General features: G+C 68.9%; 109 protein-coding genes (2 of these 109 only partly in view). 77 read left to right on the forward strand and 32 right to left on the reverse strand.

Translation table 11 applies throughout. The features are described 5' to 3' along the window. The 4 genes from nusA to rbfA form a co-directional block, all read left to right on the forward strand. Window positions 1-666, forward strand: the 3' portion of a protein-coding gene (gene nusA / locus ACFE6Z_RS06430) for a transcription termination factor NusA (RefSeq protein WP_375384877.1). Its footprint begins 324 nt before the window's first position; the window shows 666 of its 990 coding nt (coding positions 325-990); its start codon lies off the left edge, out of view; it ends in the stop codon at window positions 664-666. 51 nt (window positions 667-717) lie between these two features. Next, on the forward strand, window positions 718-990 hold the full coding sequence (locus ACFE6Z_RS06435; RefSeq protein ID WP_375384878.1) for a YlxR family protein: 273 nt from the start codon (window positions 718-720) through the stop codon (window positions 988-990). A 53-nt stretch (window positions 991-1,043) separates the two neighbouring features. Continuing rightward, the gene (gene infB / locus ACFE6Z_RS06440) at window positions 1,044-3,893 is read left to right on the forward strand and encodes a translation initiation factor IF-2 (protein ID WP_375384879.1); all 2,850 of its coding nucleotides are present in this window, start codon (window positions 1,044-1,046) and stop codon (window positions 3,891-3,893) included. A gap of 95 nt (window positions 3,894-3,988) precedes the next feature. Next, window positions 3,989-4,513, forward strand: a complete 525-nt coding sequence (gene rbfA, locus ACFE6Z_RS06445) for a 30S ribosome-binding factor RbfA (protein ID WP_375384880.1) — start codon at window positions 3,989-3,991, stop codon at window positions 4,511-4,513. Between the two features lie 18 nt (window positions 4,514-4,531). Here the strand turns inward: rbfA and ACFE6Z_RS06450 are convergent, their stop codons facing one another. Continuing rightward, window positions 4,532-5,398, reverse strand: a complete 867-nt coding sequence (locus ACFE6Z_RS06450) for an A/G-specific adenine glycosylase (protein ID WP_375384881.1) — start codon at window positions 5,396-5,398, stop codon at window positions 4,532-4,534. A gap of 179 nt (window positions 5,399-5,577) precedes the next feature. On the opposite strand from ACFE6Z_RS06450, the gene ACFE6Z_RS06455 reads away from it, so the two are divergent. The 8 genes from ACFE6Z_RS06455 to ACFE6Z_RS06490 all read left to right on the forward strand — a co-directional run bounded on the left by ACFE6Z_RS06455 (window position 5,578) and on the right by ACFE6Z_RS06490 (window position 12,553). After that, window positions 5,578-6,264, forward strand: a complete 687-nt coding sequence (locus ACFE6Z_RS06455) for a uridine kinase (protein ID WP_375384882.1) — start codon at window positions 5,578-5,580, stop codon at window positions 6,262-6,264. Then, window positions 6,264-7,169 (forward strand): tRNA pseudouridine(55) synthase TruB, encoded by a 906-nt coding sequence (gene truB / locus ACFE6Z_RS06460; protein WP_375384883.1) that lies wholly within the window; start codon window positions 6,264-6,266, stop codon window positions 7,167-7,169. The genes ACFE6Z_RS06455 and truB overlap by 1 nt, the downstream gene beginning before the upstream one ends. Further along, window positions 7,166-7,534, forward strand: a complete 369-nt coding sequence (locus tag ACFE6Z_RS06465; RefSeq protein ID WP_375384884.1) for a hypothetical protein — start codon at window positions 7,166-7,168, stop codon at window positions 7,532-7,534. Before truB ends, ACFE6Z_RS06465 begins: the two co-directional genes overlap by 4 nt. Before the next feature lie 60 nt (window positions 7,535-7,594). Further along, entirely contained in the window at window positions 7,595-8,062 is a 468-nt protein-coding gene (locus ACFE6Z_RS06470; RefSeq protein WP_375384885.1) for a hypothetical protein, read from the forward strand. Continuing rightward, on the forward strand, window positions 8,059-9,018 hold the full coding sequence (locus tag ACFE6Z_RS06475; protein WP_375384886.1) for a bifunctional riboflavin kinase/FAD synthetase: 960 nt from the start codon (window positions 8,059-8,061) through the stop codon (window positions 9,016-9,018). Before ACFE6Z_RS06470 ends, ACFE6Z_RS06475 begins: the two co-directional genes overlap by 4 nt. A 101-nt stretch (window positions 9,019-9,119) precedes the next feature. Beyond that, window positions 9,120-10,127 (forward strand): deoxyribose-phosphate aldolase, encoded by a 1,008-nt coding sequence (deoC, locus tag ACFE6Z_RS06480; protein WP_375384887.1) that lies wholly within the window; start codon window positions 9,120-9,122, stop codon window positions 10,125-10,127. A 60-nt stretch (window positions 10,128-10,187) separates the two neighbouring features. Then, window positions 10,188-11,696, forward strand: coding sequence for an aldehyde dehydrogenase family protein (locus ACFE6Z_RS06485; RefSeq protein WP_375384888.1), 1,509 nt, complete (start codon window positions 10,188-10,190; stop codon window positions 11,694-11,696). After that, on the forward strand, window positions 11,693-12,553 hold the full coding sequence (locus ACFE6Z_RS06490; protein ID WP_375384889.1) for an aldehyde dehydrogenase family protein: 861 nt from the start codon (window positions 11,693-11,695) through the stop codon (window positions 12,551-12,553). Before ACFE6Z_RS06485 ends, ACFE6Z_RS06490 begins: the two co-directional genes overlap by 4 nt. Window positions 12,554-12,665: 112 nt before the next feature. Here ACFE6Z_RS06490 and ACFE6Z_RS06495 read toward each other — a convergent pair whose 3' ends face one another. Then, entirely contained in the window at window positions 12,666-14,090 is a 1,425-nt protein-coding gene (locus ACFE6Z_RS06495) for an MFS transporter (RefSeq protein WP_375384890.1), read from the reverse strand. A gap of 136 nt (window positions 14,091-14,226) precedes the next feature. On the opposite strand from ACFE6Z_RS06495, the gene ACFE6Z_RS06500 reads away from it, so the two are divergent. The 4 genes from ACFE6Z_RS06500 (at window position 14,227) to ACFE6Z_RS06515 (ending at window position 19,428) form a co-directional block, all read left to right on the forward strand. Then, entirely contained in the window at window positions 14,227-14,892 is a 666-nt protein-coding gene (locus ACFE6Z_RS06500; RefSeq protein WP_375384891.1) for a hypothetical protein, read from the forward strand. A gap of 194 nt (window positions 14,893-15,086) precedes the next feature. Then, entirely contained in the window at window positions 15,087-17,246 is a 2,160-nt protein-coding gene (locus tag ACFE6Z_RS06505; protein WP_375384892.1) for a DEAD/DEAH box helicase, read from the forward strand. 99 nt (window positions 17,247-17,345) lie between these two features. Further along, a complete protein-coding gene (locus ACFE6Z_RS06510) occupies window positions 17,346-18,374 on the forward strand; it encodes an ATP-dependent 6-phosphofructokinase (RefSeq protein WP_375384893.1) in 1,029 nt (342 codons plus the stop codon). A gap of 619 nt (window positions 18,375-18,993) precedes the next feature. After that, window positions 18,994-19,428, forward strand: coding sequence for a DUF559 domain-containing protein (locus tag ACFE6Z_RS06515; protein ID WP_375384894.1), 435 nt, complete (start codon window positions 18,994-18,996; stop codon window positions 19,426-19,428). A 160-nt stretch (window positions 19,429-19,588) separates the two neighbouring features. Here the strand turns inward: ACFE6Z_RS06515 and ACFE6Z_RS06520 are convergent, their stop codons facing one another. Together ACFE6Z_RS06520 and ACFE6Z_RS06525 are read right to left on the reverse strand one after the other, a co-directional pair. Then, window positions 19,589-21,676, reverse strand: coding sequence for a S9 family peptidase (locus tag ACFE6Z_RS06520; protein ID WP_375385006.1), 2,088 nt, complete (start codon window positions 21,674-21,676; stop codon window positions 19,589-19,591). A 149-nt stretch (window positions 21,677-21,825) separates the two neighbouring features. Continuing rightward, window positions 21,826-23,451: a molybdopterin-dependent oxidoreductase gene (locus ACFE6Z_RS06525; RefSeq protein WP_375384895.1), complete on the reverse strand. Its 1,626-nt coding sequence runs from the start codon at window positions 23,449-23,451 to the stop codon at window positions 21,826-21,828. A gap of 128 nt (window positions 23,452-23,579) precedes the next feature. On the opposite strand from ACFE6Z_RS06525, the gene ACFE6Z_RS06530 reads away from it, so the two are divergent. The 3 genes from ACFE6Z_RS06530 (at window position 23,580) to ACFE6Z_RS06540 (ending at window position 26,680) form a co-directional block, all read left to right on the forward strand. Next, complete coding sequence (locus ACFE6Z_RS06530; protein ID WP_375384896.1) at window positions 23,580-24,494, forward strand: phosphodiesterase; 915 nt, start codon at window positions 23,580-23,582, stop codon at window positions 24,492-24,494. Between the two features lie 151 nt (window positions 24,495-24,645). Continuing rightward, a complete protein-coding gene (locus ACFE6Z_RS06535; RefSeq protein ID WP_375384897.1) occupies window positions 24,646-26,142 on the forward strand; it encodes an aspartate ammonia-lyase in 1,497 nt (498 codons plus the stop codon). 79 nt (window positions 26,143-26,221) lie between these two features. Continuing rightward, window positions 26,222-26,680, forward strand: a complete 459-nt coding sequence (locus ACFE6Z_RS06540; RefSeq protein ID WP_375384898.1) for a DUF4190 domain-containing protein — start codon at window positions 26,222-26,224, stop codon at window positions 26,678-26,680. Between the two features lie 74 nt (window positions 26,681-26,754). On the opposite strand, the gene ACFE6Z_RS06545 is transcribed toward ACFE6Z_RS06540, so the two are convergent. Then, on the reverse strand, window positions 26,755-27,621 hold the full coding sequence (locus tag ACFE6Z_RS06545) for a fumarylacetoacetate hydrolase family protein (protein ID WP_375384899.1): 867 nt from the start codon (window positions 27,619-27,621) through the stop codon (window positions 26,755-26,757). A 66-nt stretch (window positions 27,622-27,687) separates the two neighbouring features. Between ACFE6Z_RS06545 and ACFE6Z_RS06550 the strand changes: the two genes are divergently transcribed. From ACFE6Z_RS06550 to ACFE6Z_RS06560, 3 genes are all read left to right on the forward strand, one after another. After that, a complete protein-coding gene (locus ACFE6Z_RS06550; protein WP_375384900.1) occupies window positions 27,688-28,863 on the forward strand; it encodes a PrsW family intramembrane metalloprotease in 1,176 nt (391 codons plus the stop codon). 724 nt (window positions 28,864-29,587) lie between these two features. Further along, window positions 29,588-29,956, forward strand: a complete 369-nt coding sequence (locus ACFE6Z_RS06555; RefSeq protein ID WP_375384901.1) for an FKBP-type peptidyl-prolyl cis-trans isomerase — start codon at window positions 29,588-29,590, stop codon at window positions 29,954-29,956. 172 nt (window positions 29,957-30,128) lie between these two features. Next, window positions 30,129-30,686, forward strand: coding sequence for a YceI family protein (locus ACFE6Z_RS06560; protein ID WP_375384902.1), 558 nt, complete (start codon window positions 30,129-30,131; stop codon window positions 30,684-30,686). A gap of 68 nt (window positions 30,687-30,754) precedes the next feature. Here the strand turns inward: ACFE6Z_RS06560 and ACFE6Z_RS06565 are convergent, their stop codons facing one another. Further along, window positions 30,755-31,651, reverse strand: coding sequence for a DNA-3-methyladenine glycosylase family protein (locus ACFE6Z_RS06565; protein WP_375384903.1), 897 nt, complete (start codon window positions 31,649-31,651; stop codon window positions 30,755-30,757). A 191-nt stretch (window positions 31,652-31,842) separates the two neighbouring features. Between ACFE6Z_RS06565 and rpsO the strand changes: the two genes are divergently transcribed. Beyond that, on the forward strand, window positions 31,843-32,112 hold the full coding sequence (rpsO, locus tag ACFE6Z_RS06570; RefSeq protein WP_375384904.1) for a 30S ribosomal protein S15: 270 nt from the start codon (window positions 31,843-31,845) through the stop codon (window positions 32,110-32,112). 189 nt (window positions 32,113-32,301) lie between these two features. Here the strand turns inward: rpsO and ACFE6Z_RS06575 are convergent, their stop codons facing one another. After that, window positions 32,302-32,460: a hypothetical protein gene (locus ACFE6Z_RS06575; RefSeq protein WP_375384905.1), complete on the reverse strand. Its 159-nt coding sequence runs from the start codon at window positions 32,458-32,460 to the stop codon at window positions 32,302-32,304. Window positions 32,461-32,534: 74 nt separating this feature from the next. Further along, window positions 32,535-33,557, reverse strand: a complete 1,023-nt coding sequence (locus ACFE6Z_RS06580; RefSeq protein ID WP_375384906.1) for an isopenicillin N synthase family dioxygenase — start codon at window positions 33,555-33,557, stop codon at window positions 32,535-32,537. Between the two features lie 117 nt (window positions 33,558-33,674). Between ACFE6Z_RS06580 and efeB the strand changes: the two genes are divergently transcribed. From efeB to ACFE6Z_RS06600, 4 genes are all read left to right on the forward strand, one after another. Then, complete coding sequence (gene efeB, locus ACFE6Z_RS06585; RefSeq protein ID WP_375384907.1) at window positions 33,675-34,985, forward strand: iron uptake transporter deferrochelatase/peroxidase subunit; 1,311 nt, start codon at window positions 33,675-33,677, stop codon at window positions 34,983-34,985. 95 nt (window positions 34,986-35,080) lie between these two features. Next, window positions 35,081-35,962, forward strand: a complete 882-nt coding sequence (locus ACFE6Z_RS06590; RefSeq protein WP_375384908.1) for an alpha/beta fold hydrolase — start codon at window positions 35,081-35,083, stop codon at window positions 35,960-35,962. A 163-nt stretch (window positions 35,963-36,125) separates the two neighbouring features. Continuing rightward, a complete protein-coding gene (locus ACFE6Z_RS06595; RefSeq protein WP_375385007.1) occupies window positions 36,126-37,331 on the forward strand; it encodes an LLM class flavin-dependent oxidoreductase in 1,206 nt (401 codons plus the stop codon). 22 nt (window positions 37,332-37,353) lie between these two features. Further along, window positions 37,354-38,007 (forward strand): FMN reductase, encoded by a 654-nt coding sequence (locus tag ACFE6Z_RS06600; RefSeq protein WP_375384909.1) that lies wholly within the window; start codon window positions 37,354-37,356, stop codon window positions 38,005-38,007. Between the two features lie 46 nt (window positions 38,008-38,053). Here ACFE6Z_RS06600 and ACFE6Z_RS06605 read toward each other — a convergent pair whose 3' ends face one another. The 3 genes from ACFE6Z_RS06605 to ACFE6Z_RS06615 are packed head-to-tail and all read right to left on the reverse strand — an operon-like array spanning window position 38,054 to window position 40,982. After that, window positions 38,054-39,115, reverse strand: coding sequence for a maleylacetate reductase (locus tag ACFE6Z_RS06605; RefSeq protein ID WP_375384910.1), 1,062 nt, complete (start codon window positions 39,113-39,115; stop codon window positions 38,054-38,056). Then, a complete protein-coding gene (locus ACFE6Z_RS06610) occupies window positions 39,112-39,996 on the reverse strand; it encodes a dioxygenase (protein WP_375384911.1) in 885 nt (294 codons plus the stop codon). The genes ACFE6Z_RS06605 and ACFE6Z_RS06610 overlap by 4 nt, the downstream gene beginning before the upstream one ends. An 8-nt stretch (window positions 39,997-40,004) precedes the next feature. Beyond that, window positions 40,005-40,982 carry an amidohydrolase family protein gene (locus tag ACFE6Z_RS06615; protein ID WP_375384912.1) on the reverse strand — a complete coding sequence of 326 codons (978 nt, stop codon included), beginning with the start codon at window positions 40,980-40,982 and terminating at the stop codon, window positions 40,005-40,007. 148 nt (window positions 40,983-41,130) lie between these two features. On the opposite strand from ACFE6Z_RS06615, the gene ACFE6Z_RS06620 reads away from it, so the two are divergent. Then, entirely contained in the window at window positions 41,131-42,648 is a 1,518-nt protein-coding gene (locus tag ACFE6Z_RS06620; RefSeq protein ID WP_375384913.1) for a bifunctional 3-(3-hydroxy-phenyl)propionate/3-hydroxycinnamic acid hydroxylase, read from the forward strand. Window positions 42,649-42,676: 28 nt separating this feature from the next. Beyond that, a complete protein-coding gene (locus ACFE6Z_RS06625) occupies window positions 42,677-43,501 on the forward strand; it encodes an IclR family transcriptional regulator (RefSeq protein ID WP_375384914.1) in 825 nt (274 codons plus the stop codon). Here the strand turns inward: ACFE6Z_RS06625 and ACFE6Z_RS06630 are convergent. The 4 genes from ACFE6Z_RS06630 to ACFE6Z_RS06645 form a co-directional block, all read right to left on the reverse strand. Then, window positions 43,482-44,576, reverse strand: coding sequence for a zinc-binding alcohol dehydrogenase family protein (locus tag ACFE6Z_RS06630; RefSeq protein WP_375384915.1), 1,095 nt, complete (start codon window positions 44,574-44,576; stop codon window positions 43,482-43,484). The two genes, ACFE6Z_RS06625 and ACFE6Z_RS06630, sit on opposite strands and share 20 nt — an antisense overlap. After that, window positions 44,573-45,466: a fumarylacetoacetate hydrolase family protein gene (locus tag ACFE6Z_RS06635; protein ID WP_375384916.1), complete on the reverse strand. Its 894-nt coding sequence runs from the start codon at window positions 45,464-45,466 to the stop codon at window positions 44,573-44,575. Before ACFE6Z_RS06635 ends, ACFE6Z_RS06630 begins: the two co-directional genes overlap by 4 nt. 69 nt (window positions 45,467-45,535) lie before the next feature. Continuing rightward, complete coding sequence (locus ACFE6Z_RS06640) at window positions 45,536-46,453, reverse strand: VOC family protein (RefSeq protein ID WP_375384917.1); 918 nt, start codon at window positions 46,451-46,453, stop codon at window positions 45,536-45,538. After that, a complete protein-coding gene (locus ACFE6Z_RS06645) occupies window positions 46,450-46,881 on the reverse strand; it encodes an antibiotic biosynthesis monooxygenase (RefSeq protein ID WP_375384918.1) in 432 nt (143 codons plus the stop codon). Before ACFE6Z_RS06645 ends, ACFE6Z_RS06640 begins: the two co-directional genes overlap by 4 nt. Window positions 46,882-47,049: 168 nt before the next feature. Between ACFE6Z_RS06645 and ACFE6Z_RS06650 the strand changes: the two genes are divergently transcribed. Genes ACFE6Z_RS06650 through ACFE6Z_RS06665 form a run of 4 tightly spaced genes read left to right on the forward strand, consistent with a single transcriptional unit; the run spans window position 47,050 to window position 51,850 of the window. Beyond that, window positions 47,050-48,555, forward strand: coding sequence for an ATP-binding cassette domain-containing protein (locus tag ACFE6Z_RS06650; RefSeq protein ID WP_375384919.1), 1,506 nt, complete (start codon window positions 47,050-47,052; stop codon window positions 48,553-48,555). 59 nt (window positions 48,556-48,614) lie between these two features. Next, entirely contained in the window at window positions 48,615-49,841 is a 1,227-nt protein-coding gene (locus ACFE6Z_RS06655; RefSeq protein WP_375384920.1) for an ABC transporter substrate-binding protein, read from the forward strand. 42 nt (window positions 49,842-49,883) lie between these two features. Further along, on the forward strand, window positions 49,884-50,792 hold the full coding sequence (locus tag ACFE6Z_RS06660; protein WP_375384921.1) for a branched-chain amino acid ABC transporter permease: 909 nt from the start codon (window positions 49,884-49,886) through the stop codon (window positions 50,790-50,792). Then, window positions 50,789-51,850: a branched-chain amino acid ABC transporter permease gene (locus ACFE6Z_RS06665; RefSeq protein WP_375384922.1), complete on the forward strand. Its 1,062-nt coding sequence runs from the start codon at window positions 50,789-50,791 to the stop codon at window positions 51,848-51,850. Before ACFE6Z_RS06660 ends, ACFE6Z_RS06665 begins: the two co-directional genes overlap by 4 nt. Here ACFE6Z_RS06665 and ACFE6Z_RS06670 read toward each other — a convergent pair. The 3 genes from ACFE6Z_RS06670 to ACFE6Z_RS06680 are packed head-to-tail and all read right to left on the reverse strand — an operon-like array spanning window position 51,847 to window position 54,041. Continuing rightward, window positions 51,847-52,656 (reverse strand): DNA/RNA non-specific endonuclease, encoded by an 810-nt coding sequence (locus tag ACFE6Z_RS06670; RefSeq protein WP_375384923.1) that lies wholly within the window; start codon window positions 52,654-52,656, stop codon window positions 51,847-51,849. The two genes, ACFE6Z_RS06665 and ACFE6Z_RS06670, sit on opposite strands and share 4 nt — an antisense overlap. Window positions 52,657-52,667: 11 nt before the next feature. Continuing rightward, window positions 52,668-53,399 carry a dienelactone hydrolase family protein gene (locus ACFE6Z_RS06675; protein WP_375384924.1) on the reverse strand — a complete coding sequence of 244 codons (732 nt, stop codon included), beginning with the start codon at window positions 53,397-53,399 and terminating at the stop codon, window positions 52,668-52,670. Between the two features lie 3 nt (window positions 53,400-53,402). Then, window positions 53,403-54,041: a DedA family protein gene (locus ACFE6Z_RS06680; RefSeq protein WP_375384925.1), complete on the reverse strand. Its 639-nt coding sequence runs from the start codon at window positions 54,039-54,041 to the stop codon at window positions 53,403-53,405. Between the two features lie 137 nt (window positions 54,042-54,178). Here ACFE6Z_RS06680 and ACFE6Z_RS06685 point away from each other — a divergent pair, with 137 nt between their 5' ends. After that, complete coding sequence (locus ACFE6Z_RS06685; protein ID WP_375384926.1) at window positions 54,179-56,155, forward strand: glycosyltransferase; 1,977 nt, start codon at window positions 54,179-54,181, stop codon at window positions 56,153-56,155. A 17-nt stretch (window positions 56,156-56,172) separates the two neighbouring features. Here the strand turns inward: ACFE6Z_RS06685 and ACFE6Z_RS06690 are convergent, their stop codons facing one another. Next, window positions 56,173-56,868, reverse strand: coding sequence for a response regulator (locus ACFE6Z_RS06690; protein WP_375384927.1), 696 nt, complete (start codon window positions 56,866-56,868; stop codon window positions 56,173-56,175). 11 nt (window positions 56,869-56,879) lie between these two features. Further along, entirely contained in the window at window positions 56,880-58,154 is a 1,275-nt protein-coding gene (locus ACFE6Z_RS06695) for an ATP-binding protein (RefSeq protein ID WP_375384928.1), read from the reverse strand. 149 nt (window positions 58,155-58,303) lie between these two features. On the opposite strand from ACFE6Z_RS06695, the gene ACFE6Z_RS06700 reads away from it, so the two are divergent. Further along, a complete protein-coding gene (locus ACFE6Z_RS06700) occupies window positions 58,304-59,746 on the forward strand; it encodes a cation:dicarboxylate symporter family transporter (protein ID WP_375385008.1) in 1,443 nt (480 codons plus the stop codon). 62 nt (window positions 59,747-59,808) lie between these two features. Here ACFE6Z_RS06700 and ACFE6Z_RS06705 read toward each other — a convergent pair whose 3' ends face one another. Then, window positions 59,809-59,994, reverse strand: coding sequence for a DUF5302 domain-containing protein (locus ACFE6Z_RS06705; protein WP_375384929.1), 186 nt, complete (start codon window positions 59,992-59,994; stop codon window positions 59,809-59,811). A 57-nt stretch (window positions 59,995-60,051) separates the two neighbouring features. Beyond that, entirely contained in the window at window positions 60,052-61,257 is a 1,206-nt protein-coding gene (locus ACFE6Z_RS06710; RefSeq protein WP_375384930.1) for a hypothetical protein, read from the reverse strand. Between the two features lie 362 nt (window positions 61,258-61,619). On the opposite strand from ACFE6Z_RS06710, the gene ACFE6Z_RS06715 reads away from it, so the two are divergent. From ACFE6Z_RS06715 to ACFE6Z_RS06725, 3 genes are all read left to right on the forward strand, one after another. Then, window positions 61,620-63,911 (forward strand): polyribonucleotide nucleotidyltransferase, encoded by a 2,292-nt coding sequence (locus ACFE6Z_RS06715; protein ID WP_375384931.1) that lies wholly within the window; start codon window positions 61,620-61,622, stop codon window positions 63,909-63,911. Window positions 63,912-64,172: 261 nt separating this feature from the next. Next, on the forward strand, window positions 64,173-65,222 hold the full coding sequence (locus tag ACFE6Z_RS06720) for an aldo/keto reductase (RefSeq protein WP_375384932.1): 1,050 nt from the start codon (window positions 64,173-64,175) through the stop codon (window positions 65,220-65,222). A gap of 101 nt (window positions 65,223-65,323) precedes the next feature. Beyond that, window positions 65,324-65,926 carry a histidine phosphatase family protein gene (locus ACFE6Z_RS06725; RefSeq protein WP_375384933.1) on the forward strand — a complete coding sequence of 201 codons (603 nt, stop codon included), beginning with the start codon at window positions 65,324-65,326 and terminating at the stop codon, window positions 65,924-65,926. 7 nt (window positions 65,927-65,933) lie between these two features. Here ACFE6Z_RS06725 and ACFE6Z_RS06730 read toward each other — a convergent pair whose 3' ends face one another. Next, window positions 65,934-66,425 carry a GNAT family N-acetyltransferase gene (locus ACFE6Z_RS06730; RefSeq protein WP_375384934.1) on the reverse strand — a complete coding sequence of 164 codons (492 nt, stop codon included), beginning with the start codon at window positions 66,423-66,425 and terminating at the stop codon, window positions 65,934-65,936. Window positions 66,426-66,493: 68 nt separating this feature from the next. Here ACFE6Z_RS06730 and dapB point away from each other — a divergent pair, with 68 nt between their 5' ends. Both dapB and ACFE6Z_RS06740 read left to right on the forward strand, forming a co-directional pair. Next, window positions 66,494-67,309 carry a 4-hydroxy-tetrahydrodipicolinate reductase gene (gene dapB, locus ACFE6Z_RS06735; RefSeq protein WP_375384935.1) on the forward strand — a complete coding sequence of 272 codons (816 nt, stop codon included), beginning with the start codon at window positions 66,494-66,496 and terminating at the stop codon, window positions 67,307-67,309. Continuing rightward, window positions 67,306-67,761 carry a hypothetical protein gene (locus ACFE6Z_RS06740; RefSeq protein ID WP_375384936.1) on the forward strand — a complete coding sequence of 152 codons (456 nt, stop codon included), beginning with the start codon at window positions 67,306-67,308 and terminating at the stop codon, window positions 67,759-67,761. The genes dapB and ACFE6Z_RS06740 overlap by 4 nt, the downstream gene beginning before the upstream one ends. Window positions 67,762-67,772: 11 nt before the next feature. Here ACFE6Z_RS06740 and ACFE6Z_RS06745 read toward each other — a convergent pair whose 3' ends face one another. From ACFE6Z_RS06745 to ACFE6Z_RS06755, 3 genes are all read right to left on the reverse strand, one after another. Further along, window positions 67,773-68,681, reverse strand: a complete 909-nt coding sequence (locus ACFE6Z_RS06745) for a TIGR01777 family oxidoreductase (protein WP_375384937.1) — start codon at window positions 68,679-68,681, stop codon at window positions 67,773-67,775. Continuing rightward, window positions 68,674-69,099 carry an OsmC family protein gene (locus ACFE6Z_RS06750; RefSeq protein ID WP_375384938.1) on the reverse strand — a complete coding sequence of 142 codons (426 nt, stop codon included), beginning with the start codon at window positions 69,097-69,099 and terminating at the stop codon, window positions 68,674-68,676. The genes ACFE6Z_RS06745 and ACFE6Z_RS06750 overlap by 8 nt, the downstream gene beginning before the upstream one ends. A 104-nt stretch (window positions 69,100-69,203) precedes the next feature. Beyond that, window positions 69,204-69,641 carry a TlpA family protein disulfide reductase gene (locus ACFE6Z_RS06755; protein WP_375384939.1) on the reverse strand — a complete coding sequence of 146 codons (438 nt, stop codon included), beginning with the start codon at window positions 69,639-69,641 and terminating at the stop codon, window positions 69,204-69,206. A gap of 106 nt (window positions 69,642-69,747) precedes the next feature. On the opposite strand from ACFE6Z_RS06755, the gene thyX reads away from it, so the two are divergent. Both thyX and ACFE6Z_RS06765 read left to right on the forward strand, forming a co-directional pair. Continuing rightward, on the forward strand, window positions 69,748-70,500 hold the full coding sequence (gene thyX, locus ACFE6Z_RS06760) for an FAD-dependent thymidylate synthase (RefSeq protein ID WP_375384940.1): 753 nt from the start codon (window positions 69,748-69,750) through the stop codon (window positions 70,498-70,500). Window position 70,501: 1 nt separating this feature from the next. Next, on the forward strand, window positions 70,502-71,266 hold the full coding sequence (locus ACFE6Z_RS06765) for an SDR family NAD(P)-dependent oxidoreductase (protein WP_375384941.1): 765 nt from the start codon (window positions 70,502-70,504) through the stop codon (window positions 71,264-71,266). Window positions 71,267-71,291: 25 nt separating this feature from the next. Here the strand turns inward: ACFE6Z_RS06765 and ACFE6Z_RS06770 are convergent, their stop codons facing one another. Continuing rightward, complete coding sequence (locus tag ACFE6Z_RS06770) at window positions 71,292-71,843, reverse strand: NUDIX domain-containing protein (RefSeq protein ID WP_375384942.1); 552 nt, start codon at window positions 71,841-71,843, stop codon at window positions 71,292-71,294. 297 nt (window positions 71,844-72,140) lie between these two features. Between ACFE6Z_RS06770 and ACFE6Z_RS06775 the strand changes: the two genes are divergently transcribed. The 15 genes from ACFE6Z_RS06775 (at window position 72,141) to dapF (ending at window position 87,204) form a co-directional block, all read left to right on the forward strand. Continuing rightward, window positions 72,141-73,028 carry a type IV toxin-antitoxin system AbiEi family antitoxin domain-containing protein gene (locus ACFE6Z_RS06775; RefSeq protein ID WP_375384943.1) on the forward strand — a complete coding sequence of 296 codons (888 nt, stop codon included), beginning with the start codon at window positions 72,141-72,143 and terminating at the stop codon, window positions 73,026-73,028. 186 nt (window positions 73,029-73,214) lie between these two features. Beyond that, window positions 73,215-74,192 (forward strand): 4-hydroxy-tetrahydrodipicolinate synthase, encoded by a 978-nt coding sequence (gene dapA / locus ACFE6Z_RS06780; RefSeq protein ID WP_375384944.1) that lies wholly within the window; start codon window positions 73,215-73,217, stop codon window positions 74,190-74,192. 69 nt (window positions 74,193-74,261) lie between these two features. Beyond that, the gene (locus tag ACFE6Z_RS06785; protein WP_375384945.1) at window positions 74,262-75,938 is read left to right on the forward strand and encodes a ribonuclease J; all 1,677 of its coding nucleotides are present in this window, start codon (window positions 74,262-74,264) and stop codon (window positions 75,936-75,938) included. 27 nt (window positions 75,939-75,965) lie between these two features. Continuing rightward, window positions 75,966-76,460: a GNAT family N-acetyltransferase gene (locus ACFE6Z_RS06790; protein ID WP_375384946.1), complete on the forward strand. Its 495-nt coding sequence runs from the start codon at window positions 75,966-75,968 to the stop codon at window positions 76,458-76,460. 97 nt (window positions 76,461-76,557) lie between these two features. Next, a complete protein-coding gene (locus ACFE6Z_RS06795) occupies window positions 76,558-79,275 on the forward strand; it encodes a DNA translocase FtsK 4TM domain-containing protein (protein ID WP_375384947.1) in 2,718 nt (905 codons plus the stop codon). Beyond that, window positions 79,275-79,886 (forward strand): CDP-diacylglycerol--glycerol-3-phosphate 3-phosphatidyltransferase, encoded by a 612-nt coding sequence (gene pgsA / locus ACFE6Z_RS06800; RefSeq protein WP_375384948.1) that lies wholly within the window; start codon window positions 79,275-79,277, stop codon window positions 79,884-79,886. The genes ACFE6Z_RS06795 and pgsA overlap by 1 nt, the downstream gene beginning before the upstream one ends. After that, window positions 79,864-80,382 carry a CinA family protein gene (locus ACFE6Z_RS06805; RefSeq protein WP_375384949.1) on the forward strand — a complete coding sequence of 173 codons (519 nt, stop codon included), beginning with the start codon at window positions 79,864-79,866 and terminating at the stop codon, window positions 80,380-80,382. The genes pgsA and ACFE6Z_RS06805 overlap by 23 nt, the downstream gene beginning before the upstream one ends. Before the next feature lie 170 nt (window positions 80,383-80,552). Further along, window positions 80,553-80,861 (forward strand): helix-turn-helix domain-containing protein, encoded by a 309-nt coding sequence (locus ACFE6Z_RS06810; protein WP_150447801.1) that lies wholly within the window; start codon window positions 80,553-80,555, stop codon window positions 80,859-80,861. Window positions 80,862-80,894: 33 nt separating this feature from the next. Next, on the forward strand, window positions 80,895-81,119 hold the full coding sequence (locus ACFE6Z_RS06815; protein WP_375384950.1) for a DUF3046 domain-containing protein: 225 nt from the start codon (window positions 80,895-80,897) through the stop codon (window positions 81,117-81,119). Window positions 81,120-81,462: 343 nt separating this feature from the next. Continuing rightward, entirely contained in the window at window positions 81,463-82,527 is a 1,065-nt protein-coding gene (gene recA / locus ACFE6Z_RS06820) for a recombinase RecA (RefSeq protein ID WP_375384951.1), read from the forward strand. A 103-nt stretch (window positions 82,528-82,630) separates the two neighbouring features. After that, the gene (locus ACFE6Z_RS06825) at window positions 82,631-83,260 is read left to right on the forward strand and encodes a regulatory protein RecX (protein ID WP_375384952.1); all 630 of its coding nucleotides are present in this window, start codon (window positions 82,631-82,633) and stop codon (window positions 83,258-83,260) included. A gap of 43 nt (window positions 83,261-83,303) precedes the next feature. Further along, window positions 83,304-84,854 carry a tRNA (N6-isopentenyl adenosine(37)-C2)-methylthiotransferase MiaB gene (gene miaB / locus ACFE6Z_RS06830; RefSeq protein ID WP_375384953.1) on the forward strand — a complete coding sequence of 517 codons (1,551 nt, stop codon included), beginning with the start codon at window positions 83,304-83,306 and terminating at the stop codon, window positions 84,852-84,854. Beyond that, window positions 84,851-85,795, forward strand: coding sequence for a tRNA (adenosine(37)-N6)-dimethylallyltransferase MiaA (miaA, locus tag ACFE6Z_RS06835; protein ID WP_375384954.1), 945 nt, complete (start codon window positions 84,851-84,853; stop codon window positions 85,793-85,795). Before miaB ends, miaA begins: the two co-directional genes overlap by 4 nt. Next, a complete protein-coding gene (locus ACFE6Z_RS06840; RefSeq protein WP_375384955.1) occupies window positions 85,792-86,211 on the forward strand; it encodes a GNAT family acetyltransferase in 420 nt (139 codons plus the stop codon). The genes miaA and ACFE6Z_RS06840 overlap by 4 nt, the downstream gene beginning before the upstream one ends. Window positions 86,212-86,346: 135 nt before the next feature. After that, window positions 86,347-87,204, forward strand: coding sequence for a diaminopimelate epimerase (gene dapF / locus ACFE6Z_RS06845; protein ID WP_375384956.1), 858 nt, complete (start codon window positions 86,347-86,349; stop codon window positions 87,202-87,204). Between the two features lie 38 nt (window positions 87,205-87,242). Here the strand turns inward: dapF and ACFE6Z_RS06850 are convergent, their stop codons facing one another. Next, window positions 87,243-87,890, reverse strand: coding sequence for a class I SAM-dependent methyltransferase (locus tag ACFE6Z_RS06850; RefSeq protein ID WP_375384957.1), 648 nt, complete (start codon window positions 87,888-87,890; stop codon window positions 87,243-87,245). A gap of 138 nt (window positions 87,891-88,028) precedes the next feature. On the opposite strand from ACFE6Z_RS06850, the gene hflX reads away from it, so the two are divergent. Further along, on the forward strand, window positions 88,029-89,615 hold the full coding sequence (hflX, locus tag ACFE6Z_RS06855; protein WP_375384958.1) for a GTPase HflX: 1,587 nt from the start codon (window positions 88,029-88,031) through the stop codon (window positions 89,613-89,615). A 29-nt stretch (window positions 89,616-89,644) separates the two neighbouring features. Here the strand turns inward: hflX and ACFE6Z_RS06860 are convergent, their stop codons facing one another. From ACFE6Z_RS06860 to lexA, 3 genes are all read right to left on the reverse strand, one after another. Next, window positions 89,645-91,573 carry a prolyl oligopeptidase family serine peptidase gene (locus ACFE6Z_RS06860; protein WP_375384959.1) on the reverse strand — a complete coding sequence of 643 codons (1,929 nt, stop codon included), beginning with the start codon at window positions 91,571-91,573 and terminating at the stop codon, window positions 89,645-89,647. Window positions 91,574-91,950: 377 nt separating this feature from the next. Then, window positions 91,951-93,552, reverse strand: coding sequence for a hypothetical protein (locus tag ACFE6Z_RS06865; protein ID WP_375384960.1), 1,602 nt, complete (start codon window positions 93,550-93,552; stop codon window positions 91,951-91,953). Window positions 93,553-93,632: 80 nt separating this feature from the next. Beyond that, entirely contained in the window at window positions 93,633-94,325 is a 693-nt protein-coding gene (lexA, locus tag ACFE6Z_RS06870; RefSeq protein ID WP_375384961.1) for a transcriptional repressor LexA, read from the reverse strand. Window positions 94,326-94,591: 266 nt separating this feature from the next. Here lexA and ACFE6Z_RS06875 point away from each other — a divergent pair, with 266 nt between their 5' ends. From ACFE6Z_RS06875 to ACFE6Z_RS06900, 6 genes are all read left to right on the forward strand, one after another. Next, entirely contained in the window at window positions 94,592-94,984 is a 393-nt protein-coding gene (locus ACFE6Z_RS06875; protein WP_375384962.1) for a LysM peptidoglycan-binding domain-containing protein, read from the forward strand. Window positions 94,985-95,030: 46 nt separating this feature from the next. Next, window positions 95,031-96,116 (forward strand): histidinol-phosphate transaminase, encoded by a 1,086-nt coding sequence (locus ACFE6Z_RS06880; protein WP_375384963.1) that lies wholly within the window; start codon window positions 95,031-95,033, stop codon window positions 96,114-96,116. Between the two features lie 13 nt (window positions 96,117-96,129). Beyond that, window positions 96,130-96,759 carry an imidazoleglycerol-phosphate dehydratase HisB gene (gene hisB, locus ACFE6Z_RS06885; RefSeq protein WP_375384964.1) on the forward strand — a complete coding sequence of 210 codons (630 nt, stop codon included), beginning with the start codon at window positions 96,130-96,132 and terminating at the stop codon, window positions 96,757-96,759. Beyond that, the gene (gene hisH, locus ACFE6Z_RS06890; RefSeq protein ID WP_375384965.1) at window positions 96,756-97,451 is read left to right on the forward strand and encodes an imidazole glycerol phosphate synthase subunit HisH; all 696 of its coding nucleotides are present in this window, start codon (window positions 96,756-96,758) and stop codon (window positions 97,449-97,451) included. Before hisB ends, hisH begins: the two co-directional genes overlap by 4 nt. 78 nt (window positions 97,452-97,529) lie before the next feature. After that, window positions 97,530-98,276, forward strand: coding sequence for a bifunctional 1-(5-phosphoribosyl)-5-((5-phosphoribosylamino)methylideneamino)imidazole-4-carboxamide isomerase/phosphoribosylanthranilate isomerase PriA (gene priA / locus ACFE6Z_RS06895; RefSeq protein ID WP_375384966.1), 747 nt, complete (start codon window positions 97,530-97,532; stop codon window positions 98,274-98,276). Next, the gene (locus tag ACFE6Z_RS06900) at window positions 98,260-99,090 is read left to right on the forward strand and encodes an SseB family protein (RefSeq protein WP_375384967.1); all 831 of its coding nucleotides are present in this window, start codon (window positions 98,260-98,262) and stop codon (window positions 99,088-99,090) included. Before priA ends, ACFE6Z_RS06900 begins: the two co-directional genes overlap by 17 nt. A 46-nt stretch (window positions 99,091-99,136) precedes the next feature. Here ACFE6Z_RS06900 and ACFE6Z_RS06905 read toward each other — a convergent pair whose 3' ends face one another. Beyond that, window positions 99,137-99,511 carry a DUF1844 domain-containing protein gene (locus ACFE6Z_RS06905; RefSeq protein ID WP_375385009.1) on the reverse strand — a complete coding sequence of 125 codons (375 nt, stop codon included), beginning with the start codon at window positions 99,509-99,511 and terminating at the stop codon, window positions 99,137-99,139. Window positions 99,512-99,775: 264 nt separating this feature from the next. On the opposite strand from ACFE6Z_RS06905, the gene infC reads away from it, so the two are divergent. The 13 genes from infC to ACFE6Z_RS06970 all read left to right on the forward strand — a co-directional run. Beyond that, complete coding sequence (gene infC / locus ACFE6Z_RS06910) at window positions 99,776-100,441, forward strand: translation initiation factor IF-3 (RefSeq protein ID WP_375385010.1); 666 nt, start codon at window positions 99,776-99,778, stop codon at window positions 100,439-100,441. A 75-nt stretch (window positions 100,442-100,516) separates the two neighbouring features. Next, window positions 100,517-100,711: a 50S ribosomal protein L35 gene (rpmI, locus tag ACFE6Z_RS06915; RefSeq protein ID WP_091491544.1), complete on the forward strand. Its 195-nt coding sequence runs from the start codon at window positions 100,517-100,519 to the stop codon at window positions 100,709-100,711. Between the two features lie 33 nt (window positions 100,712-100,744). Continuing rightward, complete coding sequence (rplT, locus tag ACFE6Z_RS06920) at window positions 100,745-101,128, forward strand: 50S ribosomal protein L20 (RefSeq protein ID WP_150447776.1); 384 nt, start codon at window positions 100,745-100,747, stop codon at window positions 101,126-101,128. An 85-nt stretch (window positions 101,129-101,213) separates the two neighbouring features. Then, a complete protein-coding gene (locus ACFE6Z_RS06925; protein WP_375384968.1) occupies window positions 101,214-102,014 on the forward strand; it encodes a TrmH family RNA methyltransferase in 801 nt (266 codons plus the stop codon). A gap of 70 nt (window positions 102,015-102,084) precedes the next feature. Further along, entirely contained in the window at window positions 102,085-103,140 is a 1,056-nt protein-coding gene (pheS, locus tag ACFE6Z_RS06930) for a phenylalanine--tRNA ligase subunit alpha (protein WP_375384969.1), read from the forward strand. Further along, entirely contained in the window at window positions 103,140-105,650 is a 2,511-nt protein-coding gene (gene pheT / locus ACFE6Z_RS06935; RefSeq protein ID WP_375384970.1) for a phenylalanine--tRNA ligase subunit beta, read from the forward strand. Before pheS ends, pheT begins: the two co-directional genes overlap by 1 nt. Window positions 105,651-105,953: 303 nt before the next feature. After that, complete coding sequence (locus ACFE6Z_RS06940) at window positions 105,954-106,928, forward strand: NAD-dependent epimerase/dehydratase family protein (RefSeq protein ID WP_375384971.1); 975 nt, start codon at window positions 105,954-105,956, stop codon at window positions 106,926-106,928. 261 nt (window positions 106,929-107,189) lie between these two features. Further along, entirely contained in the window at window positions 107,190-108,248 is a 1,059-nt protein-coding gene (argC, locus tag ACFE6Z_RS06945; protein ID WP_375384972.1) for an N-acetyl-gamma-glutamyl-phosphate reductase, read from the forward strand. After that, the gene (argJ, locus tag ACFE6Z_RS06950; protein WP_375384973.1) at window positions 108,245-109,402 is read left to right on the forward strand and encodes a bifunctional glutamate N-acetyltransferase/amino-acid acetyltransferase ArgJ; all 1,158 of its coding nucleotides are present in this window, start codon (window positions 108,245-108,247) and stop codon (window positions 109,400-109,402) included. The genes argC and argJ overlap by 4 nt, the downstream gene beginning before the upstream one ends. Continuing rightward, window positions 109,399-110,298, forward strand: a complete 900-nt coding sequence (gene argB / locus ACFE6Z_RS06955) for an acetylglutamate kinase (protein ID WP_375384974.1) — start codon at window positions 109,399-109,401, stop codon at window positions 110,296-110,298. Before argJ ends, argB begins: the two co-directional genes overlap by 4 nt. After that, on the forward strand, window positions 110,295-111,563 hold the full coding sequence (locus tag ACFE6Z_RS06960; RefSeq protein WP_375384975.1) for an acetylornithine transaminase: 1,269 nt from the start codon (window positions 110,295-110,297) through the stop codon (window positions 111,561-111,563). The genes argB and ACFE6Z_RS06960 overlap by 4 nt, the downstream gene beginning before the upstream one ends. Then, window positions 111,560-112,483, forward strand: coding sequence for an ornithine carbamoyltransferase (gene argF, locus ACFE6Z_RS06965; protein WP_375384976.1), 924 nt, complete (start codon window positions 111,560-111,562; stop codon window positions 112,481-112,483). Before ACFE6Z_RS06960 ends, argF begins: the two co-directional genes overlap by 4 nt. A 49-nt stretch (window positions 112,484-112,532) precedes the next feature. Then, window positions 112,533-112,560, forward strand: partial view of a DUF418 domain-containing protein gene (locus ACFE6Z_RS06970; RefSeq protein ID WP_375384977.1) — the beginning only. Its footprint extends 1,082 nt past the window's final position; only the first 28 of its 1,110 coding nucleotides appear in the window; it begins with the start codon at window positions 112,533-112,535; its stop codon lies beyond the right edge, outside the window.

Consider the following 112,560-nt stretch of genomic DNA (forward strand, 5'->3'; position numbering starts at 1 on the left):
GGCGAATTCAAGGGCAAAGAGGGCGACATCGTCGCCGGCATCGTGCAGCAGGGGCCGAACCCGCGCATGGTCCACGTCGACCTCGGCACGGTGGAGGCGATCCTTCCTCCCGAAGAGCAGGTCGCGGGTGAGCAATACCCGCACGGCTCGCGACTGCGCGTGTACGTGACATCGGTCTCGAAGGGCACGAAAGGCCCGCAGATCACCGTGTCGCGCACCCACCCGGGGCTCGTCCGCAAGCTCTTCGCCCTCGAGGTGCCCGAGATCGCCTCCGGTCTCGTCGAGATCGTCTCGCTCGCCCGCGAAGCCGGGCACCGCAGCAAGGTCGCCGTGCGCGCGACCGATCCGTCGATCAACGCGAAGGGCGCATGCATCGGCGAGCTCGGCCGCCGCGTCCGCGCGGTCACCGAAGAGCTGGGCGGCGAGAAGATCGACATCGTCGACTACAACCCCGAGCTCGCGAAGTTCGTCGCGAACGCGCTCTCGCCCGCGAAGGTCACCTCGAGCTTCATTCTGGATGCCTCGTCCAAGGCCGTTCGCGCGCTCGTCCCCGACTACCAGTTGTCGTTGGCGATCGGCAAGGAGGGCCAGAACGCCCGCCTCGCTGCCAAGCTCACCGGCGCCAAGATCGACATCCAGCCGGACTCCATCCTCGAAGAGGCGTGAGGCTCCAGCCCAGCTCCCTCCTCGCGAGGATGACACGGGGAGGGGTGTAATATGGAACCCGTACGAACGTGCGTCGGCTGTCGCACGCGTGCCCCCCGGTCCGCCCTGCTCAGGGTGGTGGCCATCGACTCCCACCTCATCCCCGATGAGAGTGCGACGATGCCCGGAAGGGGTGCGTGGGTGCATCCGACGGATGCGTGCGTGGATGCCGCCATCCGGCGCCGCGCTTTCGTACGAGCACTGCGCGTGTCGGGTCTTCTCGATTCGCAAACGTTAGAGAACAGGCTGAACGGCTATGGGAACAAAGTGAACGGCTCGAAATGAGTCCCTTCAACTAACGGTCTGCCCTGCCTGGGTGGACCCCAGACAGGAGAATTGTGGCAAACGCCAAACCCCGCGTTCATGAGATCGCCTCCGAACTCGGAGTCGACAGCAAGATCGCACTCGCAAAGCTGAAGGAGCTCGGCGAGTTCGTCAAGAGCCCCTCATCGACGATCGAGCCCCCCGTGGCTCGCAAGCTCCGTGCCGCCCTCGAGGCGGACGGCGCTGCCAAGCCGGTCGCCTCCGCGCCGGCTGCGGCCGCTGCGCCCTCGCGCCCCGCCGGCCGCCCGGGCCCCGTGCGCCCGGCAGCCCCCGCCGCTCCGGCAGCCCCGGCGGCATCCGCTCCGGCGGCGTCCGCTCCCGCGGCTCCTGCCCCCGCGGCCACGCCCACGCGCAGCGCCCCGAACACCCCCGCCCCGCACGCACCGGCTCCCTCGGCTCCCGCGCCCCGTGCCGAAGCGGCCGCTCCGGCTCCCGCCGCACCTGCGGCAGCTTCACCCGCGCAGGCAGCACCCACCGCTCCGGCGACGGACGCCGCATCGAACGCGGGCGTTCCGCGCCCCGGTGGCGCACCGCGTCCGGGCAACAACCCGTTCGCGAGCGCTCAGGGCATGGGCCAGCGTCCGGCAGGGCCGCGTCCGGGCAACAATCCGTTCGCGAGCGCTCAGGGCATGGGCCAGCGCCCGGCCCCGAGCCCCGGCAACATCCCTCGTCCGCAGGCTCCTCGCCCCGGCGCCCCGCGTCCGGGTGCTCCCGGCGCGCGTCCCGGCGGTCCCGGTCGTCCCGGCGGCGCGGGTCGTCCCGGCGCTCCGTTCCAGCAGCGTCCGGGCGGTCCTGGTCGACCCGGCGGCGCGGGCGGCGGCTTCCAGCGTCCCGGCGCGCCTGGTGCGGCTCCGGCCGGCGGCTTCGCAGGTCGTCCCGGTGGCGGCGGCGGTCGTGGTCGCGGACCCGGCGGTGGCACCGCAGGTGCCTTCGGCAAGGGCGGCGGCAAGTCCAAGCAGCGGAAGTCGCGCAGGGCGAAGCGCCAGGAATTCGAGATGAGGGATGCCCCGACGGTCGGTGGCGTCAACGTCTCGCGCGGAAACGGCGAGATCATCCGCATGCGCCGCGGCGCGTCGATCTCGGACTTCGCAGACAAGATCGAGAACATCACCGGCTACACGGTGCAGCCCGGCACGCTCGTGACGATCCTCTTCAACCTCGGTGAGATGGCCACGGCCACCGAATCGCTGGATGAGGCGACGTTCGAGGTGCTCGGCGTCGAGCTCGGCTACAAGATCCAGATGGTCTCGCCCGAGGACGAAGACAAGGAGCTCCTGGAGAGCTTCGGACTCGACCTCGACCGCGAGCTCGAGGATGAGAACGAGGAAGACCTCGAGATCCGTCCGCCGGTCGTCACGGTCATGGGTCACGTCGACCACGGTAAGACGCGCCTCCTCGACGCCATCCGTCAGACCAATGTGGTCGCGGGCGAGGCCGGTGGCATCACGCAGCACATCGGTGCGTACCAGGTCTGGACCGAGCACGAGGGCATCGAACGCGCCATCACCTTCATCGACACCCCGGGTCACGAGGCGTTCACCGCCATGCGTGCACGTGGTGCGCAGGTGACCGACCTCGCGATCCTCGTGGTCGCCGCCGACGACGGCATCATGCCGCAGACGGTGGAGGCGCTCAACCACGCCCAGGCGGCGAACGTGCCGATCGTGGTCGCGGTGAACAAGATCGACAAGCCCGACGCCAACCCGGCCAAGGTCCGTCAGCAGCTCACCGAGTACGGCCTCGTCGCCGAGGAGTACGGCGGAGACGTCATGTTCATCGACGTCTCGGCGCGCAACAACGTCGGCATCCAGGATCTCCTGGACGCCGTGCTGCTCACCGCCGACGCGGGCCTTGACCTCACGGCCAACCCGAACAAGGCCGCTCGCGGTGTCGCCATCGAGGCGAAGCTCGACAAGGGCCGCGGTTCGGTGGCGACCGTGCTCATCCAGTCTGGAACGCTCCGGGTCGGCGACGCGATCGTGGCGGGCACGGCCTATGGCCGCGTGCGTGCGATGGCCGACGAGAACGGCGACGCCGTGCTCGAGGCCTTTCCGTCGCGCCCCGTCCAGGTGCAGGGCCTGAACTCGGTGCCCCGCGCGGGCGACACGTTCATCGTCACCGACGAAGACCGTCTCGCGCGCCAGATCGCCGAGAAGCGCGAGGCCGCCGAGCGCAACGCCCAGCTGGCCAAGGCCCGCAAGCGCATCTCGCTCGAGGACTTCACCCGCGCTCTCCAGGAGGGCAAGGTCGAGTCGCTCAACCTCATCATCAAGGGCGACGTGTCCGGTGCCGTCGAGGCGCTGGAGGAATCGCTCCTCAAGATCGAGGTGGACGACTCGGTGCAGCTGCGCATCATCCACCGCGGTGTCGGTGCGGTGACCGAGTCCGACGTGAACCTGGCGACGATCGACAACGCGATCATCATCGGCTTCAACGTCCGCCCCGACGCCAAGGCTCGCGAGCGGGCGTCGCGCGAAGGCGTCGACATCCGCTTCTACTCGGTCATCTACAACGCGATCGACGACGTCGAGCAGTCCCTCAAGGGCATGCTCAAGCCGGAGTTCGAAGAGGTGCAGTCGGGTGTCGCCGAGATCCGCGAGGTGTTCCGCTCCTCGAAGTTCGGCAACATCGCCGGTGTCATCGTGCGGTCGGGAACGATCACGCGAAACGCCAAGGCGCGCGTCATCCGCGACGGCGTCGTGGTCGCCGATGGCCTGGCCATCGAGTCGCTGCGTCGCTTCAAGGACGACGTCACCGAGGTGCGCACGGACTTCGAAGCCGGTATCGGCCTCGGCAAGTTCAACGACATCCAGATCGGCGACGAGATCGAGACGACCGAACTGGTCGAAAAGCCCCGCGGCTAGACAGCCGCCGAGGTACAGGATGCCCCGCCCTCACCGGGGCGGGGCATCCTGCCATTCACCCGCTCATCGAGCGTGCACGAACAGGGAGAGAAGACATGGCAGGCGAACGACAGGCCCGAGTGGCCGACCGCATCCGCGTCGTCCTGGCGGAGCGACTCGAGAAGGGGCTGCGCGATCCGCGCCTCGGCTTCGTCACGATCACCGATGTGAAAGTGACCGGTGACCTGCAGCACGCGTCGGTGTTCTACACGGTCATGGGCGATGAGGCGCTGCGCAACGACACCGCGGCGGCGCTCAAGTCGGCGACCGGACTGCTGCGCACCGAGGTCGGCAAGCACCTCAACACACGGCTCACCCCGTCGCTGGAGTTCTTCCTCGACGCCATTCCCGAGAACGCCGACCACATCGCGGCGCTCCTGCGCGAAGCGCGCGAGCGCGACGAGGCCGTGGCGGCGCTCGCCGCATCCGGCTCGTACGCCGGCGACCCCGATCCCTACGTCAAGCCGCGCGACCTCGAAGAAGAGGACGACGACCTCGAAGAGGACGACGACCTCGACGACGACGACCTCGAGGACGAGTCCGAAGCGGACGAACTCGACGACGGCGTCGACTCGAAGTAGGCGCTCGCCGGCTGACCCTCAATGGGGCAGCCGAAGGAGATCCTCGGTTGCCTCCGCCAGCCCGTCTGCGATGAGCGAGTCGATCGCGCGGTCGCGCTGACGTGCGTCAGGCCAGTCCGCGACGACCTGGGCGAGGGGAATCGGGGCGGGCGCAGCATCCCGCAGCATCCTGAGCACTGCACCCCGCGCCTGACGGTCGCTGCCCTCGTAGCGGGCCTGGCGACGTCGGCGGTCGCCGGTGTCGGGGTAGCCGGCCGCCCGCCAGGCGCATGCACCGGAGATCGGGCATTCTTCGCAACGCGGGGTGCGCGCGGTGCACACTGTCGCGCCGAGCTCCATCGTGGCGGCGTTGACGATCGTCGAGGCGGCGACGTCGTGCGGAAGGATCGCGGTCATGGCGACGAGGTCGCGGCGTGACGGCGGGTCGGGCTGGGCCTTGGCGTCGATCGCGCGGGCGAGGACGCGCCTCGTGTTCGTGTCGACGACCGGGTGTCGCTGACCGTACGCGAAGACCGCCACAGCGCGGGCCGTGTAGTCGCCGATGCCGGTGAGCGCGAGCAGCGCGTCGACATCGGCGGGAACCCGGCCGCCGTGCCGTTGGACGATCTCGATGGCAGCCTTGTGCAGCCACAGGGCGCGGCGCGGGTAGCCGAGGTTGGCCCACTGGCGCACGGCTTCGGCGGGCGCATCCGCGGCCAGCGCTGCGGGGGTCGGCCATCTGGCGAGCCACGCCTCCAGATGCGGAACCACGCGGCTGACCGGCGTCTGCTGCAGCATGAACTCGCTGACCAGCACGCCCCAGGCGCCGAATCCCGGGCGCCGCCACGGCAGGTCGCGCGCGGCGGTGCGGTACCAGGCGATGAGGGGCGTCGCCAGGTCGGGCATGCGAGCCAGCCTATGCGTGCGGCGGCGGTGAGAATTCCGGTGGATTCCGTCGTGATGAATCGCGCAGGGCCGCAACGGCGCGGAACGCGCGTTCCTCCGGTCGAGTTCCACCGGAGTTGTCACCGCTCATCGGCTGTCACCGCAGTCTGCGGGGCCCGCCGCGGCTTTACGCTGGAGGCATGCGCCTTCCCACGACTCCTGTCACCACGCTGTGGCGGTCGCTGCGCGACGAGGCGCGCCTGAACTACCGCGGCGGCCGCGTGATCCTCGCCGTCGACGGAATCGACGGCGCGGGCAAGACGGTCTTCGCGAACGGTCTGGCCGAGGCGTTCGCCGAAGAGGGCGCCGCCGTGTACCGCGCGTCGATCGACGACTTCCACCGCCCGCGCGCGGAGCGATATGCCCGCGGTCGGAACTCGCCGGAAGGCTTCTACGCCGATTCGTATGACTACTCGACATTCCGTCGAGTGCTGATCGACCCCTTCCGCGATGGTGCGCAGACGGGGGCAACGACCGGCTTCCAGCTGACCGCATTCGATCTGGGGCGCGACACCCCCACGCAGTCGCAGTGGGTGACCGCCCCCGCCGACGCGATCCTGATCGTCGACGGGGTGTTCCTCCACCGCCCCGAGTTGAAGGGGATCTGGCACTGGTCGCTCTGGCTCGAAGTGCCGTTCGGGGTCGCGTACGCGCGCATGGCCCCGCGCGACGGCAGCTCACCCGACCCGGATGCGCGCTCGAACGCGCGCTACCGCCAGGGCCAGGAGCTGTATCTGCGCGAGGCGAAGCCGCGGGAAGCGGCCTCGGCGATCGTGGAGAACAGCGATCTCGAGCATCCGATCCGCATCTTCGGGGACTACTGCTGATGCCGGCACCCACCGGCATCCTGCTCGTGGACAAACCGGGCGGGATGACGAGCCACGACGTCGTCGCGCGCGCACGCAAGGCCCTGAACACCCGCAAGATCGGGCACGCCGGCACCCTCGACCCGATGGCCACGGGCCTGCTCGTGCTCGGGGTGGGGCCGGCCACGCGCCTGCTCACCTTCGTCGTCGGCCTCGACAAGACCTATGAAGCGACGATCCGGCTCGGGTCGGCGACCGACACCGACGATGCCGAAGGGGTCGAAAAGACGAGGGCGGATGCTGCGACCCTCGCCGCGGTCACCTCGGAGCAGATCCGGGGGGGCGTGGCGGCGCTGACCGGTGCGATCTCGCAGGTGCCCAGCACCGTGTCGGCGATCAGGGTCGCCGGGCGCCGCGCGTACGACCTGGTGCGGGCCGGTCAGGACGTCGAACTGGCGGCGCGGACGGTGACGGTGTCGCGGTTCGACGTGCGGGCCGAGCGGCGCTCCGACGGCGTCATCGACCTCGACGTCGTGGTCGACTGCACGAGCGGCACCTATATCCGCGCGCTGGCACGCGACCTCGGCGCCGCGCTGGGGGTCGGGGGGCACCTCACCGCGCTCCGTCGCACCCGGATCGGTCCGATCCCGGTGTCGGAAGCGGCATCCATCGACGCGATCGCCCTCGACGCGCTTCAGCCGTCCGCCGACATCGCCGCCCTCGTGCTCGGGCGCCTCGAGGTGAGCGCGGAGGAAGCGCGCGACCTCCGCCACGGCAAGCGGCTGCCGGGCGCGGCGAGCCGGATGGTCGGCTCGAGTGCCCAGGCTGCCGCGATCGATCCGCTCGGGTCGCTCGTCGGCGTCGTCGAGAAGCGGGGCGGCGACGTCAAGAGCGCCATGAATCTGCCGCCGGAGGAGACCGCGTGATCCTCTGGTTCACCTATCTCCAGGTCGCCGTGGCCACTCTGGGCGGGCTGTTGTGCGTCGTACTGGGCCTCGTCGGCCGGCGTCCGAGCGACCTGTCCGTCGGGGCGCTCGCGCTGCTCGAACTGCTTCTGATCGCCCAGGTCGTCATCGCGATCGTCTCGCCACTGGCGGGCAACCCGCCGACCGGAAGCCTGCTGGAGTTCTGGGTCTACCTCGTCTCGGCGGTGCTGCTGCCCGTGGCGGGTGTGGGGTGGGCGCTGCTGGAGCGGAGCAGATGGAGCACCGTGATCATGGGCATCGCCGCCCTCGCGGTCGCCATCATGGTGTGGCGGATGCAGGTCATCTGGACCGTGCAGATCGCCTGAGCCCTCACCTCCGGGACATCCGGAAGCCCGGCGTCGCAGCCGCCGTAGGATTGAGTGGTCATGTCTCCCGCCTCCCGCCCCTCGGAAAGACGCAGCCGCCGCATGTCCGGCGTCGGACGCGTCCTCGTCATCGTCTACGGCATCCTGGCGCTCGGCGCGTTCGGCCGATCGCTCGTGCAGATCATCGAGCGCTACGACCACGCGCCCCTCGCCTTCACTCTGTCGGCGGTCTCGGCGGTCGTCTACATCGTCGCCACCCTCGCGCTGGTGTTCGCGCGTTCCAGGGCCTGGTACCGCGTCGCGTGGGTGACCATCTCGTTCGAGCTCGTCGGGGTTCTCGTGATCGGCACGCTGAGCGTCATCCGACCCGATCTCTTTCCCGAATCGACCGTGTGGTCGTTCTACGGCATGGGCTACCTCTTCGTCCCGCTCGTGCTGCCGTTCCTGGGAATCTGGTGGCTCGTGAGGCATCCGCCGCTGCACGAGGGCGCTGCGGCAGAGGACGCCGCCATACGGGTGGCCTCATGATCGTCTTCCGCGATCCAGCCGAAGTCCCGGCCGGATTCGGCCCTTCGGTCGTCGCGATCGGCAAGTTCGACGGCGTGCACGCGGGGCATCGCGCGGTGATCGATCGCGCGCGGGTGGATGCTGCGGCCAGCGGCGCCCGCGTCGTCGCAGTGACCTTCGATCGCAACCCGCTCAGTGTCCTGCGCCCGGAGGCCCCGCCCGAGAACCTCATCGGCGTCACCCAGAAGCTGCAGATGCTCGCCGAGGCGGGCGTGGATGCGACTCTCATGCTGACCTTCGACCGCGCACTGGCCGACCTCTCGGCCACCGAATTCGTCGAGCACGTGCTCGTCGGGGCACTGGGCGTGCGCACGGTACTGGTCGGGGCCGATTTCCGATTCGGGCACGGGGGAGCGGGTACGCCGCAACTGCTGAGCGAGCTCGGCACGAAGTACGGGTACGCCGTGGACGTCGTCGATGATGTGCGTGCGATCGACGACGACCGTCGCGTCTCGTCGACGTGGATCCGCGAGCTGCTCGCGCGGGGCGACGTGGAGGCGGCGGGCAAGCTGCTGGGGCGGACGCCCTCGGTGTGGGGTGAGGTCGTCCACGGCGCCAAGCGCGGCCGCGAACTGGGCTTTCCCACCGCGAACCTGTCGGCGCAGCTGGAGGGTTTCGTGCCCGCCGACGGCGTGTATGCCGGCTGGCTCGTCGACGAGGGCCCGAAAGGTGCGCTGCGCTCCGGCATCCGCTACCCGACCGCCATCAGCGTCGGCCGCAACCCGACCTTCGACGATGTCGAGATGCGTCAGGTCGAGGCCTACGTGCTGGACGAGGTCGGACTGGATCTTTACGGTCACCTCGTGGAGGTGCAGTTCGTCGCGCGGATCAGGGGGATGGTCGCGTTCGAGGGGATCGAGCCGCTCATCGCACAGATCACCGACGACGTCGCCAAGGCGCGCAGCGCCCTCACCTGAGGCCGCGGACACCCGTAGATACCCCCAGGGTGCCACCGTACGATCGATTCCACCCCCGGGTTCATTCAGCCCGAACATCCAGTCCAGACACAGGAGCCCCGATGAGCCGCACGCAATTGCAGACGCTCCCCGAGCGCGCGGTCGAGCTGCTCGGCGGCAAACCCGACGACGCGACGCTGGGTCGCTACCTGCAAGGCCTTCCCGGCGTGGACGCCGTCGGCCTCGAGCAACGCGCGGCGGCACTGGGCACCCGCTCGATCAAGACCACCTCGAAGCGCTGGGCGATCGACAAGATCATCAAGCTGATCGACCTCACCACGCTCGAAGGTGCCGACACCCCGGGCAAGGTCCGCTCGCTCGTCGCCAAGGCGCTGCGACCGGACACCGCCGATCCGACGTGTCCGCGCGTCGCGGCCGTGTGCGTGTACGGCGACATGGTCCCTTACGCCGTCGCCGCCCTGGGCGCCGCACACGGCGATCCCGACGACGGTCTCGTGAGCATCGCCGCCGTCGCCACCGCGTTCCCCAGCGGCCGCGCGTCGCTCGCGATCAAGCTGCAGGACACTGCGGATGCTGTGGCCGCCGGTGCCGACGAGATCGACATGGTGATCGATCGCGGCGCCTTCCTCGCCGGTCGCTACGGGCTCGTGTTCGATCAGATCGCGCGCGTGAAGGAAGCCTGCCGTCGCCCCGACGGAACCTCCGCGTCGCTCAAAGTGATCCTCGAGACGGGCGAGCTCACCACGTACGACAACGTCAAGCGCGCGTCATGGCTCGCGATCCTCGCCGGCGGCGACTTCATCAAGACCTCGACCGGGAAGGTCCAGCCTGCCGCGACGCTACCCGTGACGCTGCTGATGCTCGAGGTCGTGCGCGACTGGCACCGGCTGACCGGCGAGAAGATCGGTGTGAAGCCGGCCGGCGGCATCCGCACCTCCAAGGACGCGATCAAGTACCTGGTGACCGTCGCCGAGACCGTCGGCGAGGAATGGCTGCAGCCGCACCTGTTCCGCTTCGGAGCGTCGAGCCTGCTCAACGACGTGCTGCTGCAACGCCAGAAGATGGTGTCGGGTCATTACTCCGGCGCCGACTACGTGACGATTGATTAACCACCAGGTGATTGACCAACAGGTGATTGACCCACAGGCGATCGACGGGATTGAACACACATGACCTTTCTGGAATACGCCCCCGCCCCCGAGTCGCGGTCGATCCTGCAGCTGCGCGACGCGTACGGCCTGTTCATCGACGGTGAGTTCGTCGAGGGGCACGGCACCCCGTTCGCCACGATCTCGCCGGCCGACGAGTCGCACATCGCGACGATCGCCTCGGCGGATGAGTCGGATGTCAGCGCCGCCGTTGCGGCCGCCCGACGCGCCTACGACAAGACCTGGTCGAAGCTGAGCGGACGGGATCGCGGCAAGTACCTCTTCCGCATCGCGCGCCTCGTGCAGGAGCGCGCCCGCGAGCTGGCCGTGGCCGAGAGCCTCGACAACGGCAAGCCCATCAAAGAGGCGCGCGACGTCGACGTGCCGCTGGTGGCCGCCTGGTTCTTCTACTACGCGGGGTGGGCCGACAAGCTCGACTACGCCGGGCTCGGGGCGAACCCGCGCGCGCTGGGCGTGGCAGGGCAGATCATCCCGTGGAACTTCCCGCTGCTGATGCTCGCGTGGAAGATCGCTCCCGCGCTCGCCGCGGGCAACACCGTCGTGCTCAAGCCCGCCGAGACTACGCCGCTGTCGGCGCTCATCTTCGCCGAGATCCTCCAGCAGGCAGACCTCCCGCGGGGCGTCGTCAACATCGTCACGGGCGCGGGCGACACGGGTGCCGCTCTGGTCGGAGCCGATGTCGACAAGATCGCGTTCACCGGATCGACCGGCGTCGGCCGGGCGATCGCCAAGCAGATCGCCGGTACCGGCAAGAAGGTCACGCTCGAGCTCGGCGGGAAGGCGGCGAACATCGTGTTCGACGACGCCCCGATCGACCAGGCCATCGAGGGCATCGTGAACGGCATCTTCTTCAACCAGGGTCACGTGTGCTGCGCGGGAAGCCGACTGCTCGTGCAGGAGTCGGTCCACGACGAGGTTGTCGACCGGCTCAAGGAGCGCCTGTCTACGCTGCGCCTGGGCGATCCGCTCGACAAGAACACCGACATCGGCGCGATCAACTCCCGCGAGCAGCTCGACCGGATCCGCGAGCTGTCCCACGCGGGCGAGGCCGAGGGCGCCGAGCGGTGGAGCGCCCCGTGCGTCATCCCCGACAACGGCTTCTGGTTCGTGCCCACGATCTTCACGAACGTGCAGACCAGTCACCGCATCGCGCGCGAGGAGATCTTCGGCCCCGTGCTGTCGGTGCTGTCGTTCCGCACCCCCGCCGAGGCGGTCGCCAAGGCCAACAACACCCCCTACGGGCTGTCGGCGGGCATCTGGAGCGACAAAGGCAGCCGCATCCTCGCCGTCGCCGACAAACTGCGTGCCGGGGTGATCTGGGCGAACACGTTCAACCGCTTCGACCCTGCTTCGCCTTTCGGCGGGTACAAGGAGTCCGGGTACGGACGCGAGGGGGGCAAGCAGGGGCTCGCGGCGTACCTGGCACCCGCAGCATCCGCGTCGCATCCCGTCGCCCCGCGAACGAAACCCGGCGATGCGCACCCCTCGAGCAGGGCGGTGGCGAAATGACACGGCTGGCTGTCCCCAAGACCTACAAGCTGTACATCGGCGGAGCGTTCCCGCGGAGCGAATCCGGACGCACGTACGAGGTCGTCACGGCCAAGGGCGACTTCATCGCGAACGCCGCCCAGGCGTCGCGCAAGGATGCGCGTGACGCGATCGTCGCCGCCCGCGGCGCCGTGAAGGGCTGGAGCGGCGCGACCGCGTACAACCGCGGTCAGGTGCTCTACCGCATCGCCGAGCTCCTCGAAGGGCGTCGCGCGCAGTTCATCGACGAGATCGTGCCGGTCGAGGGGGTCTCGGCGTCGCGCGCGGCCGCCCAGGTGGACGAGGCGATCGACCGGTGGGTCTGGTACGCCGGCTGGACCGACAAGCACGCCCAGGTCGCCGGCAACGCCAACCCCGTGGCCGGCCCGTACTTCAACATCTCGGTGCCCGAGCCGACCGGCGTCGTCGCGGTGATCGCGCCGCAGGATTCATCCCTCCTCGGTCTCGTCTCGACCATCGCCCCGCCGCTCGTGACCGGCAACACGGTCGTCGTCGTCGCCAGCGAGAGGTTCCCCCTGTCGGCGATCTCGCTCGCCGAGGTGCTGGCGACCTCGGATGTGCCCGGGGGAGTCGTGAACATCCTCACCGGTTCACCCGCCGAGATCGCACCCTGGCTCGCTTCCCACGCCGATGTCAACGCACTCGATCTGGTCGGAGCATCCGCTCTGGATTGGGTCGATCTTCAGATCGCGGCCGCCGACACCCTCAAGCGGGTGCTGCCGCCGGAAGAGGGCACGGATGCTGGGGCCCCGAGCCTCGAGCGGATCACCGGGTTCACCGAGACCAAGACCGTCTGGCACACCAAGAGCATGCTCTGAGGCCACCGCCGCCTCGCGCGGTGGTCGAGTAGGCGCGCCAGCGCCGTATCGAGACCCCCGAGCCGACGCACTACGTCTGTCCAAGGGATCTCGATACGCTCGCTGGCGCTCGCTACTCGATCACCGCGGCGGGCGCGGAACGGGGCGGGTTGCGGATGCCGGCGAACGACACGACGGCGCCGATGGCCAAGAAGATCGCCGTGACGATCGCTGCGCGGTGAAGTCCGGTCAGATCCAGCGCGCCGCCGACGATCGCGCCGAGCGTGGCGATGACGAGGAGGCCGGCAATGCGCGAGACCGCGTTGTTCACGGCTGAGGCGATGCCGGAGCGCGACGGATCCATCGAGCCGAGGATCGCGGAGGTGAGCGGCGAGACCGTGACGACCAGGCCGACGCCGAGCACGATGACGCTTGGCAGCACCTGCGTCCAGTACGAGAACTCCCTCGAGACGGTCAGGAGCAGCACGGCGCCGACCGCCATGATGAGGGGGCCGATCGTCATGAACAGTCGTGGCCCCCACCGGCCGGCCAGCGTGCCGACTCGGGAGCTGAACGCGATCATCAGCAAAGTGCCCGGAAGCGTCGCGAGGCCCGCCAGGGTCGCGGGTAGCCCCGCGCCCTGCTGAAGGTAGACGCCGACGACGAAGCCGTTCAGCGAGAGCGCGGCGTAGATGAACGCCGTGGCGACGTTGCCGGCCCAGAAGTTGCGGATGCGGAAGAGTCCAAGCGGCATCATGGGCTCGCGCGCGAACGCCTGACGGACCAGGAACCCGGCGAATGACAGCACGCCGACCGTGAGCGGGATCCAGATCTGCGGTGAGCTCCAGCCGAGCGTGGGCTGCTCGATCAGCGCGTAGACCGAGCCGCCCAGTCCGACCGTGCACAAGGCTGCGCCGACCCAGTCGATCTTCGCTCGGTGCTTCACACCGCTGCCGCGTGGGGAGTCGCGGTGTCCGAGAACTGCGAGCAGCCACATCGCGACCGCGATCGGCACCACATTGATCACGAACACGTACCGCCACGAGAGGAGGTCGACGAACAGCCCCCCGAGCAGGGGACCCGCGATCATGGCGCTCGTCGTGGCGGCCGTCCAGATGCCGATCGCCCTGGCCTGGGCGGGGCCGCGGAAGTTCGAGGTGATCAGCGCCAGCGAGCTGGGCACGAGCAGTGCTCCGGCGACGCCCTGCAACGCCCGCGCGATGATCAGGAACTCGGCCGACGGCGCCGCGGCGATCGCGATCGAAGTGATGCCGAAGAGGATCAGGCCGATCCGGATGATGAGGATCCGGCCGTATACGTCGCTCAGCGATCCGGCGACCAGGATCAGCGCACCGAGGGTGATCAGGTAGGCATCTACGACCCATTGCTGGGTGGTGAGCCCGCCGCCCAGGTCGTTCTGGATGGCTGGCAGTGCCACCGTCACGACGGTGCCGTCCAGGAACGAGACGAACGACGCCAGGATCGCGATGATCAGGGCCAGACGCTGTTCCCGGCTCATCGGCTGGCGTCGGTCGTTGTCCGTCTTCGCGTCGCTCATCGTCTGGCCAACCTACTCCGGCGCGGGGCCTTCGGCCCCGGGCCGGCCTGTCGATCCGGTAGCGGTACCGTGTCGCAGGCGGAAAGGGGGCGGGCATCGTCGGTATGGTCGGAAGACGACCGACAACGGAGGACGAATGCCCACGACCCGCCGTGCCGCGTGGCACAGCCCGGCCTGCGGCATCCTCGCTCTGGCCGCCATCGCGACTTTCGCCGGCTGCGTGCCCGAGCCGGCGCCATCGGTCTCATCGACATCGGCACCATCGTCGTCCGCATCGGGATGGCGCGCATCGGGATCGAGCGCACCGACCTCGGCCGCCCCGTCGGCATCGGCGACCGCCGGCTCGGCGGACATCGCCCTCCCGACTGCGTGCGAGCAGCTCTATTCGCCCGCCATGCTCGCCGAGCTGGACCAGCAGGTGCCGCCGCTGAACGACCCCGGCGTGACGATGTACTCGTCGCAGCAGGCCGAGACCCTCGAGGTGCTGAACTCCGGCGCACCGACGATCCGCTGCTCGTGGGGCGTGCCGTCGACATCTGGGCTGTCGACGAATGTGACGATCGTCGATGCGGCGACGTCGGCGAGCATCCTCGAGGCGCTCCGGGCGGCCGGCTTCGACTGCAGCGATCACCTGTCCGGCGTGCCGTGCACGTTCCAGCAGGACTCGGTCACCCAGGACGACACGATCGTGCACCGCGGGGAGACGCACTTCCTCCGTGGCAACGGCTGGGTGACGACCGCATGGATCACCGTCGACCCGCCCGGCTACACGGACGACATCATCGGTGTGCTCTGGGGCTGACCGGCCCGAATGCTCTAGACTGGATGCGGGGCAACGATCGGGTGACGGCGCATCTCGCTGAAGCGGGTTCATGCACATCACATCGGTGAAGCCCCGCCCCGCGCCCGGCATCATCGTCGCCCACGGGTCACTCAGATCTTCCCGGCCCGCCCGGCGATCGCCGGGCCATCCGGCACACACAGCTCAGGAGGAGCATGCCGACCACGGCACCCGCAGCCCAGAGGGCAGCGCAGCGGCGCAGGAAGCCGCAGACCTCTCGTCGTGACGACGAGGCCCCGATCATCCCGATCCTCGCCCGCAAGGTGCGCGAGGTCGAAGCCAAGGCGCAGCGGGGCAAGCTCGGCCCGACCAACCGCGTCAAGTTCCAGGTCATCGCCTTCCTCGTGCGCGAGGAGCGAGCTCGGGTCAAGGCCGACACCGAGATCACCGACGGCGCGCGCGTCGAGCTGCTCAAGCGGCTCGACGGGGTCGCGACGATCCTCGCCAAGACCGCGGCGCGCGACACGTCGCTGATCCAGCTGCTCGAGGTGGATCAGGCGGCCTCGCCGGTCGCCCGGCGCATGCGCCGCGACTGGCTCCTCGAGTCGGGGGCTGACCTCCCCGACGACGAGCTGATCATCACCGACGTCGCTCCGGCGCCCACCACCGTCGTTCCGCCCGCGCTCGCCGAGCGCCAGGTCGTCCCGCCGGCGATCGAGGCGCGTCAGACCGCCAACCCGTTCCTCGCGCCCGACCTCACCGCGCGCCCGCCGAAAGAGACCCCGCGTCGTCGCCTCGACGGCTGGGAGCTCATGGGTCCGCTCTACAAGGCCTTCGAGACGGGTGCCGGCGGGTCGGCAGCATCCATGGAACTCCCGCCCGTTCCCGAGTTCGACCGGCTCTCGCCGCGCGGGCTCGAGATCATGCCGCACCAGTCGCGTTTCCTCGAGGCGGTGCGCGAAGGGCACCGCACGTTCCTCCTCGCCGATGAGCCGGGCCTCGGCAAGACCGCGGAGTCGGTGATCGCGGCATCCGTCGCGGGTGCCTACCCGCTGCTGGCCGTCGTCCCCAACGTCGTCAAGATGAACTGGGCGCGCGAGGTCGAGCGTTGGACGCCGCAACGACGCGCCACCGTCATCCAGGGCGACGGTGAAGACATCGACGCCTTCGCCGACGTGTTCATCGTCAACTACGAGATCCTCGACAGGCACCTCGCGTGGCTGAGCTCGATCGGCCTGAAGGGCATGGTCGTCGACGAGGCCCACTTCATCAAGAACCTGACATCGCAGCGCTCGCGCAATGTGCTGGCGCTCGGCGCCCGCATCCGTGAGCAGGTCCGCGACCCGCTCCTGCTCGCCCTTACCGGAACGCCACTGATCAACGACGTCGAGGACTTCGACGCGATCTGGCGCTTCCTCGGGTGGACCACCGGCGAGAAGCCCGGTCCCGAGCTCATGGCACGCCTCGACCAGACCGGGCTCACCCCGGCAGACAAGGCGTTCTATCCTGAGGCGCGCGAAGCCGTGATCTCGATGGGCATCGTGCGGCGCAAGAAGAAGGATGTTGCGGCCGACCTGCCCGACAAGCTCATCGCCGACCTTCCGGTCGAGCTGGACGACGAGTTCGGCAAGTCCATCCGGCAGGCCGAGCACGAGCTGGGCGAACGGCTGGCGGCAAAGTACCGCCGGATCATTCAGGCGCGCGGCGAGCGCGTCCAGGTGTTCGACGGACCCGACGAGGACATCGTGCGCCTCGTCGCGAACGGCGAGCTCGAAGAGTCGAAGGCAGCGGGCACGGGGGGCGACAACGTCTTCACGATGGTGCGCAAGATCGGTCAGGCCAAGTCGCTGCTCGCGGCGGACTACACCGTCCAGCTGCAGCGCTCGGTGGGCAAGGTCGTGTTCTTCGCGAAGCACATCGACGTGATGGATGCCGCCGAGGCGCACTTCGCGGCGGCCGGTGTGCGCACCGTCTCGCTGCGCGGCGATCAGACGACCGCGGCCCGTCAGCAGGCCATCGACTCGTTCAACAACGATCCCGACGTCGGAGTGGCGGTCTGTTCGCTCACCGCTGCCGGAGTCGGCGTGAACATGCAGGCGGCGTCCAACGTCGTGCTCGCCGAACTGTCGTGGACGGCGGCCGAGCAGACCCAGGCGATCGACCGCGTGCACCGCATCGGCCAGGACGAGCCCGTGACCGCGTGGCGCATCGTCGCCGCGCACACGATCGACACCAAGATCGCCGAGCTCATCGACTCCAAGCAGGGGCTCGCGGCCCGGGCACTCGACGGCGATGCGGTCGACCCGCAGTCCAGCGACTCGGTGCAGCTGTCGGCGCTCATGCATCTGCTGCGGCAGGCTCTCGGGGCGGCCTAGCCCGGCCCGAGCCTGCGGCGTCGCGGGGAACAGCATCCGGCGATAGTGTCGGAGCAGGCAACGGCGCCGGCCTGTTCACCCGACAGCAAGGACCACAGCATGAAGATCGGCATCCTCACCAGCGGCGGCGACTGCCCCGGCCTGAACGCGGTCATCCGCGGTGTGGTCCTGAAGGGGACGACGGGCTACGACATCGAGTTCGTCGGCATCCGCGACGGCTGGCGAGGTGTGGTGGACGGCGACTTCTTCCCGCTCACGCGCCACGAGGTGAAGGGCCTGTCCAAGGTCGGAGGCACCATCCTCGGCACCAGCCGCACCAATCCCTACGAGGGTCCGCGCGGCGGTGCGGAGAACATCTCCAAGACGCTCTACGGGCACCATATCGACGGAATCATCGCGATCGGCGGCGAGGGCACCCTCGCGGCGGCAGACCGTCTGTCCAAGGACGGCATCAACGTGCTCGGCGTTCCGAAGACGATCGACAACGATCTGCGCGCGACCGACTACTCGTTCGGGTTCGACACGGCCGTCAACATCGCGACCGACGCCATGGACCGCCTCCGCACCACCGGCGACTCGCACCAGCGGTGCATGGTCGCCGAGGTCATGGGCCGCCACGTCGGCTGGATCGCCCTGCACGCGGGGATCGCGGCGGGCGCGCATGCCATCCTGATCCCCGAAGTGCCCCAGTCGATCGACGAGATCGTCGACCTCGTCACGAAGGCGCACGATCGCGGCCGTGCGCCGCTGGTCGTGGTGTCGGAGGGCTTCACCCTCACCGGCATGGAGGAGGCCTACAGCGATAAGGGGCTCGACGCGTTCAACCGGCCGCGCCTCGGCGGCATCAGCGAGGTGCTCGCCCCCGAGATCCAGCGCCGCACCGGCATCGAGACCCGGGCCACCGTGCTCGGTCACATCCAGCGCGGCGGCTCACCGTCCGGCTTCGACCGCGTGCTCGCGACGCGGCTCGGGCTGCACGCGGCGGATGCGGTCGTGGACGGCGCGTGGGGCCAGATGGTCGCGATGCGTGGCACGGACATCGTCCGGGTGCCGTTCGCCGAAGCGCTTGGCGAGTTGAAAACCGTGCCGCTGTACCGCTACGAAGAGGCCGCGGCGCTGTTCGGCTGAGTTCCCTTCAGCTCCGGCGCAGGAGAAATTGCCACCACAGGAAGATTTCCGGACGAAGCGCCTGTCGCGGTGTGTTCTCCGGCCTCGGCGTCGGCGTCGGCGTCGGCGTACCCGGGCACCGGCTCCATTCCTCCTCAGGGTGCGGCAGTCGCCGATTGTTCCACGGCTTCTTTCGGACGGGAGCATCGGATGCCGGAATCACCGCACTCTCGAGTGCATGCGCTCTTGCGAAGATCTCGTCGAATGGGTCACCACCAATGGTGGCATCGGCCACTCGTCGGCGGCAAAGGCAGCCGGCTTCACCCTGCACGCGATGCGTTCCGCCGTAGGTGATGGCGACCTCGAACGTGTGCGCCGATCATGGCTTGCTCTTCCGGGGTGCGATTCGCAGCTTCGTCGGGCCGCCGAGCTGAGCGGCCGATCCACCTGTCTCACCGAGGCGAAGAGACTGAAGCTCTGGACACCCCAGCATTCCGAGCTTCATTTCGCAGTAGCGCCGACCGCCTCGCGGTTGGATGCGGAGGGCGTTCGCGTGCATTGGTCGCGGGGCCCCTCACCGGTGGCCGCGACCGCGCTCCGTGATCCCCTCATCAATGTCTTGCATCATGTGGCACGTTGCGTGCCGCCCGCCGATGCGCTCGCGGTGTGGGAGTCCGCGATCAGGCAGAAGAAGATCGCGCCGGGCGTGCTCGCTCGGATCGAATGGCGGACCGCCGCGGCGCAACGGATGGCAGCGATCGCATCGCAACTGTCAGACTCGGGCATCGAAACACGGTTCCTGGTGCTGATGCGCGGGCTCGGGGTGAGGGTCGTGCAGCAGGTGCGGATCGACGGTCACCCTCTTGATGCGCTCATCGGCGAGCACCTCGCGGTGCAGCTCGACGGCTTCGCCCACCACCGAGCGAAAGAGCGCAGGCGCGACCTGCGCGCCGACGCCCGCTTGGCACTGCGCGGCTACACCGTGCTGCGATTCGACTACTACCAGGTGCTCTTTCAACCCGAGTACGTCACGGCGATGGTGTCAGCTGCGATCGCACAGGGCCTGCACCGCTGAGGGGGATGCGCCGTGGTCGCCCTCGGACACCGCCGCACCGAGGTAGGCGAGCTCGCCACAACAGGACGTATAGGTGCACATCGTCCTGTGGCGGCGCGTTCTCCTGTGCTGGTGCGAGCGACCGAGGCGGGCGGGACGGCGGGCGACGGGATGCCGGGGCTCACCCCTCCGCGAGACCGAGGACCCCCAGCAGCCAGGCGAGCTCGAAAGCCCGCTCCTTCCACGCGTTGTAGCGACCCGAGACGCCGCCGTGCCCGGCGGCCATCTCGCACTTGAGGAGCGCATCGGCGCCCACTTCACGCAAGCGCGCGACCCACTTCGCAGGCTCGACGTACAGCACACGGGTGTCGTTCAGCGACGTCACCGCGAGGATCTTCGGGTATTCGACGGCGCGCACGTTCTCGTACGGCGAGTACGACTTCATGTACGCGTAGACGTCGGGGTCGTGCAGGGGGTCGCCCCACTCGTCCCACTCGATCACGGTGAGCGGAAGATCCTCGTCGAGGATCGAGGTGAGGGCGTCGACGAACGGCACCTCGGCGAGGATCCCCGCGAAAAGCTCGGGGGCGAGGTTCGCGACGGCGCCCATCAGCAGGCCCCCGGCCGAGCCGCCTTCGGCGACGAGGCGGTCGGGCGTCGTGTAGCCCTCGGCGATGAGGTGGGACGCAGCATCCACGAAGTCAGTGAAGGTGTTGCGCTTGTGCAGCAGCTTGCCGTCTTCGTACCACTGGCGGCCCATCTCGCCGCCGCCGCGCACGTGCGCGACCGCGAAGACGACGCCGCGGTCGAGCTCGGAAAGGCGGGCGACCGAGAACCGGGGCTCGATCGAAGACTCGTACGAGCCGTAGCCGTACAGGTGCACCGGGCGCGGGGTGGCGCCCACTTCGCCGAACGAGCGCTTCCATACGAGCGAGATAGGCACCTGCGTGCCGTCTTGCGCCGTGGCCCACACGCGCGCCTGCGAATAGTCGCCGGGCTGGTATCCGCCCAGGACCGGCTGGCGTTTGCGCAGCAGCAGATGGCGGGTCGCCAGGTCGTAGTCGTAGACCGTATTGGGCGTGACGAACGAGTCGTACCCGAGCCGGAGCAGCTTCGGCGCCCACTCGCGGTTGCCGCCGAACCCCGCCGTGTACAGCGGCTCGTCGAACTCCAGCTCGTCAACGGCGCCCGTGCGGTAGTCGAGGAGCCCCGTGCGAGCGAGCCCCCCGCGGCGGTACTCGATCGTCGCGAAGTCGCGGAAGCAGTCGACGTCCAGCAGCCGTGTGCCGGGAGTGTGCGCCAGCAGCACGGTGCGCTCACCCTGAGGATCGGATGCGGCGACCCGCACCAGTTCGAAGTCCAGGGCATGCTCGTTGTGCAGGATGAGCAGGACGTCTTCGCCCTCGACGATCGCGTGATCGACCGAGTACTCCACGCCCTCCTTACGAGGCCAGACGACCTGCGGCTCAGCCGTCAGGTCGGCGGCGGGCACGAGCCACTCCTCCGACGTGATGGACGAGCCCATCCCGATCACGAGGTAGCGGTCGCTGCGTGTGAAGCCCGCCCCCAGCCAGAACCGTTCGTCGGGCTCGTGGAAGAGCTGCACGTCGGCCGCGGCATCCGTTCCCACCGTGTGGAGCCAGACGGTGTCGGGGCGCCACTTGTCGTCGACCGTCGAGTAGATGATCGTCGCCCCGTCGGGCGAGAACTGCGCACCCGCGAACACGTCGGCGATCACGTCGGGCAGCGTCTCACCGGTCTCGAGGTCGCGGACGCGCACGGTGTACCGTTCGTCGCCGGTGGTGTCGACGGCGAACAGCATGCGCCGGCCGTCGTCCGAGACGTCGAAGGCGCCGAGCGAGAAGAATTCGAACCCGTCGGCCTCGATGTTGCCGTCCAGCAGCACTTGCTCGCCCGGAACAGCGACCTCCGGCGAGAGCTCAGGGGGTGTCCAGTCGTTGGGGCCCGCGATCGGAGCGCGGCAGTGGATGCCGTACTGCTGCCGTTCGACGGTGCGACCGTAGTACCACCACTCGCCGCGCCGAGACGGCACCGACAGATCGGTCTCGAGCGTGCGGCCCTTGATCTCGTCGAAGATGCTCTGTCGCAGCGGCTGAAGGTGCGCGGTGCGGGCGTCGGTGTAGGCGTTCTCTGCGGCCAGATGCGCCAGGACTCCGGCATCTTCTTTGTCGCGCAGCCACTCGTACGGATCGTCGAACTCGTCACCGTGGTGTGTGCGGATCGAAGAGCCCCGAGCGGCGACGGGCATCGCGCCCGGCTGGGAAGGGGAGATGCTGTGCGACGGCGCGGAACCGTTGTCGGATGCTGCGCTGTCGGCGGCTGCGCCGTTGGATGACCGAGTGTCGTCGATGCTCACGCGTCAACGCTAGTCGAGCGCTGGATGACTCCGGCTCGGGCTCAGCTCACGGTGATCAGCTGGCGCTGCCACCCGCTCGAGCCGTTGGGCGCGATCGGTGCGCGCTCCTCGATCTGCAGGGTGCCGTTCTTGTCGGTGGCGCGCACCGCGACGTAGTGCACCCCCGGCGAGGCGTCCCAGTCCAGACGCCACTGCACCCAGGTGTCGGCGTTGATCGGGGCGGACAGCGTCGCGGGCTGCCACGGTGCGTCGTCGATCGAGACTTCCACCCGCTCGATCCCGACCGTCTGCGCCCACGCCACCCCGGCGATCGGCACCGTGCCGGCAGGCACCGGCACCCCCGAGCGCGGTGTGTCCACGCGCGACGACAGCTTGATCGGCGCACGATCGCTGTAACCGCGCGGCGTCCAGTACGCCTGGTCGGCGGCGAACGTGGTGACCTTCAACTCGGTGAGCCACTTGGTCGCCGACACGAAGCCGTACAGGCCCGGCACCACCATCCGGACGGGGAAGCCGTGCTCGAGCGGCAGTGGCTCGCCGTTCATGCCGACCGCGAGGATCGCGTCGAGGTCGGTGTCGGTGAGCGAGGCGAGCGGGGTGCTCGCAGTGAACCCGTCCACGCTGCGCGAGAGCACCATGTCGGCGCCCGCCTGCACGCCCGCCTTGGCGAGCACGTCCCGCACCGGCACGCCGAGCCAGATCGCGTTGCCCAGGAGCGGGCCGCCGACCTCGTTCGAGACGCACGTCATCGTGATCGCGTACTCGTCGACGCCCATGCCGACGAGGTCGTCGAACGACAGCTGCACCGGAGAATCCACCATCCCGGTGACCGACAGGCGCCACGTGCCGGGGTCGACCGCCGGCACGGTCAGGGCCGTGTCGACGCGGTAGAAGTCGGCGTTCGCGGTCACGAGGGGAGTGAGGCCCGGGATGCCGAGATCGGCGCCAGGCGGGATGGTCACCGTCGTGCGGGGCGATGGGAGGCGCAGCGCCGTGCGCGCGGCGTCGATGGAGGACGTCGCCGCGCTCACGAGGCGTGCTCCGACACCGACCAGGAGCGACGAGACGCCGGTGATGCCCGCCAGGAGGAGGAACCGGCGCCTGCCCAGTGCGGCGGGAACGGCGGCGGGTACGGCGGCGGGAACGACTTCGGGAACGACTTCGGCAGGGTCGGCGGGATGCTCGGTCTCACCTCGGGCGACGCCAGAGGCCGCGCGCCATGCGCGCAGGCGCCGCACCATGAGGTGCAGCATGATCGCGCCTGCGACCGCCCCCACGACGGGTACGACGAAAGCCAGCGGAGTGGCGCCGGCCCGGGTGACGATCGCCGCGAGCGACAGGGCTCCGGCGACAGCCAGCGCGATGACGCCGAGGGGCGGCCGAAGGTACTGCACGACTCCAGCGAGGGCCGCCGCGACGACCACCGCGAGCCCCAGGCTCCCCAGGAGCACGATCTTGTCGTACGCGCCGAACGTGGTGATCGCGTATTCCTTCAGGGGCCTCGGCACGATGTCGATCACGAACGAGCCCACGGCCAGCAGCGGGCTGCTCTCCCTGGCGATCACCAGGGCGGTCAGTTCGGCCGCGGCGAGGAAGACGAGACCGCTGATCACTCCGGCGGCCGCGCTCATGGTCAGGAAGCCGATCGCGCGCGTGCGTCTGGACATCGGGTTCTCCTCGCGGAGGCGTGGTCGAGTGCCGTCCACTGTCCATTCGCCGCGGGCGGGCATTCGGATTGCCGGCGCATCGAGTTGTCCGATGCGCCCGCGGGGGAGGGGATCCCTAGGCTGGAGTCATGAGCGCAGCAGGCGAACCCGTTCAGTTCGGCCAGTACCGGCCCGCCCGACGCACGATCGTGCACCTGAGCGACACGCATCTGCTCGACGGCAATGCTCCGCTGGGTGGTCGCTACGACACCGAGGCGAATCTGATCCGGACTCTGGAGGCGGTCGAGCGCCTGGGCGTGCAGCCAGACGCGATCGTCTTCACGGGCGATCTCACCGACCTCGGTGAACCCGACGCGTACCGGCGCCTGCGGGCCGCCGTCGAACCGGTCGCGGCACGGCTGGGGGCGCCGGTCGTCTGGGTCGCGGGCAACCACGACGAACGCCCGTCGCTGCGGCGCGATCTCCTCGACCTCGAGGCCACCGAAGAGCCGGTCACCGGCGTCTGGGATCTGGGCGGCCTTCGCCTCGTGGCCCTCGATTCGAGCGTCCCCGGGTGGCATCACGGAGATCTGGATGCCGGTCAGCTGGCGTGGCTCGGTGAGGTTCTGGCGAACCCCGCACCCCTGGGCACGCTCATCGCACTGCACCACCCACCGCTGCCGAGCCACCTACCGCTCTTCGACATCCTCGAGTTGCGCGAGCAGAGCCGGCTGGCCGATGCGATCGCAGGGTCGGATGTTCGAGGCATCCTCGCCGGCCACCTGCACTATTCCACGAGTGGAATGTTCGCAGGGGTTCCGGTGAGCGTCGCCGCCGCGACGTGCTACACGATGAATCTGCAGCGCCCGCCGGCGCAGGTGAACGGGATGGACGCGGGCCAGTCCTTCCACCTGGTGCACGTGTACGACCAGACCATCACGCATGCCGTCGTGCCGGTCATCGAGGCACCCACCGGCGACTTCTTCACCGAGGAGTGGGTCGCGCAGATGGCTGCGCTGAGCCCCGACGAGCGGCTCGAGGCGTTCTCGCGCAAGCGCGGCTGAAAAGCCGCGGCGATCTCAGAGCCCTACCCGCCCGGGTGTACAGCCACATCCGGGCGGGTGTCCGCGCTGTACAGGCCAGTTCGCAGACGCCGCGAGTAGGGTCGAAGCATCCCCCTCCACTCACGAAGATGTGACCCAGAAGGACGTTTTGATGGCCCTCGACCTCGAATCCGACACGATGCCTCGCACCGCCACCCGCACCGAAAGCGACTCGCTCGGCTCGCTCGAGATCCCTGCGGACGCCTACTGGGGCATCCATACCGCGAGGGCGCTCGAGAACTTCCCGATCGCGAAGCGGCCGATCTCGGTGTACCCGGATCTCGTCGTCGCGCTCGCGATGGTCAAGCAGGCCTCCGCGCGGGCGAACCTCGAGATCGGGGTGCTGGACGCCGAGAAGGCCGACCTCATCGACCGCGCCGCACAGCGGGTGATCGACGGTGACTTCCACGACCAGTTCGTCGTCGGCGTGATCCAGGGCGGGGCGGGCACCTCGACCAACATGAACGCGAACGAGGTCATCACCAACATCGCGCTGGAACTGGCCGGGCGCGCGAAGGGCGACTACGCGTTCCTCTCGCCGATCGATCACACCAACCGCAGCCAGTCCACGAACGACGTCTACCCGACCGCCGTCAAGGTGGGCCTCTCGCTCACGCTGCGGAGCCTGCTCGACGAACTGGCCCTGCTGCGCAAGGCGTTCCTCGCCAAGGCGGTCGAGTTCCACGACATCCTGAAGGTGGGGCGCACGCAGCTGCAGGATGCTGTCCCCATGACGCTGGGGCAGGAGTTCCACGGTTTCGCGACCACCCTCGGCGAGGACTACAGCCGCCTGACCGAGAACGCCTACCTCATGTTCGAGATCAACATGGGCGCGACGGCGATCGGCACCGGCATCACCGCGCATTCCGGATATGCCGCAGCGGTGCTGCGGCATCTGCGCGAGATCACGGCGCTGGATCTGGCGACCGCGACCGACCTCGTCGAGTCCACGAGCGACACCGGCGCGTTCATGTCGTTCTCCGCGTCGCTCAAGCGCAACGCGATCAAGCTGTCCAAGATCTGCAACGACCTCCGGTTGCTTTCCAGCGGCCCGCAGGCAGGATTCGGCGAGATCAACCTCCCGGCGCGGCAGGCAGGCTCCAGCATCATGCCCGGCAAGGTCAATCCGGTCATTCCCGAGGTCGTCAACCAGGTCGCCTTCTCCGTCGTCGGCGCCGATATGACCGTGACGATGGCCGTCGAGGGCGGGCAGCTCCAGCTCAACGCATTCGAGCCGGTGATCGCGCATTCGATCTTCCAGTCGATCACCTGGATGCGCCAGGCCATGTGGACCTTGCGTGTCAACTGCGTCGAGGGCATCACCGCCAATCGCGAGAGGCTCGGGGCGATGGTGGGCGCCTCGGTGGGCGTCGTGACGGCACTCACCCCGTTCATCGGCTACGCCGCGTCGGCGGCCCTCGCGAAGACCGCGCTGCTGACCGGTCGTAACGTCGGCGACCTCGTCGTCGAGGCCGGGCTGATGTCGCGCGATGAGGTTGCCAAGCAGCTCTCGCCCGCCCGGCTCTCCGGACTCCAAGCCATCACGGCCGCCATTCCGATCGTGCAGCCGGCCGAGAACATCGTCTCCGATCCGGCTGCTCCCCACTAGCCCCGCTCGGGCGCGGCTATGTTGCTCGGGCGCTTCGAACCGCTACGGTCGAGAGACACCAGATTCTGGAGGAGCCCCTATGACCAATCCATCCGGCCCCGAAGTCCCACAGCCGCCCGCCTACCAGCCGCCGCCTGCTGAGCCTGCGCCGCCGGCGTACGCGTCGCCGTTGGCACCCGCCTACGCGCCGCCCATCGCACCGGCGTATGCCGCTCCCGGGCCTGCCGCTCCGATCCCCGGCAGGACGCTCGGGATCGTGGCGATCTTCGTCGCCATCTTCTTCAACTTCATCGGCCTGATCCTCGGCATCGTCGCGCTCGTCCAGAGCCGCAAGGCTGGTGCGAAGAATGGCCCGGCGGTCGCGGCGATCATCATCGGCGCGGTGCTCCTCGTTCTCGGGATCGTCATCGCGATCGCCGTCATCGTCCCGCTCGTCACGTTCGCCAGCGACACGGTTCAGGCCTGCGCAGCGGTCGACTTCACGGGAACGGTCGTCGTCCGCGGCGTCGAGGTCACCTGCACGTCGAGCATGCGCTGATCATCTCTGCCGCCTCAGCGGCCGACGGCGCCGATCCCCTCGGGGGTCGGCGCCGTTTCGCGTTGCGAGCGCCCTCAGTCCAGGATGCGGCAGTGCGTTGTGAGCGATCCGATGCCGTCGATGCCCACCGTGACGGTCGAGCGATCACGCAGGAAGATCTGCGGGTCGCGTGAATATCCCGCGCCCCCCGGGCTCCCGGTCGAGATCAACGTGCCGGGCAGCAGCGTCGCCGCGCGCGACAGATGCGAGATGAGCGTGGCGACCGGGCGGACCATCTGGCCGGTCGAGGCATCCTGCACCGTCTGTCCGTCCACGACGGTCCAGATGTGCAGATCCTGCGGGTCGGGGATCTCATCGGCGGTGACCACGAACGGGCCGGTCGGGGTGAAGCCGTCGAACGACTTGCAGCGCGACCACTGCGCCTCGGAGTACTGGATGTCGCGCGCCGTGATGTCGTTGACCACGGTGTAGCCCCACACGTGGTCGAGGGCGTCGGCGACCGCCACGTCCTTGGCAGGCGTTCCGATGATCACGCCCAGCTCGGCCTCGTAGTCGACCGACTCGCTGAGCGCGCGCGGCCAGCTCGTGGTCGCGTCATGGCTGCTGAGCGAGTTCGGCCACAGCACGAACACGGTGGGCGTCGAGTCGGTCTTCAGCCCCAGCTCGGAGGAGTGCGCGGCGTAGTTCAGCCCGATCGCGAGGATCACAGGCGGATTGAGCACCGCCGAGGCGAACCCGAGGTCATCGAGCGCGAGCGCGGTCTCGGCCGCCGCTGAGGCGGTTCGGACGCGGTCCAGGAGCGCGTCGCCCCCGGCGATGAGCTCCTCCAGCCGGTTCGGCGCGCCGTCGAAGAGAGTGTCGACGAGGATCGCCCTGCTCTCGCGGATGGCGGCGAGCCGCGGAACGTCGGTGCCCGGAAGGGTGACATGGGCGAAGCGCATCCTCCCACGCTACCGGGGCGCGCACCGCCCGTGCGCGCAGCGCGGCGCGCTTCTATGCTGAGCCCCATGACGTTCCCCTCGCCGCTCTCGCAGCCGCGACCGGGCGCGGGGGCGCCGATCATCGCAGCCGCTCCCTCGCCCGCACCGCTTCCGGTGCCGTCACGTCGGGGTCGCAGTGCCTCGGTCTGGGTGATCGCGCTCATCGTGCTGGTGCTGATCGGGCTCGTCGGGTACTTCCTTACGGCACTCGGACCGGTCGCCTCGCTGGTCGGCATGATCCTCGCGCTGATCCCGCTGGCCGGAGCGGTCGTGGCCGTGCGGATCATCGACCGATGGGAACCCGAGCCCCGGAGCCTCCTGGTGCTCGCCGTCGCATGGGGCGCGATCGTCGCGGTCGGCATCGCGCTCGCCGTCGACCTCGCGATCGCCGTCGTCTTCGGGCCCGTCGACACCGCCGCCCGCGATGTCTTCTCGTCGGTGATCCAGGCGCCGCTGGTCGAGGAGTTCGCGAAGGGACTCGGTGTCTTCGTCATCTTCGCCACAGCGCGCCGCGCGTTCGACGGCCCCGTGGACGGCATCGTGTACGGAGCACTCGTGGGCGCCGGCTTCGCCTTCACCGAGAACATCCAGTACTTCGCGATCAGCCTGATCGAGGGCGGCGTGGCCGATGTGTCGGCGACGTTCTTCGTGCGGGGGATCATGTCTCCTTTCGCCCACGTCATGTTCACGAGCGTGACGGGTTTCGCCCTGGGGCTGGCCGCCCGGCGGGGCGCATCCGTGCGGGGCGCGATCGGTCCGTGGATCGCGGGGATGCTGGGAGCCGCCGTCCTGCACGCGCTGTGGAACGGCTCGGCTGTACTCGGCGAGTTCTTCGTGCTCTACCTGTCGCTGCAGGTGCCTCTATTCGCCGTCTTCGTGATCGGAGTCGTGGCGCTGCGCCGTGAGGAGGCCAGGCTGACCAAAGCCAGGCTCGGCGAATACGCGGATGCGGGCTGGTTCACGGCGCAGGAGGTCGACATGCTCGCCACCGGCCCTGGGCGCCGCGCCGCCCTCGCCTGGGCGCGCACCCTCCCGGGCGGCCGGACCGACGCGATGGCCGGCTTCATCGCCGACGCGACGGCGCTCGCCTCGGCACGCCAGCGGGGCCGCACAGGTCGCGACCCGCGGTCTGGAGAAGACGAAGCGGTCCTCCTTGCGCGCACGGTGGCCGCGCGCAAGGCGCTGTTCTCCGCGCCGCGGTGATCGAGTAGCGAGCCTGCGAGCGTATCGAGATCCCTCAGACCGAGGCAGTACGCGGGTCGTGATCTCGATACGGCGCTGGCGCGCCTACTCGATCTCCGCGGGGGGCGCTGGCGCGCGCCGCGGTGATCGAGTAGCGAGCTTGCGAGCGTATCGAGATCCCTCGGGCCGACGGAGTACGCGGGTCGTGATCTCGGTGCCCGCGCCGCTCTGCACAACTTCGGCGATCTGCACGGTTTCGGAGCGTTCCGGCGTGGGAAGCCCGATGACCTCCAGATCTCCGATGTTGTGCCTTGCCAGGTCGGACCCCCGCTCCGCCTGCACGGCCCCGCGCCGCGGTGATCGAGTAGCGAGCTTGCGAGCGTATCGAGATCCGCCGGACCGACGGAGTACGCGGGTCGTGTTCTCGGTACGGCGCTGGCGCGCCTACTCGATCTCCGCCGCGGGGGACGCTGGCGCGCCTACTCGATCTCCGCCGCGGGGGACGCTGGCGCGCCTACTCGATCTCCGCCGTGGGCGGCGCGGCCCGGCGCCGCGGTGATCGAGTAGCGAGCTTGCGAGCGTATCGAGATCAGCACCCGCACACACTCAGCGCCCGGTGCCGCGGCAATGCCTGCGTGACGACCGGGCGCTGAGTTGACCTGACCTCAGCATGCCTACGGCACGGATGCACTGTCAAGACCCCCTCACGTTGACCCGCACCGCCCAGCCGGGGTTGGATGGACTCATGACAGATGACCGCACGAAGCCCGAATTCGACGCCCCCCAGGGTCCTGCTCCCACCGAACTGGTCATCCGCGACCTGATCGTCGGAGACGGACCCGAGGCTAAGCCCGGCGATACCGTCACCGTCCACTACGCCGGTGTCGAGTACGACTCCGGGGAGGAGTTCGACTCGTCGTGGGGGCGTGGCGAGAGCATCCAGTTCCCCTTGCGCGGGCTCATCCAGGGCTGGCAGGACGGCATCCCGGGCATGAAGGTCGGCGGACGCCGCGAACTCGTTATTCCGCCCGCGCTCGCCTACGGACCGGCCGGTGGCCACTTCCTGGGCGGAAAGACCCTGATCTTCATCATCGATCTCATCGCCGTCGGCTGAGCCCGTCGAATCCTGAAGATGTACACCCGGAGGGCGGGGGCCACGCGGCGCCCGCCCTCCGTTTCTCGTTAATTCGGAGTTTCTTCTGCATTCATGGGAATAGAAGCGTCCCAGGGCAGAGTTGCACCCACCAAGCGGCCGGACCGCCGGCCTCCGACACGAGAGAAGCAAAATGACTGAGACCACCCTTGACATCCCCGGGTACAAGACCGGCACCTGGGTCCTGGACCCCGCGCACAGCGACGTGAGCTTCGTGGTTCGCCACATGATGATCTCGAAGGTGCGCGGCACTTTCAACGTCAAGGAGGCGACACTGATCGCCCCGGAGAATCCCCTCGAGGCAACGCTGACCGCGCACGTCGACGCGACGTCGCTCTCGACGAAGGACGAGGGTCGCGACCAGCACCTCCGTTCGGCCGACTTCTTCGACGTGGAGAACTTCCCGACGATCGACTTCGTCTCGACAGGAGTGCGCGTCGAGAAGGGCGAGTTCCTCGTCGACGGCGACCTGACCATCCGCGACACGACCAAGCCCGTCACGTTCGACGTCGATTTCGGCGGCTTCGGCCAGGACCCGTGGGGCAACTACAAGGCGGGCGCGACGGCCAAGACCGTCATCAACCGCGAAGACTTCGGTCTGACCTGGAACGCGGCGCTCGAGACCGGCGGAGTGCTCGTCGGCAAGGACGTCACGATCGAGCTCGACCTGCAGGGCGCGCACCAGGCCTGATCGACTCGCGCTCTTTCGAGAGGGACGGATGCTGCGGCATCCGTCCCTCTCTCGTTCACGCACTGCGGTCAGAGTCGCTGACCCACGGCCCGCAGCGTGACCGCGGCCCACGTCCGGAACGGACGCCACGCCTCGGCGCGCGTCACGAGCTCTGCGTCGCTCGGCACGTGGTCGAGGCCGTACAGGTCGCGGATCGCCTCGCGGGAGTGCGTCTCCTGCGTGGACAGCACGTCGGTGAGCCCGCACGACCGCACGACGATCAGCGCGCTGTAGAAGGGGCCGATTCCCGGGAGGGTCTGCAGCTGGGCCATGGCCTCGGAGGGGTCGAGCGCCACGAGTCGGTCGATGTCGAGGAAGCCGCCCATCGCAGCCTCGGCGATCGCGTGGAGGCGGGGGATGCGGTCGGCGGGGAGTCCGGCGAAGTCGTCGATGCCGATGAGCTGCGACGGGGTGGGCAGCGCGGCCTCCGCGCGACCGGCGAGTTCGAACACGGTGCCGTGCGCCTCGGAGAGGCTCCGGCGCAGCCCGATGCCCTGTGCTCGGGCGCGCCGTGCCGAGATGATCGACCACACGGCCGCCTCGTACGGTGAGTAGAAGTTCGCCGGGCGGAAACCGGGCGCCAGGGCGTGCAGCCTCCTCAGCACCGGGTCGGCCGCGCATACGGCGCCCCAGGCGACGCCGTCGTGGTCGGCGGAGACGACGCGCGCGACCTGGCGAGCGACCGCGTCGAGATCGAGCTCTCCCTCGTCGCCGGCGGTGCGATGGACGTGGAGATCGAGCCGGTCGCCTTCCTGGCGCACCTCCACACCGACGTGCCGGTCGAGGGAGTCGACGCAGAACGCGAGGCGCATCACCCCGTCCCACGTTCGTTCGTCGCGGTGACCGAACCCCATCATCGCGACCTCGCGCAGGTCATAGGGCCCGCGCAGCGGGATGGTGATGTTCAGCGGTTCGACGACGGCCATGAACGCATCATGACGCGCCCCGCCGACATCCCCCTATCAGGGAGCCGGGCGGAAGCGGTGGTCGGCGCCGTTCCGCACGCGCTTGCGTGACTGGTAGACTCTGGAGGTTGCCGTTCGATCGGCCGCGGATAAAGAGAGCCCACGCATCAGGCGATGGGCGCCGCGCAATGACCAGGAAGGGGATCCCATCTATGCCACTCGAATTCGAAGCCAAGAAGGCGATCATCGAAGAATACGCGACGCACCCGGGTGACACCGGATCCCCCGAGGTGCAGGTCGCGATGCTGACGCAGCGCATCAAAGACCTCACTGAGCACCTGAAGGAGCACAAGCACGACCACCACTCGCGTCGTGGCCTGTTCCTGATGGTCGGTCAGCGCCGCCGTCTGCTCGGCTACCTCCAGGACATCGACATCGCGCGTTACCGCTCGCTGATCGAGCGTCTCGGACTCCGCCGCTAGCGCGACTCAGCGTATATCGCACTTCTGAAGGCCGTCCCACGGTGTGGGGCGGCCTTCGACGTTTGCGTCGACCACACGACTGCAGGACTAGACACTGAGACAGGAGTATTCTCCGGCATCCTTCCTGATCCCGGTATTCGTCCTGCGTCGGTGCGGCGCTTCGTCTCGCGTCGCTCGCTCGACGACCGGTCAGCTCGAGCGTCGGATGTAACGCAACAGCCCGGCGATGATCGCCACGACGATGATGACGATGCCGATCCAGAGCAGGAACTTCGCCGCTTCGACGAGAAGTCCGAACACCAGAAGGACGGCTCCGATGATGAGCAGAATGATTGCGAGTGCGGCCATGGTTACACCGTGGCCCGTCCCGCCGCGACGCGCGACCGCTTGACAGCGGCAGCGTCATCCGCCTAGACGCTCGCTCAGGCGGATGACGCTGCGCGCTGCGCCACCAGATCGGCGTGGTGCAGCGCAGCAACGTCCGGGTGTGCCCGCAGGCGCGACTTCAGCGCGTTCTCGCCGTAGAGCGCGTGGATGGGGTTGTTCGGATCCTGCGTGACGCCGTGTGCCTCGGCGGCGAGCTCGGGCGGCAGTTCCAGCAGCGGCAGCCGCTGGTCGAGCGCGGGGTTGAAGAAGAAGGGCACCGAGATGCGGTCGTCGGGGGAGCGCGGCGACACGACCCGGTGGTTGGTGGCGGTCAGGTAACCCTGCGTCGCGTACTCGAGCAGTTCGCCGATGTTGACGACGAACGCGCCGGGCACAGAAGGAGCATCTACCCACTCTTCACCGCGCTGCACCTGCAGGCCGCCCTTGCCGGGCTCGACCCAGAGCAGGGTCAGGACTCCCGAATCCTTGTGGGCGCCGACACCCTGCCGCGGTTCGGGGTCGGTCGTGCCGGGGTAGCGCACGATCTTGATCAGGGTGGACGGTTCGCCGAAGTGCTCGTCGAAGTAGGGCTCCGGAGCGCCGAGCGACAGCGCCCATGCTCGCAGCAGCTTCCGCGAGATGCCCGACAGGTGCTCGTGCCACTCCGCGACGACCTCGCGCAGCTCGGGCTGCGCCTCCGGCCACAGGTTGGGGCCGATCAACCGCAGGTACTCGCGACCGGAGGTGTCGGCGACCGGTTCGCGCTCGGGACCGATGTCGATCTGTTCGCGCCAGTCGATGCGTCCCTGCGTTCGCTCGCCGCCGACCCGGGTGTAGCCGCGGAAATGCGGGCTCTTGACGTTCTCGATCGCGAGCTTGTCGGCCTCGGGGAGCTCGAAGAAGTCGCGGGCGGCACGGTGCAGCCGAGCCTCGAGCTCGGGTGGGATGCCGGTGCCGGTCAGGTAGAAGAAGCCGACGTCGTGCGTCGCGGCGCGCAGTTCACCGCGGAAGCGTTCCGCGTCGTCCTGTCCGCCGTCGAGCAGTGAGAGGTCAAGAACGGGGAGGGGCGACTCAGCCATGGTCCGAGGGTAGGCAGGGCACCCCGCATCCGCTCGTTTTTTGCCCTCGATGACGTGCTCGTCGTCCTTCCCGCTCTCAGCCGATGGACACCATCCTGCAGTAGCGTCTATCGCGATATGTCCGACGAGATCGACCCGCCTGCGACCGGGCTCCCCGAGCCCGAGGAGTCCGCGCCGACGGGTGTCTCGCGCAGGGGCCTGCTGGGGCTGGTCGGTGCCGGTGCCGCAGGGCTGGTGGTCGGCGGAGCCGCCGGAGCCGGTATCGCGGTCGCGGCGAAAGCGACCGCCGCCCCGCCCTCGAGCGCGACCTACCCGTTCTACGGCGAGCATCAGTCCGGCATCACGACGCCGGTGCAGGAGCACCTGCACTTCGCGTCGTACGACATGATGTCGCGGACGACACGGGAAGACCTGATCTCACTGCTGCAGGACTGGTCGTACGCGGCCTCGCGGATGACCCAGGGCCTGGATGTGAGCGCGACGGGCGCCGTCAGCGGCCCGGTGGAATCGCCGCCCGACGACACCGGTGAAGCGATGGGGCTCGCGGCGGCCGGGCTGACGATCACGTTCGGATTCGGCCCGACGCTGTTCGAGAACGCCGGCGAGGACCGGTTCGGGCTCGCCGCTCAGCGCCCGGCCGAGCTTCAGGCGCTTCCGGCATTTCTCGGCGACGCCCTCGACCCTGCCCAGAGCGGCGGCGATCTGTGCATCCAGGCGTGCGCCGACGATCCTCAGGTCGCCGTGCACGCGATCCGCAACCTCAGCCGTATCGCGTTCGGCCGCGCGAAGATCCGCTGGTCGCAGCTCGGGTTCGGCCGCACATCCAGGACCACGGCGGCGCAGACCACGCCGCGCAACCTCTTCGGCTTCAAGGACGGCACCGCCAACATCCTCGCGGACGACTCCGCCGCCCTCGCCGCCGACGTCTGGATCGCCTCGGATCAGCCGGCCTGGATGGCGGGTGGTTCGTACCTGGTGGCCCGCAAGATCGCGATGATCATCGAGTCGTGGGATCGCGTGCGCCTGGCCGAGCAGCACCGCATCATCGGCCGTGACAAGGGACAAGGCGCACCCCTCTCCGGGGGCGACGAATTCACCGCGCCGGACTTCGCAGCGACGGGCGCCACGGGCAAGCCGCTGATCGATGAGCGCAGTCATGTGCGGCTCGCCCATCCGGACCACAACAACGGCGTGCGGATCCTCCGCCGCGGGTACAACTTCGTCGACGGCAACAATGACCTCGGCCGCCTCGCCGCCGGCCTGTTCTTCCTGTCGTTCCAGCGCTCGCCCGCCCAGTTCGTCACCCTGCAGCGCGCACTGTCGACCGACGCGATGAACGAGTACATCCGCCACGTCGGTTCGGGGATCTGGATCGTTCCCCCCGGAGCCACCGCAGGATCGTACGTCGGCGCCGCGCTCCTGGCCTGACGCCCGGAGATCGCAACGCCTCGCCCGCCGCGAGCTGCTCCCGACCGATGGACGGGTATTGTCGTCCAGCGAGGAACGGGTGTGAGGCACGATTTATGACGACGTTGGATGAGGCGCGCGAGCGCGACCGGACGATTCCGGACCTGGACTGGCACGTATTCCCCGAGGGCACCGTGCGCGACCGGTTCACCGCTCCGAGCGGTGAACTCGCGCGTGTGCGGCTCGGGCCCGACGACGGACCGAGGGTCGTGCTGGTGTCGGGGGTCGCTGGATCGAAGGAGGACTTCATCCGCCTGTTCCCGCTGTTCGCCGCCGTGGGATACCGCGTGGAATCCTTCGACATCGCCGGCCACTACGAGTCGGTCGACGCGGGCCCGGATAACCTCGTGCCGCCGCGCGCGCATTACGATTACCGGCTCTACATCGACGATCTGGTCGCCATCCTCGAAGACGGCCGCACTCCCGCGCACGTGCTCGGGTTCAGCTTCGCCGGGCTGGTGGCCGAGCTCGCCCTCATCGAGCGCCCCGATCTGTTCGCGAGCCTCACGCTGATGGCCGCGCCGCCCGCGACCGGGCAGGTGTTCCGTGGCGTCAAGCACATCGGGCCGATCTCCGACATGCCGCCGCACCGCGCGGCGGGCCTCATCCTGTGGGGGATCCGCTACAACCTCAATCGCACCCCTCCGCTGCGGATCGCCTTCGTCCGCGAGCGGATGGCGATCACCAAGCGGGCCGCGATCGACGACATCGTCGGCGAGATGATGGCGATGCCCGACGTCGCCGACGAGGTCGCGGCCACCGGCATCCCGAAGCTCATCGCCGTCGGCGAAGAAGACCTGTGGCCGACCGCTCAGCATGCCGCGTACGCGGAGCGCATCGGGGCACGCCTCGCGCTCTACGCGACCGGTCACGCGCCGTGCGAGACGGCGCCGCACCAGCTCGTGCGCGACATGCTCCGCCTCTTCGAAGGCGAGTGACTCGAGCAGGATGCCGCGCCACGCGGCGTCCGCCGCTTCGGCGCGCCTCGGGAATAACCTGGCAGGAGACGTGTTGCACGAGATACATTCAAATGCATAGATCGGATGCCACGGCATCCGGGAAGCGGGAAAGATCGTGAACGACACCACCGAGTGGCCGGCAATGCAGTTCGGACTCTTCAGCGTGAGCGACATCACGCAGGATCCGACGGACGGCACGACGCCGAGCGAGGCCGAGAAGATCCGCAACACGATCACGATCGCCCGGCACGCCGAAGAGGTCGGTCTCGATGTCTTCGCGCTCGGCGAGCATCACAACCCGCCGTTCTGGTCGTCGTCGCCGACGACCACCCTCGCCTACATCGCCGCGCAGACCGAGCGTCTCGTGCTCTCGACCGCGACCACCCTGATCACCACGAACGACCCGGTCAAGATCGCCGAAGACTTCGCGATGCTGCAGCACGTCTCCGGCGGCCGCACCGACCTCATGCTGGGCCGCGGCAACACCGGCCCGGTGTACCCCTGGTTCGGGAAGGACATCCGTCAGGGCCTGCCGCTCGCGATCGAGAACTACGCGCTGCTGCACAAGCTGTGGCGCGAAGACGTCGTGGACTGGGAGGGCACGTTCCGCACTCCGCTGCAGGGCTTCACCTCGACGCCGCGCCCGCTGGATGACGTGCCGCCGTTCGTCTGGCACGGTTCGATCCGCACGCCCGAGATCGCCGAGCAGGCCGCGTACTACGGTGACGGATTCTTCGCGAACAACATCTTCTGGCCCTCTGAGCACTACCAGCGCCTGATCACGCTGTACCGGGAGCGCTACGCCCACTACGGTCATGGCACCCCCGAGCAGGCGATCGTGGGTCTCGGCGGTCAGGCTTTCATGGCCAAGAACTCGCAGGACGCGGTGCGTGCTTTCCGCCCCTACTTCGACAACGCACCGGTCTACGGCCACGGCCCGTCGCTGGAGGACTTCACCGAGATGACCCCGCTCACCGTGGGCTCGCCGCAGCAGGTCATCGACCGCTACGCCGGCATGCGCGACCTCTTCGGCGATTACCAGCGCCAGCTGTTCCTCATCGATCACGCAGGTCTCGCGCTCAAGACCGTGCTCGAGCAGCTCGACATCCTCGGCGGCGAGGTGGTTCCCGTCCTCCGCAAGGAGCTCGCGAAGAACCGTCCCGCTGACGTTCCGGATGCTCCGACCCACGCCGCGCTCGTCGCCGCCAAGTACGGCGACGGCGACGTGCGCCAGGCGCGACCGAACGCCAACCGTGGCGACAACGTGACCGGCGGCTCGCCCTACCAGGACACTCCGTCTTCACAGGATGCGGCGCCCGCAGGCGCGGCGTTCGGCATCGGCCGCTGACCCGGCGATGCGAGACGAGAAGATGAGCACTCAGACCTCACGACGCATCGCCGTCATCTCCGCCGGCCTCTCCAACCCCTCCTCGACCCGGATGCTGGCAGACCGGCTCGCTGCGGCGACCGTGCGCGATCTGGCCGAGCACGGGGAGGAGGCCGAGGTCGACGTATTCGAGATGCGCGACTATGCGCACGACATCATGAACAACCTGCTGACCGGCTTCGCACCGCTCGCCCTGGAGTCAGTGATCAACACCGTCGTGTCGGCCGACGCGATCATCGCGGTGACGCCGATCTTCTCGACGAGCTACTCGGGACTGTTCAAGTCGTTCATCGACGTCCTCGATCCCGACGCCCTCACCGGCACGCCGGTGCTCATCGGCGCGAACGCGGGCACGGCACGGCACTCGCTCGCGCTCGATTACACGATCCGCCCGCTGTTCACCTACCTCCACGCCGAGCCCGTGCCGACGGCCGTGTTCGCGGCGTCGAGCGACTGGGGCACGACCGCCGACCAGGTCGCTCCGCTCGGCAACCGCATCGACCGCGGGGCCCGCGAATTGGCCGACGCCATCGCGCGGCGCCCGGCGACAGCATCCGTGGATCCGTTCGATCCGGCGCACTACCTCGGGGAGGGTCGCTCGTTCGGCCACCTGCTCGGCGGTCTCGCGGGGGAGTAGCCCTCAGCGCGGCCCGAGACGGGAGCCACGCCTCCGCCGCAATCGGTCAGATATCGACCCCGTCGAGGGCGGCCCGCACTACCGCGCGCACACCCTCAGGCGTGACCGGTCGCGCGTTGGCGTAGGGCTGGCTCGTGACCAGTTCGACGATGCGCTCGACCGCATCATCGCCGAGCCCCAATTCACGCAGCGATCGCGGTGCGCCGAGCGCGATGCTCAGCTTCTGCAGCCCGCTGGCAGGTCGCGGCATTCCCGTCGCCCGCGCGAGGGCGGCCATGGCGACCGGCGCGTAGTCGGCGTTGAAGTGCAGAACGTGGGGGAGTACGACCGTGTGGGTCTCGGCATGCGGCAAATCGAACGTGCCGCCCAGCACATGACAGAGCTTGTGGTGGAGCGACATGGTGGTGGCCCCGAGCACCGCCCCGCACAGCCACGCCCCGTAGAGCGCGTCCGCCCTCGCCCCGCGGTTCGTCGGATCACCCGCTATCACCGGTAGCGCGCCCACGATCGAGCGCACACCTTCCTCGGCCATGAGCGATACGACCGGCGAGCGGTCCGGCGCGTAGAGGCCCTCCGCGGCATGTGCGATGGCGTTGAACGCGCTTGAGACCGTGATTCCCACCGGCAGCGCGAGGGTCAGTTCCGGGTCGTAGATCACGCTCGCCGGCAGCACCTTGGGGTCGCGGCCCGTCTTCTTCTCGCCATCCGCGGTGATCCCCCAGATCGGTGTCATCTCCGACCCGGCGTAGGTGGTCGGAACGGCTATGATCGGCAGGCCGGACTCGAGGGCGATGGCTTTGCCGAGCCCGGTCGTCGAGCCTCCGCCGATCGCGATGCAACCGTCCGCACCGGCGGCTTCGGCGGCACTCCTGGCGGCGCGCGCGGAGGCGATCGGCACGTGCATCTTGGCCTCGGTATAGACGCCCGCACTCAGGTCACCCAGGAGGCCCGAGACCTTCTCCGCAAGCCCGCTCTGCGACGGCGTCGAGAGCACGAGCACGCGTGAGAGCCCGAGGTGCCGCACTTCGTCGGCGAGGGACGCGAGCGATCCCGCACCGAACACCACCCGCATGGGCAGCGATCGGTACCGGAAGTCTTCGGCGGTCATGGGCGCGGCGACGGGTGCAGCACGATGTCGATGCTCGTCTCCAGGAAGGGGCACGGGAGCCCCAGTCGCCCCGCCAGCGCGGCATCCGCGTTCTCGGCGAAATGAGTGATCAGGCTTCTCTTGACCGCGAACACGGCGTCGGAGTCGATGTATGGGCTGCCCTCCACGAAGATATGCGTTGTGAGCGTGTCGTAGTCGACGGCACTCACGATGAAGTGGATGTGGGCTGGACGGTAGGGATGACGCTTCGCCGCGTCGAGCAGCACCCCCACCGGCCCGTCGGTGGGGATGGGGTAGTAGCTCGGCACCACGCTGCGGAACCAGAACTCGCCATTCTGATCGGCCGTGATGAGTCCGCGCCCATTGCCGATCGTTTGGATGCCGGGCTGCTGCACGTCGTAGAAGCCGTGGGTATTGGCCTGCCAGAGGTCGAGGCGGGCGTGGGGGATGGGGTCACCGGAGATGGAGAGCACGCGCCCCCGCACGAGGCAGACCGGGCCATCGCTTTCCGGCGAGATGTTCGCGCCGAGTTCGCGCACCGGAGAGGCGACCATGTGGAAGGGGCCGAGCACGGTCGAGTCGGTGGCATCCGGAGTCTCCGCGTCGTTGATCGTCTCGACGAGCATGGAGATGCCGAGCACGTCGGAGAGCAGGATGAACTCCTGCCTCGTGTCGTCGCTCTTGTGGCCGGTCGCCGTCAGGAAGTCGATGCCGTACTCCCACTCCTGGATCGTCGGCTCGACCTCGCGCACGAAAGCGTGCAGGTGACGGGTGAGGCTCTCCAGCACCTGCCTGGTGCGCGCGTTCGCCGTGTTCGCGAAGCTCGCGACAACCGCGTCGGTGAGCGTATCGGCGTTGTAGTCGGTGGTCTGCGCGGTCATGGGGTGACTCACGCCGGTACGATCTCGGACAGACGCAGCAGCGTTTCGGCGTTGCGGAACGAGATCTTCTCGCGGTCCGCTTCGCTGATGGGCGCGACGTCGAGGAACTGGCAGGCCTCGCTGATCGACTCGAACGGGTAGTCGGTGCCGAACAGGATGTGGTCGGCGCCGAGCGCGAGGAGCGCGCACAGGAGGGGCGCTGACGAGTCCACACCGCTGGTCGTGATGTAGAGGTTCTCGCGCAGGTAGTCGGAGGGTCGCTCGCGGGCGAGCTCGACGCCGTGATGGTTGTGGAAGTTCCAGCGCGAATCCATGCGCCAGAGGACGAAAGGCAGGCCCTCACCCATGTGGCCCAGCAGCAGCTTCGCCTGGGGGAAATCGTCGAACACGCCGCCGAAGATGAGGCGCAGCGCGTGCGTCGAGGTGTCGATGCCCCAGCTCCACATCGGGCCGATCAGTTCGGGATGCCCGGATAGGACGTGCGCGGTATCGACTCCGTTCGCCGGGTGCAGGTACAGCGGAACGTCGAGGCCTTCCGCGCGCTCCCACACCACGCGGAAGGTGGGGTCGTCGAGGTAGGTGCCGTTGGTGTGGGCGTTGATCAGCCCGCCCTTGAGGCCGAGTTGGGTGACGGCGCGCTCGAGTTCGTCGGCGGCGGCCCGTGGGTCCTGCAACGGAAGGGCGGCGAAGCCGGAGAAGCGGGTGGGGTGTTCGGCGATCAGGCCGGCGAGGAAGTCGTTGACCGTGCTGGCCTTGGCCACCGCGGTCGCGGCATCCTTCTCGGCCTGGATGCCGGGGGAGTTCAGCGACAGCACCTCCATGTCGAGGCCGTACGCGTCCATCTCCGGAATGCGCTCCTCGGTGAAGTCCAGGAGGCGGCGGGACGCGTCCGCCCAGGCCTTCGGCTGCGCGATCGCGCTCGTGCCCGCGCCATAGCCGACGAGGTCGGGGGTGACGAAATGCTCCTCGAGCGCGATCTTCTTCATAGCTCCTCCTTGAGTCTGTCATTCCGTGGCCGTCGATGGGCTCCGGTGGCATTCACCTATATGCATTGACTTCACTCATAATGAATCATAGAGTCTGCTCAGTCAAGAGACTGACTCACGCGGACGTGAGCGCGATCGAGGGAGAACTGTGACCGAGAACTTCGACATCGCGGTCGTGGGGTACGGGCCGGTGGGCATGACCACCGCAGCGTTGCTCGGCCGAGCCGGCTATAAAGTCGTCGTGCTCGAGCGCTACGCGGGCCTCTACAACCTGCCCCGCGCCGCCATCTTCGACGATGAAACGATGCGCACTTTCGCCAAACTCGGGATCTCCGACGAGTTGCTGCCGAAGCTGCACGTGCAGGAGAGCTACGACTGGCAGAACGGCTCGGGCGAAACCCTCATCCAGCACGCGTTCGACCGCGTCGGGCGCAGCGGATGGGCGGAGTGGTACATGATGTACCAGCCCGACCTCGAGGATGCCCTCGACCGCACGTGCCGACGGAGCGGCACCGTCGAGGTGCGTTTCGACCACCCCGTGACCGGATACGAGCAGGATGCCGACGGCGTGACGGTGCAGACCGAACTCGGATCGATCCGCGCCGACTATGTCGTCGCCTGTGATGGCGGCAACAGCTTCACCAGGAAGGCGCTGGGCATCGGGACGACCGATCTCGGCTTCTCGGAGCCGTGGATGGTCTGCGACTTCACGCTCACGGGGCAGCCCGACCTCCCCATGGCCCGCCAGGTCTGCGACCCCGCGCAACCCATCTCGATCATTTCGCTGGGCCCCACGCATCATCGCTTCAGCTTCATGCTCGACTCCGAGGCCGATTTCGCCGCAGAGAGCGCGCCCGATCAGGTCTGGAGGCGGGTGGCGAAGTACCTGCATCCGGCCGACGCCGAACTCATCAGGGTGGCCACCTACACCTTCCGCTCGATCCTCTCCGACACCTGGCGCCACGGCCGGATCCTGCTCGCCGGGGATGCCGCCCACCAGATGCCGCCCTTCCTCGGTCAGGGCATGTGCTCGGGGATCCGGGATGCGCAGAATCTGGCGTTCAAGCTCGACCTCGTGCTCTCCGGTCGGGCGGGAAATGAACTGCTCGACAGCTATCAGCCCGAACGCGAACCGCACGTGGAGGCCGTGATCCGCAAGGGCATGGAACTCGGCCGGGTGCAGACGACCAGGGACGTCGAGGCGGCCACGGAGCGCGACCGCCTGTACCTCGAGAACCGCCGACTGCGAAAGACGCCCGAGAAGATCCGCTTTCCCGGAATCGGACCTGGGCTTCACACTGATTCCCCGGCGAGCGGGGCGCTCTTCCCGCAGGGAGTCATCGAGGTGGGTGGCCGTCGCGGCCTGTTCGACGAGGTGCTGGGCTACGGCTGGGCGATACTCGAGCGCGACGAGCGCGGCGAGATCCGAGCCGGCGTCGGACGCTTCCCCGAGGCTTTGGGGCCCCGGGACCTGCTTGTCGATGCCGACGGCGTGTACACGGCCTGGTTCTCACAGAACGACGTGAAGGCCGTCGTCGTGCGTCCGGACTTCTACGTCTACGCCACCGCGACAGTTTCGTCGAGCGCCGCCATCGTGCTCGACGAATTGCACACCGACCTGGCGAAGAAGGGCGATTCGGCCGTCCTAGACTCTGCACAGCGGTGAATCGAGCCGGGCAGGGAGATGGGTGCGGGTGGAGGAGAACGATGCGGTGAGCCCTCAGGCCGGCATGCGGCAGGGCATCCAGTCGGTCGAGATCGCTATGACGGTGCTGGAAGCTCTCGAGCATGGCGGCGGTCCGATGTCGCTCAGCGATATCGCAGCGCGCAGCGCGCTGCAGCCGAGCAAGGTGCACCGCTATCTGGTGAGTCTCACCCGAATCGGTCTGGCCTCGCAGGCCCCCGGCTCCGGCCTCTACGACCTCGGTCCGTCGATGCGCCGGCTCGGAGCCGAAGCGCTGCGGCGCACCAATGAGGTGGCGACAGCATCCGAGTACGCTCCGCTCCTTCGCGACGCCACGGGTCATTCCGTCAACCTGACCGTGTGGTCCGATGAAGGGCCTGTCGTCGTTCGCTGGGATTACGGGTCGCACGCCCTCTCGCTGAGCGTCCGGGTCGGGGCGACACTGCCGCTGTTCACCTCATCGGCGGGCCGCGTGTTTCTCGCGTACCTTCCCGAACGAATGACGGCCGCTGCCGTTCAGGCCAATCTCGGCGCCGCGGCAAGCCTCCCACTCGGCACCGCCGACATCGCAGAGATCGTGCGGGACGTGCGCGCCCGCGGCCTCGCGCTCACCACCGGAGGCGTCATCCCGGGCATCTCTTCGATCTCGGCACCGATCTTCGCCGCCTCAGATGCATTGCCACTCGCGATGACCGTGGTCTTCCCTCGCGAAGAGATGGACGAGAGCGAGGTCGCGAGCGTGCAGCAGAAGATGCTGGAGACGACGGAATCGATCTCGCGTGAACTCGGCGACGTGGCTCGGTCGGCGACGCCCACTATCCGATCGTCAGGATGACGCGGCCGACGTTCTCTGACGACGCAACGTAGCGGTGGGCGTGCGCTGCGTCTTCAAGTGGGAAGGTGCGGTCGATCTGGGCACGAAACCCTGCGCTCAGTTCCGCCCAGGCCAGGTCCACCGATGCCAGGTTGCCGGTGCGCACGCCGACCACCCGCTGGGATAGCAGGTAGAGGCGCCGCACGTTGATCGGCACCTCCAGCCCGAGGAACGCGCCGGATGTCACCACCGTTCCCCCGGGCGCGAGGGCGTCGAAGCAGCGCCGCCAGGTCTCCTCCAAACCGAGGTTGTCGACGATGAGCTGTGCGCCGAGACCGCCGAATGCGGTGCGCACCTGGTCGGCGAAGTCCTCGTCGTGGGTGCTGAGCACGTGCTCGAAGCCGAGTTCGCGCAGCCGCGCGCGTTTGGCCTCGTCACGCGAGGTGACGACCACCGTCGCCCCGAGATGCTTCGCGAGCAGCGCGGTGGTGGAGCCCAGGGCGCTCGTTGCGCCCGGTACGACCACGCGCGAGCCCTCATGGATGCCGCCCACCCGCACGAACTGGTTCATCGCCACCGCTCCGGCGAGTATCACCGCGACGGCCTCCGCTGGATCGACGTCGGCCGGCACGATGCGCACATTGCTCGCGGGCACGGCGACGTACTGCGCGTATGCTCCGGGCCGGTGGGTGCCGATCATGCGCACACCCGGCGAGACCTCCGAGTGGCCGCTGCGGGTGTATTCGTCTTCGAAAGCGTTGTAGACCGGGAACGTCGCCACGTGGTCGCCCAGCGCCAATCCCGTTACCCCCTCGCCGACGGCCGCGACGGTTCCCGCATGCTCGGCGCCCAGGATGTGCGGCAAGGTCACGGCCGAGGCGAACGGCTCGAGACCGGCACGGGCCGCGAGATCCAGGGTGCGGCCCACGGCGACGGCAGCCACCCTGACGAGCACTTCTCCGGCCTGGGGCTCGGGTGTTTCGACCTCGCCGAGGGTGAGCACCTCGGGCCCCCCGAACTCGCTGAAGGTCACCGCCCGCATGGAGGGCGGCACGGGGCCGGCCTCCGGCCAGGAAATCGCCGATGAGTCGGTCATGCCGCTACCATCCTGTTCTCGATACGCCCGATGCCCTCGATCTGCACCGCGACGACGTCCCCGGCGCTGAGGAACGTGCCCTTGGGCATTCCGACCCCGGCGGGTGTGCCGGTGAGGATGAGGTCGCCCGGTTCGAGGGTGATGAGCTCGCTCGCCCCCGAGATCAGACCGTCGATACCGACGACCAGGTTGGAGGTGTTCGAGTCCTGCGTGGTCACGCCGTTCACCGTGAGCGTCAATCGCAGGTGGTCGGCGTCTTCGAGGAACCACCATGGCACGATCCCCGGACCCACCGGACAGAAGCCGTCGAGGCCCTTGTGCGCGAGCCAGTCCCAGGCGAACGGGGGGAAGACCGCGCCGGGCCGCGAGAACAGACCGCGCGCAGACAGGTCGTTCGCGACCAGATAGCCCGCCACGTGAGAGCGTGCCTCCTCGAGCGGCACGCTCTTGCAGCGGTCGGCGATGACGACTCCGAGCTCGGCTTCCCAATCGACGTTGGCGCCGGACCGCGCGGGCAGTTCCACGTCCGCCGAGGGCCCGACGATGGTCGTCGTGGGGGGCTTGAGGAAGAAGAATGGTGCCGCCGTCGGATCCGGTGTCTCAGTCCCCATCTCCTCGGCGTGGTCGTAGTAGTTGGCTCCCGCGCAGAGCACCTTGCGCGGATAGGTGATCGGCGCGACCAGCCGGGCGTCGTGCACGGCGCTGAGCGATTCCGGGTCGAGGGCGCGCAGCCGGCTCTGCCAGACCGACCAGTCATCCAGCAGCTCGAGCACCGTCTGCGGCCAGCCGGAAGGGAGGGCGTGGATGGCGTCGTGGACTCGGATGCCGGCGATAGGGCGATCGTCGCCGACCGTGACGAATTGCACGAGAAGCCAAGGAGCCGTGCGCATGGTGGACCTTTCCCAGCTACGTTGCGAGGGGCAGCCGGTCAGCTCCCCGGTCATCAGCCTGCGAGTTGTTCAGTGGACGAGCTTGTCCGGGTTGATCGGACCCCAGCTGTTGACCGCGATGAGGTCGACCTCCCAGGTCTTCGGATACTGCGGGAAGTCCTCGTGCCACGGACGCGGCTCGAAGTAGCCCTTGGACTCGTCGTGGATCATGTCGATCTGAGTGAACAGCTCGATGTCGTTGCCGTCGGGGTCTTGGTGGTAGGTGAAGATATTGTGTCCCGCACCGTGGCGTCCTGGCCCCCATTCCAGACGGTAGTTGTTCTTCGCGAGATGATCGAGCATGGTCTGCAGATGGTTCAGGTCGCGCATCTCGTACGCGATGTGATGCATCCCCTCGCGCGTTTTGGAGGCCATGAAGTTGGCGGCGTGGTGATCGGCGTTGCAGCGCAGGAAGACGAAGAAGTCTCCGATGGTGTCAGACCACTTGAATCCGAGCAGGTCCTGGTAGAAGTCCTGTGACGGTTTCAGGTCGGGAGTGAACGCCGCGACGTGGCCGAGCTTGGTGGGCCGGAGCGGGGTGTACCCCTCGACGCCGCTCGACGCCTGCGCGTCATAGAGGTGGATCGGCACGCCGGTGCCCGGCTCCTCGAGCACCAGCACGGCGGGGATCGATGGAGCGAGATCGCTGCGACGCTCGACCGCGTAGCCTGCGTCCCTGAGACGGCGTTGCGCATCGGCAAGGTCTCCCCAGACCTCGTAGCCGACGAAACTGCGGGCTTTGGTCTGCCCCTGCTGGATGACCACGGCGTGGTGGTCGAAGCCGGTTGTCAGGAAAGCCTCGCCGTTGGTGCGCTCGACGAGCACGAAATCCAGCACCTTCGTGTAGTAGTCGACCATCCGATCTACGTCGAGGGTCTCGAAGCCCACGTAGCCGATCTTCGACACCGTCACCGGCGTCGAGGCGGGGGGTGTCGTGGAATCGCTCATCGTCGGGCTCCTTCTGTTGCGGGGGTTTCTTCGCTCCCGTGCGGTCGGAGTTCGAACTCGCCCGAGGGTTGGGATGCGATCCAGTGATCTTTCACCACTCCGTCCGCCACGCCCGAGTAGCCGTTGACGATGCACTCGAATATCGACGGGTGACCCTTGACTCCCGGGATGCTGTACTCGCCCGGCACGTACTCCGCGTGTGAGTCCTTCCAGTGCTGTCCGCTCTCCCACCGAGCGATGTTCACGTAGCTGAACGTGTCGTTGCCGATGTCGGTGTTGCGGTGCAGGTGCGTCTCGATCAGACCCGATCCGCTGGTGCGGTAGTGCTCCGCCGTGATCTTCCACTCGGCGAGGAACTCTTCGTGCTTGTCCTTCGGGACGATGAACACGTTGATGAGGGTGGCAGCCATGAGATCTCCATTGATCATTCACTAATGGTGAAGTCGTTCACTGAAGATGCTAGCCAAGACTTGCGCCGCGCGCTAGGGGGGTGTGCGCGGTGCCGACCGCCCATTGTGCTGCGCCGAGAGTCTATGTACTATGACGCAACGGATTCACAATAATGCAACGCATTCACAATGCTGTGAAGGGTCGACATGTCAGACGGGTCGGGAGACATCCTCGCGGTGAGCCACCTCACGCGTCGATTCGGCGGGGTCACCGCGCTGAGCGACGTGAGTTTCGAGGTCCGTGCGGGCGAGAAGCTCGCGGTCATCGGCCCCAATGGGGCCGGGAAGAGCACCCTTCTGCGACTGATCGCGGGGCAGGATGCTCCCACTCGCGGAGCCATCGCGCTCGACGGCAGCGGTCGGGTAGACGGCAAGACGGCTCACTCCCTCGCGCGGCGCGGTGTGGCGCTGGCCCGCCAGGTTCCGAAGCCTCTCCGTTCGCTGAGCGTTGCCGACAACATCCGGGTCGGCCTCGCCGCCGGTAACGCGCGCCGCACCGTCTCACATGCCGAGCGCCTGAATGAGATCCTCGATCTGACGGGGCTCGCCAGCAAACGCGATCGCCCTGCGAGCAAGCTGCCCCTCCTGGACCTGAAGCGGCTAGAGGTGGCGCGGGCGCTGGGAACCGAGCCGAAGCTGCTTCTCCTGGACGAGGTGAGCGCGGGCTTGAATGCCAGCGACCTCGACGAAGCGATCGCGCTGATCGCCGAGATCCACCGGCATGGCACCTCGCTGATGATCGTGGAGCATGTCCAGAAGGTCGTGCACGACCTGGCCGACAGGGTCATCGTGCTGAACTGGGGTTCTCTGATCGCTGAGGGCACGCCGGCCGAGGTCACCGCAAATGAGGAGGTGGGGCGCATCTACCTCGGCTCGGGCCGGGTCGCCAGCACAACGGCGGCCGTGGACCGCGAGGCGCGCGAGACCGGCGCGGTGCCCGGGCAGTCGCGCGATGGCCTCACGCTCGAGTCGGTATCGGCGCGGCGTGGCGCGATCGTGGCGCTGACCGACATCTCGATAAGCGTCCGTCCCGGCGAAATCGTCACCGTCCTCGGAGCCAATGGCGCGGGCAAGACCTCGCTCACCCAGGTGATCAGCGGGCTGCTTCCCGCCTCCAGCGGACGGGTGCTCTGGCAGGGAGAGGACATCACGAGCGTGCCGGCCTTCCACCGGGCGACAGCGCGGATCGCGCACTGCCAAGAGGGCCGTCGGCTCTTCGTCGGCTTGACCGTGACCGAGAATCTGGAACTCGGCGGATTTCGCGTGCCCCGCGCCGAACGCGACGACCTCAAGGCGATGGTCTTCGACATCTTTCCCGTCCTGAAAGATCGCGCGAAGCAGGTGGCGACCACCATGTCGGGTGGGCAGCAGCAGATGGTCGCGATCGGCCGTGCCCTCATGGCCAAGCCGCTGCTCCTGCTCTGCGACGAGGTGACGCTGGGGCTGTCTCCGAAGGTCGCCGACGAGATCTACCTCGCCCTGGAGCAGGTGGCCAAAACCCACACGAGCATGCTCCTGGTCGAGCAGGACACCGACCGCAGCCTCGCTGTGGCTTCCCACGCCTATCTCCTCTCGCGCGGGCGCGTCGTCTACGACGGCCCTCCGCGTGCGCTCGGCAAGGAACAGCTCCTCGAGGCATATCTGGGCACCTGATCCAGCATCCACCCGCATCGTCGCCCTGCGCGACACAACAGAGAAGAAAGAAGTGACCCATGAAACGATCCGCTATGGCGATCGTGGCCGCGTCAGCACTGGTGCTGGTCGGCTGCAGCGCCAACACGTCCGCTGGCTCGTCCGAACCGGCAAAGCAAGGCGACCCCATCGTGATCGGGGCATCCATTCCGATGTCCGGCGCGTTGGCCGGCTTCGGCCCACTGATCCAGGATGGCTACGAGGATGCCGTGAAGCAGGTCAATGACGCCGGCGGCATCCTGATCGATGGCGAACTCCACCAGGTGAAGCTCGTCGTCCAGGACGGTAAGTCGGATTCCACCGCCTCGGGTGACAACGCCCGCAGCCTGATTCTCGATGAGGGTGCGATCGCGTTGCTGGGCTCGGTCAGCCCGCCCAACACCGTGCCCGTCTCCAACGTGGCCGATGTCGAGCGCATCCCGATGATCACCGGCCTCACGCCGGTGCGGGCGTGGCTGGCAGGCAACACGGATGGCTGGAAATACGCCTGGGACGTGTTCTTCACCGAAGACCAGATGACCCAGACCCAGTTCACCACCTCTGATCTCACCGAGACCAACAAGAAGGTCGCGCTGTTCACCGACAGCGGCCAGGACGGCATCGTCATGGGCCAGCTGTGGGAGGCCAACGCGCCGAAGCTCGGCTACGAGGTCGTGACACACGCGGAGTTCCCGGTCGGAACGACGGAGTACACCTCGTTCATCAACGACGCGAAGGCTGCCGGCGCCGAGATCGTGATCACGCAGATGAACCCGCCCGACGCATTTGCACTCTGGAAGCAGATGAAGGCGCTGGCGTTCGTGCCCAAGCTCGCCTACTGCGAGAAGTGCGGCGCCACCTCCGCCTGGCAGAAGGCGCTCGGGCCGGTTGCCGAGGGCACGCTGTCGACGAACTACTGGGACGCCTCCGAGCACACTGATAACGCAGACGCCCAGCGCCTCATCAAGGAGTTCGGCGACACGATCGGCGAGAACGGCGACATGTCGGCTCTGGTAGCGGCGCAGAGCGTCGCCAAGGTGCTCCTGGATGCGATCGCGACGGCCGGATCGACCGATCCGGATGCGATCAACGAGGCGATCGGCAAGACCGACGCCGACTATGCCTGGGGTCACATCAAATTCAACGATCAGCACTACTCGACGATCGAGGCGTTCCACGGGCAGTGGCAGGGCGACAAGATGGTGCCCGTCGACCCGAAGTTCGCCGATCACGGCACGCTCGCAGTTCCGGTCCAGGGCCTGCAGTAACGCCGGCTCTGGAATCGCCCCGAGGACTGAGGAGGAACGATCATGATCGACGGCAGTGTGATCCTGTCAGGCGTGCTGGTCGGTGGCCTGTACGCGATAGTCGCACTCGGCCTCACGCTGGTATTCGGTGTGATGCGCCTGGTGAACATCGCCCATGGCGACATCATCGTGCTGGGGGCATATGCGTCGATGCTCGTGGTGACGGTGCTGGGATGGGACCCGCTCGTCTCGCTCGTCGCGGTCGTTCCCCTCATGTTCTTGATCGCCTATCCGGTGCAGCGCTACGTGCTCACCGGCCTGCTCCGCAAGGGTGAAGAACCGCCCATCGTCGCGACGTTCGGCATCTCGCTGCTGATCAGCGCGGCGCTCGTGCTCGCCTTCACCGGCAACGCGCAATCGCTCGCGGCGCCGTATGCCCTGCAGGGTATGAACCTCTTCGGCGTGACGGTACGCGTATCGGATGTCATCGCCTTCGTGATCGGAGTCGTGCTGGTGGTCGCAGTGAATCTGTGGATGAAGCGGAGCAGGTACGGAGCGGCGCTGCGCGCGGCATCCAGCGACCCGCAGACGGCGGCGACGATGGGCATCAACGTCAACCGCCTGTATGCAGTGACCTTCGCCGCCGCCGCCGCATTCGCTGCTGTCGCCGGCGTGCTCATCGGTATCGGCTACGGCTTCACTCCCACCACTACCGGGTTCTCCTTCGTGCTGATCGGCTTCACCGTCGTCGTCCTGGGCGGCATCGGCAACGTGATGGGCGCCCTGTGGGGCGGCCTGGCGCTCGGCCTGATCCAGAGCGTGGGCAGCGCCATCGTCGGCTCGGAGTATCGCGACTTCCTCATCTACGCGGCGTTCCTCGTGGTGCTCCTGGTCAAGCCCACACTCCATCGCGTCGTCAGCGGCATCCAGGGGATGCGCGCGGAACGCCTCGTACTGAAGGAAGCGAAATGAATCCGGGTACCGTTCTGCGGACGATCGTCGGCCCGCGGCCGCGCAAAATGAATGTGATCGGCTCGTCGTCGGCGCTGGTCGTGCTCGGCGTGTCGGCCTTCCTCCTCCTCCCCACGCTCAGCCGGTTCCAGGTCGACCTCTTCACGACATTGCTGCTGTACGTCGCCGCCGCAACCGCGTGGAACATCATCGGCGGGTTCGCCGGGCAGTTCTCGCTGGCCAACTCCGCCTTCATCGGCGCGGGCGGTTTCGTGACGGTGATGATCCTGCGCAACCTGCACTGGGGCGTCATCCCCACATTGCTCGTCGCCGCGGCCGGGGGCGGAATCCTCGCGGTGATCATGGGCGGCATCCTGTTCCGGCTGCGCGAGGCGTACTTCGTCATCGGCTCGATGGCGGTGGCCCTCGCGGCGTTCACGTGGATGATCAACTGGGACTTCACCGAAGCGGCGACGGGGATCAGCGCCCCGATCGCGGTGATTCCGCGTCGCGAAGAGCTCTACGTCATGGCTCTGATCATCGCCGTGATCGCGCTGGGCTCCGCGATCGCCACCTTCCACAGTGTCTTCGGGCTTCGCCTGATGGCGGTGCGGGATGACGAGGATGTCGCCGACGGCCTCGGCCTCTCGCCGTTCCGTCTGAAGCTCGCCGCGGTCACCATCTCGGGCGTGCTTACCGCGGCCGTCGGGGCGGTGATCTCCCTCCAGCAGATCACCATCGAGCCCTACTCGAGCTTCAGCCTCAACTGGTCGATCCTCTTCATCATCATGGCGATCGTCGGCGGGCTCGGGAGCGTCTGGGGGCCGCCGATCGGCGCGGTGGTGATCTACTACGGCTTCACTGTGCAGCTCAAGGAGTTCCCGACGCTGAGCCTGCTCATCGAGGGCATTCTTCTCGTTGTGCTGATGAAGCTGCTGCCCGGCGGAATCGTCGGCGGACTCACCGCCCTACGGGGTCGGTTCCTCGAATACAGACGCGCGCCTTCCGGCCCTCAGGGCGCGCGCGTACCGCTCGGCCGGCTCTCGCCGGTGGTCCCGCGACCAACGAATCCCGACTAGAGGCGGATGTCGGAGGCTGTGCGCAGCTCGACCCACTCGAGGGCGCGTGCCGCGTGGACTCCGAGGACATCGGCCTCGGCCAGCACGCCGACCTCCACACCGGCTTCGGCCTCGATGTCGGCGATCGGCACCTGGAACGTGCGGAACCCCCCGAGCGGGGCGACCGCGACGCCCTTCCGCACGGTCGCGTCGATCAGGTCCGACTGGTCGAGCACGAACCCCGCGGCGGCCAGCGGCGCCGACGGCACGCCGGTCGCCCACGCCGCGATCTTCCAGAACCTGCGCGGGACGAGGATGCCGCGATAGGGCGGGTCGTCGACGGCGAGCACTGGCGCGGTGAAGACGCTGATCCGCGCGCCCTGGGCCTGCGCATACCCGAGCACGTGGTCTTCGAGCCCGAGCCAGAGCTCTGCGGACTGATTGAATCCGGATGCCTGGGGCGCCGCGTTCGTGAAGACGAACGTCGCATCGGTCGCACGCTTGGCCGTCGCGGGGTCGCCCCACCCCGGGTCGCGCCGGCGCACGAGATGGCCGCGGTCGAGGTCGTTGTCGGCGTACACCGTCGGTCCGGTCTGCTGATCGGCGGGAATGCGCGGGTCGAAATCCCACCTGCCGGTGCGCGCGAGATCGCGGACCGTCGCGCCGTCGATGTTCACTCCCGTCGCCACCGCGAGCCGGCGAGCCGGGTCGAGCGTCACGGAGAAATGCGGGTACGCGAGCACGGTCGTGGGGCGATCGTCGCTCGGGCGGGGGAGCGGCAGCGCGGTGCCCAGGAATTCGGCGTCGTAGCCGCCGGGATCGGTCATGGGCTTCTCGCTCAGCCGAGCTTCTCGGACAGGAACAGCAGTACGCGCGCCCACGCGTCCGCTGCCGCGTCTGGCTCGTACCTCTGCGCGTTCGAGTCGTTGAAGAACGCGTGGCCGGCGTCGGGATACACGACGGGGGTGAAGTCGACCCCCGCCGCCGCCATCGTCGCGCGCACCTCGGGCAGGGCGTCGATCAGGGCGGGGTCGTGCTGGCCGTAGAGGGCCAGCACCGGACTCTCGATCTGTGCGATGGTGTCGGCGTCGGGAGCCTGCCCGTAGAACGGGATCGCCGCGCGGACCCTGTCGTCGGCCGCGGCCAGCGCGAACGCGTAGCTGCCGCCGAAGCAGAACCCGATGACCGCGATGCGGCCGTCCACACCCGGCTCCTGGGTGACCGCATCGACGGCCGTGCGGAGCTTCGCGACGGCGCTGTGGGCGAAGTCGGGGACCCGGGTCGGGGCGAGGGCTGCCCGCAGCAGTGGCTGGGCGGCCGAGCGGCGCTCCTCGTCGGGATCGGCGAGCATCGCCTGGATCTCTTCGCCGAACTCGGGCGTGACGCCGACATCGCTGAGCAGATCGGGCGCGAGCACCACATAGCCTTCTGCGGCGAGGCGGTCGGCGACATCGCGGATGTGCGGGACCAGCCCCCAGATCTCGTGGATCAGCACGATGCCACCGCGCGGGGAGTCGGCGGGTGCGGCACGGTAGGCGCCGACGCCGTCGAGTTCGATGAGATCTTCCATGGATCAACCCTCCCACTCCCCGGGAGATCCGGGCTTCGGTTTCGGTCGCCAGCGGCGGGTGAGCACCGCGTCGAGGATGAGGCCGAACACCAGGGCGACCACGATCGAGATCACCACGGCTAGGAGCGTCGAGCCGGGCAGCAGCCGGGCCACCAGCGCGCCGATGAACGCCTGGTAGAGGGCCCACACCAGCGCCGCACCTGACGCGAAGAGAACGTAGCGGGGGGCGGGCACCCGGCTGGCGCCGGCGGTCAGATTGACCGCCAGGCGCCCGAACGGGATGAAGCGGGCGCTGAACAGCACCGCCGCGGTGCTGCGGTCAAGGCGCCGCCGCGCCCACGCGAATGCCGCGACGACGCGGGGTCGCCGCATCCATCCCCACCGATCGAGTCCGACGCGCCGCCCGATCGAGTAGCAGATGATGTCGCCGAGGAGCGCCGCGGCGGCAGCGACGACGATCACCGCGACGAGCGGCGGTTGACCCTGCGACACCGCGAGTGCGGCGTACGCGGTCACGGCCGTCTCGCCCGGGATCACCACGAGGAAGGCGTCGCCGAGGACGAGCAGGAACAATATGGGGAGGGCGGCGGCGCTCGCGGCGAGAGCCGACAGGGCGTCATCGATCATCGTTGAGGCCAGCATCCCGCCGCTTGCCCGACATCCGGGAAGACGCACGGTGGCCTGCCGACGTGCATTCGGTGAACACTCGATCCGGCGTGTCGTTTCGCGGCCTCGCACGGTGCGCCGGGCTTCACCCTGGACATGTGAGAGTCGCGCTGATGGCCGAGTCCTTCCTTCCCCACATGAACGGTGTCACCGGATCGGTGCTCCAGGTGCTCAGGCATCTCGAGCGCGAAGGCCACGAAGCCCTAGTGATCGCCCCGGGCGTCGGTGACGGTGCGATCGTCCACGGCGCGCGCACCTCGATGCTGCGCTCCGTACCCCTTCCGTCCTACCCCGAGGTGCGCGTCGCGTTCGCGCGCACCGCCTACCTCGGCCGGGTGCTGCGCGAGTTCCGGCCGGATGTCATCCACCTCGCCTCGCCCTTCGTGCTCGGCTGGCAGGGCGTCGCCACCGCCGATGCTCTGGGGGTGCCCTCGGTGGCCGTCTACCAGACCGATGTCGCCGCCTACGCCGAGCGGTACGGCCTGCCAGGGATGGCGCCGCTCGTCTCGCGCCACGTCGCGCGCCTCCACCGTCGCGCCACCCTGACGCTCGCGCCGTCGAGCCCCGCCACGGCGCAACTCGAAGCCCTCGGCATCGACAGGGTGCGCCGCTGGGGTCGAGGGGTCGACTCGGAGCGTTTCGCTCCCGAGCGCCGCAGCGAGCGTTGGCGCGACGAGGTCGCTCCGGGCGAGATCCTGGTCGGGTACGTCGGGCGTCTCGCCCCCGAGAAGCAGGTCGAAGACCTCGCCGCGCTCGCCGACCTGCCGGGGGTGCGCCTCGTCATCGTCGGCGACGGACCTTCGCGCGCACGACTCGAGACCCTCCTGCCGCGCGCGATCTTCACCGGGTTCCTCGGCGGTGACGAACTGGCGACGACCCTCGCCAGCTTCGACGTGTTCGTGCACCCGGGCGAGAGCGAGACGTTCTGCCAGACGGTGCAGGAGGCGCTCTCCAGCGGCGTTCCCGTCGTCGCGACCGGCCGCGGCGGCCCGGTCGACCTCGTTCGCAGCAGCATCGACGGGTGGCTCTACCGCCCGGGCGATCTCGCCGACCTGCGCGCGCGCGTCGCCGACCTCGCCGGCGACGAGGCCAAGCGCCGATCGTTCCGGCTCGCGGCGCGCGAATCGGTCCGGGATCGCACCTGGGAGGCGCTGGGGCGCCAGCTCGTCGGCCACTACGAAGAGGCGCGGATGCTGCGTCCCATCGACGATGCCCTCCTCGCGCGGGCCGCGACCCGGCCTGTCATGCCGTCGCGGCCGGCGGCAGCATCCGTCGCACACTCACCGCGTTGGGCGCGCTACGTCGCCCTCGGCGATTCGGTCACCGAGGGTCTGTGCGACGCATCGCGCGTTCCCACCGGCGACTACCGCGGATGGGCCGACCGGCTCGCTCTGCTGCTGGCGTATGCACGGCAGGGAGGCGAACGCTTCCGCTTCGCGAACCTCGCGGTGCGCAGCCGCAAGATCGCCGATGTGCTGCGCGAGCAGATCCCGGCGGCGATCACCCTGGGCCCCGACCTCGTATCGGTCCTGATCGGCGCGAACGACCTGGTCCGCGTCGGGGCCGACCCGATCGCGCTGGCGCGGCAACTGGAGGGCGGCGTCCGCACGCTCCGCGCGGCAGGCTGCGACGTTCTCCTGGTCACCCCGTTCCTCCCGCGCCGGATGGCGGCGAGGGTGATCCTCGCGCGGAAGTTCTCCGCCTTCGCCTCCGAACTGCGGCGCGTCGCCGCCGACACCGGGGCGATCCTCCTCGACGTCGAGGCGCTGCCCGCTCTCGGAGGCCTCGACATGTGGGCGCAGGACCGCGTGCACCTGCAGACCGTCGGCCACCGCTTCCTCGCCTACCGTGCCGCTGAGGTGCTGGGTGTGCCGGACGCCGAGGCGCTGGGAAGTCTGGATGCTGCGCTGCACGCCGATGTCGAACCACCGGTGGCCGGACTCTCGTGGGGCGTCTGGCTGAGCCACCACGCGCTGCCCTGGATGATGCGCCGCCTCGCCGGACGTACGGCCGGCGACGGGCTCAGCGCGAAGCACGCCGGCTGGGTGGAGCTGCGACCCAAGGCCACGAAGCGCCGCACCGACGCCTGACGCCGACCGCATTCGGCTCAGCGCAGCCAGGAGTACTCGGTCTGCGGTCGCCCAGGGGTGCCGTACCGCGGCGTGCGATCCACCCGACCGGTTGCGGCGAGATGCTCGAGGTAACGACGGGCGGCGACCCGTGACATCCCGAGCCGCTCCGCCGTCTCCGCGGCCGACAGTGCCGCGCCGTCGTGCGCAGCGCTGCGGAGGGCGCCGATCACGAGTTCGAGGGTGGTGCTCGACAGTCCTTTGGGCAGGGCTGCGGGCGTCGGCGGCCGAAACGATCCGAGCAGGACGTCGATCTCGGACTGCGTCGCCGGGCCCGCCGCGTCGCTGATCCGCCGACGGTATTGCGCGTACTGCTCGAGCCGTTCGCGGAAGGTCGCGAACGGGAACGGCTTGACGAGATACTGCACGACGCCCAGGCCCACCGCGGCCCGCACGACCTCCGCATCCCGCACACCGGTGATCGCGATGATGTCGACGGCGGCCGCGTGGGCGCGGATGTGCCGCGCCACGTCGAGGCCGTGCCCATCGGGCATCGTCATGTCCAGCAGCACCAGATCGATCCCGTCCGCCGGGGGCGTCTCGAGCGCGGCAGTCAGGGCCGCGCGCGCGCTCGCGCATTCCGCCACGACCCGGAACCCGGGCATCCGACCGACGTACTCGCCGTGGAGCTCGCGAGTGAGGCGTTCATCGTCGACGATGAGGACGTTGATCACTGTGCCCCCATTCATTGAGCCCCCCGCGCCGGCAGCTGCACTCGGAAGGTGGTGGGGTCGGCGGTCAGCTCGAGGGTGCCGCCCGCCGCATCGGTGATCGCGCGGACGAGGGCGAGTCCCACACCGCGGCCATCGGCGCCGGCGGGTTTCGTGCTGAAGCCGTGCTCGAAGATGCGCTCCCTGATCTCTACCGCGACGCCCTGGCCGCTGTCACTGAAGGTCAGGACGATCCGGCCGTCGGATGCCTGGGCCATGCCCACGCGCACCCACCGCGGCTCCGGACCGGTGGCGGCGGCGTCGATCGCGTTGTCGACCAGGTTGCCGACGAGAGACACGGCGTCCACGGCGCCGAGGGCTGTGCGGGGGATCGCGGGCTGCATGTCGACCGTCCATTCCACGCCGCGCTCCGTCGCCTGCGCGGCTTTGCCGAGGAGCAGCGCCGCCACGGTCGGATCGCCGTCGCGCGCCACCACTCGGTCGACGAGGTACTGGCTCGACCGGGCGGTCTCGGTCAGCAGCTCGATCGCCTCGTCGGTGCGCCCGAGCTCCATCAGAGCAACGGCGGTGTGCATCCTGTTGCCGTGTTCATGGGTCTGTGCACGTAGGGCCTCGCCGAGCGTGCGCACAGACTCGTACGACGAGACGGCGTCCCGCACGGTGCTCGCCGGGAGGTCTCCGGCGATTCGCCGGGTGAACCGCCCGGCGAACCATGCCGCCAGCAGGCCGATCGCGGCGAGGGCGGCGGCCACGGCGATCACGAACGGGACCTGGCGCACAACGCCGCTCCCGACGCTGCCCAGAGTGATCCCGGCCGACACGAGCGCCACCACCTTGCCGTCGGCCTCGATCGGCACGACCGAGCGCAGCGACGGCCCGAGGGTGCCGACCGCCTCCTCCGTCAGCTCGCGGCCCTGAACCCCCGGTTCGATCGTGCCGAGGTACGGCTTGCCGATTTCGGCCGGGTCGGCATGCGTCAGACGGATCCCGCCGGTGGTCATGATCGTGACGAAGTCGATGGGGGTCTCATCCATGACCCGCGCGGCGATGGGCTGAAGCTCGGTCGTAGCCGAGGCATCCGACCCCCTCGTCACGGCCTGTGCGACCTCGGGCATCTCGGCGATCGTGCGGGCGACGGCGAGGGTGACGGCCTCGGCTTCGGCCCGCTCGGTCGCCTGCGCCTGGAACGTGAGCAGTACCACCAGCAGCGCGGTGATGACCACGACCGCCCCGAGGAAGGCGATGAAGACCCGGGATGCTGCGCTCGCGTGTCGCTTCGCTGTCGCCATCCGCGTCCTCGCGTGGGTCATGACCAATACGACCGCAACCCGGTGGGTGCCGCCGTCGTGCCCCACAGTCTAGGCAGACCGGGCGCCGAGACGGCGGACCGGAGGACAGCGAATTTTCGACTCTTTCGGAGGCAACGATGGCTCTTCAGATTCCGCGAACCCAGAGCTTCAAGCTCCCGGGCTACCACTGGCGCCGGGGCAAGACGGCGTGGGACAAGCACACCTGGCTGTACGTCGCGGTGATCATCGCCGTCGTGCTCGGAGCCTCGATCGGGCTGATCTGGCCCTCGGTCGGTGTGGCGCTCGAGCCCGTCGGCAAGGGGTTCGTCGCCCTCATAAAGATGATGATCGCGCCGATCATCTTCTGCACGATCGTGGTGGGGGTCGGGTCGATCGCCAAGGCGGCGACCGTCGGCAAGATCGGCGGTCTCGCGCTGCTCTACTTCATGGTCATGACGACGTTCGCGCTGGCGATCGGCCTCGTGGTCGGCAACCTCATCCACCCGGGTGAGGGGCTCAACATGACGAGCTCCACCTACGACGCCGGCTCGGCGACCGAGGCCAAGACCACGCAGGAGTTCATCCTCGGGATCATCCCGACCACGTTCTTCTCCGCCTTTACCGGCGAGAGCGTGCTCCAGGTGCTGTTCATCGCTCTCCTGGTGGGCTTCGCGCTGCAGCAGATGGGGGCCAAGGGCGAGCCGATCATGAACGCGGTGAAGAACCTGCAGGCGCTGGTCTTCCGCATCCTCGGCATGATCCTGTGGCTCGCACCCCTCGGCGCCTTCGGAGCGATCGCGGCGGTCGTCGGCAAGACGGGCTTCGCGGCCATCGTGAGCCTCGGGGTGCTGATGATCGCGTTCTACATCACGTGTGCGGTGTTCATCTTCGGGATCCTCGGCACGCTGCTCTACGCGGTCGCACGCATCAACATCTTCGGCCTCATGAAATACCTCGCTCGCGAGTACCTGCTGATCGTCGGCACCTCGTCGTCCGAGTCGGCGCTGCCGCGACTCATCGCCAAGATGGAGCACTTCGGCGTCGCAAAGCCGGTCGTGGGCATCACCGTGCCCACCGGCTATTCGTTCAACCTCGACGGCACGGCGATCTACCTCACGATGGCGTCGCTGTTCATCGCCGCCGGGATGGGCACGCCGATGTCGATCCCGGAGCAGATCGGGCTCCTGGTCTTCATGGTGATCGCCTCCAAGGGTGCCGCCGGTGTCACCGGTGCCGGGTTCGCTACCCTCGCCGGTGGTCTGCAGGCTTACCGGCCCGACCTGGTGAACGGCGTCGGCGTCATCGTCGGCATCGATCGGTTCATGTCCGAAGGCCGGGCGATCACGAACTTCACGGGCAACGCGGTCGCCACCGTGCTGATCGGCACCTGGACGCGGCAGTTCGACGCCGAACAGGCCCGCGCCGTGATGCGCGGCGAGCGACCGTTCGACGAGACGACGCTCTCGGGCGACGATCACGACGGGATGTCGAGCGCGAAGGATGCTGTCGGCACGCAGGGTCTCGAAGAGGCGGCGATCGCCGAGGCCGAGGCGAAGGAGCGTCGAGCTCAGGCCCGGGTGCTGCAGAGCTGAAGATCCACGAAACGCCCGTCGCATCTCATGCGGCGCGCGTTTCGTCGTCGGTGGCGCGGTGCTCAGCCGCTCTTGCGGCGGAATTCGCGCTTGGTGCCGGCGGGGCCGTGCGACTGGTGGACGACCGAATCGCCGTCCAGGTGCGCTTCGCCGTCGCGGTGCTTGGCGTTCTTCTTGTCGAGCGCCTCTTTGAATTTGCGCTTCATCTCTTCGGATGCGGCGTCTGTGGCCTTGTCTTCGGTGCTCATGTCACCAGCTTAAGCGCGGGACGGTGCCCGAGCACAGGTACGAAGGCGATCGGACCCTCAGTACCAGTGCGGGTCTTCGCTCATCTCGTGGTCCCACGCCCCGCACGGGCTGCCGTAGCGATCGCTGATGTACGCGAGTCCCCAGTCGATCTGAGTGTCGGCATTCGTCCGCCAGTCCGCGCCCACCGCGGCGAGCTTGCTGGCGGGGAGCGCCTGCGGGATGCCGTACGCGCCGCTCGAGTCGTTCAAGGCGTCTGCGCGCCATCCCGACTCCATGTTCCACAGCGACACCAGACACGAGAACTGGCCGGAGTCCCAGCCGTAGCCGCCGATCGCACCCCGCGCGTACGCCTGCGCCGCCTGCGGATCGGCGGTGACGCCGTCGGTCGACGGGTAGCTCGAGCCGTCGGACCAGCCGTCGGACGAGTCGGCCGCGGCGGCAGCGGCGGCGGCGGCCGCCTGCCGGGCCTGTTCCTGGGCGGCGGCCTGCGCCGCGACCTGGACGCCCACCTCGTGCTGTCGCTCCACGTCGGCCGTCGAGTCTTTCAGCATCGCCAGCTGCGCATACAGCGTCCCCACGTTCCGCTGCGTGGTGGCCACGGCGGCCTGAGCGCTCGCGGCGGTCTCCCGCGCGGCGGCGGCGGTGGTGTCAGCCGCCTGACTGAGCTGCACCCGCGCCTTCTCCGCCGCCACCGACTGGTCGTGCAGCGATGTGGCGAGGTTCGCGGTGGTGACGGCATCCCGAGCGACCGCGTCCCACGTCGATGACACGCGCTCGAGCAGGCCGAGGCGATCGAGCAGTCCGTCCGGGTCGGTCGTCGTCAGCAGCCGCAGAGTCAGCGGGCCACCCGATTCGTTTCGGTACCGCGTGGCTGCGAGGCGCGCGAGGGTCGTCTCGGCATCGGCGGAGGTCGTACCGGCCTGCGCCGCCTGCGCGGCGAGACTCTGCTCGGTGACCGTCGCGGCATCCAGGGCTCTGCGGGCCTGGTCGGCGACGCTCGCGGCATCGAGGGCGGCCTGCGACTTGGCGGCAGCATCGGCCTGGGCCGTCTGCAGCGCGGCCTCCACCGTCGCGACTTCGGCGGCCTTGGCCTCTTCACTCTCCATCGCCGTCGCGACATCCGCCCAGGTGGGATACGCCGGGGCCGTGGGGGAGTCATCGGCGAAGACCGACGGGCAGGTGACGAGGGCCACCACCACGATAACGGCCGCCGCCATGCCGGCACCGCGCGCGATGTGACGCATGTGCAGGAAGTGACGCATGGGATAAGGGTAGGCCGCGCGTCGTGAAACCGATACGGCATGCAGGGTCACGGCTGGCTCCCGCTGATAGGCTTGGGCGGGTTGCCCTCGGGCATCCGCTCAATTGAAAATGAGCTCACGGAGCAGGCCGGCAGGAAGCTGGTCCCCTGTGGTGGTCTCCCCGTCGTCGAAGGATTCTTCGCATCGCGCCGGGTGGGTTTCTACTGGTGGCCAGCGCTGGCACACACCTCGCGCAGAATTCGCGCGCGCCGATATCTGCCTGTTCCTGCTCCTTCGCATGAACTCGCTCGCCACACGGGCGTGCGAGTCAAATAGGCCCTCCCCGGGCAGGGGAAGGTCCAAAGAAGGAAAGAGGAGACCTCTTGGAAGGTCCTGAAATCACCGCCGCCGAAGCCGTCCTGGACAATGGACGATTCGGCACCCGCACGATCCGCTTCGAAACCGGCCGCCTCGCGCAGCAGGCGCAGGGAGCGGTTGCTGCATACCTCGACGAGGAGACGATGCTCCTGTCGGCCACCAGCGCCGGCAAGCACCCTCGCGAAGGGTTCGACTTCTTCCCGCTGACCGTCGACGTCGAAGAGCGCTCGTACGCCGCAGGCAAGATCCCCGGCTCGTTCTTCCGTCGTGAGGGTCGCCCCTCGACCGAGGCGATCCTGGTGTGCCGTCTGATCGACCGTCCGCTGCGCCCGTCGTTCGTCGACGGCCTCCGCAACGAGGTCCAGATCGTCGTCACCGTGCTCTCGATCGCTCCGGGCGAGTTCTACGACGCGCTCGCGATCAACGCCGCATCGCTGTCGACCCAGATCTCGGGTCTGCCGTTCTCGGGTCCGATCGCGGGTGTGCGCCTCGCGCTCATCCCGGGTCACGGCGACCACGCCGACCAGTGGATCGCGTTCCCGACCGTCACGCAGCTCGAGGAGGCCGTCTTCGACCTCATCGTCGCCGGTCGTGTCATCACGGATGCCGACGGCAACGAGGATGTCGCGATCATGATGGTCGAGGCCGAGGCCACCGAAGGCAGCTGGAACCTCATCAAGGCGGGCGCCGTCAAGCCCAACGAGCAGGTCGTGGCCGAGGGCCTCGAGGCCTCGAAGCCGTTCATCACGCAGCTCGTCGCCGCGCAGAACGCGGTCGCCAGCACCGCGGCCAAGCCCATCAAGGAGTTCCCGGTCTTCCTGCCCTACAGCCAGCAGACCTACGACTTCGTCGCCGGCCGCGCGTACGACAAGCTCGTGCCGATCTACCAGATCGCCGACAAGATCCAGCGCCAGAACGCCGATGACGAGCTGAAGGATGCTGTCAAGGCAGAGCTCCTTGCCGCCGTCGAAGCCGGCGAACTGCCGGCCGTGGCGACGCTCGAGTTCTCCGCCGCGTACAAATCGGTGACCAAGGTGATCGTCCGCGGTCGCATCCTCGCCGAGGGTGTGCGCATGGATGGCCGCGGACTTGCCGACATCCGCCCACTGGACGCAGAGGTGCAGGTCATCCCGCGCGTGCACGGCTCGGCGATCTTCCAGCGCGGCGAGACCCAGATCCTGGGTGTCACCACGCTAAACATGCTCAAGATGGAGCAGCAGATCGATTCGCTGTCGCCGGTGACGCACAAGCGCTACATGCACCACTACAACTTCCCGCCGTACTCCACCGGTGAGACCGGTCGAGTGGGAAGCCCCAAGCGCCGCGAGATCGGTCACGGCTTCCTGGCCGAGCGCGCGCTCGTGCCGGTGCTGCCCAGCCGCGAGGAGTTCCCCTACGCGATCCGTCAGGTCTCCGAGGCGCTCGGCTCCAACGGGTCGACGTCGATGGGCTCGGTCTGCGCGTCGACCCTGTCGCTGCTGAACGCGGGTGTGCCGCTGCGCGCCCCCGTCGCCGGCATCGCGATGGGCCTGGTCTCCGACCAGTTCGAGGGTCAGACCCGCTATGCGGCGCTGACCGACATCCTCGGCGCCGAAGACGCTCTGGGTGACATGGACTTCAAGGTCGCCGGTACGAGCGAGTTCGTCACGGCGATCCAGCTCGACACCAAGCTCGACGGCATCCCGTCGTCGGTGCTGACGGCCGCGCTGCAGCAGGCTCATGAGGCCCGCCTCACGATCCTCGGCGTGCTGACCGCGGCGATCGACGGCCCCGACGAGATGGCACCGACTGCGCCCCGCGTGATCAGCCTCCAGATCCCGGTCGACAAGATCGGTGAGCTGATCGGGCCCAAGGGCAAGACGATCAACGCCATCCAGGACGAGACCGGTGCGCAGATCTCGATCGAAGAGGACGGCACCGTCTACATCGGCGCGACCGACGGCCCCGCGGCCGAGGCGGCACGCGCGCAGGTGAACGCGATCGCCAACCCGACCAACCCCGAGATCGGCGAGCAGTTCCTGGGCACCGTCGTGAAGATCGCGACATTCGGTGCGTTCATCTCGCTCCTGCCCGGCAAGGACGGACTGCTGCACGTCAGCGAGGTCCGCAAGCTCGCCGGTGGCAAGCGCGTGGAGAACGTCGAAGACGTGCTCTCGGTCGGCCAGAAGATCCTGGTGAAGATCACGAAGATCGACGACCGCGGCAAGCTCTCGCTGGAGCCCGTTGTCGAAGAGCCTGCGGACACGGAGGGTCGCGCGGCGGCCAGCCAGGGCCCCGAGGCTCCGGCCGAAGGCTGATTCCGCGGCTCGCACCGCACTGTCCGGTTGCCCGTCCCCTCGCATCGAGGGGGCGGGCAACCGTCGTTGTGGGCGGTCTGCACCTCGCACCGCGCCGGTGACGGAAATGTTCCGTGACAAGAGCGTTATGGAATGTTTACCGACTGGATGCCGCAATGTCCGGAACCTTGACACTCCGGGCCTATTCTCGTAATGCGCCCCGGGGGGTGCGCACAATACGACACACGGCGGTTCTCAGGGGACCGACGTGGGGGGTGGGACATGACTTTCTTCGGTGTCGGCTCGGCGGCATCATCGCCGAACTCGATTCTGCCGAGCCCGGATGCCGCGAGCATCCCGCCCGCCCACCCGTCCGCCCCGATCCCGGTGCAGGGTCCGGGTGTCGGGCAGAACGTGCGGGTCGCATTCGGCGAAACCGGCTTCGAGATCTTCCCGCTCATGATCGGCGGCGCCGAGTTCGGCTGGAACGTCGACCTCGAGTCGAGCCACGACATCCTCGATACGTACGCCGAGCTGGGGGGAAACGCCGTCCACACCGCCGACAGCTTCTCCGGCGGTCGCAGCGAGCACATCATCGGGCAGTGGCTGCACTCGCGCGGACTCCGCGACGACATCGTGCTCTCGGTGCGCATCGGTGGCCACCCCGACAACCCGGGGCTCGGCCCGGTGAACCTCGTGCGCGCGGTCGAGGCATCGCTCACTCGGCTGCGCACCGACCGCATCGACGTGCTCTACCTTGACGCCGGAGTCGATTCCGCGACGGCGCTCGAAGACACTCTCGCCACGGCAGAGTGGCTCGTCGAGGCCGGGAAGGTGCGTGCCCTGGGAGCGGTCGGCTACAGCGCAGCTCAGCTCGTCGAGGCGCGCATCCTCGCATCGGCCGGGTTCCCGCGCATCATGGTGCTCGACGTGCCCTTCAACGTGCTTCGCAGGAACGACTTCGACGCCGACCTGCGGCTCGTCGCAGGCGCCCAGGCGATGGCCGTCACGCCCTCGCACGCCCTGGAGCACGGATTCCTCTCCGGGCGGCATCGGGCGCGCACGCGCACGAACCTCTCGGTACGCGGAGCCCAGATCGCGGCGAGCCTCAACCGGCGCGGGAGCCGCACGCTCCGGGCCCTCGATGCGATCGGCACCGAGCTCAGCGTGCCCGACGCGGCCGTCGCGGTGGCGTGGCTGCTCTCGCAGAAGCTCGTCACGGCGCCCATCGTCAACGCGTACGCATCGCAGCACGTCGAGGAGCTCGTTCAGGGCGTCGGGGTAAGGCTCAGCCGCTCGCAGCTGGCCGACATCGCGCGCGCCGCCGAATGATGACCGCGCGAATCGCCCGGAGTCAAGGGCCGGTAGAGCGAGAGTCGGTCTGACATAGGGTGGAAAGTGCTGCGAGCAAACCCCCGACGAAGTGAGCTGGCGTGACGCACTATCTGTACCTCGTGCGGCATGGCGAGCACCAGGATGCCGAGTACGGCCTCGCTGACGGACCCCTGTCGCCGCGCGGCCGACGACAGGCCGCACTGCTTGCTGATCGGCTTTCGGGCGTGCCGCTCGATGCCGTCTGGCACTCACCGCTGGAACGTGCAAGTCAGACCGCCCGCGCCGTCGCCGACCGGCTGCCGTCGGTCTCGCCTGAGCCCACCGCGCTGCTGTTCGACTGCGTGCCCACCGGCATGACACCCGAGACCCCCGCCGTGTTCGAGCCGTTCTTCGGCGGTTTCACCGAAGAGGAGATCGACGCGGGGCGCGCGCAGATGGCGGATGCCGTCAGCGAATTCCTCGTCCGCAAGCCGGGCGATGTGCACGAGCTGCTCATCACGCACAACTTCGTGATCGGCTGGTTCGTGCGCGAGGTGCTGCAGGCGCCCGAGTGGCGCTGGATGACGCTCAACCAGGCGCACTGCGGGCTGACGGTGCTCGCCCAGCGCCATCGCGGGCCGTGGACCGTCGTCTCGCACAATGATCTCGCCCACCTCCCGGTCGAGCTGCGCACGGGGCTGCCCGAGATCTATCCGGTCTGAGCCGCGCTCACCCCTCCTGCGGCGAGCGCAGGCGTTTGACGTACCAGCGCGTTGCGTTCGGATTGTCGTTGAAGGGCTCGGTCTCCACGAACCCGGCCGATCGGTAGAGCCCCGCGGCCGCTTCGAGCGAGTGGTGGGTGTCGAGCACGAGCTGCGCAGCATCCCATTCCCGCGCCCGCCGCTCGAGATCGTCCAGCAGCAGGCGTCCCCAGCCGCGTCCCCGCGTCTGGGGACGCAAGTACAGGTGCTTGACCTCGTAGCGGATACCGCCCGCGTCGTCGGCGATCCGGCGGATGCCGCCGCAGCCGACGTCGGCTTCATCGTCGTCGACCAGCACGACGAACACCCCGGCCGGCGGAGTGAAGATCGACGGGTCAGGAAACGTCGCGGTGTAGACCGCGTTCTGATGGACGAACCCGAGCTCACGGGAGCGGAAGTACTCCGCGAGCAGCGCGTGCGCGCGAGGATCGTCGACGGCCAAAGCCTGAATGCTCACCATGAATCGAGGATAGGCACGGCGCCCGCGCGGCGAGAGCCAAGACGACTCACTCGCCTAGGCTGGTGGACATGACGACACGCGTGGCCATCGTCGGCGGCACCGGGAAGCTCGGCGGCATCATCCGTGACGTCGTCGAGGCGGAAGACGGCTTCGACGTCGCTGCCGTCCTCTCGTCGCGGTCGGACCTGTCCGAACTCGAGGGTGCCGACCTGGTGGTGGATGCCTCGACCCCGGCCATCTCGATCGACGTCGTGCGCGCAGCGGTGGGGTACGGGATCAACGTGCTGGTCGGCACGTCCGGCTGGTCCGCCGAGCGGATCGCCCTGATCCGTCCGCTCGTCCAGGCGGCGGGCACGGGCGCGGTGTTCATCCCCAACTTCTCGATCGGCTCGGTGCTGGGCTCGGCTCTGGCCGCAGTCGCGGCGCCCTTCTTCCCCTCGATCGAGATCGTCGAAGCGCACCGCGAGACGAAGGTCGACTCACCCAGCGGAACGGCCGTGCGCACCGCTGAGCTGATCGCGGCCGCCCGCGCGAACGTGGGCCCGGTCGAGTCTCCGCACGTCGACCAGCGGGCTCGGGGCCAGCAGGTCGCCAGCGTCCCGATCCACTCGCTGCGGCGCCCGGGTGTGGTCGCCCGTCAGGAGACGATCTTCTCCGGCGCGGGGGAGTCGCTCACGATCATCCACGACACGGTCGACCCGGCTCCTGCCTACGGCCCCGGCATCCGACTGGCACTTCTCGCGGCGCGGGATGCGCGCGGCGTCAGCATCGGCCTGGACAGCGTGATCGATATCGGCATCCGCGTTCCCGGTCGCACGCCCGCCGACGAGCTCGTGCCGGAGGGCGGCGTGCCAGGGCAGGTCGCTCGCTCCACGAGCGCATGAGCGCGCGCATCGGCGCCGTCGTCATGGCGGTGCTGCTCGCCCTGTACATCGTGCTCGTCGGCCAGCGGGCCATCCTGCTGCTCACCAGCGGTTCGCCGGTGGGCATCGCGATGGGTGTCGCGCTGATCGTGCTCCCCATCGTCGCGGTGTGGGCACTGGGCCGGGAACTGTGGTTCGGCCTGCGCGCCGAAGCGCTCGCGCGGCGACTCGAGCGCGAGGGCGGGCTGCCGGCCGAGTCGGTCGCGGTGCGTCCGAGCGGGGCCGTGCTGCGCGACGAAGCCGACGCGGTGTTCCCCATGTACCGCGCGGAGGCGGAGGCCGAGCCGGACTCGTGGCAGGCCTGGTACCGCCTCGCCCTCGCGTACGACGCCTCGGGTGACCGGCGTCGCGCGCGCGCGGCCGTGCGGCACGCCATCCGTCTCGAATCGACGGAGCGTCGCGCCGCCCGGTGACGCCCGGCGGGTCAGGCTGCGGCCGGCACCGCGTCCGCGACGGCGTCTTGGACCGTGGCGTGCCGGAAGACGAATCCGCTGCGCTCGAGCACGGTCGGCTCGACGTCCGCGTCCGAGGTGAGGAGCGCCTCCGTCGCGTCGCGGCCCAGCACGAGCTTCATGCCCCAGACGGGCGCGCGCACCACGAACGGGCGGTTCATCCGCACGGCCAGCGCGAACCCGAGGTCGTTCGCCGCCGCGCGTGTCGGGCCCGTGAGGTTGACCGGACCGGCGATATCCGTGTCGATCACGTGGCGGATCGCTCGGACCTCGTCATCCAGCGAGATCCACGGCCAGATCTGGGTGCCGCGGCCGATCGGGCCCGAGACACCCAGCTTGGTCAGCAGCAGGAGCGGGGCGAGCACCCCCTTCTCGTGCACGATCGGCGCGGTGCGCAGGAGCGCGACGCGAGCGGTGGATGCTGCCGCCAGCGCCGCCGATTCCCATTCGCCGCACAGATCCGCGAGGAACGACTCGCCGCGCGGCGACTCTTCGGTGAGCACCGCCCCCGGCGCAGAGCCGTAGTACCCGACCGCCGATGCCGAGACGAAAGCCGGGGCATCCGTCCCCAGCTCACGAACTGCGCGCGCGAGGGTGCGAGTGGGGGTGATGCGCGACCACAGCAGAGTGCTCTTATACCGCGGCGTCCACGGGAAGCGGCCGATGCTCGCTCCGTTCAGCCCCACGACCGCGGCCGCGCCCGCGAGCACGTCGGGGTTCAGCGGCGCGTCGTCGGTCAGCCATTCGATCTCGCCCGGACCCCGGGCGGGGCGCCGCACGAGCGTGGAGACCTCGACGCCGTCGGCACGGAGGCTCTCGATGAGGGCAGAGCCGATCAGGCCGGATGCCCCGGCGACCACGACTCGACGGGGTTCAGGCAAGCGTGGCCTCGAGAGTGATCTCGATGCCCGCGAGCGCCTGCGACACCGGGCAGTTCGCCTTGGCGTCGGCCGCGATGCGCTCGAAGTCCTCCGCGCTCAGGCCGGGGACGGTCGCGTTGACGTTCAGGTGGCTGCCGGTGATGCCGGTGCCCGGCTTGAAGGTGACGGATGCCGTCGTGTCGATCTCATCCGCCGGGGTGCCGTTCTCGGCGAGGGCGTGCGAGAACGCCATGCTGAAGCACGACGCGTGCGCCGCGGCGATCAGCTCCTCCGGCGTGGTGACCGAGGCGGATCCTTCGCTGCGCGCCTTCCAGTTGACGTCGAAGGTGCCGAGGTGCGACGAGTCGAACGTGACGGTGCCCGACCCGTCGGTCAGGCTGCCGTTCCAGACGGTGGTCGCTTCGCTCGTGACGGTCATGGGAACCTCCTGGATGGTGGATGCGCCGCGTGCGCGAGGGCGCGCGGCCAGCCTATGGCGTCCACCGCCCGAACGCGACGGGTTGACGTGGGCCCCGCGGTCGCTCAGAGCGTGGCGGGCGAGCCCGCCAGCCGGGTGAGTTCGAGCTCGATGACCTCGCGGCCCGGCACTCCGCCCAATCGGGTCTGGATGACACCCTCGCTGTCGAGGATCAGCGTGGTCGGAGTCTGCAGCACATGGAAGTGCCTGGCGATGTCGGGGCGGTGGGTCAGATCCACGTCGAGGTGACGGACGCCCTCGTGACGATCCGCGACCGCCGAGAGCGTGCGGTGCACACCGGGGCACCGGGCGCAGAACTCGGTGCTGAACTGCAGCAGCGTCGCGTTCTCGCCGAGGCCGGCGGCGCCCAGTCGCTCGACTTCGACGACCTCGTGCGGGATGTGCCGGCGGGGGCGACCCTGCCGCCACTGGAGGAAGATGCCGACGCCGACGGTCACCGCGAGGAGCACGGCGATCCCGATGACTGCGTTGACGATGGTCACAGCATCCCAGGCTAACTGCTCTCGGCTGAATGGAAACCCCACGACGTCCCGAGACTTGCGGATGGAACGATCCTCGCCCGCTCGCACCGTCGGTAGGGTGGCAGGCGTGACCGATTCCGACGCTTCGCCCGAGACCCCGCAGATCGAATTCCGCAGCGACGTGACCGTCGAGCTCGTCCGCTCCAGTGCGAGCGACTCGGACGTGCTCTTCGCGGCCCGCGTCTCGACGATGGGGGAGCAGACCCTCGAGGGTGCCGCTGCAGGCACCGAGGCCACTGCCCGCGATCGTGGCCTCATCAACTACCTGATGCGCGACCGCCATGGTTCGCCGTTCGAGCACAACTCGATGACGTTCTACGTCCAGGCGCCGATCTTCGTCTTCCGCGAGTTCATGCGTCATCGCATCGCGTCGTACAACGAGGAATCCGGCCGCTATCGCGAGCTGCGCCCCGTCTTCTACGTGCCGGGTCGCGAGCGCAACCTGCTCCAGGTCGGCAAGCCCGGAGCCTACGAATTCCTCCCCGGAACCGAGGAGCAGTACGACCTGGTCGACACGGCCACGCGGACAGCATCCGTGTTCGCCTTCGATTCCTATCAGCGGATGCTGGCGGCCGGCGTCGCCCGCGAGGTCGCGCGCATCGTGCTGCCGCTGAACATCTACTCGTCGATGTACGTGACGATGAACGCCCGTGCGCTGATGAACTTCCTTTCGCTGCGCACCAAGGTGGAGGGCACGCACTTCCCCTCTTTCCCGCAGCGCGAGATCGAGATGTGCGCCGAGAAGATGGAGACGGCGTGGACCGAGCTCATGCCGCTCACGCACGCGGCGTTCAACGCGAACGGCCGCGTGGCTCCCTGACATGGCCCGAACCGCGCTGATCACGGGTGCGAGCTCCGGTCTCGGGGCCGAGTTCGCGCGCCAGCTCGCCGCGCGGGGGATGGATCTCGTGCTCGTCGCGCGCGACCGGGCAGCGCTCGACACGATCGCGAGCGAGGTGAGCCGCTCGTACGGCGTCGTCGCCGAAGTGCTGCCGGCCGACCTGGTCGACCCGGAGCAGCGCAGCGAGGTCATCGCGCGACTCGCCGAGGGCGAGCATCCGGTCGACATGCTCGTCAACAACGCCGGCTTCGGTCTGCCGCTCGCCTTCGAAGAGGGCGACATCGACGACGAGGTGCGCCACCTCGCGCTGCACGTCGAGGCGCCGCTGAGGCTCACCCACGCCGCGCTCACCCCGATGCTCGCGCGGCGCAGCGGCCGCATCGTCAACGTCGCGTCGGTCGCCGGGTTCCTGCCCCGCGGCACCTACGGCGCGGCGAAGAGCTGGCTGATCAGCTTCAGCCGATGGGCGAACGTGACGTTCGCGCCTCGTGGAGTCACGGTGACGGCGGTGTGCCCCGGATTCGTCCACACGAACTTCCATGAGCGCCTCGGGCTCGCGCCCGGTGAGGAGGGCGTCGCCCCGTGGATGTGGCTGAACGCCCCCGACGTGGTGCGCGAGGCGCTGCGCGACATCGCTCGCGGCAAGGCCGTGTCGATCCCGTCGCTGCGGTACAAGGCGATCGTGGCCCTCAGCAGGCTCGTTCCCGACGCGCTGGTGACCCGGGTGGCACGCCGAGGGCGCTGAACGCGCTCTGTGCCGCCGTGTCTTCTCAGGCGAGGCGGCCGAGGTGGATCGCGGCGAAGGCGATCGCGCCGATCGTCTCGCCATCCGTGATCTCGCCGGCGCCGATCAGGCCGACGACGTCGGAGAACGGCATCCATTGCACCTCGGCGATGCCCTCCTCCTCCTGCGCGGCCGATATCGCGTCGGCTTCCGCGCCCGTTCGCAGCCCGCGGGCGAGGAAGACGTGCTCGGGAGCGTGGGCGAGGCCGTTGAGGGCGTTCATCCGTCCGATCTCGACCCACTCGTCGGCGATCACGCCCGCCTCTTCGAGCAGCTCGCGGCGCGCGCCCACCAGGGGGTCTTCGCCGTCGGTGCCGCCCGCCGGCACTTCGATCGACGGGCCGCCGGTGGCGTAGCGGTCGACGGTGACGAGGCACACCCGGTCGTCGTCGTCGAGCGCGACGATGAAGACGGCCGGATGCCGTACGGTCATCACCCCGTAGATCCCGGCCCCGCCCGGGCCGACCACTTCGTCCTCGCGTACGTGCATCCAGCGGTTCTCGTAGACGGTGCGCGTCGAGCGGGTCTGCCAGGCCATGCCGCCACCCTATGGCCCGACCGTCCTGTCCTGTCCTGTCCTGTCCTGTCCTTTCCTTTCCTTTCCTTTCCTTTCCTGTCCTGTCCTGTCTGCTCGAATAGACCGGCTCGTCACGACGACACCCGGGTGAGGGATGCTACGCCCGGCGTGTCGTCGTCACCGACCGGTCTTTTCGGGGCAGCGCGCGGGCCTATCGGACCTCTCATCGACCCCTCCCCAACCCCGCACCAAACGAGGGTTCACCACGGAGCTGGAGCCGGACAGGCTCTCAGCCTGACGTCGGTTCATCATCAAAAGGTGCGCGCGAACTCGGTGGCCGGTGTCGTCAAGGCGATGGGTGGAGTGGCACGGACCTCAGAGTTGATCGCCGCCAGCGTGCCCGCCGGTGCCTTGGCCGTTGCCGTCCGATCAGGAGAGCTGCTTAGGCCGAGGCAAGGGGTCTACGCCCTCCCCGAGACGCCCGCACGTCTCATCGAGTCCCTGAGCCACCGCGGTGTGCTCGCCTGTGTGAGCGCCGCTCGCGACTATGGACTCTGGACACTCGATGACGGCGCCGACGAGCCGGTCCACACCTGGATCTCGCCGGATCACCACCCGACTCGGATGGCGATCGACCCCGACACGGGAGCACCCGGGTGCTGCGAGATCCACCGTGGCGGTGTGATCGACGCCCCCGGCCTGCGGCGCGTGAGCGTCATCGACTGCCTGCGGCAGATCCTCGCGTGTCGCGGACCCGAGGCGTTCTTCGCCGCCCTCGAATCCGCGATGCGGCAGCGCGTCATCGATCTCAACAGCGTCGGCCGACTTCGCGCCGCACTCTCCCTACCCCACCGATGGCTGGTCGACTTCGCTCGATGGGACGCTGACAGCGGTCTCGAGTCGATCCTCCGATTGCGCCTCCACCGGGTGGGCCTGGTCCTCGCGAGCCAGGTCCACATCCCCGGGGTGGGGGATGTGGACTTCGTGATCCAGGACTGCCTGATCCTCGAGGCGGACGGAGCGACCCACGAGGGCGACAGTCGCCACAAAGACCGGGTTCGGGATGCTGTCGCGATGGCGCTCGGCTTCGTCACCCTGCGCTTCGATTCGGCCATGATCCTGCACGATTGGGAACTCGTGGAGTCGGCGGTGCTGGCCGCCGTCGCACGCGATCTGCATCGGAGCGCGGCCGGTCGCTCCTGGTGAGAGCCGCCGCCCGGCGCCGCACGCGCCGGCGCCGGCGATCGAGGCCGCCCTCGGTTCGAAAAGACCGGCTCGTCACGACGACACCCCGGTGACGGATGCTGCGCCCGGCGTGGCGTCGTCACCGACCGGTCTTTTCGCAGGCAAGAGCACGAAGAAGGCGCGGCGCCGAACCGATACCCTGAGAGCATGACGCACACGGGAAACCCTTTCGGTCAGGTTCTCGTCGCGCTCGTCACCCCCATGACGGCCGACGGTGAGGTCGACTGGCCCGCCGTCGAGAAGCACATCGACGATGTGGTCACCGCCGGCGCCGACGGCATCGTCGTGACGGGCACCACCGGTGAGACCAGCACCCTCACCGACCCCGAGAAGATCCGCCTCGTCGAGGTCGGCAAAGAAGTCGCGGCAGGTCGCGCCGCGATCATCACCGGCGGTGGATCCAACGAGACCGCTCATGCGATCGAGCTGTACAAGGCCAGCGAGAAGGCCGGCGCCGACGGCATCATGATCGTCACGCCGTACTACAACAAGCCGACGCAGGCCGGAATCCTCACGCACTTCCGCCTCGTCGCGGACGCCACGGATCTTCCCGTGATCCTGTACGACATCCCCGGCCGCACCGGTGTCCCGATCAAGTACGAGACGATCCTGCGCATCGCGAAGCATCCGAACGTCATCGCGATCAAAGACGCCAAGGGCGACTTCAGCGAGGTCAGCCGCGTGCTGAACCAGACCGACCTCATGTACTTCTCCGGCGACGACTCGAACGTGCTCCCGCACCTGGCGATCGGGGCGACGGGCCTGATCGGCGTCACGGCCAACATCGCGCCGGGGCCCTATCGCGCGATCGTGGATGCCGTCAACGCCGGCGACCTGAAGACCGCCACCGCCGAGCATCAGCGCCTCGAGCCGCTGGTGCGCGCGGTCATGACCCATGTGCCGGGGACCGTGTCGGCGAAGTACATCCTGCACGGCCTCGGCCGCATCGGCAGCCCGCGCGTGCGGCTGCCCCTGGTCGGACCCGAGGAATGGGAGGCGGCGAAGATCGAGGACGAACTGGATCTCGTCAAGAACATCCCCGGCGCCGACTTCTCCAACTTCCGGCCCGATCGCAACGCCGCCGCCGGCGGGGCGCTCCCCAAGATCTCGGGCACCACCCGCTGACTGCTCGACGCGAGTACACACAGATTTCACAAACGGATGCCGCGCAGCGGCGTCGCGAGGAGGCAACCCATGCCCATCACCGTCTTCGATCCGCCCGCCCTCGAGTCGGGCACCCTCCGGGTGACACCGCTCGGCGGCCTCGGCGAGATCGGCCGCAACATGACCGTCTTCGAGTACGGCGGCAAGCTCCTCGTCGTCGATTGCGGCGTGCTCTTCCCCGAGGAGCACCAGCCCGGTGTCGACCTGATCCTGCCCGACTTCGAGCCCATCAAGCACCGGCTCGACGACGTCGTCGCGGTCGTGCTCACCCACGGCCACGAAGACCACATCGGCGCCGTCCCCTACCTCCTCAAGCTCAAGGCCGACATCCCCCTCATCGGCTCGGGCCTGACCCTCGCGCTCGTCGAGGCGAAGCTGAAAGAGCACCGGATCAAGCCCTACACGCTCACCGTGAAAGAGGGGGAGCATGAGCAGGTCGGTCCGTTCGATCTCGAATTCGTCGCGGTCAACCACTCGATCCCCGACGCGCTCGCCGTCGCGATCAAGACCCCCGCCGGCGTTGCCCTCGCCACCGGCGACTTCAAGATGGATCAGCTTCCGCTCGACGGCCGCCTGACCGACCTGCGCGCGTTCGCCCGCCTGGGCGAGGCGGGCGTCGACCTGTTCCTGGTCGATTCGACCAACGCCGATGTGCCGGGCTTCACCGCTCTCGAGCGCAGCATCGGGCCGGTGCTCGACCAGGTGATCGGCAAGGCTCCTCGCCGGGTGATCGTGGCGAGCTTCTCGAGCCATGTGCACCGTGTGCAGCAGGTGCTGGATGCTGCGGCCGCCCACGGTCGTCGCGTCGCCCTGCTCGGCCGCAGCATGCTGCGGAACATGACGATCGCCGAAGACCTCGGCTACCTCCACGTGCCCGAGGGCATCCTGATCGATTACAAGAAGGCGCGCGACCTGCCCGACGACAAGATCGTCTACATGTCGACCGGATCGCAGGGCGAGCCGATGGCGGTCCTGAGTCGCATGGCCAACAACGACCACGAGATCGAGCCCGGCCCCGGCGACACGGTCATCCTCGCTTCGAGCCTCATCCCGGGCAACGAGAACGCCGTCTACCGCGTGATCGACGGGCTGACGAAGCTGGGTGCCACAGTGGTGCACAAGGGCAACGCCAAGGTGCACGTGTCCGGCCACGCCGCCGCAGGCGAGCTCCTCTACTGCTACAACATCCTCAAGCCCAAGAACGTGCTGCCCGTCCACGGCGAGTACCGGCACCTCATCGCCAACGCGAAGCTCGCGCAGGACACCGGGATCCCGGCGGACCGCACCATCATCGGCGAGAACGGCACGGTCATCGACCTGCGCGACGGACTCGCTCGGGTCGTCGGGCAGCTCGACCTCGGCTTCGTGTACGTCGACGGATCGACGGTCGGTGAGATCACGGATGCCGATCTCAAAGATCGCCGGACCCTCGGCGAAGAGGGCTTCATCTCGGTGATCGTCGTGATCGATTCCGCCACAGGCCGAGTGATCACCGGACCCGAGATCCACGCCCGCGGTTTCGCCGAAGACGACAAGGTGTTCGACGCCGTGAAGCCGAAGATCGCTGCTGCGCTCGCCGAGGCCGCGCAGTCGGGCGTCCGCGACACGCACGCGCTGTCTCAGGTCATGCGCCGGGTGATCGGCCGCTGGGTGAACCAGTCGCTGCGCCGCCGCCCCATGATCATCCCGCTGGTCATCGAGGCGTAAGCGGCTGACCTCGCGGCCACTGCGACCATGCCCTCGACTTTCCGCATCAGACCGGCCGTGCAGGCCGACGGGGCGTTCCTGGGCGACATGGTGGTCGAGGCGGCGAACTGGCGTCAGGGCGCGGCAAGGCCCCGGCACGAGGTGCTCGCGAGCCCCGAGCACATCCGATACATCTCCGGCTGGATACGCCCGGGCGACGCCGGGTTCGTGGCGCTGGACGGTAACGACGAGCCGATCGGCGCGACCTGGTATCGCACCTTCCCGCGCACCGATCCCGGTTTCGGGTACGTGGGCACCGGGGTGCCCGAGCTCACGATCGGCGTGCGCCCCATCTGGCGTGCGCACGGGGTCGGGCGGGCGCTCCTGCACCAGCTCGGCGATCTCGCCCGCTCGCAGGGATTCGGACGCCTGAGTCTCAGCGTCGAGCGCGGCAATTTCGCCGTCACGCTCTATCGCTCGGAGGGGTTCGCGGTCACGCAGAGCGGGATCGGCCGCGACACCATGGTCAAACTCCTGCGCTGAGGGTCGCACTCCTGCGCTGACAGCATCCGCTCGGCGTCCTGCAATGGTCCCGCGTCATTCCACGCGAAACCGGGTCGCGCGCCGTAGCGTGGAGAGCATGGCCAGGAGTTCCAGCCCGACCACCAATGGTCGTGCGTCCGCACGTGGGTCGTCGCCGCGCGCGAGCAAGCCGGCTCCGGCGCCCAAACGCTACGTCGGTGAGCCCGAGAAGAACGAGAAGCCTCCCGTCATCGTACGGATGTGGCTCGGCCTGGCGCACGGCACGGGTGGACTCTTCCGCGCGTTCGGGCCCGAGACACTCGAGAAGGATCAGCGTCGCGACGGCTTCCCGTTCCTGCTGGTGCTCCTGGCGATCGCCGGCGTGGTCGTGGAGTGGTTCTTCATCGGCACGGACGTCTCTCGCGCGATCAGCGCGTACACCGCGGGGGGCCTGATCGGCCGCGTCGCGTTCGTCTTGCCCGTGATGCTCCTGCTGCTGGCCGGATGGCTGTTCCGCCATCCCGCATCGGTGCACGACAACGGACGTATCGGCATCGGCTTCACGATCTTCACGGTGATGGTGGCCGGCTTCTGCCACGTGCTGGGCGCTCGGCCGGAGCCGAAGGAGGGATTGCCCGCCCTCAGCGATGCCGGCGGTCTGTTCGGCTGGATGGTGGGCGAACCACTCTCGATCGGGCTCACAGAGATCGGCGCGTGCATCGTGCTCGGGCTGCTCACGGTCTTGAGCGTCCTGATCATCACCAAGACCCCGCCCAATCGCATCGGCCGCCGCCTCGGCGAGCTGTACACGTGGATGTTCGACGCCGAGCGTCCGGAGCCGGTCCCGGCAAGCGCCATCGCCGACAAGGACCCCGATGCCACCGACCCCGCGCTGCCGTGGTGGCGCCGCAACAAGACCGGTCGCGAGCGAGACCCCGAAGACGGACCCGAGGATGGGCTCGGGTCACAGGATCTGACCGAGCTGCTGGCGCCCGGGTCGTCCGAGGGCGGCTTCGAGCAGGTCTTCGCCCCGCCGGTCCCCCCGCTTCCCGCTGCGATGGGCGGTGCCATGCCCGACGCGCTCACCGAGGTCATCGCGCCGGGCTCCGCCGGGCTCACGCCCGCGCCGAGCCTCACCGAGCCCGAGACCTCGCTCCGCGACGACAGCCCCGAGCACGACGGCATCCTCCCCGGACTCTCCGGCATCGGCGGGGGAGGGATGCCGGCAGCCGCGCCCTATCGCCTGCCCGGTGTCGCCGCGCTCGCCGCCGGAACACCCCACAAGGCCCGGTCTGCCGCGAACGACGAGATCGTCCGCGCGATCACCAGCGTTCTCGACCAGTTCCAGGTGGATGCCCGCGTCACCGGATTCTCGCGCGGCCCGACGGTCACGCAGTACGAGATCGAGGTCGGGCACGGGGTGAAGGTCGAGCGCATCACGGCCCTCACCAACAACATCGCCTATGCCGTGGCATCCAACGAGGTCCGCATCCTCGCCCCGATCCCGGGCAAGAGCGCGATCGGCGTCGAGATCCCCAACACGGATCGCGAGATCGTGACGCTCGGCGATGTGCTGCGCTCGCAGGCTGCGACCAGCAGCACGCACCCGATGACCATCGGCGTGGGCAAGGACGTCGGTGGTGGCTACGTCGTGGCGAACCTGGCGAAGATGCCCCACCTGCTGGTGGCCGGCTCCACCGGTTCGGGTAAGTCGAGCTTCGTCAACTCGATGATCACCAGCCTTCTGATGAAGGCCAAGCCTTCCGAAGTGCGCATGGTGCTGATCGACCCGAAGCGGGTCGAGCTCACCTCCTACGCGGGCGTGCCGCACCTGATCACCCCCATCATCACGAACCCCAAGAAGGCGGCAGAGGCGCTGCAGTGGGTCGTGAAGGAGATGGACATGCGGTACGACGACCTCGCGTCGTTCGGTTACCGTCACATCGACGACTTCAACAAGGCCGTCGTCGCTGGTGAGGTGGTGCTGCCCCCGGGCAGCGAGCGCGTGCTCAAGCCCTACCCTTACCTCCTCGTGGTCGTAGACGAGCTCGCCGACCTCATGATGGTCGCCCCCCGCGATGTCGAAGACTCGATCGTCCGCATCACCCAGCTTGCGCGGGCCAGCGGCATCCACCTGGTCCTCGCGACCCAGCGCCCCTCGGTCGACGTGGTCACCGGCCTGATCAAGGCCAACGTGCCTTCGCGCCTCGCGTTCGCGGTGACCAGCGTAACCGACAGCCGCGTCATCCTCGATCAGCCGGGCGCCGACCGTCTCATCGGGCAGGGCGACGCGCTGTTCCTCCCCATGGGCACCTCCAAGGCCGTCCGCGTGCAGGGTGCGTGGGTGAGCGAGGCCGAGATCGAGCGCGTCGTCAAGCACGTCACCCAGCAGGCGCGGCCGGACTACCGGCAGGACGTCGCTGCCGACGTCGTCAAGAAGGAGGTCGACGCCGACATCGGTGACGACCTCGAACTGCTGCTGGCCGCGGCCGAGCAGATCGTCTCGACCCAGTTCGGCTCGACCTCGATGCTCCAGCGCAAGCTCCGCGTCGGCTTCGCCAAGGCGGGGCGCCTCATGGACCTCCTCGAATCCCGCGAGATCGTCGGCCCCTCCGAGGGCTCGAAGGCTCGCGACGTCCTCGTCACGGTCGAGCAGCTGCCCGAGGTGCTCGCGCGGCTGCGCGGCGATGTTCCTAAGGCACCTGATGTTCGGACGGCACCTGGCGCGGCATCCGATTCTTACGCGGCCGACTCAGTCGACGCGCAGTACGAGGGGTATCCGGTAGTCGAAGCCGAGGACGACGAGGATGCCTGGGGATTGACGGGCCGCGACTGATGGCGGTTCCGCGGCAGCTGCCCAACACCATCACGGTCGTCCGGATTCTGTGCGCACCGGTCTTCCTCTGGATGCTGCTGGCCGACGGCGGCGCCGACGGCGCGCTCCGCTGGTGGGCGGCGGCGCTCTTCATCGTCGCGATCGCGACGGACGGCATCGACGGATGGATCGCGCGCCGCTACGAGATCGTGACCGATCTCGGCAAGCTGCTGGACCCGATCGCCGACAAGGTGCTCACGGGCTTCGCCTTCATCGGCCTCTCGATCCTGGGCGAGCTGCCGTGGTGGATCACGATCATCGTGCTGATCCGCGAGGTCGGCATCACGGTGCACCGCCTGCTCGTCGCGAGCGACCACGTGGTCGCGGCCGCGTGGATGGGCAAGCTCAAGACCCTCGCCCAGAGTGTGGCGCTGTCGCTCGCATTGCTGCCGCTCGCATCGCTCGCGGGCGGGGTGTGGGCGGACGTGATCTGGTGGGTGAACGTCGTGACCATGACGATCGCCGTCGTCCTCACGATCGCGAGTGGCATCGACTACGTGATCACCGAAATCCGCGGGTCGCGCGACGACAAGCGCACCGGTGCGCGCAGTGACCGGCCCAGTGCCGCCTGAACCGCCACGGGGCAGCGCCCGCCAGGGCGCGGAACGCGTGCTCGCGGCTCTCGAGTCACGCGGCTGGTCGATCGCGACGGCCGAGTCGCTCACCGGTGGGCTGCTCGTCGCGGCGCTCGTGGACGTGCCCGGCGCCTCGGCGCGGGTGCGCGGAGGCGTGGTGGCCTACGCGAGCGACCTGAAGCACAGCATCCTGGGCGTCGACATCGCGCTGCTGGATGCCCACGGACCCGTGCATCCCGACGTGGCGGCGCAGATGGCGGCGGGCGTCCGCCGGGTCGCGGGGGAGGACGGGATGCTCGCTGACGTCGGCCTGTCGACGACCGGCATCGCCGGGCCGGGCTCACCCGACGGACAGCCGGTCGGGACCGTGCACATCGGCGTCTCGACGCCGCACGGCACATCGGTCGGATCCCTGCACCTCCACGGGACGCGTGACGAGATCCGCGCGGAGACGGTGGTGCGCGCGCTGGAACTCGCTCTCCAGGCTCTCTGAGAATCGCGTGCCTCCCGCGGGAACACCAGTGTTTCGCCGTCGTTATATACATCGCGACATTCGGCGATTCCCACCCTTTCCCCAGCGCACGGGATTAGATTGGGATCAGCCGGTGTTGTACTGTTGTCCACCCAGACAGCGGTGAATCATCAAGTGAGGAGGGGGCCCACATGATCCTTGTTCGTCAAGAGATCGGCGATGTCCTGCGTGATTATCGTCAGCAGAAGGGACGCACCCTCCGTCAGGTGGCGAGCCGCGCGAGCGTGGCTCTCGGCTACCTGAGCGAGGTAGAGCGCGGGCAGAAAGAAGCATCGAGCGAGATTCTCGCCTCGGTCGCCGAAGCACTCGACGTGCCGATTTCGACCATCATGCGCGAGGTCGGCGATCGCATCAGCGTGCTCGAGGGACTGCAGACCTTCCCCGACGTCGTCCCCGACGACCTCGTGGCCTCGGTCGACGCCGAGCTCTCGCTGCGCTGACACTTCGACGTCGCTCAGTGACCGGGGTTCGCTGTGCGCCGCAGTGAGTTCCTGCGTGCCGTCGCCGACGAGTTCGGCGCCAGATCGACGTTCCTCCTGAACGATCTGGTGCTCGGCGAGGTGGGCGACCGCACTCCTACGCAGGCCCTGGACGCCGGTGTGCCGCCGCGCGAGATCTGGCTCGCGCTGTGCGCCGAGATGGATGTTCCGGAGGCACGGCGCTACGGCGCCGGACGCCTCGAGCCGCGCAATCGCTGACCCGCGGATTGCCGCAGCGAGCGCCAAGGCTAACCCGCGGTTGTCGAGTAGAGAGCGCCAAGGCTGGCCCGCGGTTGTCGAGTAGCGAGCGCCAGCGAGCGTATCGAGACACGCGGCGTGTCCGTCGAACCTTCGTTCGATAGCTGAGTAGGCTCCTGCACAGCTGGTGTCGAGGACTCGTCTGTCCACGGATTCGGGAGGTGCGTGATCCGCATGTCGGAACCCACCCGTAGCGTGAGCGACGTCGAACGACACCACACGCCTTGTCACAGCATCCTCCCCGGCCGTCGGGGCGGAGCGCGACAGCCTACAGGCGACGGAACGCGAGCATAAGGAGCACGCCATGCCCTCACCCGAGAACCGCGAGAAGGCCCTCGAATCGGCCCTCGCCCAGATCGACCGGCAGTTCGGAAAGGGCTCGGTCATGCGACTGGGCAGCGACGATCGTGCTCCCGTCGAAGTGATCCCCACGGGTTCGATCGCCCTCGACGTCGCGCTCGGCGTGGGCGGTCTGCCCCGCGGCCGCATCATCGAGATCTACGGTCCTGAGTCGTCGGGTAAGACCACGCTCACGCTCCACGCGATCGCCAATGCGCAGCGTGCCGGCGGCATCGCCGCGTTCATCGACGCCGAGCACGCGCTCGACCCCGATTACGCGATGAAGCTCGGCGTCGACATCGACCAGCTCCTCGTGTCGCAGCCCGACACCGGCGAGCAGGCGCTCGAGATCGCCGACATGCTCATCCGTTCGGGCTCGATCGACCTGATCGTGATCGACTCGGTGGCGGCCCTCGTGCCCCGTGCCGAGATCGAGGGCGAGATGGGCGACTCCCACGTCGGCCTGCAGGCCCGCCTCATGTCGCAGGCGCTCCGCAAGCTCACCGGCGGGCTCAACCAGACCAACACCACGATGATCTTCATCAACCAGCTCCGCGAGAAGATCGGCGTGTTCTTCGGCTCGCCCGAGACCACCGCCGGTGGCAAGGCGCTCAAGTTCTATGCGTCGGTCCGCCTCGACATCCGTCGCATCGAGACGCTCAAGGACGGGACGGATGCGGTAGGCAACCGCACGCGCGTCAAGGTCGTCAAGAACAAGATGGCCCCGCCGTTCAAGCAGGCCGAGTTCGACATCCTCTACGGGGTGGGCATCTCGCGAGAAGGCAGTCTGATCGACTTCGGCGTCGAGCACGAGATCGTGAAGAAGTCGGGCGCCTGGTACACGTACGACGGCGAGCAGCTCGGCCAGGGCAAAGAGAACGCGCGCAACTTCCTGATCAAGAACCCGGATGTCGCTGCCGAGATCGAATCGAAGATCAAGACGAAGCTCGGCATCGGCGCGCCGAAGCTGGCCGCGGTGGTCGACAGCCCGGTGCAGACCGACCAGCTGGCCAAGAAGCGCCCGGCCTGATGTCTCGACGGGCTCGACAACCGATGTCTCGACGGGCTCGACAACCGATGGGCGAGGAATGAACGGTGACGGGGGCGAGTCTTCACAGGTTCGACCAGAGGGGATGGCCCCCGTCACCTACCTGCCCGGCGTCGTGCCGGAGAAGCGCACGAATCGTGCGAGCACTGTGGCGTTCGCAGAGTCGTCCGGGGCCGATGACGAGCCTCACGGCGACTCCGAAGACATCGTCGATCGCGAATCGATCGTCGCCGCGGCATCCGTCGCGCTGACCCGGAGCCTCGGTCGGCGCGGGCTCTCGATCGCCGAGGCCAGGGCCAAGCTGCGCTCGAACGCGTTGACCGGCGACGAGATCGACGGGGTGATCGAAGACTTCGTGCGTCGGGAGTGGCTCGATGACGCCGTGCTCGCCGAGCAGCTCGTGCATTCCGCGACCACCCGACAAGACATGGGCACCAAGGCTGTCAAGCAGCTGTTGCAGAAGCGGTTGGTCGCCCGAGAGGTCGTCGAGGCCGTCATCGCCGAGCTTCCCGACGACGATGCGGAGCGGGCGCTCGAGTTCGCCACGTCGAAGGCTCGCTCGCTCGTGCGGTACGACGACGACACGGCGATCCGTCGCTTGATGGGCCAGCTCGCCCGCCGCGGCTTCGGAGGGTCGATCGCCGGGCACGCGGCGCGGACCGCACTCGCTGAGGCGCGCAAGAGCGCTGGGGGCGGGGGAGTCCGCTTCCGCTGATGCCGGGGCATGGTCCCGGGATCCCGCCGTAGAATCGAACATCATGACTCTGCTCGCCAGTAATCCCACGGTCATCGCGCCGTCGCCGGCCGCGCACGATGCCGTCGGCAACCCGAGGTCGTACGAGGTGCGCACGTTCGGCTGCCAGATGAACGTGCACGACTCCGAACGACTCTCCGGCTCGCTGGAGAGCGCGGGGTACGTGCGCGCCGAGGCGGGCGAAGAGGCCGACGTCGTCATCATCAACACGTGCGCCGTCCGCGACAACGCCGCGGGAAAGCTGTACGGCACGCTCGGCCATCTCGCGTCGGTCAAGCGGCGCAAGGACGGCATGCAGATCGCGGTCGGCGGCTGTCTCGCGCAGATGGACAAGCAGACGGTGCTCGACAAGGCGCCGTGGGTCGACGTCGTGTTCGGCACCCACAACATGGGGTCGCTGCCGAGTCTGCTCGAACGCGCGCGCCACAACGACGAGGCGCAGCTCGAGATCCTCGAGTCGCTCGAGGTCTTCCCCTCCACCCTGCCCACCAAGCGCGACTCGGTCTACAGCGGGTGGGTGTCGATCTCGGTCGGGTGCAACAACACCTGCACGTTCTGCATCGTGCCGAGCCTCCGTGGCAAGGAGAAAGACCGTCGGCCCGGAGACATCCTCAACGAGCTCCGACTTCTCGTCGACGACGGTGCGATCGAGGTCACGCTCCTCGGCCAGAACGTGAACTCGTACGGCGTGGAATTCGGCGACCGTCAGGCGTTCGGCAAGCTGCTGCGCGCCGCAGGCGAGATCGAGGGCCTCGAACGCATCCGCTTCACCAGCCCGCATCCCGCCGCGTTCACCGACGATGTCATCGATGCCATGGCAGAGACGCCGTCCGTCATGCCCCAGCTGCACATGCCGCTGCAGTCCGGCAGCGATCGCATTCTCAAGGCGATGCGTCGCTCGTACCGCAGTGAGAAATTCCTCGGGATCCTCGATCGGGTGCGCGAGCGCATCCCGAACGCCGCGATCACGACCGACATCATCGTCGGGTTCCCCGGCGAGACCGACGAAGACTTCGAAGACACCATGCGGGTCGTCGAGCAGGCTCGATTCTCGAGCGCCTTCACGTTCCAGTACTCGATCCGCGCGGGAACCCCTGCCGCGACGATGCCCGACCAGGTGCCCAAGGCGGTCGTGCAGGAGCGCTACGAAAGGCTGATGGCTCTCCAGGAGCGCATCTCGCTCGAAGAGAACCAGGCGCAGGTCGGCCGGCAGGTCGAGGTGCTCGTGTCGATGGGCGAGGGCAAGAAGGATGCCGAGACGCATCGCCTCACCGGTCGCGCTGAAGACAACCGGCTGGTGCACTTCGAGGTGCCCGCGGCAAGCGAGCTGCCCCGACCGGGCGACGTCGTGAGTGTCGTGGTGACCCACGCGGCGCCGTTCCACCTGCTCGCCGATTCCGCAGACGGATCGGCGTTGCGCATCCGTCGCACGCGTGCGGGCGACGCGTGGGATCGTACGCAGGCGGAGTCCTGCGCGATTCCGGCCCCGGCGTCCGAGCCGGGCGCCGCGCGCGCGGTCTCGCTCGGGCTGCCGACACTCCGCATCGGAGTGTGAGTCCGCGCGAGCCGGGGCCACGGCTCTGGGCCGTGGTCGGGGCGACGGGCACCGGCAAGACGGCGCTGTCGCTCGATCTCGCAGAAGCGCTCGCCCGGGCGGGGCGTACCGCCGAGATCGTGAACGCCGACGCCATGCAGCTGTACCGCGGCATGGACATCGGCACCGCCAAGCTGTCGGTCGACGAGCGACGCGGCATCCCGCATCATCTTCTGGACGTGCGCGAGGTCACCGATGACGCGGCGGTCGCGTGGTATCAGGATGCTGCGCGCAGCGCGATCACCGAGATCAACGGTCGCGGAAGAGACGCGATCCTCGTCGGCGGTTCGGGGCTCTATGTGTCGAGCGTGCTATACGACTTTCGATTCCCGCCCCGGGATGCCCGGCTGCGCGCGGAGCTCGAAGCCGAGCTCGACCGGCTGGGCCCCGGCGTGCTCTACGCCCGTCTTCGCGACGCCGACGCGGCGACCGCGGAGCGGGTCGATCCGCGGAACGGGCGTCGCATCGTCCGCGCCCTCGAGGTGCTGGCTCAAGGCGAGGCAACGCATGGCGCCGCACTTCCGGCCGAACCGGTGAGCTGGCACGCCCACACGCGGATCATCGGCACCCAGGTGCCTCGCGCCGAGCTCGTTCCTCGTCTGGACGCCCGCGTCGAACAGATGTGGACCGACGGTCTCATCGCCGAGGTACGCGCACTGCAGCAGGCGGGGCTGGAGGACGGGACCACCGCGCGGCGCGCGATCGGCTACGCCCAAGGGCTGGCGCAGCTGGCGGGGTCGATGACCGAGGCCGAGGCGATCGCCGAGACGCAGGCCCTCACCCGCCGCTATGCCCGACGCCAGGTGTCGTGGTTCAGGCGCTATGCCGACGTGCGGTGGGTGAACGGCGATGACGTGAAGGCCCACACCGGCGGGCCCCTGCCGCACATACTGGATTCATGACCAGCATCCGCGCATTCGCTCTGCGAGACACCGAGTCCGTCATCGCGCTGTGGCAGGCCACCGGCCTGACGCGGTCGTGGAACAACCCGCACCTCGACATCCAGCGCAAGCTCACCGTGCAACCCGAGCTGTTCCTCGTGGCGGTGGACGGCGAAGACGTCGTGGGCAGCATCATGGGCGGTTACGACGGGCATCGCGGATGGATCTATTACCTCGCCTCCGCTCCCGAGCGGCGCGGGCAGGGGATCGCGCGTGACCTGGTCGCGGCGGTCGAGGAGCTGCTGCTCGAGCTGGGGTGCCCCAAGGTCCAGCTCATGGTCCGGCCAGACAACGAGCACGTGCTGGGCTTCTACGACCGCCTCGGGTACGAGCGCTTCGACACGACCACTACCGGTAAGCGCCTCATCGCCGATTGATCTTCGGAGATCTGCAGTGCGTCGGTGAGATCGCGGCGGGGAGGCCCGACGCGGCGCCGATCTCCGAAGTTGCGCAGCGCGCGCGACCGAGAAGAGCCCCCGCGGCTGACTCCGGTGCGCCCGTAGACTGAGGGGATGCCGCAGACCATCGCCTTCACGAAGGGCCACGGGACCGGCAACGACTTCGTCATCGTCGCGGATCCGGACGGCGAACTCACCCTCAGCGACGATCAGGTCGCGGCCCTCTGCGACCGTCGCTTCGGCATCGGTGCGGACGGCATCCTCCGTGTGGTGCGCTCCGCGCGGATCGCCGAAGGTGCGAACACGCCCGACGCCGAGTGGTTCATGGACTACCGCAACGCCGACGGGTCAGCGGCGGAGATGTGCGGCAACGGCATCCGGGTCTTCGTCCGCTATCTCGTCGATCGCGGACTGGCGTCGCTGGATGACGGGGCGCCGCTCGCCGTCGGCACCCGCGCAGGCGTCAAGACGCTCACCCGGAGCGACCTCGGATTCGAAGTCGACCTGGGGCCGTGGACGGTGGCGCCCGACGACGTCCTGGTCCGCGCTCGCGGCCTCGCCGTGGCCCGGCCGGGTGCCGGCATCGACCTCGGCAATCCGCACGTCGTGGTAGCCCTGCCCTCCGAGGACGAGCTGGATGGGCTGGATCTCACTGTGCAGCCCGTACTCGACCCGATTCCGCCCCACGGCGCGAACATCGAGTTCGTCGTGCCGAGCGACCCCCTCGTGCGGCACGGAGTCGGCGCGATCCGCATGCGGGTGTTCGAGCGCGGCGTCGGCGAAACCCTGAGCTGCGGCACCGGCGTCGCGGCAGCCGCCCTCGCGGTGCGGCACTGGGCGGGCCATGCGGCGCCCGATCGTTGGGCCGTCTCGGTGCCGGGCGGCGAGCTGGGCGTGCGGATGATCGACGGGCACGTGCTGCTCTCAGGACCCGCGACACTGGTCTACTCCGGCGAGGTCGCGCTCGCCTGAGCCGATACCGGCGGGTGCCCGTACCCCACCGGAAGGGTCTAAGACGAGATCGTACTCAGCGGCTCTGTGGTCGGCGACCCGTGGCGACGCACCTTGAGCACCCGGAAGCCGCGACCCGTGGCCGTGCGGTGCACGCTGAAGCTGTGTGGGAAGGATGCTGCGAGCCAGCGCTGCAACGAGTCCGACCCGAGGTTGCGCTGCACAACGAGCCACGCGTCACTGCGCTCGTCCAGGCGAGGGATCCAGCGTTCGAGCAGCCCGTGCAATTCGTTCTTGCCGACGCGGATCGGAGGATTCGAACGGATGGTCCGGAAGGCCACGTCGTCGGGAACATCATCGGGCAGGACGGCGTTGACGTTGGTGAGGCCGAGCGCTGCGCAGTTGCGGCGCACGAGGTCCAGCGCACGTTCGTTGACATCGATCGCCCACACTGTCGCGTGCGGTGAGGCGACCGCCAGCGAGAGGGCGATGGGTCCCCAGCCGCATCCGAGGTCCAGCAGATGGCCCCCGGGCGGCGGTGGGGGAGTGTTGGCGAGCAGGACTGCGGTCCCCGCGTCGATATGGTCAGGGCTGAAGACGCCGCCGGCCGTCGTCACCTCGACATCGTGACCGCCGATCGAGACTCGAATGCGACGCAGATTCTCCGGACTTGCCGGCGACGCACTGAAGTAGTGGTCGCTCCCCATGGGAGCGAGCGTAGCGGAGGAGCGCGTCGGCGGGGGAGGCTAGAGTGGCGGGTGCTTCGCCGGACGTAGCATCCCGACTCGAACGCAGCACTCGAGCTATCACGGCACACACCGACGAAGTACCAGACGAAGGAACACATGACCGACACGACCACCCCGACGAACGCCGCAGGAGACGTCGCCGCGACGCCGACCGACGCACTGTCCGACACTCCGATCGACGCCGTCGACCGCGTGTTGGCGCGCGCGGACGCGCACTCCGGTGCGCGGGTCAGCACGTTCTCGGATCGCGGTGAGAGCGGCGGCCGGAGCTCTGCCCAGGCGCTCCAGGACGAGTCGACCACGCTGGGTTCGTCGACCGACGGCGATCAGTGGGATCGTGAGGAGCGGGCGGCTCTGCGTCGGGTTCCCGGGCTCTCGACCGAGCTCGAAGACGTCACCGAGGTCGAGTACCGGCGGCTGCGGCTCGAGAACGTCATCCTCGTCGGCGTGCACCCCCAGGGTGAGCAGACGGACGCCGAGAATTCGCTCCGCGAACTCGCCGCCCTGGCCGAGACCGCCGGCGCCGTCGTGCTCGACGGCGTGCTCCAGCGCCGTCCTCACCCCGACCCCGCCACGTACCTCGGCCGCGGCAAGGCGCAGGAGCTCAAAGACCTCGTGGCGGCGCTCGGCGCCGACACCGTCATCGCCGACACGGAGCTTGCCCCGAGCCAGCGTCGCGCCCTCGAAGACGTCGTGAAGGTGAAGGTCATCGACCGCACCACCGTGATCCTCGACATCTTCAGCCAGCACGCGAAGAGCCGCGAGGGCAAGGCTCAGGTCGAGCTCGCGCAGCTCGAGTACCTGCTCCCGCGCCTGCGCGGCTGGGGCGACTCGATGAGCCGCCAGGCCGGTGGCCAGGTCGGCGCCGGCGGTGCAGGTATGGGCTCGCGTGGTCCCGGTGAGACGAAGATCGAGCTGGATCGTCGACGCATCCGCACCAAGATGGCGATCCTGAGGCGACAGATCCGCGACTTCGGTCCGGCGCGCGACGCCAAGCGCGCCGAGCGCAAGCGCAACACGATTCCCTCGGTCGCGATCGCGGGGTACACCAACGCCGGCAAGTCGAGCCTGCTCAATCGCCTGACGAGCGCCGGAGTGCTCGTGGAGAACGCCCTGTTCGCCACTCTGGACGCCACGGTGCGCCGCACCGAGGCATCCGACGGCCGTGTCTACACGCTGACAGACACCGTCGGGTTCGTGCGCAACCTCCCGCACCAGCTGGTCGAGGCGTTCCGCTCCACCCTCGAAGAGGTCGCGGATGCCGACGTCATCGTCCACGTCGTCGATGCCGCGCACCCCGACCCGGCAGCCCAGCTGCAGACCGTGCGCGATGTGATGGGCGATGTCGGTGCGCGCAGCATCCCCGAACTGGTCGTCTTCAACAAGGCCGACCTGGTCGACGACGACACGCGGATGGTGCTCAGAGGCCTCGAGCCCAAGGCGCTGTTCGCGTCGTCACGCAGCGGGGAAGGCATCGACGAGCTGCGTGCGGCCGTCGAGGCGGCGCTCCCGCTCCCGGCCGTCGAGGTCCGCGCGCTCGTCCCGTATGGTCGCGGCGACCTCGTGTCGCTGGTCCACGAGTCGGGCCACATCGTGTCGCAGTCGCACGAAGAGGGCGGCACGGCCCTGCACGCCTACGTGTCGGAGCGCCTCGCCGCCGAACTGGCGCCATTCGCGGCCTGAGCGCTCCTTCTGCGTCAGGCGAGTCGGCGTCAGTCGAGCACGAGCGGCGGCACGTCGTCCGGCTCGAATCCGAGGACTGCCCCGAGGAAGGCCAGCTGCGTCTCGTACGCGTGCACCAGCGTCTCGGCGCGGCGGAAGCCGTGGCCCTCGCCCTCGTACAGGACGTACGCGTGGGGCACGCCGCGGGCGGCCAGCGCATCGCGGATGCTCTCGGACTGCGCCGGCGGGACGACCGCGTCGTCGGCACCCTGCAGGATGAGCAGCGGCACCGTGAAGCGCTCGGGGTGGGTGAGCGGCGACCGCTCGATGTAGATCGCCTCGGCCTCCGGCAGCGGGCCGATGAGCCCGTCGAGGTAGCGCGCCTCGAAGTCGTGGGTGTCGGCCGCAAGGGCGCGGGCGTCGCTCACCCCGTAGCGCGAGATGCCGGCGGCGAACACGTCGGTGTTCGCGACCGCGGACAGCACCGTCCACCCACCCGCCGAGCCCCCGTCGATCGCGATGCGCTCCGGGTCGGCGAATCCTTCCGCCGCAAGCCCGCGTGCCGCCGCGGCGACGTCTTCGACGTCGACGATGCCCCACTGGCCGCGCAGGCGCTCGCGATACTCCCGCCCGTAGCCGCTCGAGCCCCCGTAATTGACGTCGAGCACGCCGATTCCGCGGCTCGTGAAGAATGCGATGCGGTCGGATGCTGCGCCGCCGACGTGCGAAGTAGGGCCACCGTGCACGAAGACGATGTAGGGCGGGAGCTCACCGTCGGTCCCTTTTACGCCCGGATTGGTCGGCGGAAAGGCGAACGCGTGCACCGGCCCGCGCGGGCCGGGGGTGGACAGGGCCCGAGGCTGCGGCATCCATTCCGCTCCCCACGGTGACTCGCCGCCGCGGACGAGCGAGATCTCGGTGGGCCGGTCGAGGTCGACCTCCCAGAGCCCCGGCGGGGACTCGACCCCGGCGCCGGCGATCAGCACGCGCGTGCCCCGCACGTCTTCCACCGTGAGGTTGGCGGACGGCGGGACCGCCAGGAGCCAGACCGCGCCGTCCGGTTCGATCACCACGAGGTCGTCCGATCCCTGGGTGCGCACAGCCACGATGCGACCGTCGTCGAGGTGCGCGAACCATCGGGCGCCGAGGACCCAGAGGGGTCCGCCGGTGTCGGCGTCGGCGCTCTCGATCTGGCGGGGCTCCGCCCGGTCACCGTCGGCCGGCACTTCCGTCTGCCAGAGGTTCCAGCGGCCGGTCGGATCGTCGGCGTAGAGCAGGTGATCCTCCGCCGTCCACACCGGCAGCAGAGCGGAGGAGTCCGCTCCCGCGACGACGGTCCACTCGTCGACCCTGCCGTTCGCGAGCGCGCCGACACGGAGCTGCGCCCTATCCCACGGCATGTGCGGGTGATCCCACGCGATCCACGCGAGCTTCTCGCCATCCGGCGACAGAGCGGGCTGCGCGAGGAAATCGCTGCCTGAGACGACCGAGACGACTTCGGCGGTATCGGCGGTCTCGTCTACGCCGATCTGCACAATGTCGCGCCGGGGCACGGCGGTGCCTTCGTGCGCCTCGCGGACGGCCAGCAGTCGATCCTGCTGCCACGAGAGACCACCGAACCGGGTGTCGCCCGCCTGGGGTGTCAACGCCCTCGTGCTGCCGTCGGGTTCGCGCAGCCACACGCGCTGGTCAGCCTTCTCGACGAAGAAGAGCCGGCCGTCGTCCGCGGCCGTCCACGCGCCGCCGCCGTACTCGTGGACACGCGAGCGGGCGCTGCGGGGCGCGGGCAGCACATCTTCCACATCGCCGTGCGTCGTGCGCCGGCGTACGGCCGTCCTGCCTCCTTCCGAGGGGATCGTCTCGCCCCACCAGATCTCGTCGCCGACGTATCGGGCGCCCTCGATCCGGGGTGAGGCCGACGCGACCGCCTCCGCCGTGAGGGGAGAGGGCCAGGATCCGTACGGGAGCTGCTCGGTCATGCCTCCACCGTATTCGGCGTGTGCGCATCCTGCAGGCGGCGCGGGCCGACCGCCTCGACCGCCTCGGCGATGTGACCGGGACCGCCTCGCGCCGGCAGTAGGTTCCTCTCTCTACGACCCCTCGGTGCCGGTCCGGGTCGAGGTGCGGGCGGCCGTGTCCGCCAGCTGGCAGACATGCGCCCCGACACCGACCAACTTCTGGACACGCGAAGGCCGGGGCCACCGGCATCCGCGTTCGTGTCCGCCAGCTGGCAGACATGCGCCCCGACACCGACCTGCTTCTGGACACGCGAAGGCCGGGGCCACCGGCATCCGCGTTCATGTCCGCCAGCTGGCAGGCATCCGCGCTCATGTCCGCTAGCTGGCTGGCATAGAGGTCAACGCTGAGGGGTGCGGGGGCGCGGCGGGCGCTTGCCCGTCGCACCGGTGCCCTCCTCGGTCACGGCGTCGGCGTCGACCGGTTCGACCACCTCGGTCACGGCGTCAGGATCGATCACCGCGGTGTCCGCAGTCTGATCGACCCCGTGCGGCGCGAGGACGGCAGTGCCTCCGACTGCTGAGGCCCGAGCGCCGGCGACGACGAGCTCGGCATCGAGCGCCTCGTCAGCGAGGGTGACAGCATCGGCTGCCCCGGCTCCCGCTCCTTCGCCGGGGCGTTTCTGCACAAGCTCCGTCAGCCACCAAACGAGTAGGCCCACCACGAGCACCAGCGTGATGTCGCCCGCGCCGAGCGGGCGCAGCAGCACCAGCCACCCCACCAGAAGCACCGCCAGCACGACCCGCACCAAGACGTGCTGCGCGAACATCCACGACCCGAATCGCCCCGTGTCGACTCCCCGCGCCGCCAGGAACGTGCGGATGCTCTGGTTGACCGCCCCGACGGCTCGCCGCGTCGCCTGCGCGCCCCGCCATCGGCCGCCCACCCAGGCGAGCACCGCGATCACGACCCCGATCACGGCGACGACGACAGCGGTCTGCTGGGCGGCCCCGATGATCTGGTCGTAGATCGCGGTGAGCGCGATGCTCGAGACGCCGAGCTTCGGTGCGGACAGCGCGAGCACGCTCCCGCCGATGACGAATCCGGCGGCCAGTGTGGTTCCACCGATGGCGATCCCCACTCCGGTGCCGAGAAGGGCGGTGCTGCGACGGCGAGCGATCAGGATGCCGGCGAGGAAGAAGGCGAGCGCCACGAAGGGCAGCCAGAACCCGACGGTGACGGCGAGGCCGTACACGACGCTGATCGTCGCGAGCGAGTCGCTCTGGGCGATCACGATGGTGCGATTGATGGTCGGGATCGCGGAGGCGAATCCGACGCCCTGGTCGACGAGGCGCTGCTTGACCGCATCGATGATGGGCCCGAGTTGGAGCCCGATCTGGCCGGTGTCGCTGATGGTCACCGCACCGCCCGACGTCCCTCCGGTCGCCGCCGCGACGAAGCCGCGGTGGCTGGCGGTCAAAGCTCCTTGCCACACGCTGGCGAAGGCATCCGATGCCACCACTCTGGTGACGGTCGTCGTCACCAGGCTGTTGAGCCCCTGCACAGCGGGCTCGCGCAGGAGGTCAACGGCTGCCGAGGCGCGCGGCGGCAGACCGAGACCCTCGATGCCGTCGAAGAGGTCATTCGTGATGCCGGCGAAGTCGACCGACGAGTTGATCGCATCCGTCGTCTGGTCGACGATGAGCGACTGCACCGCGGGATCGTCGACCAGGGGGGCGAAGGTCGCGACGAACGTGGTCTCGTCCACCAGCTGGGTTCGCGCCCATGCGGTGACGACCGAGACCGGAACGAGGACCGTCGCCAGCACGATGCACACGGCGGATAGGAACGCGCGCCACGTTCCGCGGCGCCTGCGCGAGGGCGCGATCGCCACATCTTCGGCGGATGCGCGCAACCGTGCATTCTCCGCTTCGAGGCGGTCCAGGCGGGCGCGAAGCTCGTCGGTATCGCTGGATGAGGAGGCAGAGTCGGCAAGGGTCATTCCACCCTTATAGCCTCGATCGGCGGACGCGGAAAGCCGACGGCGGCGAATTCACCCTGTGCGGATGACCGACGGGGCGATCAGACCGCGCGCAGGACCGCGACGACCTTGCCGAGCACGGTCGCGTCATCGCCGAGGATCGGCTCGAACGCCGAGTTGCGCGGGAGCAGCCAGGTGTGACCGTCGCGCTGACGGAAGGTCTTCACGGTGGCATCGCCGTCGAGCATCGCTGCGACGATGTCGCCGTTGTCCGCCGTGTTCTGCGCGCGGATCACGACCCAGTCACCGTCGCAGATCGCCGCGTCGATCATCGACTCGCCCGACACCTTGAGCATGAACAGCTCGCCCTTGCCGACCAGCTGCCGCGGCAACGGGAAGATCTCCTCGACGTGCTGATCCGCCATGATCGGCACCCCGGCGGCGATGCGGCCGACCAGGGGGACCATCGCGGCGTCGCCGACCATCGGGGCCGAGTCGGCCGGGTTCTCGGTCGACATGCCCGGCAGATCGATGAGCACCTCCATGGCCCGCGTCTTACCCGGGTCGCGACGCAGGTACCCGCTCAGCTCCAGCTGATTCAGCTGATGAGTGACGCTCGACAGCGACTTCAGGTCGACCGCGTCGCCGATCTCGCGCATGCTCGGCGGATAGCCGTGCCGGGCGATCGACCGCTGGATGACCTCAAGGATCGCGAGCTGCTTGTCGCTGAGACTCTTGCGCCGGCGGGTCTGCGGCCTTTCACGCCCGCTGGCGGGCGTCGTCGCCTCGGTCATGATCGTGCTCCTGTCTCTCTCCACCGGCTTCGGTCTGGCATCCGTCTTCGAATGTCGGAGGCTCGTGGTGGGGTGTTGCTATCGAAACCGTATCCGCATCCCATCAAATCCGCCCGCACCTTGCGCGCGTGTCGTGTTCGAGGAATACCCATCCTGTTTCGCTGTTGACAGCATAGCCCATCGAAGATAGCTTCGGAATAGATATCCGTAGGCCCTACGTCCGCCGCGACGTCGAATACGAATCTCTCGTCCACTCAGGAGGAATCATGACCGCGATCGCCATCGGCCGCCCGATGCGGCGCTCCCGTACCCGCACCGTCTCGGCAGCTTCGTCCGCCACCCGGTTGCGTCTGACGGTGCGCGGTCGTCGCCTCCTCGCCCTCCTCGCGGCGATTCCGGCCGTCATCGCTCTGTCGCTCGCGATCCTCGGCGGCGGCGCGGCGCTCGCTTCGCGCGACGCCGGGCTGCCCGCTGACTCATTCCAGACGGTGACCGTCGTCTCCGGCCAGTCGCTGTGGTCGATCGCGGAGAAGGTGGCGCCGAGCGCTGACCCCCGCGACGTCGTCGATGCGATCATGCGGCTCAATGCACTCGACAGCGCGACCGTGTCGACCGGGCAGAAGCTCGCAGTCCCCGGCGAATACGGCGGCTCGCACTGACCGCCGGCACCCGGCGTCGTTCCGCCGCGGCCGTACCATTGGACGGGTGAACGCGCGCCTCGAAGACCTCCCGATCCGTGACGACCTCCGCGGGCTCGTGCCCTACGGTGCTCCGCAGGTCGCACTGCCGGTCGCGCTGAACGTCAACGAGAACACGCATCCGATTCCGCAAGACGTCGCGGACGACATCATGGATGCTGTGGCCCAGGCGCTGCACGGCGTGAACCGCTATCCCGATCGCGAGTTCACCGAGCTGCGCCACGGCTTCGCGAACTACCTGGGCCACGGCCTCAGCCGCGAGAACATCTGGGCGGGCAACGGCTCGAACGAAGTGCTCCAGCACCTGCTGCAGGCCTTCGGCGGCCCGGGCCGCACGGCCTTCGGGTTCGCGCCCACCTATTCGATGTACCCGTTGATCAGCCGCGGAACGGGCGCGCAGTGGTTCGGTGGCACGCGCGGGCACGACTTCACGCTCGACGCGGAGGACGCGGCATCCCAGGTAGCCGATGCCGCCCCCGACGTGGTCTTCCTCTGCGCGCCGAACAACCCGACCGGCACTCCGCTCGGCATCGACGTGATCGAGGCCGTGTACGACGCGACCGACGGCGTCGTGATCGTCGACGAGGCCTACCACGAGTTCGCGCCCCGCGACGAGCCCTCCGCGCTCACACTGCTGCCCGGCCGAGAACGGCTCGTCGTTTCTCGCACGATGAGCAAGGCCTTCGCCTTCGCCGGCGCCCGCGTCGGCTACCTCGCCGCCGATCCTGCCGTGATCGACGCCCTGCGTCTGGTCCGGCTGCCGTACCACCTGAGCGCCCTCACGCAGGCGGCGGCCACCGCGGCGCTCCGCCACGCCCCGACCATGCTCGGGATGGTCGATGAGATCGTCGGTCAGCGCGACCGCATCTCGGCGACCCTCGAAGCGCTCGACTACGAGCCGTACGAGTCGTGGGCCAACTTCGTGCTGTTCGGGGGAGTGAAGGATTCCGCGGCCACCTGGCAGGCCCTCTACGACCGCGGTGTGCTGATCCGCGACGTCGGCATCCCCGGCCACCTCCGGGTCACGGCGGGCACCGAAGACGAGACGTCCGCGTTCTTGGATGCGCTCGCCTCGCTAGACTCGCCCTCATGACGAGCGCCGCCTCATGACCGCCTCGACCGAGCACCGGACGGCCCCGCACCGTACGGCGCAGCTGCGCCGATCGACGAGCGAGTCCACGGTGGAGCTCTCGCTCGACCTCGACGGCACCGGATCGAGCCACATCGACACGACCGTGCCGTTCTTCGACCACATGTTGACGGCGTTCGCGAAGCACTCGCTGACCGATCTCACCGTCCGAGCCTCCGGCGACACCGACATCGACGCCCACCACACCGTCGAGGATGTCGCGATCGTGCTCGGCCAGGCCATCCGCGAAGCCCTGGGCGACAAGTCCGGCATCTCGCGCTACGGCGACGCCCTGGTTCCCCTCGACGAAGCGCTCGCCCAGGCGGTCGTCGACATCAGCGGTCGCCCGTACCTCGTGCACGAGGGCGAGCCCGTCGGCTACGAGCACCACCTGATCGGCGGCCATTTCACGGGCTCTCTGGTGCGGCACAGCTTCGAGGCGATCGCGTTCAACAGCGGCATGACGGTGCACGTACGGGTCCTCTCCGGCCGCGACCCGCACCACATCGCCGAGGCGGAGTACAAGGCGTTCGCGCGCGCGTTCCGCCAGGCCAAGGCGCTCGACCCGCTCGTTTCCGGCATCCCGAGCACGAAGGGTGCCCTGTGAGCCCAGCCGCGGGGCCGGCCGCGACGACAGCGGCGACGGATGCTGTCGCCCGGCCCCTGGTCGCCGTGCTCGACTACGGCTCGGGAAACGTGCACTCCGCGGTCAAGGCGCTCGCCGCTGCGGGCGCGGACGCTCGCCTCACGGCCGACCGTGGCCTGGTCGCCGATGCCGATGGTCTGCTGGTGCCCGGCGTGGGCGCCTTCCGTGCGGTGATGGAGGCGCTGCGCACCAGTCGATCCGACGAGCTGATCGAGCGTCGCCTCGCCGGTGGTCGCCCCGTACTGGGCATCTGCGTGGGCATGCAGGTGCTGTTCGGTCTCGGCGTCGAGCGGGGCGTCGACACCGACGGCATGGGGCAGTGGCCCGGGGTGGTGTCCGAGCTAGATGCGCCGGTTCTGCCGCACATGGGGTGGAACACCGTCCGGGCCGGTCAAGGCTCGCGGCTGTTCCGCGGCATCGAAGACGAGCGCTTCTACTTCGTGCACTCGTACGCGGCGCAGCAGTGGCACCTCGAGGTGCAGCCGCCGTTCCCGCAGCCTGTGCTCACGTGGTGCGACTACGGCGGGCCCTTCCTCGCGGCGGTCGAGAACGGCCCCCTGTCGGCGACGCAGTTCCACCCCGAGAAGTCGGGGGATGCCGGCATCCGACTGCTGTCCAATTGGATCGACGGGCTCGCCGCGGGTACGCTCTGAAACCGTGCTTTGACCTCGTGCCGTGCGCGCGTGAGTGCCTCCGCGCCAGTATGCATGTCACCTGACCCGTGGGGATCCATGAACGATTTCACGTCCACGCCCGAACTGATCCTCCTCCCGGCGGTCGACGTCGCCGGAGGCAGAGCCGTGCGACTCACGCAGGGCGAGGCCGGCTCCGAGACGAACTACGGCGACCCCGTCGATGCGGCGCTGGAGTGGGCGCGTCAGGGCGCGCAGTGGATCCATCTCGTCGATCTCGACGCGGCCTTCGGCCGGGGGAGCAACGCCGGCGTGCTGCGGAAGGTGATCAAGCAGGTCCGCGGCGTGCAGGTCGAGCTGTCCGGCGGCATCCGCGACGACGAGACCCTCGAGGCGGCGCTGGAGAGCGGTGCCTCTCGGATCAACCTCGGCACGGCGGCGCTGGAGAACCCCGAATGGGCGGCCGATGTCATCGGGCGATACGGCGAGGTGATCGCCGTGGGGCTCGACGTGCGCGGCACGACTCTCGCCGCCCGGGGCTGGACGCGGGAGGGCGGCGACCTCTGGCAGGTGCTCGAGCGCCTCGAGGCGTCCAACTGCGCCCGCTACGTCGTGACCGACGTGACCAAGGACGGCACCCTCAAAGGACCGAACCTCGAACTGCTGCGCGAGGTCACCTCGCGCACCCCGAAGCCGGTCGTCGCCTCAGGGGGCATCTCGAACCTCGATGACATCGCGGCCCTGCGCGACCTCGTGCCGCTGGGTGTGGAGGGGGCGATCGTCGGCAAAGCGCTGTATGCCGGCGCGTTCACCCTCGCCGAGGCGCTCGATGTCGCCGGACACTGATCCGAGCGACACACCTCACACGGCCGGCGACCACGGCGCCGGCGACAGCCATGACCACGCGAGTCACTCCGCGGACTCTGCGGGCCTCCCCTGGGAGGGCCGCCGGTTCGAGCCGAACGCGCATGCGGCCGACGACGGCTCCGGCGATCCCGCCCTTCTGAGCGCTCTCGAGATGTTCCAGCGCGGCGAGGGCGGCGCGGCCGCTGTCGTGGACGCCTACCGCGCCGCGCGTCTGCTGATCCCGCTCGTCGCCGAGAAGGGCGATGAGGGCGTCGGCGCGCACGGGCTGAAGGTCGACAAGACGCAGGAGCTGTCGATCGTGACGGTGGCCGCGCCCGACGGGCGCACCGTCCTGCCGGTGTTCACCTCGGTGGCGACGCTGGCGCGATGGGATGCTGCGGCTCGGCCCGTCCCGGCCGACGGCGTCCGCACGGCGCTCGCCGCCTCCGCGGACGACACCGACCTGATCGTGGTGGACCCCGGCTCCGACACCGAGTTCGTGATCCGTCGTCCCGCGGTGTGGGCGATCGCGCAGGGGATCCCCTGGGAGCCCGCGCACACGTCGCCCGAGGTGTTCCTGGGTCTGCAGCACAGCGTCTCCGGTGAGCTCGCCGTGCTCGACCTGGCGGTGGAATCGGGTGACCCGCTGTCGCGCCTGCGCGGACCCGAGCTCGTCGTCCGGCTCGAGCTGATCCACGGTCTGGATCAGGACGAACTCGACGCGGTGCTGTCGCGCCTCGCGAAGCGCTGGGCGTCGGATGACCGCATCGCGGTGCTGGTCGACTCGCTGACGGTCAAGCTCATCCGCGCCTGAGGCACCGAGCGCCGGTGCGGGTCGACGGCACCAGGCAGCTGGCTGGTTAGTTGACCGGACCCGTCCACTTCTCGCCCGGGCCCTTGCCGATCGGGTCGGGAATGGCGGATGCTTCGCGGAACGCGAGCTGCAGCGACCGCAGTCCATCGCGCAGCGACCGGGCATGCATGTCGCTGATCTCGGGTGCACCGGCCGTGATGAGTCCGGCGAGGGCGTTGATGAGCTTGCGCGCCTCGTCGAGGTCGAGCTGGGTGTCCGGATCGTCGGCGAGGCCGAGCTTCACGGCGGCGGCGCTCATCAGGTGGACCGCGGCTGTCGTGATGACCTCGACCGCCGGCACGTCGGCGATGTCGCGGCTCGCAGCGGCGGCGGCGCGTTCCTGCGCCTCCCAGCGGGCCTGCCGATCGGTCTCGGCCGCCAGTCGTCCGGCGGCAAGGTCATCGTCGCTGTCCCGAATCGTGTCCACGTCGCTCTCTCTGCTAGACTATGGCGGGCTCTGGAGCGTTCCGCTTCAGATCGAAAGTGGATCACATCCCACCCGCGCTTGCCGTTCCAGGCTACCGGGTCACCGCACTCCGTTCCCGCGTCTCGTATTCGGGAGCAGTCTGGGTGCAGCAAGCCGGCGTTCGCGTCGTGCCGGGTGGAGTGTTGTTCCCCTTCCGCCCACGACGCACCGCGTGTCGTGGTGGCCGCCACCCGCACGAAGGAGTTCCGCATCAGCGATCCCCGCACCAATGACCGCATCCGCGTCCCCGAGGTACGCCTCGTCGGACCCGCAGGTGAACAGGTCGGCGTCGTCCGCATCGAGGTAGCACTGCGCCTTGCGCAGGAAGCCGACCTCGATCTCGTCGAGGTGGCTCCGAACTCGAAGCCGCCGGTGGTCAAGATCATGGACTACGGGAAGTTCAAGTACGAAGCTGCCCAGAAGGCCAAGGAAGCACGCCGCAACCAGGCGAACACGATCCTCAAAGAGGTCCGTTTCCGTCTGAAGATCGAGGCGCACGACTACACGACCAAGCTCAAGCGCGCCGAAGGCTTCCTGCAGTCGGGCGACAAGGTCAAGGCGATGATCCTGTTCCGTGGTCGCGAGCAGTCGCGTCCCGAGCAGGGTGTGCGACTGCTCCGCAAGTTCGCGGAGGACGTGGCGGAGTTCGGCACCGTCGAGTCCAACCCCACGATCGACGGTCGCAACATGGTCATGGTGATCGCCCCGCACAAGAACAAGTCCGAGGTGAAGACCGAGCAGAACGCCCAGCGCGCTGCGAACAAGGAGGCGAGCCGCCAGGCCGCCCACTCCGGTCCGACCGCCGACGCTCCCACCGCCCAGCCCGCCACGGCAGACGCCGAGTAGGCCCACCCACACACTCCCCGCACTGCGGGAAGCACATCCACGCCCCGCAGGGCGCACATCGCAAAGGAACAAGAGATGCCGAAGCAGAAGACCCACTCGGGTGCCAAGAAGCGCTTCAAGATCACCGGCAGCGGCAAGCTCATGAAGCAGCAGGCCGGCATGCGCCACAACCTGGAGGGCAAGGCGAGCAAGCGCACGCGTCGCCTCAACCAGGACCAGGTGCTGTCCAAGGCTGACACCAAGCAGGCCAAGAAGCTTCTCGGCCGCTGAGCGCGCGCCGAATCACGTTAGGAAACATGGGAAATGGCTAGAGTCAAGCGGGCGGTAAACGCCCACAAGAAGCGTCGTGTCATCCTCGAGCGCGCCTCGGGTTACCGCGGTCAGCGTTCGCGTCTGTACCGCAAGGCGAAGGAGCAGGTCACCCACTCCCTCGTCTACGCGTACCGCGACCGTCGTAAGCGCAAGGGCGACTTCCGCCGTCTGTGGATCCAGCGCATCAACGCTGCGAGCCGCCAGAACGGTCTTACCTACAACCGCTTCATCCAGGGCCTCGGCCTCGCGGGTGTGCAGGTCGACCGCCGGATGCTCGCCGAGCTGGCCGTGCACGAGCCGGCGACGTTCGCCTCGCTCGTCGCGACCGCCAAGGCGGCTCTGCCCGCCGACGTGAACGCAGCCAAGACCGCGTAGCACCGGCATCCTTCGAAAAGGGCGTCCACCTGAGGGTGGTCGCCCTTTTCTCACTCCTCTTCACCCCCGCCACTACACTGAGACCGTGCTCGAGAACCCGCGTTCGCCGCGCGTGCGCGCCGTCGCGAAGCTCACCAAGCGCAGTGCGCGCGAAGAGACCGGGCTCTTCCTCCTGGAGGGCCCGCAGGCTGCACGCGAGGTCCTCACGCACCGCGCAGACACTCTCGTCGAACTGTTCGCCACGCCTGCCGGTCTCGAGCGTCATCCCGACATCCGCGAGCTCGCGCGGGCGGCCGACATCGGGGTGGTCTTCACCACCGATGCCGTGCTCGATGCGATGGCCGACACCGTCACCCCGCAGGGAATCGTCGCGGTCGCACGGCAGAGCCCGACCTCGGTCCGAGATGTCTTCGCGGACCGGCCGCGGCTCGTCGCCATCTGCGAGGAGGTGCGCGATCCTGGCAACCTCGGCACGATCATCCGGGCTGCGGATGCTGCGGGCGCCGACGCCGTGGTCCTCACCGGGCGTTCGGTCGATCCCTACAATCCCAAGGTGGTGCGCGCCACGACCGGATCGCTCTTCCACCTGCCGGTCGCGATCGGCGCGGAGCTCGCGACGGTCATCGAACTCGCTCGAGCAGCGAGCCTCCGGGTGATCGCGGCCGACGTCGGCGGCACCGACTTCCTCTCGGCGCGGACTCTGCTCGCCGAGCCGACAGCCTGGCTGTTCGGCAATGAGGCCCGAGGCCTCGACGAGGCGTCCCTCGCGCTCGCCGACCTCGCGCTGCGCCTGCCGATCTACGGCAGCGCCGAGTCGCTCAACCTCGCGACCGCGGCGAGCGTGTGCCTCTACGAGAGCGCGTTCGCCCAGCGCGCAGCCGGCTGACGCTGCCCGACGTACGTGAGCGCCCCTCGCGCGGTGGGCGCAGCATCCCGCGTCGGTAGACTCGTCTCTCGTGTCTGACAGTCCCGAAAGAACGCCCCCGGTGATCGATGCGGCAGCGGTGGATGCTGCGGTGCAGACCGCCCTCGCTGCGATCGAGGCTGCGAATGACTCCGGTGCCCTCAGGGCGGCGCGCGCCGCCCATGCGGGGGAGGGTTCCGCGCTCGCGGTGCTCAACGCGTCGCTGCGATCGGTCGCCCCCGAGCACAAGGCCGAGTTCGGCAAGCTCGTCGGCCAGGCCCGTGGGCGGGTCGGTCAGGCGCTCGCCGCCCGCGAGGCGCAGATCGTCGAGGCCGAGACCGCCGCGAAGCTCGACGCCGAGCGCGTGGACGTCACGGCACTGGCCTCTCGCGCACGCGCCGGGGCGCGGCATCCGCTTACTCTCCTCCAGGAGCAGATCGGCGACATCTTCGTCGGCATGGGGTGGGAAGTGGCTGAAGGTCCCGAACTCGAGCACGAGTGGTTCAACTTCGACGCCCTGAACTTCGACGTCGACCACCCGGCCCGCCAGATGCAGGACACGTTCTTCGTCGATCCGGTCGATCGGCACCTCGTGATGCGCACGCACACCTCTCCGGTGCAGGTGCGGTCGATGCTCGAGCGCGAGATCCCGATCTATGTCATCTGCCCCGGGCGGGTGTACCGCACCGACGAGTTCGATGCGACGCACCTGCCGGTGTTCTCCCAGGTCGAAGGCCTCGTGATCGACAAGGGCATCACGATGGCGAACCTCAAGGGCACGCTCGATCACTTCGCCCGCGTGCTGTTCGGCCCCGAGGCCGAGACGCGCTTCCGCGCCAATTTCTTCCCGTTCACCGAGCCGTCCGCCGAACTCGACCTCTGGCACCCGACCTTCAAGGGCGGCGCGCGCTGGATCGAGTGGGGAGGCTGCGGCATGATCAACCCGAACGTGCTCCGGGCCGCCGGCATCGACCCCGAGGTGTACTCCGGGTTCGCGTTCGGCATGGGCATCGAGCGCACGCTCATGTTCCGCAGCGACGTGCAGGACATGCGCGACATGGCCGAGGGCGACGTCCGCTTCAGCGAGCAGTTCGGGATGGTGGTCTGATGCGCGTCCCGCTGTCGTGGTTGCGTGAGTACGTCGATGTGCCGACGGATGCTGCTCCCGAAGACGTGCTCGCCGATCTGGTGCGCGTCGGGTTCGAAGAGGAGGACGTCCACCGCTTCGACCTGCGGGGCCCGATCGTGGTGGGCGAGGTGCTCTCGTTCGAGCCCGAGCCGCAGTCCAACGGCAAGACGATCCGCTGGTGCCAGGTGGATGTCGGCGAGGGCGTCCCGCGGGGCATCGTCTGCGGCGCGGGCAACTTCTTCCCCGGCGACAAGGTCGTGGTGACGCTGCCCGGCGCCGTGCTGCCCGGCCCGTTCCCGATCGCCGCGCGCAAGACCTACGGACATGTCTCGGACGGCATGATCGCCTCCGCGAAGGAGCTCGGGCTCGGCGACGAGCACAACGGGATCCTGCGCCTGGCCGAACTGGGCATCGACGCGCCCGTCGGCATCGACGCGATCGCGCTCCTCGGCCTGGACGACGTCGCCGTCGACATCAACGTGACGCCCGACCGCGGCTACGCGCTGTCGATCCGCGGGGTCGCCCGCGAGTACTCGCACGCCACCGGGGCGGCGTTCCGCGACCCCGCGGCGCATGCGTCGGGCGACGTCGGCCTCACCGACAGCACGGCTTTCGCCGTCGCGGTCGACGACGACGCCCCCATCCGCGGCCGCGTCGGCGCGTCCGAGTTCGTCGCACGCATCGTCCGCGGTGTCGATCCGACGAGGCCCACGCCGGCGTGGATGGTCGCGCGGCTCACCCTCGCCGGCATCCGATCGCTCGGCATCCTGATCGACATCACGAACTACGTGATGATCGAGCTCGGCCAGCCCATCCACGGGTACGACCTCGACAAACTCGAGGGCGGCATCACGGTGCGTCGCGCCGCCGCGGGCGAGACGATCGAGACCCTCGACGGCAAGGTGCGCACGCTCGACCCGGAAGACCTCCTGATCACCGACGACTCCGGGCCCATCGGCCTGGCCGGCGTCATGGGCGGCGGCACGACCGAGATGACGGATGCCACGCGCAACGTCCTCATCGAGGCGGCGACCTTCGACACCGTGTCGATCGCACGCACGGCTCGTCGACACAAGCTGCCGTCCGAGGCATCCCGTCGTTTCGAACGCGGTGTCGACCCGGCTATTCCGTTCGTGGCCGCGGCACGCGTAGCCGAACTCATGGTCGCCCATGCGGGCGGCACCGATACCGCGTCGGGCGGTGCGCTCGGGCACTCCTTCGCGGCACCGCAGATCGACCTGCCGGAGGGCTTCGTCCCTTCACTGATCGGGGTGCAGTACACGGCCGCCGAGATCGTCGGCGCGCTCGAGATGGTCGGCTGCGACGTGCGCGATTCTCCCGAGGCGGACCGCTGGGCGGTCACTCCTCCGTCGTGGCGCCCCGACTTGACCGACAAGTGGACCCTCGCAGAAGAGGTCGCCCGTATCGGCGGATACGACCGCATCCCCTCGATCCTTCCCACGCCGCCGTCGGGTCGCGGTCTGACCTCCGCCCAGCACGCGCGTCGGCGAGTGGCGAATGCGCTCGCCGCAGCCGGCTTCGTCGAGACTCCCTCGTTCCCGTTCACGACCGAAGCGCAGAACGATCTGCACGGGTCGGTGGCGGGCGGTCGGACCCCGAGCGTCAAGCTCGCGAACCCGCTCGACGGGCAGGCGCCGTTCCTCCGCCGCTCGCTCATTCCCGGTCTGCTCGAGGTCGCCCACCGCAACCTCTCGCGCGGCTTCACCGACCTCGCCCTCTTCGAGACCGGCGTCGTCTTCGTGCCGGCGGCCGGAGTCGTCTACGGCACCGACCTCGTCCCCCCGCTGGCGGTGCGACCGGATGCGGCGACCCTCGCCGCGCTCGACGCATCGATCCCGCCGCAGGAGCGCCACGTCGCGGTGCTCCTCACCGGCAACCTCGCTCCGAAGCAGCCGGGCCGCGCGGCCGAGCCGGTCGAACTGGGTGACGCGCTGGACGCCGTCCGCACGGTCGCGCGCGCAGCGGGCGTGACGGTCGAGATCGCCCAGGCGCAGCGCGCCGCGCTCCACCCGGGGCGTGCGGGAGTGCTCAGCGTGGCGGGTCGCGAGGTCGGCTACCTCGGCGAGCTCCTGCCCGCCGTCGCCGATGCCGCCGAGCTGCCGGGCCGCGTGATCGTCGCCGAACTCGACCTCGACCTGGTGATCTCGCTGGCGGCCGCCAAGCCCGTCGCCGCGTCGCTGTCGGCATACCCCGCCGCGACGCAGGATCTCTCCCTCGTCGTCGGCGCCGATGTCACGGCGGCCGACGTGCGATCGGCGATCGCGGAGGGTGCGGGTGACCTGCTGGAGTCGCTCCGGCTGGTCGATGACTACCGCGGCTCGGGAGTACCCGACGGCACGAAGAGCCTGACGTTCGCGCTGCGCTTCCGGGCCCCTGACCGCACGCTCACGGCGGCCGAGGCATCCGCCGCCAAGCTCGCCGGCGTCGCGGTCGCCGAAGAGCGATTCGGCGCCAAGCTGCGCGAATAGGCCGGCCGGTCGGGTCTTGCGTGGGCGTGCGGGGTCGGCGCATGTCAGCCAGCTTGCGGACATGAGCGCGGATGTCCGCCAGCTGGCGGGCATGAGTGCGGATGCTGGGTGGCCGGGGCGGTCACGTGTCCGGAGGTTGGTCGGTGTCGGGCCGCATGTCTGCCAGCTGGCGGACACGGCCAGCCGCCGCACGACAGCCGCCCGCACCACGCCCGCCCGCACCACGACCCTGCATGACGCCGAGGCGGTTCGCCGAGAGAGGAACCTGGTGCCGGCGCGAAGCGGATCTGGTGGGATGAGCGTATGACGGACGTTCTCATCCTCGGTGGTACCGGCTGGCTGAGCGGGCGCATCGCGCTCAGGTGGCTGGATGCCGGAGCAGCCGTCACTTGTCTTGCGCGCGGTGCGCGACCCGCACCCGGCGGGGCCCGGCTCGTGGTCGCCGACCGCTCCGCACCCGGTGCGTATGACGCCGTCCGCGACCGGGAGTGGGACGAGGTCGTCGAGATCTCGTCGATCCCCGAGCACGTCGCGGAGGCGGTCGCCGCGATCGGCCCGCGCGCCCTCCACTGGACCTATGTGTCGTCGCTCTCGGTCTACGCGGCCGACGACGAGTCGGGCGCCGACGAGAGCGCGGCCCTGAGTGCGCCCGCCGTGCCCGGCGACGAGTACGACTACAGCCGCGCGAAGGCGGCGGCCGAGGCATCCGTCTCGTCTCTAGGCGACCGGGTGGCGATCGTGCGACCCGGGCTGATCGTCGGCCCCGGCGATCCCACCGATCGCTTCGGCTACTGGGTCGGGCGTTTCGCGCTCGCGGCGGATCGGCCGGTGCTGATTCCGGATGCCGCGACCCGCGCCGCGCAGGTGATCGACGTCGACGATCTCGCAGATTTCATCGCCCAGCGCGGCGCCGAGCGGTGGCACGGCGTCGCGAACGCGATCGGCGACACAATGCCGCTCCGCGAGATGCTCGCACTCGCGCGTGACGAGGCCGGCCACACCGGACCACTCGTCGAGGCCGACGACGAGTGGATCGCCGCGCACGAGGTGGCGTATTGGGCGGGGCCCCGGTCGCTGCCGCTGTGGCTGCCCGCCGACATGACCGGGTTCGCGACGAGGTCGAACGCGGCCTACCGCGCGGCCGGCGGCCGGTTCCGCGACATCCGCGAGACGCTGCGCCGCACCCTTGTGGATGAGCGCCTCCGGGGTCTTGACCGCGACCGTACCGCGGGGCTGACGCGCGCCGAGGAGCTCCTCCTGATCGACGAACTCGGCTGATCCCGCGGCGCCGACGCTTCGCGCCCCCAACAACAGTCCGATTTGCGGATGCCCCGCCCGGCGCACTATCGTCAGCCCATGCCTTCGGCAGCGCCCACCTCCGCCACGCTCCTCACGAGCGTCGCTCCGGCGCGCCGACGTCAGCCCCGTCTGAGCGACAGCGGACGCCGACTCTAGGCGACCCCGTGTGCGGTCCTCCTCGAGGACTCTGCGGACGTCGCCGTCTCGGCCCCCGACCTCCCAGACCTTAAGGTGGAAACCATGACCTACTCGGTCGCCGTATCCGGCGCCTCCGGCTACGCGGGCGGTGAGATCCTGCGGATCCTCGCCGCACATCCCGACGTCGAGTTGCGCACCGTGACCGCGCACGCCAATGCCGGGCAGCCCCTCATCGCGCATCAGCCGCACCTGCGCTCGCTCGCGCATCTCACTCTGCAGCAGACGACTCCCGAGGTGCTCGCCGGGCACGACATCGTCTTCCTCGCGCTGCCGCACGGCCAGTCCGGGCAGTACACCGAGGCCCTCGCCGACACTCCACTCGTGATCGACGCCGGGGCCGATCACCGGCTCGAATCCGCGGCCGACTGGAACCAGTTCTACGGGGGCGACTTCCACGAGCCGTGGGCCTACGGCGTTCCTGAGCTGCTCATCGAAGGCCGCAGACAGCGCGAGCGGCTGGTCGGGGCATCCCGCATCGCCGCCCCCGGCTGCAACGCGTCGACAGTGAGTCTGAGCCTGGCCCCGGGTGTCGCGGCGGGCGTCATCGATTCGTCCGACATCGTGACGGTGCTGGCGGTCGGGCCGAGCGGCGCGGGTAAGAGCCTCAAGACCAACCTGCTCGGCGCAGAGATCCTCGGCAGCGCAAATCCGTATGCGGTCGGGGGAACGCACCGGCACATTCCCGAGATCCGGCAGGCGCTCGCGGCCGCCGCCTCCCGCCGCTCGCCGAGCGACAGCATCGGCATCTCGTTCACACCTGTCGTCGTGCCGATGGCGCGGGGCATCCTCGCGACGAGCACCGCTCCGATCGCGCCTGGCGTCACCGACGCAGAGATCCGGGATGCCTGGGAGAGCGCGTACGCGGACGAGACGTTCGTCCAGCTGCTGCCCGAAGGCCACTTCCCCCGCACCGCCGACGTGCTGGGCGCCAACACCGCGCTTCTCGGCCTCGCGATCGACCGTGCCGCGAACCGCGTCGTGGTGATCGCCGCTGTCGACAACCTCGTCAAGGGCACCGCCGGCGCTGCCATCCAATCCATGAACATCGCGCTGGGCCTGGCCGAGGGCACCGCACTGACCGTGAACGGAGTCGCGCCGTGAGCGTCACCGCGCCGAAAGGTTTCGAAGCCGCCGGGGTGGCGGTCGGGCTCAAGTCGACAGGGAAGCCCGATGTCGCGGTCGTCGTAAACAGAGGGCCGCTGAAGGCCGGAGCCGCGGTCTTCACGAGCAATCGCGCGAAGGCGAACCCGATCCTGTGGTCCGAGCAGGCGATCAAGGACGGTGTCATCGAGGCGATCGTGCTCAACTCGGGGGGCGCGAACTGCTTCACCGGGTCGTTCGGCTTCCAGACCACGCACCAGACCGCAGAGAAGGCCGCCGAACTGCTCGGCGTGAGCGCCGGTGACATCCTGGTGTGCTCGACCGGGCTGATCGGCACCGGCGATGAGGTCTTCCGCGCGAAGGTGCTGGCGGGCACCGTTCAGGGCATCGCCGAATTGTCGGCAGAGGGCGGCGACGCAGCATCCCTCGCGATCATGACGACCGACTCGCGCCCCAAGCGGGTCGTCCGCACCGAAAACGGGTGGACGATCGGCGGGATGGCGAAGGGCGCCGGGATGCTGGCCCCCGGCCTTGCCACGATGCTCGTGGTGATCACGACAGACGCCGTCCTGACCGCCGGCGAGGCCGACGCGGCACTCCGGCAGGCGACGCGGGTGAGCTTCGACCGACTCGACTCGGACGGCTGCATGTCGACCAACGATCAGGTGACCCTCATGGTCAGCGGCGCGTCCGGTGTCACTCCCGCGCCCGGAGCCTTCGTCGAGGCGCTCACCGCGGTCTGCATCGACCTGGCCGAGCAGCTGCAGTCCGACGCCGAGGGCGCGAGCCACGACATCCGGATCATCGTGCAGAACGCGGCATCCGAAGACGAAGCCGTCGAGGTGGGCCGCAGCGTCGCCCGCAACAACCTCTTCAAGGCGGCCGTCTTCGGCAACGACCCGAACTGGGGCCGGGTGCTCGCCGCCATCGGCACGACCAGCGCGCAGTTCGACCCATATGACGTCGACGTGTCGATGAATGGCGTGCGCGTGTGCAGTCAGGGGGGCCCCGACCGTCCCCGAGAAGAGGTCGACCTGACGCCCAGGTCGCTGACGCTCGTCATCGACCTCAAGGTCGGCTCGGCATCGGCCATCGTGCTCACGAACGACCTCACCCACGACTACGTGCACGAGAACAGCGCGTACGCCTCATGACCGCCATCCAAGAGACCGATCCCGCCGCCGCGAGCGCCCGTGCGGTGACCCTCATCGAGTCGCTGCCGTGGCTGAAGCGCTTCCGCGATCAGATCGTCGTGATCAAGTACGGCGGCAACGCGATGGTCAGCGACGACCTGCAGGATGCTTTCGCCGCCGACATCGCCTACCTCCGGTACGTCGGGGTCAAGCCCGTCGTCGTGCACGGCGGCGGCCCGCAGATCTCGTCGATGCTCGACCGGCTGGCGATCCCGAGCGAGTTCAAGGGCGGCTACCGGGTGACCAGCACCGAGGCGATCTCGGTCGTGCGCATGGTGCTGACCGGCCAGATCAATCCGCAGCTGGTCGCCCGGATCAACGCGCACGGACCGCTCGCGACCGGGCTCTCGGGTGAGGATGCGGGACTATTCGGCGGACGCCGCCGCGGCGTGACCGTCGACGGCGTCGAGCACGACCTCGGTCGCGTCGGCGATGTCGTCACCGTCGACCCGCGGCCGGTGCTCGATCACCTCGCCGCCGGTCGCATCCCCGTGGTCTCGAGCATCGCCCCCGACCTCGATCACCCCGGTCATTCGCTGAATGTGAATGCGGATGCTGCGGCCGCCGCGCTCGCCGTCGCGCTCAAGGCGACCAAGCTCGTCGTGCTGACCGATGTGCCCGGCCTCTACGCCGACTGGCCGAACCGCGACTCGCTCGTCTCGCACCTGACCTCGGCCGAACTGCGCACGATCATGCCGCGGCTCGAATCGGGGATGATCCCCAAGATGCAGGCGTGCCTGGACGCGGTCGAAAACGGCGTGGAGACCGCGGCGATCATCGACGGACGGGTGCCGCATTCGGTACTCGTCGAGATATTCACGAGCAAGGGAATCGGAACAGAGGTGTTGGCGCAGTGAGCATTGAATCTTCGGAGCGGAGTGAGACGTCGTGGCAGGAGAACGTCGGGCGCGATCTCGTCCGCAACCTCGGTGACCGACTCGCCCTGCTCGTCCGCGGTGAGGGCGCCTACGTCTGGGATGCCGAGGGCCGGCGCTATCTCGACTTCCTGGGCGGCATCGCGGTCAACTCGCTGGGGCACGCGCATCCCGTGTTCGTCGAGGCGATTGCGAACCAGGCCGCCACGCTCGCGCACGTGTCGAACTACTTCGCCACCCCACCGCAGCTCGAGCTCGCCGCGCGCCTGAAGCGCATCGCGGGCACCGGCGACGCCGGCCGGGTGTACTTCGGCAACTCGGGCGCCGAGGCCAACGAGGCCGCGTTCAAGCTCGCGCGCCTGCACGGAGCTGCAAAGAACGGTGGCGCGGCGCGCCCCCGCATCCTGGCCCTGAACGGCGCATTCCACGGCCGCACGATGGGCACCCTGGCACTCACCGGTAAGCCGGCGATGCAAGAGCCGTTCCTGCCGATGGTGCCCGGCGTCGAGTTCATCGACTCGACGATCGAGGCCCTCGAGGCGACGCTGGATGACCGGGTCTCGGCGCTGTTCGTCGAACCGATCAAGGGGGAGGCGGGGGTGATCGAGCTGCCCGAGGGATACCTCGAGGCTGCGCGCGAGCTGACCGAGCGCCACGGCGCGCTGCTGATCCTCGACGAGATCCAGACGGGGGCCGGTCGCACGGGCGAGTGGTTCGCCTTCCAGCACACCGGCATCACGCCGGATGCGATCACCGTCGCCAAGGGCATCGGCGGCGGGTTCCCGATCGGCGCGCTCATCACGTTCGGCGCGGCGAGCGACCTCTTCTACCCGGGCACGCACGGCTCGACCTTCGGCGGGAACGCCCTGGGCACTGCGGTGGCCGGGGCCGTCCTCGCCGAGATCGAGAGTGCGGGGCTCGTCCAGAACGCCGCGGAGCGGGGCATCCAGATCCGTGCGGCGATCGAGGCGATCGACTCACCGCTGGTGAACGGATGCCGCGGCCAGGGCCTTCTCGTCGGCGTGGGGCTGCGGCATCCCGTCGCCAAGGCGGTCGTCGCGGCCGCGCAGGAGCATGGGCTCATCGTCAACGCCGCGAACGATGACACGGTCAGACTCGCTCCGGCGCTGACGATCGGCGACGTCGAGATCGACGAGTTCGCCGCCCTGTTCGCCGCAACGCTGAAGACCGTCGAGGACTCGCTGATGCTCGAGGCATCGGAATCCCCAGAGGAGGTGCCCGCGTGACCCGTCATCTGCTGCGCGACGATGATCTCACGGCTGCAGAGCAGCGCGAGATCATCGACCTCGCGATCGAGCTGAAGAAAGACCGCTGGGCCGACAAGAGCCTCGCCGGCCCGCAGACCGTCGCGGTCATCTTCGACAAGTCCTCCACGAGGACTCGGGTGTCGTTCGCGGTCGGCATCGCCGACCTCGGCGGGTCGCCGTTGATCATCTCGACCGCCAGCAGTCAGCTCGGCGGCAAGGAGACCCCCGCCGACACGGCGCGAGTTCTCGAGCGCCAGGTCGCTGCGATCGTGTGGCGGACGTACGCGCAGGCGGGGCTGGAGGAGATGGCGGCGGGCACCACGGTTCCGGTCGTCAACGCGCTGAGCGACGACTTCCATCCGTGCCAGCTGCTGGCCGACCTGCTCACGATCCGTGAGCACAAGGGCGATCTCGAAGGTCTCACGCTCTCGTTCTTCGGCGACGGCCGCAGCAACATGGCGCACTCGTACGTGCTGGCCGGCGTCACGGCGGGCATGCACGTGCGCGTGGCCTCGCCCGAGTCGTACGCGCCGCGCGAAGACGTGATCGCGGACGCCGACCGCCGGGCGGCCGAGACGGGCGGATCCGTGACGCTCTACACCGACCCGTTGGAAGCAGCGGCCGGTGCCGATGTGATCGTCACCGACACCTGGGTGTCGATGGGCAAGGAGGAGGAGAAGCTCTCGCGCCTGCGCGATCTCAGCGAATACAAGGTGACGCGCGAGCTCATGTCGCTCGCCCGGCCCGAGGCGATCTTCATCCACTGCCTGCCCGCCGATCGCGGATACGAGGTCGATGCCGAGATCATCGACGGCCCGCAGAGCGTTGTGTGGGACGAGGCCGAGAACCGCCTCCATGCCCAGAAGGCGCTGCTCGTGTGGCTGCTGCGTCAAGGCTGACCGCGCCCGCCGAGCCCCGGAGGTCGGGTCGTTGAGCGAGCGCAGCGAGATGAAACGCGCCGAGGGCTGGCTCGCGT

Source organism: uncultured Microbacterium sp. (genome assembly GCF_964244775.1).
Classification (GTDB): domain Bacteria; phylum Actinomycetota; class Actinomycetes; order Actinomycetales; family Microbacteriaceae; genus Microbacterium.

Bases quoted from the DNA above. Each gene is read 5' to 3' on its own strand.
- ACFE6Z_RS06645 (WP_375384918.1), bottom strand. From the start codon at position 46,881: ATGATCAATGGAGATCTCATGGCTGCCACCCTCATCAACGTGTTCATC.
- ACFE6Z_RS06720 (WP_375384932.1), top strand. From the start codon at position 64,173: ATGACTTTCTTCGGTGTCGGCTCGGCGGCATCATCGCCGAACTCGATT.
- ACFE6Z_RS06535 (WP_375384897.1), top strand. From the start codon at position 24,646: ATGGCCCTCGACCTCGAATCCGACACGATGCCTCGCACCGCCACCCGC.
- ACFE6Z_RS06470 (WP_375384885.1), top strand. From the start codon at position 7,595: ATGTCTCCCGCCTCCCGCCCCTCGGAAAGACGCAGCCGCCGCATGTCC.
- ACFE6Z_RS06665 (WP_375384922.1), top strand. From the start codon at position 50,789: ATGAATCCGGGTACCGTTCTGCGGACGATCGTCGGCCCGCGGCCGCGC.
- ACFE6Z_RS06790 (WP_375384946.1), top strand. From the start codon at position 75,966: ATGCCCTCGACTTTCCGCATCAGACCGGCCGTGCAGGCCGACGGGGCG.
- ACFE6Z_RS06900 (WP_375384967.1), top strand. From the start codon at position 98,260: ATGTCGCCGGACACTGATCCGAGCGACACACCTCACACGGCCGGCGAC.
- ACFE6Z_RS06635 (WP_375384916.1), bottom strand. From the start codon at position 45,466: ATGCGCACGGCTCCTTGGCTTCTCGTGCAATTCGTCACGGTCGGCGAC.
- ACFE6Z_RS06685 (WP_375384926.1), top strand. From the start codon at position 54,179: ATGGCCGAGTCCTTCCTTCCCCACATGAACGGTGTCACCGGATCGGTG.
- ACFE6Z_RS06455 (WP_375384882.1), top strand. From the start codon at position 5,578: ATGCGCCTTCCCACGACTCCTGTCACCACGCTGTGGCGGTCGCTGCGC.
- ACFE6Z_RS06850 (WP_375384957.1), bottom strand. From the start codon at position 87,890: ATGGGGAGCGACCACTACTTCAGTGCGTCGCCGGCAAGTCCGGAGAAT.
- miaB (WP_375384953.1), top strand. From the start codon at position 83,304: ATGACTCTGCTCGCCAGTAATCCCACGGTCATCGCGCCGTCGCCGGCC.
- rpmI (WP_091491544.1), top strand. From the start codon at position 100,517: ATGCCGAAGCAGAAGACCCACTCGGGTGCCAAGAAGCGCTTCAAGATC.
- ACFE6Z_RS06610 (WP_375384911.1), bottom strand. From the start codon at position 39,996: ATGACCGCGCAGACCACCGACTACAACGCCGATACGCTCACCGACGCG.
- ACFE6Z_RS06550 (WP_375384900.1), top strand. From the start codon at position 27,688: ATGACGTTCCCCTCGCCGCTCTCGCAGCCGCGACCGGGCGCGGGGGCG.
- pheT (WP_375384970.1), top strand. From the start codon at position 103,140: ATGCGCGTCCCGCTGTCGTGGTTGCGTGAGTACGTCGATGTGCCGACG.
- ACFE6Z_RS06655 (WP_375384920.1), top strand. From the start codon at position 48,615: ATGAAACGATCCGCTATGGCGATCGTGGCCGCGTCAGCACTGGTGCTG.
- ACFE6Z_RS06785 (WP_375384945.1), top strand. From the start codon at position 74,262: ATGCCCATCACCGTCTTCGATCCGCCCGCCCTCGAGTCGGGCACCCTC.
- ACFE6Z_RS06875 (WP_375384962.1), top strand. From the start codon at position 94,592: ATGACCGCGATCGCCATCGGCCGCCCGATGCGGCGCTCCCGTACCCGC.
- recA (WP_375384951.1), top strand. From the start codon at position 81,463: ATGCCCTCACCCGAGAACCGCGAGAAGGCCCTCGAATCGGCCCTCGCC.
- ACFE6Z_RS06605 (WP_375384910.1), bottom strand. From the start codon at position 39,115: ATGACCGCCGAAGACTTCCGGTACCGATCGCTGCCCATGCGGGTGGTG.
- ACFE6Z_RS06770 (WP_375384942.1), bottom strand. From the start codon at position 71,843: ATGGCCTGGCAGACCCGCTCGACGCGCACCGTCTACGAGAACCGCTGG.
- ACFE6Z_RS06640 (WP_375384917.1), bottom strand. From the start codon at position 46,453: ATGAGCGATTCCACGACACCCCCCGCCTCGACGCCGGTGACGGTGTCG.
- ACFE6Z_RS06750 (WP_375384938.1), bottom strand. From the start codon at position 69,099: ATGACCGTCACGAGCGAAGCGACCACCGTCTGGAACGGCAGCCTGACC.
- ACFE6Z_RS06825 (WP_375384952.1), top strand. From the start codon at position 82,631: ATGGCCCCCGTCACCTACCTGCCCGGCGTCGTGCCGGAGAAGCGCACG.
- ACFE6Z_RS06595 (WP_375385007.1), top strand. From the start codon at position 36,126: ATGCAGTTCGGACTCTTCAGCGTGAGCGACATCACGCAGGATCCGACG.
- ACFE6Z_RS06555 (WP_375384901.1), top strand. From the start codon at position 29,588: ATGACAGATGACCGCACGAAGCCCGAATTCGACGCCCCCCAGGGTCCT.
- efeB (WP_375384907.1), top strand. From the start codon at position 33,675: ATGTCCGACGAGATCGACCCGCCTGCGACCGGGCTCCCCGAGCCCGAG.
- ACFE6Z_RS06580 (WP_375384906.1), bottom strand. From the start codon at position 33,557: ATGGCTGAGTCGCCCCTCCCCGTTCTTGACCTCTCACTGCTCGACGGC.
- hflX (WP_375384958.1), top strand. From the start codon at position 88,029: ATGACCGACACGACCACCCCGACGAACGCCGCAGGAGACGTCGCCGCG.
- ACFE6Z_RS06615 (WP_375384912.1), bottom strand. From the start codon at position 40,982: ATGAAGAAGATCGCGCTCGAGGAGCATTTCGTCACCCCCGACCTCGTC.
- ACFE6Z_RS06565 (WP_375384903.1), bottom strand. From the start codon at position 31,651: ATGGCCGTCGTCGAACCGCTGAACATCACCATCCCGCTGCGCGGGCCC.
- dapB (WP_375384935.1), top strand. From the start codon at position 66,494: ATGACGACACGCGTGGCCATCGTCGGCGGCACCGGGAAGCTCGGCGGC.
- dapF (WP_375384956.1), top strand. From the start codon at position 86,347: ATGCCGCAGACCATCGCCTTCACGAAGGGCCACGGGACCGGCAACGAC.
- ACFE6Z_RS06840 (WP_375384955.1), top strand. From the start codon at position 85,792: ATGACCAGCATCCGCGCATTCGCTCTGCGAGACACCGAGTCCGTCATC.
- ACFE6Z_RS06530 (WP_375384896.1), top strand. From the start codon at position 23,580: ATGAGCGCAGCAGGCGAACCCGTTCAGTTCGGCCAGTACCGGCCCGCC.
- ACFE6Z_RS06650 (WP_375384919.1), top strand. From the start codon at position 47,050: ATGTCAGACGGGTCGGGAGACATCCTCGCGGTGAGCCACCTCACGCGT.
- dapA (WP_375384944.1), top strand. From the start codon at position 73,215: ATGACGCACACGGGAAACCCTTTCGGTCAGGTTCTCGTCGCGCTCGTC.
- ACFE6Z_RS06490 (WP_375384889.1), top strand. From the start codon at position 11,693: ATGACACGGCTGGCTGTCCCCAAGACCTACAAGCTGTACATCGGCGGA.
- ACFE6Z_RS06675 (WP_375384924.1), bottom strand. From the start codon at position 53,399: ATGGAAGATCTCATCGAACTCGACGGCGTCGGCGCCTACCGTGCCGCA.
- ACFE6Z_RS06495 (WP_375384890.1), bottom strand. From the start codon at position 14,090: ATGAGCGACGCGAAGACGGACAACGACCGACGCCAGCCGATGAGCCGG.
- truB (WP_375384883.1), top strand. From the start codon at position 6,264: ATGCCGGCACCCACCGGCATCCTGCTCGTGGACAAACCGGGCGGGATG.
- ACFE6Z_RS06865 (WP_375384960.1), bottom strand. From the start codon at position 93,552: ATGACCCTTGCCGACTCTGCCTCCTCATCCAGCGATACCGACGAGCTT.
- ACFE6Z_RS06505 (WP_375384892.1), top strand. From the start codon at position 15,087: ATGCCGACCACGGCACCCGCAGCCCAGAGGGCAGCGCAGCGGCGCAGG.
- ACFE6Z_RS06730 (WP_375384934.1), bottom strand. From the start codon at position 66,425: ATGGTGAGCATTCAGGCTTTGGCCGTCGACGATCCTCGCGCGCACGCG.
- ACFE6Z_RS06940 (WP_375384971.1), top strand. From the start codon at position 105,954: ATGACGGACGTTCTCATCCTCGGTGGTACCGGCTGGCTGAGCGGGCGC.
- ACFE6Z_RS06540 (WP_375384898.1), top strand. From the start codon at position 26,222: ATGACCAATCCATCCGGCCCCGAAGTCCCACAGCCGCCCGCCTACCAG.
- pgsA (WP_375384948.1), top strand. From the start codon at position 79,275: ATGGCGGTTCCGCGGCAGCTGCCCAACACCATCACGGTCGTCCGGATT.
- ACFE6Z_RS06510 (WP_375384893.1), top strand. From the start codon at position 17,346: ATGAAGATCGGCATCCTCACCAGCGGCGGCGACTGCCCCGGCCTGAAC.
- ACFE6Z_RS06860 (WP_375384959.1), bottom strand. From the start codon at position 91,573: ATGACCGAGCAGCTCCCGTACGGATCCTGGCCCTCTCCCCTCACGGCG.
- ACFE6Z_RS06545 (WP_375384899.1), bottom strand. From the start codon at position 27,621: ATGCGCTTCGCCCATGTCACCCTTCCGGGCACCGACGTTCCGCGGCTC.
- ACFE6Z_RS06520 (WP_375385006.1), bottom strand. From the start codon at position 21,676: ATGCCCGTCGCCGCTCGGGGCTCTTCGATCCGCACACACCACGGTGAC.
- argB (WP_375384974.1), top strand. From the start codon at position 109,399: ATGACCGCCATCCAAGAGACCGATCCCGCCGCCGCGAGCGCCCGTGCG.
- argC (WP_375384972.1), top strand. From the start codon at position 107,190: ATGACCTACTCGGTCGCCGTATCCGGCGCCTCCGGCTACGCGGGCGGT.
- rbfA (WP_375384880.1), top strand. From the start codon at position 3,989: ATGGCAGGCGAACGACAGGCCCGAGTGGCCGACCGCATCCGCGTCGTC.
- ACFE6Z_RS06525 (WP_375384895.1), bottom strand. From the start codon at position 23,451: ATGTCCAGACGCACGCGCGCGATCGGCTTCCTGACCATGAGCGCGGCC.
- ACFE6Z_RS06710 (WP_375384930.1), bottom strand. From the start codon at position 61,257: ATGCGTCACTTCCTGCACATGCGTCACATCGCGCGCGGTGCCGGCATG.
- rplT (WP_150447776.1), top strand. From the start codon at position 100,745: ATGGCTAGAGTCAAGCGGGCGGTAAACGCCCACAAGAAGCGTCGTGTC.
- ACFE6Z_RS06600 (WP_375384909.1), top strand. From the start codon at position 37,354: ATGAGCACTCAGACCTCACGACGCATCGCCGTCATCTCCGCCGGCCTC.
- ACFE6Z_RS06435 (WP_375384878.1), top strand. From the start codon at position 718: ATGGAACCCGTACGAACGTGCGTCGGCTGTCGCACGCGTGCCCCCCGG.
- ACFE6Z_RS06810 (WP_150447801.1), top strand. From the start codon at position 80,553: ATGATCCTTGTTCGTCAAGAGATCGGCGATGTCCTGCGTGATTATCGT.
- priA (WP_375384966.1), top strand. From the start codon at position 97,530: ATGAACGATTTCACGTCCACGCCCGAACTGATCCTCCTCCCGGCGGTC.
- ACFE6Z_RS06670 (WP_375384923.1), bottom strand. From the start codon at position 52,656: ATGACCGATCCCGGCGGCTACGACGCCGAATTCCTGGGCACCGCGCTG.
- ACFE6Z_RS06765 (WP_375384941.1), top strand. From the start codon at position 70,502: ATGGCCCGAACCGCGCTGATCACGGGTGCGAGCTCCGGTCTCGGGGCC.
- ACFE6Z_RS06475 (WP_375384886.1), top strand. From the start codon at position 8,059: ATGATCGTCTTCCGCGATCCAGCCGAAGTCCCGGCCGGATTCGGCCCT.
- deoC (WP_375384887.1), top strand. From the start codon at position 9,120: ATGAGCCGCACGCAATTGCAGACGCTCCCCGAGCGCGCGGTCGAGCTG.
- ACFE6Z_RS06500 (WP_375384891.1), top strand. From the start codon at position 14,227: ATGCCCACGACCCGCCGTGCCGCGTGGCACAGCCCGGCCTGCGGCATC.
- ACFE6Z_RS06590 (WP_375384908.1), top strand. From the start codon at position 35,081: ATGACGACGTTGGATGAGGCGCGCGAGCGCGACCGGACGATTCCGGAC.
- ACFE6Z_RS06680 (WP_375384925.1), bottom strand. From the start codon at position 54,041: ATGCTGGCCTCAACGATGATCGATGACGCCCTGTCGGCTCTCGCCGCG.
- ACFE6Z_RS06485 (WP_375384888.1), top strand. From the start codon at position 10,188: ATGACCTTTCTGGAATACGCCCCCGCCCCCGAGTCGCGGTCGATCCTG.
- ACFE6Z_RS06660 (WP_375384921.1), top strand. From the start codon at position 49,884: ATGATCGACGGCAGTGTGATCCTGTCAGGCGTGCTGGTCGGTGGCCTG.
- lexA (WP_375384961.1), bottom strand. From the start codon at position 94,325: ATGACCGAGGCGACGACGCCCGCCAGCGGGCGTGAAAGGCCGCAGACC.
- ACFE6Z_RS06695 (WP_375384928.1), bottom strand. From the start codon at position 58,154: ATGGCGACAGCGAAGCGACACGCGAGCGCAGCATCCCGGGTCTTCATC.
- ACFE6Z_RS06560 (WP_375384902.1), top strand. From the start codon at position 30,129: ATGACTGAGACCACCCTTGACATCCCCGGGTACAAGACCGGCACCTGG.
- ACFE6Z_RS06705 (WP_375384929.1), bottom strand. From the start codon at position 59,994: ATGAGCACCGAAGACAAGGCCACAGACGCCGCATCCGAAGAGATGAAG.
- ACFE6Z_RS06450 (WP_375384881.1), bottom strand. From the start codon at position 5,398: ATGCCCGACCTGGCGACGCCCCTCATCGCCTGGTACCGCACCGCCGCG.
- ACFE6Z_RS06740 (WP_375384936.1), top strand. From the start codon at position 67,306: ATGAGCGCGCGCATCGGCGCCGTCGTCATGGCGGTGCTGCTCGCCCTG.
- ACFE6Z_RS06795 (WP_375384947.1), top strand. From the start codon at position 76,558: ATGGCCAGGAGTTCCAGCCCGACCACCAATGGTCGTGCGTCCGCACGT.
- ACFE6Z_RS06575 (WP_375384905.1), bottom strand. From the start codon at position 32,460: ATGGCCGCACTCGCAATCATTCTGCTCATCATCGGAGCCGTCCTTCTG.
- ACFE6Z_RS06630 (WP_375384915.1), bottom strand. From the start codon at position 44,576: ATGACCGACTCATCGGCGATTTCCTGGCCGGAGGCCGGCCCCGTGCCG.
- rpsO (WP_375384904.1), top strand. From the start codon at position 31,843: ATGCCACTCGAATTCGAAGCCAAGAAGGCGATCATCGAAGAATACGCG.
- hisB (WP_375384964.1), top strand. From the start codon at position 96,130: ATGACCGCCTCGACCGAGCACCGGACGGCCCCGCACCGTACGGCGCAG.